This is a genomic window from Azospirillum canadense (assembly GCF_025961225.1).
Classification (GTDB): Bacteria; Pseudomonadota; Alphaproteobacteria; order Azospirillales; family Azospirillaceae; genus Azospirillum; species Azospirillum canadense.
Genome location: NZ_JAOQNG010000001.1, coordinates 1,232,251 through 1,343,659 on the forward strand (window position 1 = coordinate 1,232,251; position 111,409 = coordinate 1,343,659).

At 67.9% G+C, this 111,409-nt stretch carries 106 protein-coding genes and 5 tRNA genes (2 of these 111 running past the window's edge); 78 read left to right on the forward strand and 33 right to left on the reverse strand.

Annotation, left to right across the window (positions count from 1 at the left end; all coding sequences use genetic code 11):
• The 3 genes from M2351_RS05850 to M2351_RS05860 form a co-directional block, all read left to right on the forward strand.
• Positions 1-634 carry the 3' portion of an ABC transporter permease gene (locus M2351_RS05850; RefSeq protein ID WP_264655185.1) on the forward strand. The gene continues 467 nt to the left of window position 1, outside the view, so the window shows 634 of its 1,101 coding nt (coding positions 468-1,101); its start codon lies beyond the left edge, outside the window; the stop codon is at positions 632-634.
• A complete protein-coding gene (locus M2351_RS05855; RefSeq protein WP_264655186.1) occupies positions 631-1,563 on the forward strand; it encodes an ABC transporter permease in 933 nt (310 codons plus the stop codon). The genes M2351_RS05850 and M2351_RS05855 overlap by 4 nt, the downstream gene beginning before the upstream one ends.
• A gap of 77 nt (positions 1,564-1,640) precedes the next feature.
• Complete coding sequence (locus M2351_RS05860) at positions 1,641-2,717, forward strand: BMP family ABC transporter substrate-binding protein (protein ID WP_264656842.1); 1,077 nt, start codon at positions 1,641-1,643, stop codon at positions 2,715-2,717.
• Between the two features lie 70 nt (positions 2,718-2,787).
• On the opposite strand, the gene M2351_RS05865 is transcribed toward M2351_RS05860, so the two are convergent.
• Positions 2,788-3,180, reverse strand: a complete 393-nt coding sequence (locus tag M2351_RS05865; protein ID WP_264655187.1) for a hypothetical protein — start codon at positions 3,178-3,180, stop codon at positions 2,788-2,790.
• A gap of 176 nt (positions 3,181-3,356) precedes the next feature.
• Between M2351_RS05865 and M2351_RS05870 the strand changes: the two genes are divergently transcribed.
• The 3 genes from M2351_RS05870 (at position 3,357) to M2351_RS05880 (ending at position 5,161) form a co-directional block, all read left to right on the forward strand.
• A complete protein-coding gene (locus M2351_RS05870; RefSeq protein ID WP_264655188.1) occupies positions 3,357-3,725 on the forward strand; it encodes a hypothetical protein in 369 nt (122 codons plus the stop codon).
• A gap of 240 nt (positions 3,726-3,965) precedes the next feature.
• Positions 3,966-4,445 carry a hypothetical protein gene (locus tag M2351_RS05875; protein ID WP_264655189.1) on the forward strand — a complete coding sequence of 160 codons (480 nt, stop codon included), beginning with the start codon at positions 3,966-3,968 and terminating at the stop codon, positions 4,443-4,445.
• A gap of 107 nt (positions 4,446-4,552) precedes the next feature.
• Positions 4,553-5,161, forward strand: coding sequence for a hypothetical protein (locus tag M2351_RS05880; RefSeq protein ID WP_264655190.1), 609 nt, complete (start codon positions 4,553-4,555; stop codon positions 5,159-5,161).
• A 20-nt stretch (positions 5,162-5,181) separates the two neighbouring features.
• Here the strand turns inward: M2351_RS05880 and M2351_RS05885 are convergent, their stop codons facing one another.
• Positions 5,182-6,087: a GGDEF domain-containing response regulator gene (locus M2351_RS05885; RefSeq protein WP_264655191.1), complete on the reverse strand. Its 906-nt coding sequence runs from the start codon at positions 6,085-6,087 to the stop codon at positions 5,182-5,184.
• A 221-nt stretch (positions 6,088-6,308) separates the two neighbouring features.
• Here M2351_RS05885 and prs point away from each other — a divergent pair, with 221 nt between their 5' ends.
• The 3 genes from prs (at position 6,309) to M2351_RS05900 (ending at position 10,896) form a co-directional block, all read left to right on the forward strand.
• Positions 6,309-7,223, forward strand: coding sequence for a ribose-phosphate diphosphokinase (gene prs, locus M2351_RS05890; RefSeq protein WP_264655192.1), 915 nt, complete (start codon positions 6,309-6,311; stop codon positions 7,221-7,223).
• 92 nt (positions 7,224-7,315) lie between these two features.
• Positions 7,316-7,828: a hypothetical protein gene (locus tag M2351_RS05895; protein ID WP_264655193.1), complete on the forward strand. Its 513-nt coding sequence runs from the start codon at positions 7,316-7,318 to the stop codon at positions 7,826-7,828.
• 242 nt (positions 7,829-8,070) lie between these two features.
• Complete coding sequence (locus M2351_RS05900; RefSeq protein ID WP_264655194.1) at positions 8,071-10,896, forward strand: bifunctional diguanylate cyclase/phosphodiesterase; 2,826 nt, start codon at positions 8,071-8,073, stop codon at positions 10,894-10,896.
• Between the two features lie 25 nt (positions 10,897-10,921).
• On the opposite strand, the gene M2351_RS05905 is transcribed toward M2351_RS05900, so the two are convergent.
• On the reverse strand, positions 10,922-12,106 hold the full coding sequence (locus M2351_RS05905) for an SDR family oxidoreductase (protein WP_264655195.1): 1,185 nt from the start codon (positions 12,104-12,106) through the stop codon (positions 10,922-10,924).
• Positions 12,107-12,338: 232 nt separating this feature from the next.
• Here M2351_RS05905 and M2351_RS05910 point away from each other — a divergent pair, with 232 nt between their 5' ends.
• The 5 genes from M2351_RS05910 (at position 12,339) to thiD (ending at position 18,933) form a co-directional block, all read left to right on the forward strand.
• Positions 12,339-12,794 (forward strand): hemerythrin domain-containing protein, encoded by a 456-nt coding sequence (locus M2351_RS05910; RefSeq protein WP_209763942.1) that lies wholly within the window; start codon positions 12,339-12,341, stop codon positions 12,792-12,794.
• Positions 12,795-13,166: 372 nt separating this feature from the next.
• Complete coding sequence (locus M2351_RS05915) at positions 13,167-15,098, forward strand: tetratricopeptide repeat protein (RefSeq protein WP_264655196.1); 1,932 nt, start codon at positions 13,167-13,169, stop codon at positions 15,096-15,098.
• A 316-nt stretch (positions 15,099-15,414) separates the two neighbouring features.
• The gene (folP, locus tag M2351_RS05920; protein ID WP_264655197.1) at positions 15,415-16,575 is read left to right on the forward strand and encodes a dihydropteroate synthase; all 1,161 of its coding nucleotides are present in this window, start codon (positions 15,415-15,417) and stop codon (positions 16,573-16,575) included.
• A 160-nt stretch (positions 16,576-16,735) separates the two neighbouring features.
• Positions 16,736-18,106: a phosphoglucosamine mutase gene (glmM, locus tag M2351_RS05925; protein ID WP_264655198.1), complete on the forward strand. Its 1,371-nt coding sequence runs from the start codon at positions 16,736-16,738 to the stop codon at positions 18,104-18,106.
• The gene (thiD, locus tag M2351_RS05930; RefSeq protein WP_264655199.1) at positions 18,103-18,933 is read left to right on the forward strand and encodes a bifunctional hydroxymethylpyrimidine kinase/phosphomethylpyrimidine kinase; all 831 of its coding nucleotides are present in this window, start codon (positions 18,103-18,105) and stop codon (positions 18,931-18,933) included. The genes glmM and thiD overlap by 4 nt, the downstream gene beginning before the upstream one ends.
• A gap of 17 nt (positions 18,934-18,950) precedes the next feature.
• Here thiD and M2351_RS05935 read toward each other — a convergent pair whose 3' ends face one another.
• On the reverse strand, positions 18,951-20,348 hold the full coding sequence (locus M2351_RS05935; protein WP_264655200.1) for an aminotransferase-like domain-containing protein: 1,398 nt from the start codon (positions 20,346-20,348) through the stop codon (positions 18,951-18,953).
• Between the two features lie 207 nt (positions 20,349-20,555).
• Between M2351_RS05935 and M2351_RS05940 the strand changes: the two genes are divergently transcribed.
• Positions 20,556-20,882 (forward strand): YgaP family membrane protein, encoded by a 327-nt coding sequence (locus M2351_RS05940; protein ID WP_264655201.1) that lies wholly within the window; start codon positions 20,556-20,558, stop codon positions 20,880-20,882.
• Positions 20,883-20,913: 31 nt separating this feature from the next.
• On the opposite strand, the gene M2351_RS05945 is transcribed toward M2351_RS05940, so the two are convergent.
• Entirely contained in the window at positions 20,914-21,231 is a 318-nt protein-coding gene (locus M2351_RS05945; RefSeq protein ID WP_264655202.1) for a hypothetical protein, read from the reverse strand.
• Between the two features lie 503 nt (positions 21,232-21,734).
• Between M2351_RS05945 and M2351_RS05950 the strand changes: the two genes are divergently transcribed.
• The 3 genes from M2351_RS05950 (at position 21,735) to M2351_RS05960 (ending at position 24,705) form a co-directional block, all read left to right on the forward strand.
• The gene (locus M2351_RS05950; RefSeq protein ID WP_264655203.1) at positions 21,735-22,475 is read left to right on the forward strand and encodes a Bax inhibitor-1/YccA family protein; all 741 of its coding nucleotides are present in this window, start codon (positions 21,735-21,737) and stop codon (positions 22,473-22,475) included.
• Between the two features lie 169 nt (positions 22,476-22,644).
• Positions 22,645-23,076: a hypothetical protein gene (locus M2351_RS05955; protein WP_264655204.1), complete on the forward strand. Its 432-nt coding sequence runs from the start codon at positions 22,645-22,647 to the stop codon at positions 23,074-23,076.
• A 75-nt stretch (positions 23,077-23,151) separates the two neighbouring features.
• Positions 23,152-24,705: a multicopper oxidase family protein gene (locus tag M2351_RS05960; RefSeq protein ID WP_264655205.1), complete on the forward strand. Its 1,554-nt coding sequence runs from the start codon at positions 23,152-23,154 to the stop codon at positions 24,703-24,705.
• Between the two features lie 16 nt (positions 24,706-24,721).
• Here M2351_RS05960 and M2351_RS05965 read toward each other — a convergent pair whose 3' ends face one another.
• Both M2351_RS05965 and M2351_RS05970 read right to left on the reverse strand, forming a co-directional pair.
• The gene (locus tag M2351_RS05965) at positions 24,722-25,708 is read right to left on the reverse strand and encodes a magnesium transporter CorA family protein (RefSeq protein ID WP_264655206.1); all 987 of its coding nucleotides are present in this window, start codon (positions 25,706-25,708) and stop codon (positions 24,722-24,724) included.
• A gap of 45 nt (positions 25,709-25,753) precedes the next feature.
• A complete protein-coding gene (locus M2351_RS05970) occupies positions 25,754-26,179 on the reverse strand; it encodes a response regulator (protein ID WP_264655207.1) in 426 nt (141 codons plus the stop codon).
• Positions 26,180-26,396: 217 nt separating this feature from the next.
• Here M2351_RS05970 and M2351_RS05975 point away from each other — a divergent pair, with 217 nt between their 5' ends.
• The 7 genes from M2351_RS05975 (at position 26,397) to M2351_RS06005 (ending at position 31,818) form a co-directional block, all read left to right on the forward strand.
• Positions 26,397-26,975, forward strand: a complete 579-nt coding sequence (locus M2351_RS05975) for a hypothetical protein (protein WP_264655208.1) — start codon at positions 26,397-26,399, stop codon at positions 26,973-26,975.
• Between the two features lie 185 nt (positions 26,976-27,160).
• The gene (locus M2351_RS05980; RefSeq protein ID WP_264655209.1) at positions 27,161-27,403 is read left to right on the forward strand and encodes a DUF1127 domain-containing protein; all 243 of its coding nucleotides are present in this window, start codon (positions 27,161-27,163) and stop codon (positions 27,401-27,403) included.
• Between the two features lie 4 nt (positions 27,404-27,407).
• Positions 27,408-27,860 carry a GNAT family N-acetyltransferase gene (locus M2351_RS05985; protein ID WP_264655210.1) on the forward strand — a complete coding sequence of 151 codons (453 nt, stop codon included), beginning with the start codon at positions 27,408-27,410 and terminating at the stop codon, positions 27,858-27,860.
• A 10-nt stretch (positions 27,861-27,870) separates the two neighbouring features.
• The gene (locus M2351_RS05990; protein ID WP_264655211.1) at positions 27,871-28,662 is read left to right on the forward strand and encodes a PhzF family phenazine biosynthesis protein; all 792 of its coding nucleotides are present in this window, start codon (positions 27,871-27,873) and stop codon (positions 28,660-28,662) included.
• 82 nt (positions 28,663-28,744) lie between these two features.
• Complete coding sequence (locus M2351_RS05995; protein WP_264655212.1) at positions 28,745-29,200, forward strand: MaoC family dehydratase; 456 nt, start codon at positions 28,745-28,747, stop codon at positions 29,198-29,200.
• A gap of 93 nt (positions 29,201-29,293) precedes the next feature.
• Complete coding sequence (locus M2351_RS06000; RefSeq protein WP_264655213.1) at positions 29,294-30,586, forward strand: Hsp70 family protein; 1,293 nt, start codon at positions 29,294-29,296, stop codon at positions 30,584-30,586.
• Between the two features lie 128 nt (positions 30,587-30,714).
• Positions 30,715-31,818 (forward strand): fatty acid desaturase, encoded by a 1,104-nt coding sequence (locus M2351_RS06005; RefSeq protein WP_264655214.1) that lies wholly within the window; start codon positions 30,715-30,717, stop codon positions 31,816-31,818.
• A 147-nt stretch (positions 31,819-31,965) separates the two neighbouring features.
• On the opposite strand, the gene M2351_RS06010 is transcribed toward M2351_RS06005, so the two are convergent.
• The 5 genes from M2351_RS06010 to M2351_RS06030 are packed head-to-tail and all read right to left on the reverse strand — an operon-like array spanning position 31,966 to position 35,888.
• Positions 31,966-32,463 carry a DUF934 domain-containing protein gene (locus M2351_RS06010; protein WP_264655215.1) on the reverse strand — a complete coding sequence of 166 codons (498 nt, stop codon included), beginning with the start codon at positions 32,461-32,463 and terminating at the stop codon, positions 31,966-31,968.
• Entirely contained in the window at positions 32,450-34,138 is a 1,689-nt protein-coding gene (locus tag M2351_RS06015) for a nitrite/sulfite reductase (RefSeq protein WP_264655216.1), read from the reverse strand. The genes M2351_RS06010 and M2351_RS06015 overlap by 14 nt, the downstream gene beginning before the upstream one ends.
• Positions 34,139-34,173: 35 nt before the next feature.
• Entirely contained in the window at positions 34,174-34,476 is a 303-nt protein-coding gene (locus M2351_RS06020) for a DUF2849 domain-containing protein (RefSeq protein WP_264655217.1), read from the reverse strand.
• 24 nt (positions 34,477-34,500) lie between these two features.
• Positions 34,501-35,334, reverse strand: coding sequence for a uroporphyrinogen-III C-methyltransferase (gene cobA / locus M2351_RS06025; protein WP_264655218.1), 834 nt, complete (start codon positions 35,332-35,334; stop codon positions 34,501-34,503).
• Positions 35,331-35,888, reverse strand: a complete 558-nt coding sequence (locus M2351_RS06030; protein WP_264655219.1) for a precorrin-2 dehydrogenase/sirohydrochlorin ferrochelatase family protein — start codon at positions 35,886-35,888, stop codon at positions 35,331-35,333. The genes cobA and M2351_RS06030 overlap by 4 nt, the downstream gene beginning before the upstream one ends.
• Positions 35,889-36,096: 208 nt before the next feature.
• On the opposite strand from M2351_RS06030, the gene M2351_RS06035 reads away from it, so the two are divergent.
• The 3 genes from M2351_RS06035 to cysC are packed head-to-tail and all read left to right on the forward strand — an operon-like array spanning position 36,097 to position 39,513.
• Complete coding sequence (locus M2351_RS06035; RefSeq protein WP_264655220.1) at positions 36,097-36,843, forward strand: phosphoadenylyl-sulfate reductase; 747 nt, start codon at positions 36,097-36,099, stop codon at positions 36,841-36,843.
• A complete protein-coding gene (gene cysD, locus M2351_RS06040; RefSeq protein WP_209764037.1) occupies positions 36,840-37,637 on the forward strand; it encodes a sulfate adenylyltransferase subunit CysD in 798 nt (265 codons plus the stop codon). Before M2351_RS06035 ends, cysD begins: the two co-directional genes overlap by 4 nt.
• Before the next feature lies 1 nt (position 37,638).
• Positions 37,639-39,513, forward strand: coding sequence for an adenylyl-sulfate kinase (cysC, locus tag M2351_RS06045; protein ID WP_264655221.1), 1,875 nt, complete (start codon positions 37,639-37,641; stop codon positions 39,511-39,513).
• Positions 39,514-39,679: 166 nt separating this feature from the next.
• On the opposite strand, the gene M2351_RS06050 is transcribed toward cysC, so the two are convergent.
• On the reverse strand, positions 39,680-39,964 hold the full coding sequence (locus M2351_RS06050) for a helix-turn-helix transcriptional regulator (RefSeq protein ID WP_264655222.1): 285 nt from the start codon (positions 39,962-39,964) through the stop codon (positions 39,680-39,682).
• A gap of 106 nt (positions 39,965-40,070) precedes the next feature.
• Between M2351_RS06050 and M2351_RS06055 the strand changes: the two genes are divergently transcribed.
• The 5 genes from M2351_RS06055 (at position 40,071) to M2351_RS06075 (ending at position 45,717) form a co-directional block, all read left to right on the forward strand.
• Positions 40,071-41,855, forward strand: coding sequence for a cation:proton antiporter domain-containing protein (locus M2351_RS06055; protein WP_264655223.1), 1,785 nt, complete (start codon positions 40,071-40,073; stop codon positions 41,853-41,855).
• 128 nt (positions 41,856-41,983) lie between these two features.
• Positions 41,984-43,027 (forward strand): ABC transporter substrate-binding protein, encoded by a 1,044-nt coding sequence (locus tag M2351_RS06060; protein WP_264655224.1) that lies wholly within the window; start codon positions 41,984-41,986, stop codon positions 43,025-43,027.
• Positions 43,028-43,045: 18 nt separating this feature from the next.
• Complete coding sequence (locus tag M2351_RS06065; protein ID WP_264655225.1) at positions 43,046-43,810, forward strand: ABC transporter permease; 765 nt, start codon at positions 43,046-43,048, stop codon at positions 43,808-43,810.
• A 5-nt stretch (positions 43,811-43,815) separates the two neighbouring features.
• The gene (locus M2351_RS06070) at positions 43,816-44,550 is read left to right on the forward strand and encodes an ABC transporter ATP-binding protein (protein WP_264655226.1); all 735 of its coding nucleotides are present in this window, start codon (positions 43,816-43,818) and stop codon (positions 44,548-44,550) included.
• A 222-nt stretch (positions 44,551-44,772) separates the two neighbouring features.
• The gene (locus tag M2351_RS06075) at positions 44,773-45,717 is read left to right on the forward strand and encodes an IS110 family RNA-guided transposase (protein ID WP_264655227.1); all 945 of its coding nucleotides are present in this window, start codon (positions 44,773-44,775) and stop codon (positions 45,715-45,717) included.
• Between the two features lie 276 nt (positions 45,718-45,993).
• Here the strand turns inward: M2351_RS06075 and M2351_RS06080 are convergent, their stop codons facing one another.
• The 3 genes from M2351_RS06080 to M2351_RS06090 form a co-directional block, all read right to left on the reverse strand.
• A complete protein-coding gene (locus tag M2351_RS06080) occupies positions 45,994-46,278 on the reverse strand; it encodes a DUF1488 domain-containing protein (RefSeq protein WP_264655228.1) in 285 nt (94 codons plus the stop codon).
• Positions 46,279-46,296: 18 nt separating this feature from the next.
• The gene (locus tag M2351_RS06085) at positions 46,297-46,929 is read right to left on the reverse strand and encodes a DUF6134 family protein (RefSeq protein WP_264655229.1); all 633 of its coding nucleotides are present in this window, start codon (positions 46,927-46,929) and stop codon (positions 46,297-46,299) included.
• Between the two features lie 61 nt (positions 46,930-46,990).
• On the reverse strand, positions 46,991-47,299 hold the full coding sequence (locus M2351_RS06090; protein WP_264655230.1) for an SCP2 sterol-binding domain-containing protein: 309 nt from the start codon (positions 47,297-47,299) through the stop codon (positions 46,991-46,993).
• Between the two features lie 364 nt (positions 47,300-47,663).
• On the opposite strand from M2351_RS06090, the gene M2351_RS06095 reads away from it, so the two are divergent.
• The 18 genes from M2351_RS06095 to recG all read left to right on the forward strand — a co-directional run bounded on the left by M2351_RS06095 (position 47,664) and on the right by recG (position 67,826).
• Positions 47,664-49,259 carry a long-chain-fatty-acid--CoA ligase gene (locus M2351_RS06095; protein WP_319801887.1) on the forward strand — a complete coding sequence of 532 codons (1,596 nt, stop codon included), beginning with the start codon at positions 47,664-47,666 and terminating at the stop codon, positions 49,257-49,259.
• A 135-nt stretch (positions 49,260-49,394) separates the two neighbouring features.
• Complete coding sequence (locus M2351_RS06100) at positions 49,395-49,787, forward strand: MerR family transcriptional regulator (protein WP_209764633.1); 393 nt, start codon at positions 49,395-49,397, stop codon at positions 49,785-49,787.
• Between the two features lie 56 nt (positions 49,788-49,843).
• Complete coding sequence (locus tag M2351_RS06105; RefSeq protein WP_264655231.1) at positions 49,844-50,356, forward strand: thioesterase family protein; 513 nt, start codon at positions 49,844-49,846, stop codon at positions 50,354-50,356.
• Between the two features lie 210 nt (positions 50,357-50,566).
• The gene (locus tag M2351_RS06110; protein WP_264655232.1) at positions 50,567-51,076 is read left to right on the forward strand and encodes an L-2-amino-thiazoline-4-carboxylic acid hydrolase; all 510 of its coding nucleotides are present in this window, start codon (positions 50,567-50,569) and stop codon (positions 51,074-51,076) included.
• 17 nt (positions 51,077-51,093) lie between these two features.
• Positions 51,094-52,227 carry an ABC transporter substrate-binding protein gene (locus tag M2351_RS06115; RefSeq protein WP_264655233.1) on the forward strand — a complete coding sequence of 378 codons (1,134 nt, stop codon included), beginning with the start codon at positions 51,094-51,096 and terminating at the stop codon, positions 52,225-52,227.
• A gap of 203 nt (positions 52,228-52,430) precedes the next feature.
• On the forward strand, positions 52,431-53,345 hold the full coding sequence (locus M2351_RS06120; RefSeq protein WP_264655234.1) for a branched-chain amino acid ABC transporter permease: 915 nt from the start codon (positions 52,431-52,433) through the stop codon (positions 53,343-53,345).
• Positions 53,338-54,333, forward strand: coding sequence for a branched-chain amino acid ABC transporter permease (locus tag M2351_RS06125; RefSeq protein WP_264655235.1), 996 nt, complete (start codon positions 53,338-53,340; stop codon positions 54,331-54,333). Before M2351_RS06120 ends, M2351_RS06125 begins: the two co-directional genes overlap by 8 nt.
• A gap of 13 nt (positions 54,334-54,346) precedes the next feature.
• A complete protein-coding gene (locus M2351_RS06130; protein WP_264655236.1) occupies positions 54,347-55,126 on the forward strand; it encodes an ABC transporter ATP-binding protein in 780 nt (259 codons plus the stop codon).
• 35 nt (positions 55,127-55,161) lie between these two features.
• A complete protein-coding gene (locus tag M2351_RS06135) occupies positions 55,162-55,842 on the forward strand; it encodes an ABC transporter ATP-binding protein (protein ID WP_264656844.1) in 681 nt (226 codons plus the stop codon).
• Entirely contained in the window at positions 55,839-57,128 is a 1,290-nt protein-coding gene (locus tag M2351_RS06140; protein ID WP_264655237.1) for an NAD(P)/FAD-dependent oxidoreductase, read from the forward strand. The genes M2351_RS06135 and M2351_RS06140 overlap by 4 nt, the downstream gene beginning before the upstream one ends.
• A gap of 27 nt (positions 57,129-57,155) precedes the next feature.
• Entirely contained in the window at positions 57,156-58,028 is an 873-nt protein-coding gene (locus M2351_RS06145) for a VOC family protein (protein ID WP_264655238.1), read from the forward strand.
• Positions 58,029-58,140: 112 nt separating this feature from the next.
• On the forward strand, positions 58,141-59,388 hold the full coding sequence (locus M2351_RS06150) for an MFS transporter (protein ID WP_264655239.1): 1,248 nt from the start codon (positions 58,141-58,143) through the stop codon (positions 59,386-59,388).
• A 111-nt stretch (positions 59,389-59,499) separates the two neighbouring features.
• Positions 59,500-60,051, forward strand: coding sequence for a 1,2-dihydroxy-3-keto-5-methylthiopentene dioxygenase (locus M2351_RS06155; protein ID WP_264655240.1), 552 nt, complete (start codon positions 59,500-59,502; stop codon positions 60,049-60,051).
• A gap of 160 nt (positions 60,052-60,211) precedes the next feature.
• On the forward strand, positions 60,212-61,033 hold the full coding sequence (locus tag M2351_RS06160; protein WP_264655241.1) for a bacteriohemerythrin: 822 nt from the start codon (positions 60,212-60,214) through the stop codon (positions 61,031-61,033).
• A gap of 80 nt (positions 61,034-61,113) precedes the next feature.
• Positions 61,114-62,034, forward strand: coding sequence for a bestrophin family protein (locus tag M2351_RS06165; protein ID WP_264655242.1), 921 nt, complete (start codon positions 61,114-61,116; stop codon positions 62,032-62,034).
• A 449-nt stretch (positions 62,035-62,483) separates the two neighbouring features.
• Positions 62,484-63,749, forward strand: a complete 1,266-nt coding sequence (locus M2351_RS06170; protein WP_264655243.1) for a type III PLP-dependent enzyme — start codon at positions 62,484-62,486, stop codon at positions 63,747-63,749.
• A 153-nt stretch (positions 63,750-63,902) separates the two neighbouring features.
• Complete coding sequence (locus M2351_RS06175) at positions 63,903-65,321, forward strand: homospermidine synthase (RefSeq protein ID WP_264655244.1); 1,419 nt, start codon at positions 63,903-63,905, stop codon at positions 65,319-65,321.
• Positions 65,322-65,744: 423 nt separating this feature from the next.
• On the forward strand, positions 65,745-67,826 hold the full coding sequence (gene recG, locus M2351_RS06180) for an ATP-dependent DNA helicase RecG (RefSeq protein ID WP_264655245.1): 2,082 nt from the start codon (positions 65,745-65,747) through the stop codon (positions 67,824-67,826).
• 4 nt (positions 67,827-67,830) lie between these two features.
• Here recG and M2351_RS06185 read toward each other — a convergent pair whose 3' ends face one another.
• Both M2351_RS06185 and M2351_RS06190 read right to left on the reverse strand, forming a co-directional pair.
• The gene (locus M2351_RS06185; protein ID WP_264655246.1) at positions 67,831-69,555 is read right to left on the reverse strand and encodes an ATP-dependent nuclease; all 1,725 of its coding nucleotides are present in this window, start codon (positions 69,553-69,555) and stop codon (positions 67,831-67,833) included.
• Positions 69,556-69,711: 156 nt separating this feature from the next.
• Entirely contained in the window at positions 69,712-70,458 is a 747-nt protein-coding gene (locus tag M2351_RS06190; protein WP_264655247.1) for a DUF502 domain-containing protein, read from the reverse strand.
• A gap of 133 nt (positions 70,459-70,591) precedes the next feature.
• On the opposite strand from M2351_RS06190, the gene M2351_RS06195 reads away from it, so the two are divergent.
• Positions 70,592-71,701, forward strand: coding sequence for a type III polyketide synthase (locus M2351_RS06195; RefSeq protein ID WP_264655248.1), 1,110 nt, complete (start codon positions 70,592-70,594; stop codon positions 71,699-71,701).
• Between the two features lies 1 nt (position 71,702).
• On the forward strand, positions 71,703-72,245 hold the full coding sequence (locus M2351_RS06200; protein WP_264655249.1) for an isoprenylcysteine carboxyl methyltransferase family protein: 543 nt from the start codon (positions 71,703-71,705) through the stop codon (positions 72,243-72,245).
• Here the strand turns inward: M2351_RS06200 and M2351_RS06205 are convergent.
• Positions 72,217-72,630 carry a hypothetical protein gene (locus M2351_RS06205; RefSeq protein WP_264655250.1) on the reverse strand — a complete coding sequence of 138 codons (414 nt, stop codon included), beginning with the start codon at positions 72,628-72,630 and terminating at the stop codon, positions 72,217-72,219. The two genes, M2351_RS06200 and M2351_RS06205, sit on opposite strands and share 29 nt — an antisense overlap.
• Positions 72,631-72,792: 162 nt before the next feature.
• Between M2351_RS06205 and M2351_RS06210 the strand changes: the two genes are divergently transcribed.
• Positions 72,793-73,500 carry a Crp/Fnr family transcriptional regulator gene (locus M2351_RS06210; RefSeq protein ID WP_264655251.1) on the forward strand — a complete coding sequence of 236 codons (708 nt, stop codon included), beginning with the start codon at positions 72,793-72,795 and terminating at the stop codon, positions 73,498-73,500.
• Positions 73,501-73,520: 20 nt separating this feature from the next.
• On the opposite strand, the gene M2351_RS06215 is transcribed toward M2351_RS06210, so the two are convergent.
• Complete coding sequence (locus M2351_RS06215; protein WP_264655252.1) at positions 73,521-73,976, reverse strand: response regulator; 456 nt, start codon at positions 73,974-73,976, stop codon at positions 73,521-73,523.
• A gap of 228 nt (positions 73,977-74,204) precedes the next feature.
• The gene (locus M2351_RS06220; protein ID WP_319801873.1) at positions 74,205-74,999 is read right to left on the reverse strand and encodes a Crp/Fnr family transcriptional regulator; all 795 of its coding nucleotides are present in this window, start codon (positions 74,997-74,999) and stop codon (positions 74,205-74,207) included.
• A 226-nt stretch (positions 75,000-75,225) separates the two neighbouring features.
• Between M2351_RS06220 and M2351_RS06225 the strand changes: the two genes are divergently transcribed.
• Positions 75,226-75,486: a hypothetical protein gene (locus tag M2351_RS06225; RefSeq protein WP_264655253.1), complete on the forward strand. Its 261-nt coding sequence runs from the start codon at positions 75,226-75,228 to the stop codon at positions 75,484-75,486.
• 160 nt (positions 75,487-75,646) lie between these two features.
• Here M2351_RS06225 and M2351_RS06230 read toward each other — a convergent pair whose 3' ends face one another.
• The 4 genes from M2351_RS06230 to M2351_RS06245 all read right to left on the reverse strand — a co-directional run bounded on the left by M2351_RS06230 (position 75,647) and on the right by M2351_RS06245 (position 81,434).
• The gene (locus M2351_RS06230; protein ID WP_264655254.1) at positions 75,647-76,639 is read right to left on the reverse strand and encodes an ACT domain-containing protein; all 993 of its coding nucleotides are present in this window, start codon (positions 76,637-76,639) and stop codon (positions 75,647-75,649) included.
• Between the two features lies 1 nt (position 76,640).
• Entirely contained in the window at positions 76,641-80,267 is a 3,627-nt protein-coding gene (mfd, locus tag M2351_RS06235; protein ID WP_264655255.1) for a transcription-repair coupling factor, read from the reverse strand.
• Positions 80,268-80,277: 10 nt separating this feature from the next.
• The gene (locus M2351_RS06240) at positions 80,278-80,568 is read right to left on the reverse strand and encodes an FAD assembly factor SdhE (RefSeq protein WP_264655256.1); all 291 of its coding nucleotides are present in this window, start codon (positions 80,566-80,568) and stop codon (positions 80,278-80,280) included.
• A 101-nt stretch (positions 80,569-80,669) separates the two neighbouring features.
• The gene (locus M2351_RS06245; protein WP_264655257.1) at positions 80,670-81,434 is read right to left on the reverse strand and encodes a crotonase/enoyl-CoA hydratase family protein; all 765 of its coding nucleotides are present in this window, start codon (positions 81,432-81,434) and stop codon (positions 80,670-80,672) included.
• 204 nt (positions 81,435-81,638) lie between these two features.
• Between M2351_RS06245 and M2351_RS06250 the strand changes: the two genes are divergently transcribed.
• Positions 81,639-82,955 carry an Nramp family divalent metal transporter gene (locus M2351_RS06250; protein ID WP_264655258.1) on the forward strand — a complete coding sequence of 439 codons (1,317 nt, stop codon included), beginning with the start codon at positions 81,639-81,641 and terminating at the stop codon, positions 82,953-82,955.
• Here the strand turns inward: M2351_RS06250 and M2351_RS06255 are convergent.
• Together M2351_RS06255 and M2351_RS06260 are read right to left on the reverse strand one after the other, a co-directional pair.
• Positions 82,952-84,934 carry a hybrid sensor histidine kinase/response regulator gene (locus M2351_RS06255; protein WP_264655259.1) on the reverse strand — a complete coding sequence of 661 codons (1,983 nt, stop codon included), beginning with the start codon at positions 84,932-84,934 and terminating at the stop codon, positions 82,952-82,954. The two genes, M2351_RS06250 and M2351_RS06255, sit on opposite strands and share 4 nt — an antisense overlap.
• Before the next feature lie 434 nt (positions 84,935-85,368).
• Entirely contained in the window at positions 85,369-87,342 is a 1,974-nt protein-coding gene (locus M2351_RS06260) for an AI-2E family transporter (protein ID WP_264655260.1), read from the reverse strand.
• Between the two features lie 155 nt (positions 87,343-87,497).
• Here M2351_RS06260 and M2351_RS06265 point away from each other — a divergent pair, with 155 nt between their 5' ends.
• Entirely contained in the window at positions 87,498-87,938 is a 441-nt protein-coding gene (locus tag M2351_RS06265; RefSeq protein ID WP_264655261.1) for a PRC-barrel domain-containing protein, read from the forward strand.
• Positions 87,939-87,943: 5 nt separating this feature from the next.
• Here M2351_RS06265 and arfB read toward each other — a convergent pair whose 3' ends face one another.
• The gene (gene arfB, locus M2351_RS06270) at positions 87,944-88,363 is read right to left on the reverse strand and encodes an alternative ribosome rescue aminoacyl-tRNA hydrolase ArfB (RefSeq protein WP_209764168.1); all 420 of its coding nucleotides are present in this window, start codon (positions 88,361-88,363) and stop codon (positions 87,944-87,946) included.
• Positions 88,364-88,376: 13 nt separating this feature from the next.
• Positions 88,377-89,111, reverse strand: a complete 735-nt coding sequence (locus M2351_RS06275) for a DsbA family oxidoreductase (protein WP_264655262.1) — start codon at positions 89,109-89,111, stop codon at positions 88,377-88,379.
• A gap of 100 nt (positions 89,112-89,211) precedes the next feature.
• Here M2351_RS06275 and M2351_RS06280 point away from each other — a divergent pair, with 100 nt between their 5' ends.
• Entirely contained in the window at positions 89,212-89,673 is a 462-nt protein-coding gene (locus M2351_RS06280; RefSeq protein WP_264655263.1) for a hypothetical protein, read from the forward strand.
• 9 nt (positions 89,674-89,682) lie between these two features.
• Here the strand turns inward: M2351_RS06280 and M2351_RS06285 are convergent, their stop codons facing one another.
• From M2351_RS06285 to M2351_RS06300, 4 genes are all read right to left on the reverse strand, one after another.
• Entirely contained in the window at positions 89,683-90,063 is a 381-nt protein-coding gene (locus M2351_RS06285) for a hypothetical protein (RefSeq protein WP_264655264.1), read from the reverse strand.
• A gap of 57 nt (positions 90,064-90,120) precedes the next feature.
• Positions 90,121-90,375, reverse strand: a complete 255-nt coding sequence (locus tag M2351_RS06290; RefSeq protein ID WP_264655265.1) for a hypothetical protein — start codon at positions 90,373-90,375, stop codon at positions 90,121-90,123.
• A 211-nt stretch (positions 90,376-90,586) separates the two neighbouring features.
• Positions 90,587-91,996: a type I glutamate--ammonia ligase gene (gene glnA / locus M2351_RS06295; protein WP_264655266.1), complete on the reverse strand. Its 1,410-nt coding sequence runs from the start codon at positions 91,994-91,996 to the stop codon at positions 90,587-90,589.
• A 251-nt stretch (positions 91,997-92,247) separates the two neighbouring features.
• Positions 92,248-92,586, reverse strand: coding sequence for a P-II family nitrogen regulator (locus tag M2351_RS06300; RefSeq protein WP_119829694.1), 339 nt, complete (start codon positions 92,584-92,586; stop codon positions 92,248-92,250).
• 318 nt (positions 92,587-92,904) lie between these two features.
• On the opposite strand from M2351_RS06300, the gene M2351_RS06305 reads away from it, so the two are divergent.
• The 20 genes from M2351_RS06305 to nuoG form a co-directional block, all read left to right on the forward strand.
• Positions 92,905-92,980: transfer RNA gene (locus M2351_RS06305), tRNA-His, on the forward strand.
• Positions 92,981-93,093: 113 nt separating this feature from the next.
• Positions 93,094-93,169 (forward strand) — tRNA-His (locus tag M2351_RS06310).
• Between the two features lie 111 nt (positions 93,170-93,280).
• Positions 93,281-94,078 carry an HpcH/HpaI aldolase family protein gene (locus M2351_RS06315; protein ID WP_264655267.1) on the forward strand — a complete coding sequence of 266 codons (798 nt, stop codon included), beginning with the start codon at positions 93,281-93,283 and terminating at the stop codon, positions 94,076-94,078.
• Positions 94,078-95,544: an NAD(P)H-hydrate dehydratase gene (locus tag M2351_RS06320; protein WP_264655268.1), complete on the forward strand. Its 1,467-nt coding sequence runs from the start codon at positions 94,078-94,080 to the stop codon at positions 95,542-95,544. The genes M2351_RS06315 and M2351_RS06320 overlap by 1 nt, the downstream gene beginning before the upstream one ends.
• Before the next feature lie 88 nt (positions 95,545-95,632).
• A complete protein-coding gene (locus M2351_RS06325) occupies positions 95,633-97,165 on the forward strand; it encodes a malonyl-CoA decarboxylase (protein WP_264655269.1) in 1,533 nt (510 codons plus the stop codon).
• A gap of 135 nt (positions 97,166-97,300) precedes the next feature.
• Positions 97,301-97,385: transfer RNA gene (locus M2351_RS06330), tRNA-Leu, on the forward strand.
• A 91-nt stretch (positions 97,386-97,476) separates the two neighbouring features.
• Positions 97,477-98,811, forward strand: a complete 1,335-nt coding sequence (tig, locus tag M2351_RS06335; RefSeq protein ID WP_264655270.1) for a trigger factor — start codon at positions 97,477-97,479, stop codon at positions 98,809-98,811.
• Positions 98,812-98,914: 103 nt separating this feature from the next.
• Positions 98,915-99,544, forward strand: coding sequence for an ATP-dependent Clp endopeptidase proteolytic subunit ClpP (gene clpP, locus M2351_RS06340; RefSeq protein WP_264655271.1), 630 nt, complete (start codon positions 98,915-98,917; stop codon positions 99,542-99,544).
• Between the two features lie 320 nt (positions 99,545-99,864).
• On the forward strand, positions 99,865-101,133 hold the full coding sequence (clpX, locus tag M2351_RS06345; protein WP_264655272.1) for an ATP-dependent Clp protease ATP-binding subunit ClpX: 1,269 nt from the start codon (positions 99,865-99,867) through the stop codon (positions 101,131-101,133).
• Between the two features lie 273 nt (positions 101,134-101,406).
• A complete protein-coding gene (gene lon / locus M2351_RS06350) occupies positions 101,407-103,821 on the forward strand; it encodes an endopeptidase La (RefSeq protein WP_264655273.1) in 2,415 nt (804 codons plus the stop codon).
• Positions 103,822-103,984: 163 nt separating this feature from the next.
• Positions 103,985-104,257, forward strand: a complete 273-nt coding sequence (locus M2351_RS06355; RefSeq protein WP_209764202.1) for an HU family DNA-binding protein — start codon at positions 103,985-103,987, stop codon at positions 104,255-104,257.
• 94 nt (positions 104,258-104,351) lie between these two features.
• Positions 104,352-104,426, forward strand: a tRNA-Val gene (locus tag M2351_RS06360).
• A 293-nt stretch (positions 104,427-104,719) separates the two neighbouring features.
• Positions 104,720-104,796: transfer RNA gene (locus M2351_RS06365), tRNA-Asp, on the forward strand.
• 299 nt (positions 104,797-105,095) lie between these two features.
• The gene (locus M2351_RS06370; protein ID WP_264655274.1) at positions 105,096-105,464 is read left to right on the forward strand and encodes an NADH-quinone oxidoreductase subunit A; all 369 of its coding nucleotides are present in this window, start codon (positions 105,096-105,098) and stop codon (positions 105,462-105,464) included.
• Complete coding sequence (locus M2351_RS06375; RefSeq protein WP_209764320.1) at positions 105,455-105,997, forward strand: NuoB/complex I 20 kDa subunit family protein; 543 nt, start codon at positions 105,455-105,457, stop codon at positions 105,995-105,997. The genes M2351_RS06370 and M2351_RS06375 overlap by 10 nt, the downstream gene beginning before the upstream one ends.
• A gap of 25 nt (positions 105,998-106,022) precedes the next feature.
• Positions 106,023-106,652: an NADH-quinone oxidoreductase subunit C gene (locus tag M2351_RS06380; protein WP_209764321.1), complete on the forward strand. Its 630-nt coding sequence runs from the start codon at positions 106,023-106,025 to the stop codon at positions 106,650-106,652.
• A 68-nt stretch (positions 106,653-106,720) separates the two neighbouring features.
• Positions 106,721-107,869 carry an NADH-quinone oxidoreductase subunit D gene (locus tag M2351_RS06385; RefSeq protein ID WP_264656846.1) on the forward strand — a complete coding sequence of 383 codons (1,149 nt, stop codon included), beginning with the start codon at positions 106,721-106,723 and terminating at the stop codon, positions 107,867-107,869.
• Positions 107,866-108,486, forward strand: a complete 621-nt coding sequence (gene nuoE, locus M2351_RS06390) for an NADH-quinone oxidoreductase subunit NuoE (protein ID WP_264655275.1) — start codon at positions 107,866-107,868, stop codon at positions 108,484-108,486. The genes M2351_RS06385 and nuoE overlap by 4 nt, the downstream gene beginning before the upstream one ends.
• Before the next feature lie 10 nt (positions 108,487-108,496).
• On the forward strand, positions 108,497-109,789 hold the full coding sequence (nuoF, locus tag M2351_RS06395) for an NADH-quinone oxidoreductase subunit NuoF (RefSeq protein ID WP_264655276.1): 1,293 nt from the start codon (positions 108,497-108,499) through the stop codon (positions 109,787-109,789).
• Positions 109,790-109,804: 15 nt separating this feature from the next.
• Positions 109,805-111,409 carry the 5' portion of an NADH-quinone oxidoreductase subunit NuoG gene (nuoG, locus tag M2351_RS06400; protein WP_264655277.1) on the forward strand. It continues 468 nt past the right edge of the window, so only the first 1,605 of its 2,073 coding nucleotides appear in the window; the start codon lies at positions 109,805-109,807; its stop codon lies off the right edge, out of view.

Below are 111,409 nucleotides of genomic sequence, written 5' to 3' on the forward strand. Positions count from 1 at the left end.
CGTCGCCATGCATCTGCTGAACTACCTGATGCACGGCCCCTACCGCGACCCGGAGGGCTTCGCCTTCCCGGAATCGCGCCTGTTCGAGGCGGACGCCGTGATGCCGCTGCTGGTCGCCGGAACGCGCGTCCACCTCGGCTCTCTCTTCGCGCTGCTGGCGGTGGCCGGCGGCTGGTTCCTGATGGCGCGCACCTTCATCGGCTTCCAGATCAAGGTGATCGGCCTGACGCCGACCGCCGCGGGCTACGCCGGCTTCAAGCAGACGCGGATCATCTGGCTGACCCTGCTGCTGTCGGGCGCGCTGGCCGGGCTGGCCGGTCTGGGCGAGGTCGCCGGGCCGATCGGGCAGCTGAACCCGACCATCTCCCCCGGCTACGGCTACACCGCCATCATCGTCGCCTTCCTCGGCCGGCTGCACCCCGTGGGCATCCTGCTGGCCGGCTTCCTGATGGCGCTGTCCTTCATCGGCGGCGAGGCGGCGCAGATCGCGCTCGGCCTGCCCAAGGCCATCACCGGCGTGTTCCAGGGCATGCTGCTGTTCTTCCTGCTGGCGACCGACGTGCTGATCCGCTACCGCCTGCGCTTCGGCGCCAAGACCGCCCCGAAAACGATCGCCGGGAGGGCTGCGGCATGAGCGCCGACCTCGCGCTGATCGGCCCCGTCCTGGCGGCCATGCTGACCGCCGCGACGCCGCTGCTGTTCGCGGCCCTGGGCGAACTGGTGGTAGAGAAGTCCGGCGTCCTGAACCTGGGCGTGGAGGGCATGATGCTGGTGGGCGCGGTCTGCGGCTTCGCCGTCACCGCCCAGACCGGCAGCTCCAGCGCCGGCTTCGCGGTCGCGGCGCTGGCCGGCGCCGGTACGGCGGCGCTGTTCGGCGTGCTGACGCTGCTGCTGCTCGCCAACCAGGTTGCCACGGGCCTCGCGCTGACCCTGTTCGGCGTCGGCCTGTCGGCGCTGATCGGGCAGGGCTTCGTCGGCATCCCGATTCCCGACGTGCCGGAGCTGAACATCCCCGGCCTGACCGACCTGCCGGTGATCGGCAAGGCGCTGTTCGGCCAGGACGTGGTGGTCTATCTCGGCCTCGCCATGGTGCCGGCCGTGCACTGGTTCCTCTACGGCACGCGGCGCGGCCTGATCCTGCGCGCGGTGGGCGAGAACCACGCGGCAGCCCACGCGCTCGGCTACAAGGTCATCCGCATCCGCTTCCTGGCTGTGCTGTTCGGCGGCGCCATGAGCGGAATCGCCGGGGCCTACCTGTCGCTGGACTACACGCCCATGTGGGCGGAGGGCATCACGGCGGGCCGCGGCTGGATCGCGCTGGCGCTGGTCGTCTTCGCCACCTGGAAGCCGGGCCGCGTGCTGCTCGGCGCTTGGCTGTTCGGCGGCGTGACCATCGCGCAGCTGCACGTGCAGGGGCTGGGAATCGACATTCCGTCGCAGCTCTTGTCGATGCTGCCGTATCTGGCTACGGTCGTGGTCCTGGTGCTGATCTCGCGGGACATCGCGCGCATCCGCCTCAACGCCCCGGCCAGCCTCGGGAAGGTCTTCCATCCCGACGCTTGACGGTGCCGAGCGCCGTTTCCAACCATGATCTTGCTGAACCATACAAATCAGGGAGCATTCACGTGAACAGAAGGACCATGGGCAAGACCCTGGCGGGTCTGGCCGCCGGCGCGGCGATCATGGCGTTGGGTGTCGGCGCCGCCGACGCGCAGGAGAAGCTGAAGGTCGGCTTCGTCTATGTCGGCCCGGTCAGCGACCACGGTTACAGCTACCAGCACGACCAGGGCCGCTTGGCGGTCGAGAAGGAACTGGGCGACAAGGTCACCACCACCTTCGTCGAAAACGTTCCCGAGGGTGCCGACGCCGAGCGCGTGATCGAGCAGCTGGCCACCTCCGGCCACAAGCTGATCTTCACGACCTCCTTCGGCTTCATGAACCCGACGCTGAAGGTCGCCCAGCGCCATCCCGACGTGAAGTTCGAGCACGCCACCGGCTACAAGCGCGCCGCGAACGTCGCCACCTACTCCGCGCGCTTCTACGAGGGTCGCACGGTCATCGGCCAGATCGCCGGCAAGATGACCAAGTCGAACATCATCGGCTACATCGGCTCCTTCCCGATTCCGGAGGTGATCAGCGGCATCAACGCCTTCACCCTGGCGCTGCGCGAGGTGAACCCGAAGGCCGAGGTCCGCGTCGTCTGGGTGAACAGCTGGTACGACCCCGGCAAGGAGGCCGAGGCGGCCAAGGCCCTGATCGACCAGGGCGCCGACGTCCTGTCGCTGCACACCGACAGCCCGGCCGCCATCCAGGTCGCGCAGGAGCGCGGGCTGTACGTGTTCGGCCAGTCTTCCGACATGACCCGCTTCGGCCCGAAGGCGCACCTGACCGCCATCGTGGACGACTGGCGCAGCTATTACGTCTCCCGCGTCAAGGCGGCGCTGGACGGCAGCTGGAAGTCCCAGGACACCTGGGGCGGCTTCAAGGACCACATGCTGTTCCTCGCCCCCTACAACCCGGCGCTCCCGAAGGAGATCGTCGACGCGGCCGAGAAGACCCGCACGGACATCATGGAAGGCAAGCGCCATCCCTTCCAGGGCCCGGTGAAGGACCAGTCCGGGAAGCTGGTCATCGCCGAAGGAAAGCAGGCCACCGACGAGCAGATCCTGAAGATGGACTGGTACGTCGAAGGCGTGCAGGGCAAGGTTCCGAAGTAAGCCGGTACCAGAGCACAAGAAAAAGGGAGGCGAAAGCCTCCCTTTTTTTATCCGGAAATTTGTAGGTTCCTCACCCCGGCGGCAGCTTTCCGACCGCCGCCCATCCCATCCCCGACAGGCGCATCACCTCCGGGCCGCTGCCGGCGGGGTTGGGCTCCAGCATCACCAGTTCGCGGTTCTCGAACCAAGCCCAGCGCGGCACCTCGGCGATGGTCGGGACCCAACCGTCGGCCATGCGCGCCAGCACCTCCAGGTCGGCGGTGGCGATGGGGAATTTCGGCTTCTTCGGCGCGGCCCTGGCCGCCTCGGCGGCGGGCTTTGCGGCGGGCGGCGCGTCGACCCCGGCGCGGGCGCGGATCCAGTCGGTCTGGTAGGCGCGCAGCGCCTGTTCCAGCTCCTCCCGCGCGGGCTCGGTCGGGCAGCGCAGAAAGCCGTCCAGAAGGGTTCGCAGCGACTCGGACATGATGGCGCTCCCTAGGCAGTTCCACCGCGCGGCAATTCCACGGCGCATTGGTCGGAAAGCGATGGCTTTTGCACATCATGGCGGGAACCGCAAGGGCGCCGCTGGGACGAAGGCCTTTCGCCGTTGTTGGATGGGGCGGGAGCAGCAACGCTCCGGCTTGTGGAAGGGGATCGACGATGAGACGGGTGATGATCGCCGGCGCCGGGGCGCTGGCCATGATGGCGCTGGCCGGCTGTTCGGAGACGAATTCCTGGTTCGGATCGAGCCCCAGCGATACGGCAAGCGGCTCCACGGCTACGGTTCCGCGCGGCACGTCGGGGACCACCATGGGGACTGGGGCGGGCGATGCCACGACCGGCACGGGCACCGACACCTCCGGCACCAGCATGATCCCGCCGACCGACGGCGCGGTGGCGACTCAGCGGCGCGCGCGCGGCGCCGGCATGAGCGATGGTGCCGGCGAGCGCAACCGCGCCTTCTACCCGGGCACGTTGGGCGGCAACGGCCTGTGGACCAACGAAACCGACGCGCCGGGCGCCAACTGACAGGCTCCGGATAGAAAAGGGCCCCGCCATGGTCCCTGGACATGACGTCCAGGGTCGCGGCGGGGCCCATCAGGAGGCACAATCCCCTGTGCTGCCTTCCGAACAACGCAGGAACCGCGTTCCTGTTCCCGGCCCTTGATTTCTGTCGAGGGCGAACACCATCAACGCCGCGGTCCGAAGCGGCGGAGCTTGCGTTGTCCTTCCAGCGCATCCGTCAGTTCGTCGCGGGAGGGGAAAGCCATGAATCGGGGGTTCGCGTTCGCGTCGCGCGCCATGTATCTGCTGGCGACCATCGTGCTGTTCCTCTTCGCCCTGGTGTTCGTCGGGGTGGCGGCCCTGGCGGTGGTGGAGGGCGTCGTGGCGCTGGACGCGTCGGCGGCGACGAGCGCGCTGCTCGACGGGGTCGGCCTGATCGTGCTGGCCATCGCTGTGTTCGAGATCGCCAAATACCTGTACGAGGAGGAGTTCGCGCGCGACCGGGAACTGCACCGCGCCGCCGAGGCGCGGCGGACCCTGACCAAGTTCCTGACCACCATCATCATCGCGTCCAGCCTGGAAGGGCTCGTCCTGGTGTTCGAGGCGCGGACGTCGGACATGAGCGCAATGGTATACCCGGCCCTCCTCCTTCTGGTCATCGTCTGCCTGGTCCTGGGGCTCGCGGCCTTCCAGTGGATCAGCCGCCGCGCCGAATCCATCGACCCCAGCCAGGGCGACGCCTGAGCATCCGAAGGGGGATCCCCCTATGGCGGGGCGGGTTCCCGCGCGAAACGCGTGTCCCAACATTCCTGGAAGGAGCCTGATCACCCCTCCGCAGCGGAGCCGGAACCATGTTCGAACCCAGCGAGATCGGCCGCATCACCCCCGACGAGCAGGCCGACGCCCTGCGCACCCTGATCGCCGTCTTCGCCACCTCGGTGGTGAGGCCGGGCGAGCGGCGGCCCCGCAACGCGGTCAGCGCGGAGATCATCGACATCCTCGACGAGGTTCCGGCGGAACAGGCGGAGGCCGTCGCCCAGCTCTTCACCATGATGGCGCTGCGCCTGCGCCGGAAGGGGCGGCCGCGCCGCACGACCTTCCGCCTGACGCTGGAGACCGCTCTGCTCGCCCGCTCCTACGTGGGGGAGCCGGCGCCGTCCAACGAGACCTCCTACCTGTCCTCCGACCGGCCCGGGCTGCGCGCCATTGACCTCGCCTGCTCCGAACTGCTGGAGCGCATGGCCGGCGTGCCGGACGCGGACCAGCGCGCCTGGCTGACCGCCCAGGTCATCGCCACCGGCTTGATCGACGCCGACCGCCGCCACACGCTGGGCGGCGCGGACCGCGACGTGGGCGACATGGCCGTGGCGGAGTTCCTGCTGCGCTCCGCTGCGCAATACCTCGCCGCCACCGCCGTCCGGTCCCCACCCCCAACCACGCCGGAGGACCGCAAGGACTGACGCCCAGGGTGGGAGAATTCCTAATCGGCGACCACGACCCGGTTCCGTCCGGCTTCCTTGGCGCGGTAGAGCGCGGCGTCGGCTTCCTTCAGCGCCGGCTCGATGCCGCGTCCGCCGGTCGGGCTGGAGACCATCACGGCCGCATCGACGGCGGCGACGCCGAAGCTGGCGGTCATGTGGAACCGCACGCCGTCCTGCACGACCGGCAAGGCGGCGACCAGCGCGCGCAGCCGCTCCGCGACCAGGGGCGCGTCGTCGATGCCGGTTTCCGGAAGCAGGACCACGAACTCCTCCCCGCCGTAGCGGCCGAGGAGATCGCAGGGCCGCAGGTCGTCGCGCAGCGCCTGGGCAAATCGCCGCAGCGCCTCGTCGCCGGCGGCGTGCCCGTAGGTGTCGTTGATCCGCTTGAAATGGTCGATGTCGGCCATCACCACCGACAGCGGATGGCCATAACGGCGCGACCGAGCGATCTCCTCGTCCGCGCGCTCCAGGACGCTGCGGCGGTTGGCGAGGCCGGTCAAGGGGTCGGTCCGCGCCTGGTCCAGCAGCTGCCGGTGCATCGCGGTGATGCGTCCGCCGGCCTTCAGCCGCGCCTTCAGGTGGGCGCTGTTGACCGGCTTGTGGATGAAGTCGTCCGCCCCGGCGTCCAGCGCCTTGAACTCGTAGAAGGCGTCGTCGTGGGCGGTCATCAGGATCAGGTAGGCGTAGGCGGTGCGCGGGTCGGCGCGCAGGTGCCAGCACACCTCCAGCCCGCTCAGCCGGGGCATTTCCCAATCGATGATGGCGATGTCGAACGGCTCACTCCAGGCGCAGTCCAGCGCCTCCTGGCCGTCCCTGGCCAGGATCACCTCGTGCCCATAGGACGCCACCTGCTCCGACAGAATGGCGCGCATCAGGACGGTGTCGTCGGCGATGAGGACGCGCATGCGGGCAGCCTGCACGGATCCTTCGCCTACGGTCAATGTGACGGTTGGGCGCAGGTGAACGCCGATACCCGTGAAGGTGGTGTCTGCCACGGCCATAGGCCCTATACGCCTCGCGGAAACGTTGCGCCTAAGGTCGGGGTCGCCGCATCGCCCACCCTGCGGCATAGTGTGGTCGGTAAGCCCTGCTCCGAATAAGGGCAAACAAATGAAGAGAGGACAGCATGGCCCGCAACACGGGCTCCTTTGGGGGCGTCTACGGGTTCCCGGAATCGGCGGACTGCGCGCGGCGCCTGGCGGAGGCGCTGGACGTCCCTTGCCACATCGCGGAGCTGCACCGCTTTCCAGACGGCGAAAGCCTCGTCCGACTGCCCCAGGCGGCGGAGCGGCCGGTCGGCCGCGCGGTCGTCTACCGCTCGCTCGACCAGCCGAACGACAAGTTGATCGAGCTGACTCTGGCCGCCTCCGTCCTGCGCCGCCACGGCGCGACGGAGCTGTGCCTGGTCGCCCCCTACATGGCCTACATGCGGCAGGACGCCGTCTTCCGTCCCGGCGAGCCGGTGAGCCAAGCGGTGGTCGGCGACTGGCTCGGCCGGCTGTTTGACCGCTTCGTCTGCGTGGAGCCGCACCTGCACCGCACCCACACGCTGGACGAGGTGTTCGTCGGCCGCCCGTCGGTCTGCCTGACCGGCGCCGGCCCCATCGCCGACCGCCTGCGCGCGGACAGGGTGTCCCCGGACACCGTGATCGTCGGCCCGGACGAGGAGGCGGCGCCCTTGGTCGAGGCGGTGGCCGGCCCGCTCGGCCTGACCGCCGTCGTCGGCCGGAAGGAGCGGCGCGGCGACCGCGACGTCACGGTGGCTCTGCCCGCCGACGCGCCGCTGGCCGGCCGGCCGGTGGCGATCGTGGACGACGTCATCAGTTCCGGCGAGACCATCTTCTCCTGCGCCCGCGCCGCCCGCGCGGCCGGTGCCTCCTCCATCCGCGTGTTCGGCGTGCACGCCCTGTTCACCGATTCCGTCGCGGCGCGCTTCGTCGCGGAGGGACTGGGCACGCCGCTGTCCTGCGACGGGGTCCCGCACTCCTCCAACGGCCTGCCGCTCGGCCGGCTCATCGCCGACGCGCTGCTGCGCGACTGAGGGAAGCACCCTCCGGAGCGCGGCATCTGCGACCCTCCCCACCTGCCCGCGCATGGTGTAGGGTTGCTCGTGCCGCACTCTTGGAGGTTGACATGGCGTTGGGGAAGGTGGCGACGATCGTGCTCCAGATGGCACGCAAGCTGGCGGAGGACGTCGTCCGGCTGGGCCGGGTGCGCGACGCCGGCAAGCCGAAGACCTTCCCGCATTTCCGTGAGATCCGCGGCGCCTACCTGGACATCCAGGGCCTGATCTTTTCCATCCAGGAGCGGCTGGATGTCGCGGGCAAGGAGTTGCCCGAGAATTTCCCGCAGTGGGTCATCCGGCAGAAGCTGACCGCCATCGCCCATTTCACCGACATCAGCTACGCCTTCGTCAGCGACCCGCCGCTGGCGCTGACCAGCTCGCTGGGCGCCTTCGACGTCCTGCTGGCGGAGCAGAAGGCCTTCAGCGAGACGCTGAACGCCTTCGACATGCTGCTGATGGAAGCGGGCATCGACGACAAGACCGCCGACGAGCTGGACGCCACCCGCACCAAGATCGAGCACATCCTGGGCATGATCGACGCGCTGCTGAAAAACAGCCCGAAGGTTCTGGAGGAGTTCTGATCGCGGAGCCGCGCCCGGCACACGCGCCCGGCACACGCGCCCGGCACACGCGCCCGACACACGCGCCCGACACACGCGCCCGGCACACGCGATGGGCGATCTGTTCAAAATGAAGACGCTTTCCGCAGGGCGGCAATCTGGGTAAGGTCTATTCTCGCGTGATGCCCGGTCCGGCCATGCCAAGCGGTCGGACCGGGTGCCGCGACACCGCCCCTCCGACGCGCAAGGCCGACCCGCTCATCATGCTGAGGTCCACCAGACCCGACCTGCCCGCGTCCGATCCGGCCGTGCCCGAACTGGGCACGTCCGAGCGGGGCGACGGTGTCGCCGAGCCGTCGCGGCGCTTCGACGGGCGCCTTGCACTGCTCGCCCTGCTGGCCTGCCTGCTGCTGACCGTCCTGGCCTGGCGCGAGACCACCCAGACCGTGCAGGACGATGCCGAAGGCCACTTCACGGTGCGGGTCACGGAACTGCACCAGCGCCTGGAAAACCACATCCAGACCTACGTCCAGGTGGCGCGGTCGGCGGCCGCCCTCTACACCGCCTTTCCCGACGTGCAGCGGGCGGAGTGGAACCGCTTCGTGGACGGCCTCGCCTTGTCCGAGCGCTATCCCGGCATCCAGGGCATCGCCTTCGCCCGCCGGGTCGACCCGTCCAACGCCGCGGCCGTGACCGGGGCCGCCCGGGCCGATGGGATCGGCCATTTCCGGATCTGGCCGGACGCCGGCGGGCCGGAGCGCGTGGTCAACCTCTACGCCGCCCCGGCGACCGAAACGAACCTGCGCGCGCTGGGCTACGACATGCTGTCCGAGCCGATCCGCCGCACCGCCGTCGAGCAGGCACGCGACTCGGGCGAGCCGTCGATCACCCGGGCCATCCAGCTGAAGATCGACGAGGGCAATTCGCCGTCGCCGGCCTTCATCGTATTCCAGGCGGTCTACCGCGACGGCCAGCAGCCCCGCAGCGTGGAGGAGCGCCGCGCGACCTTCGTCGGCGTCGTGCTGACCCCGATCCGCATCGTTCCGCTAGCCAACGCGGTGTTCGGGCCGGGCGTCACCGACGTCGCGGCGACCCTCTACGAAGGGCGGCTGGCCGACGCCGACTTCCCGCTCTACCGCAGCCGCGCCCCGTCGCCCGAAAAGCCGGACCTGGTGGCGGAGCGCGAACTCACCTTCGGGAACCGCGTCTGGACCGTGCGCTACGAAAGCCGGCCCGGCTTCGCCCTGGAAACGGAAAGCTGGAAGCCGCCGCTGGTCCTCGCCGTCGGCCTGACGCTCAGCGCCTTCCTGACGACGCTGCTCTGGGCGCTGACGGCCACGCGGCGCCGGGCGCTGGAAATAGCCGGGCAAATCACCGCCTCCCTGCGCCGGCGCGAGGCGGAGCTGGACCAACTCTTCAACGAGGCGCCGCTCGGCATCGCGCTGATCGGCGAGGACGCCAAGCTGCTCGACTGCAACCCGGCCTTCGCTCGCGCGGTGGGCGCGCCACGCGACGGGCTGATCGGGCTCGACGCGAAACTGCGGGCGCAGGACCCCGCGCTGGCCGCGGCCATCGACGCCGCCATCGGCGGCGAGAGCGTGCGGCTGGAGGTCGACCAGCTGCTGCTGGCCGGCGGGCGGCACAGCCATTTCACCGTGCACCTCCAGCCGGTCGCCACGCCGGACGACCCGCCCTTCGTCATGGCCTTCGTGGAGGACATCGGCGACAAGCGCCGGGCGGAGCAGCACATCCATTACCTCGCCCATTACGACGCGCTGACCGGTCTGCCGAACCGCGTGCTGTTGTTCGATCGCATCGGGCAGGCGGCCAAGCAGGCGCGGCGCGACGGCACGAAGGTGGCGGTGCTGTTCATCGACCTCGACCGCTTCAAGGTGATCAACGACAGCCTCGGCCATTCCTTCGGCGACGAGGTGCTGCGGTCGGTGGCGCGCCGGCTGCACGGGGGCTTGCGCGACTCCGACACGGTCGGACGCCTGGGCGGCGACGAGTTCCTGATCGTGGCGCCCCAGCTCCACCAGGCGGCCGACGCCGCGGCGGTGGCGGAGAAGGTGCTGCTTCAGCTCTCCAGCCCCTTCGCCGTCGGCGGGCAGAGCTTCGTGGTGTCGCCCAGCATCGGCATCAGCCTGTTCCCCGACGACGCGGAGGACGCGGAGGGGCTGATCCGCTGCGCCGACATCGCGATGTACAACGCCAAGGACGGCGGCCGGAACGCCTACCGCTTCGTCACCCGCGAGATGGGCGCTCGCTCCCGCGAGCGGCTGGACCTGGAGGCGGCGCTGCGCCGCGCCCTGCACAACGGCGAATTGTTCATCGTCTACCAGCCGCAGGTCCGCATTTCCGACGACCAGGTGGTCGGGGTGGAGGCGCTGGTGCGCTGGCGCCATCCGGAGGCGGGGCTGATCATGCCCAACCGCTTCCTGCCCATCGCGGAGGAGACGGGCCTCGTCCAGGGCATCGGTGACTGGGTGCTGAACGAGGTGTGCCAGCAGATCCGCCGCTGGAAGGACCACATCGGCCTGTCGATCCCCGTGGCCGTCAACATCTCCGGCCAGCAGTTCCGCGACGGCCAGCTGCCGGCCAAGGTCGCCGCGGCGCTGGACAGCAACGGGCTGGACGGGCGGGAGCTGGAGATCGAGGTGACCGAGGGCACCCTGATCGACGACATCCCCGCCGTCTCCACCCTGCGCGCGCTGAAGGAGCGCGGGTGCCTGATCGCGCTGGACGACTTCGGCACCGGCTACTCCTCGCTCAGCTACCTGCACCGCTTCCCGATCGACAAGCTGAAGATCGACCGTTCCTTCATCCACGACCTGGAGCAGGCGGGTGTGGGCGACTCCATCCCGCGCGCCATCGTCGGCCTCGGCCGCAGCCTCGGCCTGTCGGTCGTGGCGGAGGGCGTGGAGACGGAGGTGCAGCTCCAGCTCCTGCGCAGCCTGAAATGCGAGAGCTTCCAGGGCTACCTGTTCAGCCGGCCGGTCCCGGCGGAGGAACTGGAACCGGTCCTGGCCGTCCGCGCCGCCCGCGGCGGCCACCACCCGGCCCGCGTCCCCCTAAGCACGTCCCCCTAAGCACGTCCCCTTAAGCGCGGCCCGATCAGCGCGGAAAGGTGACCTCGCTTTCCTCCGCCGCCTGCCAAGCCGGCTTGGCGTTGTGGCCCAGCGTCCGGTGGCCGCCGTTTTCCGAATAGTAATCCTCCCGGAAACGGCCGTGCTCGCGGTGCCCCAGGCGCCGCGCCCGGTGCCGATCCTCGCCCCGATGTTCGCCGTACCCGCCGCGCACCCAGCCGCGCGACATCGCCGCCCCCGCCAGCACGCCGACGCCGGCCAGCAGAGCGACGGTCATCCACGGGTGCATCTGCGCTTCGGTGTAGAAGCTCGTTTCGCGGACGAAACGGTGCCGCCCCGCACGCTCGCGGCCGTCATCGCCGTGGGAGTGCAGGGCGTCGTTCCGCGCCCGCAACGGCCCGCCGGAGCGCGTGGCCCGCGTCACCGCCCGTTCCATGACATAGTCGGTGATCCGCGGCGCAAAGGTCTCGGCCAGCGAGAACAGCTTGGCCCCGCCGCCGACATACATGTCGCGCATCGGGGTCTGGGCGCAGTGGCAGATGGCCTTGGCAACGAGGTCCGGCGCGTAGACCGGCGGCGGGTTGCTCGGCTCCACGTCCATCAGGTTCTTTGCGTGCTCCTCGTACAGCGTGTCGATGGCCGCCGGCTTGATCAGCGTGACGGAGATCGGGACGCCGTCGGCCTCCAGCTCCATCCGCAGCGCGTCGGTGAAGCCCTTCACCGCGTGCTTGGTCGCGGAATAGGCGCCCTGCAAGGGCACGGAGCGGTCGGACACGACGCTGCCCAGGTTGATCAGCGCGCCGCCGTGCCGGCGCAGGTGCGGGATGGCGGCCAGCGACCCGTTGACCACGCCCCAATAATTGGTCTCGAACAGGCGCCGGTGATCTTCCATCGGGGTGTCGATGACCTTGCCGTAGATCGACACGCCGGCGTTGTTCACCCACGTGTCGATGCGCCCGTGGGTGCGGACCGCCAGGTCGGCGAGCTGGCGCAGCTCTTCCGGGTTGGCGACGTCGGCCACGCAATGGACGGCGTCGCCGCCCTCACCGCGGATCTCCTCCGCGACGCGGGCGAGCGCCTCGCGGTCGCGGGCGGCCAGAACGACCTTCGCCCCCTGGCGCGCGGCCATGCGGGCGGTGGCGAGCCCGATGCCGCTGGACGCGCCGGTGATGACGATGACTTGCTCTTCGATGGGCTTCAGCTGCAGGCGCATGGTTGGCCCCCTCGGTGGTTGGGCTCCGGTCCCGCGCGGCGGACGCCAGAGCGGTTTGCGGAGTGAACAGCGTCGCGCGCATCCTGTTACGTCCAGAAGTGCTGCCACCGGGGTGCCCCGCCAGAGCCCAAGCCAGGACCCGAACGCGCGGCGGAACACGGCCGCGCCCGCCGGGGTTCTTGCTGTCGAGACCGCCCCGTCGGGCATCACACACAGCAACGGGATACAGGCGATGACGATCTACGACCGGATCAAGCAGGACCACGACACCGTCCGCGACCTGCTCGAAAAGGCCGAAAAGGGCGGCGCGAACGTCCGCAGCGTCTACGAGGACCTTCAGCGCGAACTCTGGGCCCACGGCAAGGTGGAGGAGGCGGTCTTCTACCAGGCCCTCTCCAAGGCCAAGAACGCGAAGGAGGAGACGGTCGAGGGCCTGAACGAGCACCACATGATCAACGGCTTGCTCGACGAGCTGAACGCCATGCCGGCCGAGGGCACCGCCTGGAAGGCGAAGCTCCAGGTCCTGGGCGAGATCGTCCGCCACCACCTGGACGAGGAGGAGGAGGAACTGTTCGAGGAGGCCGAGAAGGCGCTCGACGACAAGCGCGCCAAGGAACTCGGCACCCTCTACGCCGACCGCAAGAAGCACATGATGGCCGCGCTCGCCCCCCTGCCGAAGAGCGCGTGATACAGAGGCTGGGGCGCGACCGGAGCGAGCGCAGAAGCGATTCTGCAACCTTGCGCACCGCCACATCCGGTCGTATTTTAGGAGGGGAGGAAGCCGGGGCCTAGCCCCAGCTCCCCCACCTTCAGATCAGGTAGTCGACGGCGAGGCAGACTGTTCATCCCCTCGCCGTCTTCCTGAACTTCAGGCTAAAGCGCAGCCTTTTCAGCATGGCTTTGCCCTCCTGAACGTCCGACGGGAACATTCCCGCCTGACGCGTGCATGTTTATGACTTTTTCGCGCGACAGGAAATCCGGCGCGGCGCGATGCCGCAGCGTTCTAGCTCGTGCTGCGGTCGAAGGGGAGTCACGCGTAATCGTTGAGCGATGGTAAGGTTTGAGCATCAATCCCTTGCCAAAGTGTTCCCATATGCCTTCAAGACGCGAGCTTCCTCTGGACGAATTCGTCCGAGAGTTTTTCCAGCACGTCATCGATTACCGGACACGCTACGCCTTTTTCCTCGGCGCCGGCTGTTCCTACTCGTCGAACATCCCGCTGGCCGGCGACTTGGTGCGGGATCTCTGGCTGCCCAAGCTTATGCGCAAAAAGACTGGTAAGACCGGCGATTCGAACGCCTGGGCGGCGTCGGTGTTCGAGGGATACACGCGCAAGACCGCCGCCACATTCTATGGGCCGGTGATCGAGCAGTTGTTCCGCTTCCCCGAACACCGCCAGCAGGAAATCGACAGCATCGTCCGCGACAAGCAACCGGGCTTCGGCTATGGCGCGCTCGCCAAGCTGATGACCCACGAGAAGGCTGGCCCTTGCTGCAACGTGGTGCTGACCACCAACTTCGACGACCTCGTCGCCGATTCGCTCTACCTCTACGGCAACGCCCGCCCACTGGTCATCGGTCACGAGGCGCTGATTCACTTCGTTCGCGTTACGAGCAGTAACCCGCTGGTGGTCAAACTGCACGGCGACCACCAACTCGCCCCGAAGAACACGAGCGTCGAAACTAAGGAATTGGCCGGTTCAGTGGAGGCCGCACTGGGGAACCTCCTGTCGGAAAGCGGCCTCGTCTTCGTTGGCTATGCCGGCGGCGACGCGAGCATCACGAAAGCCCTGTCCAACCTCCCGCCCACCAGCCTTCGCGGTGGCGTCTACTGGGTCAACGACACTTGGCCCGACGGTGCCTTCGGGGAATGGCTCGACCGTCGCGAGGCGATCTGGGTCCGGCACCTGGACTTCGACGAACTGATGCTGATGCTGCACGTCGAATTCGATCTGCCAAATCCAGACGACTCCCGTTTCCGCCGGCTGATGGAAGAGCACAACCAGACCTTCGAAAAACTCCACCGCAAGATTTTCGCGACCGATGCCGAAGAAGCGGCGCCCTTGAAGCAGGCGGCTGAGACGGTGGCGAAGAAATTTCCATCGGCGCAGGCTGCTCTGATGGACGCCTATGCGCATGAAAAGACGGCGCCCGAGAAGGCCGTTGCGCTGTATCGGGAAGCGCTTGAGGAGTTTCCGAGCGATGCCAGTTTGCTTGGGCAGTTCTCGGCTTTTCTTCATCGCCAAGGTGCCGGTGACGAAGCTGAAATTCACTACAAGCGGGCGTTGGAAGCCGATCCCAAGAACGCTATCAACCTCGGCAACTTCGCGCGGTTCTTGGCGACTATCCGGGGCGACCATGACGGGGCGGAGCGTCTGTACCAGCAGGCGGTCGAAGCCGATCCCAAGCACGCCAACATCCTCGGCAACTATGCCAATTTCCTGACAAAGATCCGGGGCAACCATGACGGGGCGGAGCGTCTGTACCAACAGACGGCGGAGGCCGATCCGAAGAACGCCAACAATCTCGGTCGCTACGCTCTGTTCCTGAAGAACATCCGGGGCGACCATGACGGCTCGGAGCGTCTGTACCAACAGGCGGTGGAAGCTGATCCCAAGCACGCCAACAACCTCAGCAATTATGCGGGCCTTCTATTCACGCGCGGGATGATAAACGAAGGTGAGGAGCGGCTCGTGCAATGCGAAGGTGTGGCGACGGATCCCGCATTGCTCCTCGAATGCCGGTTTTACCGACTCTGTCATTTGGCGAGGAGCGACGACGAACGGGCGACCGCTCTATCGGTGATCCGGCGCGACATCGACGCCGGTGTTCGGTCTCTGAGCTTCGACCTGTCCGGCAACGTGGCGCGGGCGGTCAACGACGGCCACCCGTGGCCGGCGTTGCTGGATTGTTTGGCCAAGGTAATTGCCAAGCGCGCCGACGCGGCGGAACTGGAGAGCTTCCCGGAATGGCGGGTTGCCGAGCAGCCTTGATATCCTCTCCCACCCCGCGAGTGTTAGGGTGCTCCCGAGGATCAGCGCCATTATGCTTGCGTGACCCTCATCCGGTCCTTTGGGCCACCGTCTCCCGGGGCGGGAGAGGGTTCGATGCCAGCACGCGGTCGCCATCGAACCGCACGGCGTCCATGCAGCTTGCCGCAATCCACCGCATCGTGATAGGCTTTTATTCCCTTAAACCGCAACTGCAAAGCGCCCAGACCCCGAATGAAACATCACGTGTTTCACCGTTTCATAGTGTTTCATTCTGTCCCATAAACCCTCTCCCGCCCCCGCAACGCAAGCCGCCCCCATGCCCCCGACCGCTAAGCCAGCCGCCAAACCCGCCCCGAAATCCGCCGCCGGATCGCTGGCATCCTTCTGCCCCTGGGCCGCGGGGGAGGAGGGTGTGCGCGTCTATCTGCGCCCGGTTGGGCTGCTGCCCATCGCGGCGTGGGAGACGGGGGCGGCCGTGCCGCTCGCCGGGGGGCGGTTCGCCTTCTCCATGGCCGAACTCATCGTCCGCAAGGGGCCCCGCATCGAGCGCGCCTTCGCGCCGCTGTCGGAGATCATGGCCTGGGGGTGGGAGCGCGGGCGCGCGGTGGCGGAGGTGCTGGACCAGCGGCTCGCCGCGCTGACGCGGGCGCGGGCGCCCTTTGGCGGGCTGGACCTCGGGCGGCCGGCCATCATGGGGATCGTCAACGTCACGCCGGACAGCTTCTCCGATGGCGGCGACTTCTTTGACGCCAACGCCGCCATCGCCCATGGCGAGGCGCTGCTGGAGGAGGGGGCCGACCTGCTCGACGTCGGCGGCGAGTCGACCCGCCCCGGCTCGGCCGCCGTGCCGCCGGAGGAAGAGGAGGCTCGCGTCCTGCCCGTCGTCCGCCACTTCGCGGCGAAGGGGGCCTTGGTCTCCGTCGACACGCGGCACGCGCGGGTCATGCGCGCCGCGCTGGACGCCGGCGCCCGCATCATCAACGACGTCGCGGGCTTGCGCGACTCCGGCGCCCTGCCGCTGGTGGCGGAGCGGGGTGCGCCCGTCGTGCTGATGCACATGCGGGGGGAGGACCCCGGCACCATGCAGCAGAACCCGGTCTACGAGGACGCCGCGCTCGACGTGTTCGACTGGCTGGCCGGCCGGGTCGAGGCTTGCCGCGCCGCCGGCCTGCCGCTGGACTCCATCGCGGTCGATCCGGGCATCGGCTTCGGCAAGACGCTGCAGCACAACCTGGACATCCTGCGCCACACCGCGCTGTACCACGGGCTCGGCTGCCCGGTCCTGATCGGGCTGTCGCGCAAGGGCTTCATCAGCAAACTGTCGCGCGGCGAGGCGCCGAAGGACCGGCTGGGCGGCTCGCTCGCCGCCGGGCTGGAGACGCTGAACCAGGGCGCGCAGATCCTGCGGGTCCACGACGTCGCGCAAACGGCGCAGGCCCGCGCCGTCTGGGAGGGGTTGCACCCCGCGAAATCATAAGGAAGATGGGGGAGGGCGGGCGGACCATCGGCCGTCCGTGTAACCCTTTGGCGTGCGCGCGGAAGGGCGCTTGACCGCCGCTCCCCGTCGCGCGAAGAAGGCATATCCACCTCCGCATTTGCGGTACAGTGACCAGGGTTTTTCACCGAGGGCATATTCCATGACGCGACACCTGTTCGGCACCGACGGCATCCGAGGCACCGCCAACATCGAGCCGATGACCGCCGAGACGGCCCTGCGCGTGGCCATGGCGTCGGCCCTGCAATTCCGCCGCGGCGACCACCGCCACCGCGTCGTCATCGGCAAGGACACGCGGCTGTCCGGCTATCTGCTGGAACCGGCGATGACCGCGGGCTTCATCTCCATGGGCATGGACGTGGTCCTGCTCGGCCCGCTGCCGACCCCGGCCGTCGCGATGCTGACGCGGAGCTTGCGCGCCGACCTCGGCGTGATGATCTCGGCCTCGCACAACCCCTTCCAGGACAACGGCATCAAGCTGTTCGGTCCGGACGGCTACAAGCTGTCGGACGCCGTGGAGATGACCATCGAGGCGCGGCTGGAGCAGCCCTTCGCCTCCGACCTGGCCGGCTCCGCCGACCTCGGCCGCGCCGCCCGGCTTGAGGACGCGACCGGCCGCTACATCGAGTATGTGAAGAACACCTTCCCGCGCGGCCTGCGGCTCGATGGGCTGAAAATCGTCGTGGATTGCGCCAACGGCGCCGCCTACCGCGTGGCGCCCAAGGTGCTGTACGAGCTGGGCGCCGACGTGATCCCGGTGGGCGTGAACCCGGACGGCCTGAACATCAACAAGGGCTGCGGCGCCACCGCCACCCAGACCTTGCAGGAGCAGGTGGTGGCGCACGGCGCCCACCTGGGCATCGCGCTGGACGGCGACGCCGACCGCCTGATCATGGTGGACGAGGCCGGCCGCGTCGTGGACGGCGACCAGGTGATGGCGCTGATCGCCTCCTCCTGGGCGCGGGCCCAGTCGCTGAAGGGCGGCGGCGTGGTCGCCACGGTCATGTCCAACCTGGGCATGGAGCGGCAGCTGAAGGGCCTCGGCATCCAACTCGTCCGCACGCCGGTCGGCGACCGCTACGTGGTTGAGCACATGCGGGAGCATGGCTACAACGTCGGTGGGGAGCAGTCGGGCCACGTCGTGCTGTCCGACTACTCGACGACGGGCGACGGGCTGATCGCCGCGCTCCAGGTCCTGGCCGTGCTGATCCAGGCCGGCGGGAAGCCGGCCAGCGCCGTCTGCCGCGTCTTCGACCCCGTCCCGCAGAAGCTGACCAACGTGCGCTTCGCTGCCGGGTCCAAGCCGCTGGAGGTCGCCGTCGTGCAGGAGGCGATCCGCGACGGCGAGTCGCGCCTCAACGGTTCCGGCCGCCTGCTGATCCGCAAGTCGGGCACGGAGCCGGTGATCCGCGTGATGGCGGAGGGCGACGACGAGGGGCTGGTCCACGCGGTGGTCGCCGACATCGCCGCCGCGATCCAGGACGCCGCCCGCCCGGTGGAGGCCACTCCATGACGACAAAGCACGAGCAGCCGCACCCGATCCACGGCCGGGTCCTGATCGTCGCCGGATCGGATTCCGGCGGCGGGGCCGGCATCCAGGCGGACATCAAGACGGTCAGCGCGCTCAACGGCTACGCGATGACCGCCATCGCCGCGCTGACGGCGCAGAACACCACCGGCGTCTTCGGCGTCGTCCCGGTCGATCCGGCCTTCGTCGCGCAGCAGATGACGGTGGTGCTGGAGGACATCGGCGCCGACGCCATCAAGATCGGCATGCTCGCCAACGCCGCGGTGATCGAGGCGGTGGCCGGCGCCTATGAGGAGCGCGCGGTCAACGTCCCCCTGGTCGTCGATCCGGTGATGGTCGCCAAGAGCGGCCATTTCCTGCTGGAGCCCGACGCGGTGCTGACGCTCCGCAAGCGTCTGCTGCCCCTGGCCGATGTGGTGACCCCCAACCTGCCGGAGGCGGAGGCGCTGACCGGCGTTCCCGTGCGGAACCTGGACGACATGCGCCGCGCCGCGGAAATGATCCGCACCTTCGGGCCGAAGGCCGTGTTGCTGAAGGGCGGCCATCTGGAGGACGACCAGCTCTACGACCTGCTGCTGACCGAAGACGGGGAGCAGCTGTTCGAGGGCCGCCGCGTCCACACGCCGCACACCCACGGCACCGGCTGCACCATGTCGTCGGCCATCGCCACCGGCATCGCCCAGGGCCTGTCCGTGCGCGACGCGGTCGCCCGCGCCCGCGCCTATGTGGAGAAGGCCATCCTGACCGCGCCGGGCTTCGGCCATGGGCACGGCCCGCTCAACCACCTGCACACGGTGAAGCCTTTCCCGTAAGGGCTCACGCGGCCTGATCAAACGATCGACAGCATGGCCGATTCCGGGTTCTCCAGCGTCTCGACCAGGGTGCGCAGGCCGCGGGCAAGGTCGTCCCGGTTGCTCGGGCAGCAGAGGCCGACGCGGACGGCGTGCGGCGCGCCCGCCCGGCCGACGGCGAAGACGTCGCCCCCGGTGACTTTGGCGTTGCGGCGCGCCGCCTCGGCGATGAAGTCGTCGCGGCGCCAGGGCTCTGGCAGGACCAGCCACAGGTGCTGCGCCGCCGGGTGGCCGCAGACGACGTCGGCCGGCAGAATGGAGCGGGCCAGTTGCTGGCGCGCCGCCGCCTCGCTGCGCTGGAACTCAGCGAAGCGGTCGGCGCTGCCGTCTGTGATCCAGCGCGCGGCGACCTCCGCCGGCAGCGGCGGGGTGGAGTATTGCAATGCGCGGATCACCGCCTCGACCCGCGGAACCATCGACGGAGGGGCAACCACGAAGCCGACGCGCAGGCCGGCCGACACGCTCTTCGACAGGCTCGACACGTAGATGGTGATGTCCGGGGCGATGGCCTGGATGGGCTTCGGCTCCCGCAGCAGGAAGCCGAACACGTCGTCCTCCACCAGCACCACGCCGTGGCGGCGCGCGATGTCCGCGATCTCCTGGCGGCGGGCGGCCGGCATGACGGCGGCGGTGGGGTTGTGCATGGTCGGCACGAGGTAAAGCGCCTTGGGCGCCAGCCGGCGGCAGGCGCTGTCGAACGCGTCCGGCACCACGCCATGCTCGTCGATGGCGATCCCTTCCAGGTGGTAACCTTCGACCGTTGCGAGCGTCTTCATTCCGTAGTTGGTCAGCCGCTCCGTCAGCACCACGTCGCCCGGACGGGCCACCGCGGCGATGGCCACCGCCATGGCGTTCTGCGCGCCGATGGTCAGCAGGACGTTGTCCGGCCCTGCGCTGACGCGGTGCTGGCGGGCCAGCCATTTGGCCACCGCTGCCCGGTGGGCGGGCAGGCCGGCGTGCGGGCTGTATTCCAGAAGCGTCGCGATGTTGGGCGAAGCGCCGATGGCCGCGAGGGTCGGCCCCAGCGCCTGGGCGGTCAGTTTGTGCTCCGGCGTGATGGCCGTCATGTTGACGATGGACGGCTCCAGCGCCGGCGACCAGGAGAAGGGGTCGGACGGCTGGGTCAGCAGCTTGTGCCCCTGCACGAAGGTGCCGCGCCCGACCTCGCCCCCGATCAGCCCGCGCTTCTCGGCCTCCGCATAGGCGCGCGTGATCGTCCCCACGGTGACGCCCAACGTGTAGGCGAGGTCGCGGTGGGTCGGCAGGCGGGTTCCGGCCGGCAGGCGCCCACCGGCCACGTCGTCGGCGAGGGCATCGGCGATGGCGCGGTAGCGCGGCCCCTGGCGGCCGCTCAGGTCGGGTGTCCAATCTGTCATGGGTACAATAGTGACATTCTACGAAGCGTCCTTCAAGCGGGGCCGCATTGTCCCCATCGAGGCGGAATGGATGTCCCCGCGTTCCCGCCGTCACCCCGCACGGCCCGGCGGCGGGAACCCGCGCCGTGGGTGCGCCGTTGGAGAATGGCCCGCCCGGCGGTCCTTCGGGCCTCCTCAGAGCCGGGCACAGCCGGGAGACAGACGGACATGAACGCGGAAAACGCCATTCAGAGCACATACGACCGCTTCTTCGGCGGCGAACGGAACCTGGGCCCCGTGGAGCGGGCCGTCTCGACGGGCCTCGGCCTGATCATGGCCGCGGGCGGCGTGCGCCGCGCCGATGTGCCGGGGGCCATCATGGGCCTCGCCGGCGCGGCCCTGGTCGCGCGCGGTATGAGCGGCCATTGCCCGATGAAGGCCATGATGCAGGGGGACGGCCACCACGGCCTGTCCGACATGAGCGGCGACGGCCGGGAGCACCTCCGCAACGAATCCTATGGGCACGACGACACGCGCCTGCGCACCTACTCGTAAGCGCATCCGGGCTCTTCCGGATGGAGGTGAGTTAGGAAGACGTGGCGGCGCGGCGTCGGCGCCGCCATTCCTTCCAGCGGCGTTCGCCCCACACCAGCGCCCGGCCGACGGGCGCCTTCAGGAAGGGCACGTCGTAGGCGAGCAGGATGAGCCCCAGCGGCAGCATCCAGATGCCGAGCACCGGCAGGAAGCTGAGCAGCCCGCCGACGATCAGCAGCAACCCCACCGGCACGCGGACCCAGGTCGCCCGCGGATCGCGCAACCAGCGCAATGCGTGGGCCATTCGGTCCGGAAGCTTTTCCTCGATACGGTCGACCCGACGTTCGAGCCGCGCGTGGTGCCGGTCCATCAAATTCCGAAGCTCCTGGTCCTGTCCGTTCCTGCCGTGTCGAGAACGGCCCATATGGGAACAGCCGAGCGCGTTCCAAGCTCCCGTCGGAATCGGGGGAGGGGCCTCTTGAAAGCCGCCACCCCCACCGCCAACTGTTCGAATGTTCCGGATCCGGGCCCCTCTGGCAGCCGAGTCGTCGGCTGCGATGTCGGATCCCTTCACCTGCTCTTGCGCCGACGGGCGTGACCGCATTTGGAGGGTCCCACGATGGAGACCTCGCACAGCATCCGGGCCAGCCTGCCCATCAGGGGCGCTACAATTCCATCGCTCACTGCCCCATCGCTTCGCAACCGCGGTTCCGCCGCCGGAAAGACCGGCCGGCTCACATCCGCGCGCCAGCGGCCGAGCGGGCGGCAAATCCACACGGATCCTTTCCACAGCGATCGCGCCGACCGGCCGCCCGTTCCGCGGGCGGGTGCCGGCACGTGCGCATCCGGGGCGTAAACGAGGGAGCTTTCGTCATGTTCAACCAGTACCCGAACCAAAGTCCGGGCCAGAGCCGCTGGGGCGCCGGCGCCCCGGCCATGGACCGCGCACAGTTCGACGAGGGCCTGCGCACGCACATGCTGCGGGTCTACAACTTCATGATGCTGGGGCTCGGGGTGACCGGGCTGGTGGCGCTGTTCGTGGCGAGCACGCCGGCGCTGTACGTGCCGCTCTTCACGACGCCGCTGAAGTGGGTGGTGATGCTGGCGCCGCTGGCCTTCATCATGGTGCTGTCCTGGCGCTTCGAGCGCATGTCGGCGAGCGGCCTGCAAGGGCTGTTCTGGGCCTTCTGCGCGGTGATGGGCGTCTCCATGGCGTCGATCTTCCTGGTCTTCACCGGGGCCAGCGTGGCGCGGGTGTTCTTCATCACCGCCGCCATGTTCGCCGCGATGAGCCTGTGGGGCTACACCACCAAGGCCGACCTGTCGAAGATGGGCTCGTTCCTGATGATGGGCCTGATCGGCATCGTCATCGCCGGCCTGGTCAACATCTTCGTCGGCTCCAGCGCGCTGCAGTTCGCCATCTCCGTCCTCGGCGTGGTGATCTTCACCGGCCTGACCGCCTACGACACCCAGCGCATCAAGGAAGAGTACGCCGAGGGCTACGGCCACGAGACCAACACCAAGCTCGCCGTCATGGGCGCGCTCTCCCTCTACCTCAACTTCATCAACCTCTTCCAGATGCTCCTCCAGCTCATGGGCCAGCGCGACGAGTAAGGCGCGACGAGTAATCCAGCGTTTTCCAGGTGCGTCCTGCCTTGACGGGCCGGCTTCTTCGGCAGCCGGCCCATTTTCTTTAGCGTCCCGGGCGGCGTTGACCGTGCCGCCGCCGAGCCCTACCTTTGCTTGGTCGAACCGGAACCGGTTCTGAGACGGGGCGAGATCGATGGGGAAGGGTGCAGGCACCCTTGGAAAGGCGGGAGCGGGCGTGGTGACGGCGGGCCTGTTTCTGCTGGCCGCGCTGCTGCTGTTCGCGATGCCATCCCCTGGCCACGCTGCCCCCTGCCACGACGGCATGGCTCGGTCCGCCGGGGTGTCCGCGCCCGTCGTCAATGCGCATGCCCCGCCGGCGATCGTTGCCCTGGCCATGGACCGCCACGGGGGTGGTCAGGGCGCCTGCGACCACCATCCCGGCAAGGGCGATCCGCCCGGCTGCTGCGCCGGCGGTGTCTGCTCCCTCATGCACGGCGGTGTCACCCCGTCCGGCCTGCTGCCGGAACCGCCGCCTGACGGAACCCGGCAACCATTGGCGCCCAGCCCGCTCTTTGCCGGCCTTCGGCCCGGGCCGGCCTACAAGCCACCGCGCGCGTCCGTCTGATCGTCCCTGTTCGCCGCACCGCCGCAGGCCTTCGCCCGCGCGTGCCCTGACCGGATTCCGTTGATGGATCGCCCGATGCCAAGCCTCAAACCGCCCATTCTGCAAACGCGCCGCCAGTTCCTGTCCACCGCAGCGTCCGCCGCCGCGCTCGGCGGCCTCTACACTCTCGTCCCCGCGGCGGCCCGCCGCGCCTTCGCTGCCGAACCCACGCCGACCCGCCTGGTCGTCGAGCGACGCGTGCTGGAGGTGATGGGCAAGTCCGCCACCGTGTTTGGCATCCGCCAGCCGGACGGCTCCTCCGGCATCGTCCTTGACGCGGGCCAGCGCTTTCTCGTCGACCTGGAGAACAAGGCCGGCGAGGACACGGTTATCCACTGGCACGGCATGACGCCCCCCTACGCGCAGGACGGCGTCGCCGACGCCAACCGCCCGGTGGTCGCGGCGGGGACGGTGGAGCGCTACGACTTCGCGCCTCGTCCCGGCACGCACTGGATGCATTCGCACCACGGCTTTCAGGAGCAGCGGCTCATGGCCGCCCCGCTGGTCGTCCGCACCGCCGAGGATCGCCGCGCCGACGTGCAGGAGGTCATCGTCCTGCTGCACGACTTCACCTTCAAGGACCCCGCGGAGTTGCTCGCCGGCCTGACCGGCGGCGGCACCATGACGCACGGCGGCCATGGCGGACACGGCGACCATGGCATGTCGATGCCGGGCATGGACATGACCGCTTCCAAGCCGTCCGCCATGAACCATGACGCGCACCAGGGGCACGCCAGCGCTATGCCCTCAAGCACGATGTCCGGCGGCGCTCCTATGGACCTGAACGACATCGAGTACGACGCCTACCTTGCCAACGACCGCACGCTGGACGATCCGCAGCTGGTCCAGGTCGAGCGCGGCGGCCGAGTGCGCCTGCGGCTGATCAACGGCGCGACCTCAACCGCCTTCCACATCGACCTCGGCGGGCTGGAGGGCACTGTCCTGGCGGCCGACGGCAACCCTGTGAAGCCGGTCACCGGCCGTCGTTTCGGCATGGTGATGGGCCAGCGGCTGGACATCCTGCTCCAGCTTCCGCCGGGCGGCGGAGCCTTCCCCGTGCTGGCGCAGCGGGAGGGTGACCGCCAGCGCACCGGCATCATCCTGGCGACGCCGGGCGCCACGGTGGCGAAGGTAGCCACCCTCGCCGCGGAGGCCGCCGGCCCGGTCGACCTGTCGCTGGAGCAGAGCCTGTCCGCCACCGAGCCGCTGGCCGCGCGTGACCCGGCCGCCCGGTTCCGTGTACGGCTGACCGGCTCCATGATGCCCTATGCCTGGACCATCGACGACCGACCCTTCGGCCGGCATGTGCCGCTGGCCGTGCCCAAAGGGCAGCGGGTGCTGGTGGAGATGGTCAATGCCAGCGGCATGGCCCACCCCATGCACCTGCACGGCCACCATTTCCAGGTCGTCGCCCTGAACGGCGCGCCGGTGAATGGAGCGGTCCGCGACACGGTCCTGGTGCCGCTGAACGGCTCCGTCACCGTCGCCTTCGACGCGGACAATCCCGGCCGCTGGCCGCTGCACTGCCACAACCTGATGCACATGGAAACCGGGATGATGACCGAGGTGGTCTACGACCGCAGCGCCTAATCCTCTGCGGCGGCCCCTATAGCCAGCCCCGCCATTTAAAGAACAGGTAGGGCAGGATGCCGGTGGCCGCCATCAGGCCCAGGGCGTAGGGGTAGCCGAGTGTCCATCCAAGCTCCGGCATGTGCTGGAAGTTCATGCCGTAGATGCTGGCGACCAGTGTCGGCGGCGTCAGCACGACGGAGACGATGGAGATGATCTTGATGATGGCGTTCTGCTGGATGCCGATCAGCCCCACGGTCGCGTCCAGCATGAACTGCACCTTGTTGATCAGGTCGACCGTGTATTCGTGCAGCGACCGCAGATCGCGCTCCAGCGCCTCCAGCCCGATCGCGGCGGCGTCGGAGCGCAGGTTGGCGCGGGCGAAGGCGAAGACGCGGTCCAGGCTCTGCAGGCTCTCGCGGATGCGGAAGACCACGTCCTGGCTGTGGCCGACGTCGCTCAGCACCGCTTCCAGCGGCCGCCGGGGCCGGCGCCGCTTGCCCGGCCGCTGGCCGGGCCGTCCGTTGCTGTAGCGGAAGATCTCGCGGCTCAGCACGTCCAGGTCGGCGCCGATCCGCTCGATGATGTCGGCCAGCCGGTCCACCATGGTGTTCCACATCGCCACCAGCACGTCGGTCGCGCTTTCGACCTGGACCTGCTGGCGGTCGCACTGGGACTTGAAGATCTTGAAGGACTGCGGCGTGTCGTAACGCACGGTGACCAGCCGCTTCGGTGTCAGGACGAAGGTGATCGGCACCGTGGTCGGGTCGTGGCTGTCCGACCGGCAGACCGCCACAACGGTCATGAACAGCGCGTCCTTGGTCTTGGAAACCCGGCTCGTCTCCTCGATCTCCACCATGTCCTCGTGGGTGGGGAGGTTGAGGCCGAGAACCTGCTCCAGCCGTTCCTCCTCCTCCCGGCCGGGATCGCAGAGGTCGATCCAGACCGCTTCCGGCGGCAGGTGTTCGGGGTTGGTGACGGCGGAGTACAGCGTGCCGTCCCGGACGATGTGCGCGTGGATCATGTGGCACCGATCTTGGGGGTACCGATCATGGGGGGGCCCGCCCCGTCAGCGCGCCAGCGGGACCGGTCCGGGCAGCGCACCGTCCAGCCCCGTGCCGGCCGGGCGCAGGGACAGCGACGGCGCGCGCAGCAGCGCCGCCTCCAGCTCGGCCATGCGGAAGGGCTTGCCGAGGAAGGCGACGGCGCCTGCGGCCTGCGCCTCCTCCGCCAAGCTGTGGGCGCTGCACACGATGCTCGGGATGCCGTGCCGGCCGGCCAGGACGCGCACCGCGGTCAGGCCGTTGGACCCGCGGGCGAGCCAGACGTCCACCAGGGCCAGGTCCACGGGATGCTTCGTCGCCGCCGCGATCGCCGCCTCCGCCGTGTCCACCACCGCCACGACCCGGTGGCCGAGGTCGTCGAGGATTCCCGTCAGCATCATTGCGACGCCCGCGTCGTCCTCGGCAACGAGGATGTTCAGTCCGTCCAGCATCGGCAAGGTCCCTGTGCCGTTGACCGCTTCGCCTTCACATAATGCGCGCGGAGCGTCGGCAAGACCCTCCACACGGCTGATTCAAACCCACTGTTGCATTTTAGACAAGGCCGAAGCGCGGATTTTCGGACGGACGGCGCTCGGGTCCGGTCTGGAAGCGCCGTCCGCGCTGTTGATTCTCCCGTCCGATTGTCTCGAGTCGCAGGAGGCCCCGATCATGCCCAAGCGAATGATGCCCGGTTGGAAGGCGGGTTCGATGGCAGCGCTCATCGCCGCAGGCGCGTCGGTGGCGCTGGCCGGCCCGCCGGTGCCGCCCGCCGGTGCCGCCGCCCCGGTCACGGAATGGCGCCTGGAGCGTGGGACCGAGGACGGGGTGGAGTATGTCGCGGTCACGGCCAGCAACACCGGCACCGACGTGGCGCTGCAACTGGTCTGCTCCGTCGAATCGCGCGCCTCCGTCACGCTGTTCGGGGAGGCCGGCGCCTCGGCCGACCTGCCGGACACGGCGCCCGTCACGATCCGCGTGCCCGGCCAGCCGCCGCGCACCCAATCCTGGGAGCAGTCGTTGGAGGAAGGGGACGTCCGCACGCTCGACCTCGACGGCAAGGACGCCTTCGACCTGATCGCCACGCTGTCCCGGTCCTCCGCCGGGGAAGCGCGGTTCGAGGTTTCCCAGGGGCGCGCCGCCGACCGCCAGGCCGTGGACCGCTACGGCTTCGACCTCGGCAAGGGGGCGGAGGAGCGCAGCATGCTAGCCGCGGCCTGCGCGAAGTGGCGCTCCGGGTCCGACCTGTAGCCGTTTGCCGCACGCAGGGCCGAACGGACATTCCGTCTTGCGCCAACCGGCTGTGTCGGGGATGATACATCCGACATCGGAAATGTAATGGTGACAATTAAGACATTGACCGCGCCGATTGCACCTTCATAATCGCCATTGTCCCGATTTTTCGGGGTCGAATGTTTCGACGATGGAGGAAAACAATGCGCAGCACCGAAGCGACCCGCAGCACCGGATCGTCCACGACCGCCACCCCGGTCATCGCGCGCGTCCTCGCCGTCGGCGTTCGTCCCCTGTGGATGGCGATGGAGCACACGTTCGGCGCCTACGAACGCTGGCGGCAGCGTCAGGCGCTCGGGCGGCTCGACGACCATCTCCTGAAGGACATCGGCCTCAGCCGGGCCGATGTCGACGCCGAGACCCGCAAGCCCTTCTGGAAGGAGTGACCTGTTGACCGCCGACACCCCCGCCGACACCCCCAAGGCCGGCCCTGTCGCCGATGATGTCGTCTACGCCGTCGAGCCGGACCTGTCGGCGGACGACTTCATCGACGTGCTGCACCGCTCCGGGCTGGCCGAACGCCGGCCCGTGGCGGACCGCCCGCGCGTGGAGGCGATGATGCGCAACGCCGACCTGACGATCACCGCCCGCGTAGAGGGGCGTCTGGTCGGCGTCGCCCGCTCGGTCACCGACTTCGTCTATTGCTGCTACCTGTCCGACCTCGCGGTGGACCGTGCCCTTCAGGGGCGCGGCATCGGCAAGGAGTTGATGCGCCGCACCCGCGCCGCGGTGGGGGAGGGCACGATGTGCCTCCTGCTGTCCGCGCCGAAGGCCGTCACCTTCTACGAGCAGGCGGGGATGGAGCGGCACGAGCGCGCCTTCCTCTTCACCGACAAGCCCTAAGGGTTGCCCCATGCGCCTGCCCATCTATCAGGTCGATGCCTTCGCCGACGCCGTCTTCACCGGCAACCCCGCCGCGGTGATCCCACTGGAGTCCTGGCTGCCGGACGAGACGCTCCAGGCTATCGCCATGGAGAACAACCTCGCGGAGACGGCCTTTTTCGTCCGATCCGACGACGGCTATGAACTGCGCTGGTTCACCCCGGCGGTCGAGGTTGACCTCTGCGGCCACGCGACGCTGGCCTCGGCCTTCGTGATCGCGACGATTCTGGAGCCTGGGCGGGAGCGGATCGACTTCACCACCCGCCAGGCCGGCGTGCTGACCGTCACCCGCAGCGGCGACCGCTTCACACTGGACTTCCCCTGCCGCCCGCCGCAGCCGCTGGCTGAAGCGCCCGCCGGACTGCTGGAGGCGCTCGGCGGTCCCAAGCCGGCGGCCCTGCTGAAGTCGCGCGATGTCCTGGTCGTCTATGAGGACGCTGCGGCGGTGTCGTCCCTGGCGCCGGACATGGCCACCCTGGCCAAGATCGAGGGCTTCGCGATCAACGTCACCGCCCCGGGCAGCGACGGCGTCGATTTCGTGTCGCGGTTCTTCGCACCCGGCCAGGGCATTCCGGAGGATCCGGTGACCGGCTCCTCCCACTGCACGCTGATTCCTTATTGGGCGGCGCGGCTGGGCAAGGACCGGCTGGAGGCCCGTCAGATCTCCGCGCGCGGAGGTGCTCTGACCTGCGAACTGGTCGGCGACCGGGTGAAGATCGGCGGCCGCGGCGTGCTGTTCATGGAAGGCGTCATTCATATCTGACCCGACGGGGCCGGGCTTCCGGCCGGCGCACAGCAGGGGTACAAACGGGGGAGAGCTGAAAACGACAGGGATGGGGACACGCATGGCCGGGCGCTATTTTGAGGATTTTCGGATTGGCGACGTGATCGAGACCGAAGGGGCGACCGTCACTGAAAGCCAGATCATGGATTTCGCCCAGCGCTTCGATCCCCAGCCCTTCCACATGGACGCGGTCGCCGCGTCGGAAGGTCCGTTCGGCGGGGTGATCGCCAGCGGATTCCACACGCTGTCGCTCAGCTTCCGCCTGTTCCGCGACACGGGCGTCATCACCGGCACCAGCCTCGGCGGGTCCGGCGGTGACGAGTTGCGCTGGTTGCGCCCCGTCCGCCCCGGCGACACGCTGCGCGTCCGGGCCGAGGTGGTGGAGGCGACCCCGTCCCGCCGCGGCGACCGCGGCACCGTCCGGCTGGCCTACACCACGCTGAACCAGCACGGCGAGGCGGTGATGACGATCACCCTGCACCACATCATCGCCACCCGGACCATCCCCGCGGAATAAGGGACCAAGCCCCACTTATCCCCAACGCATGTCTTGATCCGCGGCGCCGGCCCCTGTATAGCGTCGCCCCTTTTACGGCGAGGGGGAACCTCCATGACGGCCTGCGGACTCGACTTCGGCACGTCCAACACCACCCTCGGCGTGGGCCTCGGCGTGGGCCTCGGCGTGGGCGTCGCTGAGCAAGAGGGCGGCGGTTTCCGTCTGCTGCCGCTGGACGGCGGGCGGACGACGCTGCCGAGCGCCGTCTTCTTCGATTTCGAGGCCGACGCGGTGACGGTCGGGCAGGGCGCCATCGACGCCTATGTGTCGGGCGTGGAAGGGCGCCTGATGCGCTCCATCAAGTCGATGCTCGGCACCGACCTGATCGACGCCGACACCGCGCTGCGCAAGGGGCGCATCAGCTTCCGCGCGGTGATCGCCGCCTTTCTGGAGCAGGTTAAGCGCCGCGCGGAGGACGCGCTGGGCGGTGAGCTGACCGACGTGGTGCTGGGCCGGCCCGTGCATTTCGTGGACGGCGACCCGGCCGGCGACGCCGCGGCGGAGGAGACGCTGGGCGAGATTGCTCGGTCCGTCGGCTTCCGCAGCATCTCCTTCCAGTACGAGCCCATCGCCGCCGCGCTGGACTACGAGCAGCAGGTGACGGGGGAGGAACTGGCCCTCATCGCCGACATCGGCGGCGGCACGTCGGACTTCTCCGTCGTCCGCATCGGGCCGGATCGGCGCGGCAAGGCCGACCGCAGCGGCGACATCCTGGCCAACGATGGCATCCGCGTCGGCGGAACGGACTTCGACCGCGACCTGTCGCTGGCGACCGCCATGCCTCTGCTCGGTCACGGCAGCGCCATGAAGCGGGCCGGCCTGCTGGCGCCGAAGCACCTGTTCCTGGATCTCGCGACCTGGTCGAAGATCAATTTCCTCTACACCGCCAAGGCCATGGCCGACCTGGAGCGGCTGCACCGCGACTCCGCCGCCCCCGACCGGATCGACCGGCTGATCGGCGTGGTGGAGCACCGGCTGGGCCACGCGCTGGCTATGGCCGTGGAGCGCACCAAGATCGCGCTGTCCGACGATCCGGAAACCGGCTTGCGGCTCGACTGGGGCGACGGCGACCTGACCCGCCCGGTCAGCGTGGCGGACCTGAACGCAGCCACTGCCGTCCTCGCCGGCCGCATCGGCGGGCGCGTGCGCGCCAGCCTGGCCGAGGCGGGCACCGACGCGTCGGCGATCGACGCGGTGTTCCTGACCGGCGGCTCCACGCTCCTGCCACAGGTCCGGGCGGCGATCCTGGCGGAGGTGCCGGGTGCCCGCGTGGTGGAAGGCAACATCTTCGGATCGGTCGGCACTGGCCTCGCGATCGAGGCTGGCCGCCGATACGGCAAAGCCTAAGGTGCCGGAGAGGGGACCGGAGAAAATTTGCGACACTTGAGAGTTGTCATAGGCTAGATTGTCTGTGCGTAGTACCACCGTTTCGCCACGCAGACCGCTCGCTCGCAGATCACCGGGACCCCTTTCACATGACATCCGCTGCCATGGGGGCGCCACAGGACGGCGCCACGGTTTCGAACACAACGGTTTCGAACACACAAGCGCCACCCTCCACCGACGAAAAGGCCCGCAAGCGCGCCGGGCGCTACTGGGCCGAACGGACCGCCCCCTACAAGGATCCCAGCGTCGCCCGCAGCGTTGGGCAGCTCGCCAGCACGCTGGGGCCGCTGGTCGGCCTTGTGGTTGTCATGGCGCTGACGCTGGAGGTCGGCTACTGGTTCACCCTTCTGCTGGCCGTGCCGGCGGCGCTGTTTCTGGCGCGGCTCTGGATCCTCCAGCACGACTGCGGCCACGGTGCCTTCTTCAAGTCGGGCAAGGCGAACGACTGGGTCGGCCGTTGCCTGGGCGTGATCACCGTGACCCCCTATGAGATGTGGCGGCGCGACCACGCCATCCACCACGCGACGTCGGGCAACCTCGACAAGCGCGGCACCGGCGACATCGACACCCTGACGGTGCGCGAGTATCTGGCGCTCAGCCCGTTCAAGCGCTTCACCTACCGGCTCTACCGCAACCCGCTGGTGCTGTTCGGGCTGGGGCCGACCTTCCTGTTCCTGTGGAAATTCCGCTTCCCGCTCGGCGACCAGGTGCGCGACCGCAAGGCCTGGGTCAGCGTCCTGTCCACCAACGCCATGATCATCGCCGCATTGGCGCTGTTCGCGCTTGTCTTCGGGCTGGCGCCGGTGCTGAAGGTGTGGCTGCCGGTGGTGCTGCTCGCCGCGACCATCGGCATCTGGATGTTCTACGTCCAGCACCAGTTCGAGGCCGTCTACTGGCGGCACGAGCCGGAATGGGACTTCCACGAGGCGGCCATCCACGGCTGCTCCTTCTACGACCTGCCGGGCTGGCTGCACTGGATGACCGCCTACGTCGGCTACCACCACGTGCACCATCTGGCGTCCCGCGTGCCCAACTACCGCCTGCGCGAATGCCACCGCTCCATCCCGGAACTTCAGGCGGTCCAGGCGATCAGCCTGAAGGACAGCCTGAAGACCGTTCGCCTGGCCCTGTTCGATGAGGACAGCCGCCGTTTGATCGGGTTTCGGGAACTGCGGGCGATGGGTGTGGCGTAAGAAGCGTCGCGTCGGGCCCCCACCCCAACCCTCCCCCGCCCAGCGGGGGAGGGTTGGGGTGGGGGCCCAGCGCAACCACTCCCCACCAACAAAAAAGCCCTCTTCCAGCATCGCTGGAAGAGGGCTTTTTGCTTTCGGAACGAACCCCTACGCCCCCAACCGCCGCCGCAGCAGCGACAGCGGCTGCGGGTCGTCCAGCGAGGGCTGGAAGGCGACGGTGATTTCCGTCAGGGCGCGCGCCCAGCTCTCCGGGTTGGCGTTGGCCGGGGCTTCCGCCGAGGTGAAGCCGGTGCGCACGGCGAACTGATACTGGTCGGGGATGAAATGCCCGACCGCGCGGATCTCACCCTCATACCCGTAACGCTCGCGCAGTTCGCGGGCGGTGGAGAAGCCGCGGCCGTCGCGGAACTTCGGGAACTCGATGGCGATCAGCGCGAAGCGCTCCAGGTCCGCGGCGATGGCCGGGGCCAGCGTCCCGCTCTTCACCCGCACGCCGAGCGCCGCGTTGCGGCCCTCGAACGTGGCGCGCTCCGCCTGGAAGCGCTCGAAGCTGATGATCGCCGGGCGGTCGGCGGGCACAGCCTCGCCGTCCGGAACGTGGGTCCAGTCGTCCTCGACGATGCAGCCGTCCTTAATGAGCGGCATAGACTCTCTCCTTGAACGGGCCGTGGCCGACGCGCTTCAGCGTGGCGAGGAAGCTTTCGCCGTCGTGGCGGTTGGCGAGATAGACCTCGACGATGGCTTCGATGGCGTCCACCGCCTCGTGCTCGGTGACCGCCGGGCCGAGGATGTCGCCGATCGCCGTGGTCAGCGTCGGGTCGCCGCCGATGGTGATCTGGTAGAACTCCACGCCCTTCTTGTCCACGCCCAGGATGCCGATGGCGCCGACGTGGTGATGGCCGCAGGCGTTGATGCAGCCGCTGATCTTGATGCCCAGTTCGCCGATCAGCTGCTGCCGCGCCGGGTCGGCGAAGCGTTCGGAGATGGCCTGGGCCAGCGGGATCGAGCGGGCGTTGGCCAGCGCGCAGTAGTCCAGGCCGGGGCAGGCGATGATGTCGCCGATCAGCCCGACGTTGGCGGTGCCGAGGCCGGCCCCCTCCAGCGCGGTCCACAGCGCGAACAGGTCGTCCTGCTTCACGTGCGCCAGCACGAGGTTCTGCGCGTGGCTGACGCGGATTTCGCCGAAGCTGTACTGGTCGGCTAGGGCCGCGACCAACTCCATCTGCTCCGACGTGGCGTCGCCGGGGATGCCGCCGGCCGGCTTCAGGGAGACGGTGGCGACGGCGTAGCCCGGCGCCTTGTGCTCCGTCACGTTCACCGCGACCCAGCGCGCGAAGGCCTCGTTGGCAGCCTTGGCTTGCTCCAGCGCGGCGGAGACGGGCGGCAGGTCCTCGAAGGACGGGCCGCCGAAGCGGCGGCGGATCTCCGCGACGATCTCCGGGGCGAGCCGGTACTTCGGCCCGCGCAGCCGCGCGAACTCCTCCTCCACCTCGGCGGTGAACTTCTCCTGGCCCAGCTCGTGGACGAGGATCTTGATGCGCGCCTTGTAGATGTTGTCGCGCCGGCCGTACTGGTTATAGACGCGCAGGATGGCTTCGAGGTAGGCGACGAAGTCCTCCTCCGGCACCCACTCGCGGATCAGCTTGCCGATGAAAGGCGACCGGCCGAGCCCGCCGCCGGCGTAGAAGGCGAAGCCGATCTCACCCTTGTCGTTGCGCTTGGCGAAAACACCGACGTCATGGATGCGGATGGCCGCGCGGTCCTTCTCGGACCCCATGATGGCGATCTTGAACTTGCGCGGCAGATAGGTGAATTCCGGGTGCAGCGTGGTCCACTGGCGCAGGATCTCGGCGTAGACGCGGCCGTCCACGACCTCGTCCTTCGCCGCGCCCACGAACTGGTCGGTGGTGACGTTGCGCACGCAGTTGCCGCTGGTCTGCAGCGCGTGCATGTCGACCTCGGCCAGCTCGTTCAGGATCTCCGGGGTTTCTTCCAGCTTGATCCAGTTGAACTGCAGGTTCTGGCGCGTGGTGAAGTGCCCATAGCCCTTGTCGTACTTGCGGCCGATCTCCGCCAGCTTGCGCATCTGGCGCGAGGTCAGCACGCCGTAGGGCACGGCGATGCGCAGCATATAGGCGTGCAGCTGGAGGTACAGGCCGTTCATCAGCCGCAGCGGCTTGAACTCCTCCTCCGTCAGCTCGCCGGACAGCCGACGGGCGACCTGGGCGCGGAACTGCTCCACGCGCTCCGACACGAAGCGGCGGTCGATCTCGTCGTAATTGTAAACCCCGGCGTTGCGGCCGGGCGCGATGTGGTTCATGGAACTCGCCCTTGGATGAATCAGCCCCTGAAGAATCAGGCGGCGGCCTGCTTGCCGAGATCGGTGCGGACGGAGGGGCCCAGCGCCCGGATGCGCTCCCGCGCCTTCACGGGGTCGGGCCTGCCGTCCTTGAGGGTCAGGTCGAAGGCGTAGATGTCCACGCCGTACTGGTCGCGCTCCGCCTGCGCCTTGGCGGCGGCGAGCGCGGTATCCGCGACGGCGGCGTCCTCGAACAGGGCGGCCTCGTCCAGCCGTTCGACCCAGACGCCCTCCGCCTTCAGGAACACGACCTCGCCGTCGCGCAGCCGGTTCGCGGTGATGGCCTTCAACAACGCCATGCCTTCAACTCCTCAAGCAATCAGTCACGCCGACACGGCGATGGTGGGAAGGGGTTTGCCGGCATCCACGCCGACGGTCTGCTGCCATGCGGAAATCCAGCCGCGGACCCGCACGACCTCGCCGACGACAATGATCGCCGGGCGTTTGGCCTGAAGCCGGACCACATCCCGCGCGCAGTGGGCGAGGCTGGTCTCGATCACGGTCTGGGCCTCGGTGCTGGCGCTGGAGACAATGGCGACCGGGGTCATGGCCGGCTTGCCGGCGGCCACCAGCCGCTCTGCGATCGTCTCCATGGTGCCGAGCGCCATGTAGAAGACCAGCGCGCCGGGCATCCGCGCCAAAATGTCCCAGTCGAGATCCGCCGGCAGTCCGCCGGCCTTGTCGTGGCCGGTGACGAAGGTGGCGGTGGTGCCGAAGCCGCGGTGGGTCACCGGGATGCCGGCATAGGCCAGCCCGCCGATGCCCGCGGTCACGCCCGGCACCACGCGGAACGGCACCTCCGCCGCCGCCAGGGCCAGGCATTCCTCGCCGCCGCGCCCGAAGACGAAGGGGTCGCCGCCCTTCAGCCGCAGCACGCGCAGCCCCTGACGCGCCAGATCGACCAGCCGCGCGTTGATCTCCTCCTGCTTCGGCGAGGGGCGGCCGGCGCGCTTGCCGACGTCGACCAGCGCCACGCCCGGCTTCGCAAGCTCCAGGACTCCCTCGCCGACCAGCGCGTCATAGACAATGACATCCGCCTCGCCCAGCGCCTTGGCGGCGAGCAGGGTCAGCAGGCCGGGATCGCCGGGGCCGGCACCGGCCAACCAGACACTGCCCGGATCGAAGGCGGGCAGGCGGGCGAACAGCGCAGCACTCATGGCAGCCATCCCTTGCCGGCGATGAAGTCGCGGCTGGCGCGCAGAACGTCGGGTCCCTTGGCGCCTTCCGCCCGCAGCCGGTCGCGCAGGGCCGCGATCTCCGCCAGACGCTCCGCCCAACTGGCCGGGAACAGGGCCTCCAGCCGCTCGCGCACCATCTGCGCCAGCGCCGGGCTCTTGCCTCCGGTCGAGACGGTCATCAGCAGGTCGCCGCGACGAACCACAGACGGCGCGTGGAAATCACACAAGGGAATCACATCCTCCACATTCACCAGAATTCCGCGTTCCCGCGCACGGCGTGCGAGATCCTCGGCCACCGCGTCCTCCACCCCCACGACGAAGAGCAGTTGAACGGCCGTCAACTCCTCGGGAGAGGGGAGGGACCGTACCAGACGATCGCCGGCCAACGTTGCGATTTCCGCATCCGGATCCGGTGAAAAGACCGCGGGCGACGCGCCGCCGTCCAGCAACTGCGCCAAGCGGCGCTTTGCCAACGGGCCCTGGCCGACCAGAGCGATGCGCACACGCGCCGGGTCCAGCGCGATGGGGATCACCGGCGCCCCCGGGAAATTACACGGATTTCGGCGTGAATAGAACTCATGCCGGTATTTAAGCGCGAGGGCCTGTTCCTTTCAACAGATTTCACAAACTCGCATAAACCTATAATACATATAGACAATGTATTTGCGTTGCAACACCGTAGAACCGGTGTTAATGTGCAAATCAGAATAAATACTCTATAGAAAAAGTAGGCAAACGGCGATGCTCGATGGATCGGTTCAGGCCGCAGCCTCCGCGGAAAGCGCGGCGCGCGTGGCGGAGTTGACGGAGCGTTATGGTCGGCTGGATGGGGCGGTGCTGCTGAACGCGCTCGTCCGCGACGAATTTCCCGGCCGCATCGCTGTGGTTTCCTCTTTCGGGACGGAGTCCGCGGTTCTCCTCGCCATGGCGGCGGAGGCCGACCCGTCCTTCCCGGTCTTCTTCATCAACACCGGCAAGCTGTTCGGCGAGACGCTGCGCTACCGCGACACGCTGGCGAAGGCGCTGGGCCTGACCGACATCCGCACCATCGGCCCGACGCCGGAGGAGGTCGCCGCGGACGACGCCGACGGCCTGCTCTTCAACCGCTCGCTGGACGCCTGCTGCCACCTGCGCAAGACGGTCCCGCTCGACCGCGCGCTGGCCGGCGTCGACGCCTGGGTGACCGGGCGCAAGCGCTTCCAGTCCTCCACCCGCGCCGCCCTGGCGCTGTTCGAGGCAGAGGAGGGGACCGGGCGCATCAAGATCAACCCGCTCGCCCATTGGGACCGCGCGCGGATCGAGGACGAGTTCAACCGGCGCAACCTTCCGCGCCACCCGCTTGAGGCCGACGGCTTCCTGTCGATCGGCTGCTTCACCTGCACCGAGCGTGTCGCTCCCGGTGCGGATCCGCGGTCCGGCCGCTGGGCCGGCTCCGCCAAAACCGAATGCGGCATTCACACCTTCTCCAAGACCGGAACCGCACAATGACCGCCGATCTCGACTATCTTGAGAGCCAGAGCATCTACATCCTTCGCGAGGCCTACAACCGCATCGACAAGCTCGCCTTGCTGTGGTCGATCGGCAAGGACAGCAACGCTCTGCTCTGGCTCTGCCGAAAGGCGTTCTTCGGCCGCGTGCCGTTCCCGGTCGTGCAGCTCGACACCGGCATGGAGTTGCCGGAGGTCTACCAGTTCCGCGACCGCGTCGCCAAGGAGTGGGACCTCGACCTCGTGGTCGAGCAGTGCCCGCCCGAGGAGGAGATGGACCAGACCCTGCCGCCGCTGACCCGCGCCGCCGCGCGCAAGACGGAAGGCCTGAAGAACCTGCTGCACAACGGCAAGTACCAGGGCGTCATGGTCGGCATCCGCCGCGACGAGCAGGCGACCCGCGCCAAGGAGCGCGTCTTCTCTCCGCGCTCGCTGGAAGGCGACTGGGACGTGAAGGACCAGCCGGCGGAGTTCTGGGACCACTACAAGACCCGCTTCGAGGAAGGCACCCACGTCCGCATCCACCCGCTGCTGCATTGGACGGAGCTGGACATCTGGCGCTATTCCAAGCGCGAGGAAATCCCCATCGTCCCGCTGTACTTCGCCAAGGACGGCAAGCGCTATCGCTCGCTGGGCGAGAAGAACATCACCTTCCCGGTGGACAGCACCGCCGGCACCATCGACGAGATCATCGCCGAGCTGGTCGTGACCAAGATTCCCGAGCGCGCCGGCCGCGCCATGGACAACGAGTCCGAGGACAGCTTCGAACGTCTGCGCAGCGCGGGGTACATGTAAGATGGAAATCCGGAACGAATTGAACGGCCAGCTGCGCATCGTCATCGTCGGCCATGTCGACCACGGCAAGTCCACCCTGATCGGCCGCCTGCTGAACGACACCGGCAGCCTGCCGGACGGCAAGGTGGAGCAGGTCCACGAGATGAGCCGCAAGCGCGGCATGCCCTTCGAATGGGCCTTCGTGATGGACGCCCTCCAGGCGGAGCGCGACCAGGGCATCACCATCGACACCACGCAGATCCACTTCAAGACGGCGCAGCGCCCCTACGTTATCATCGACGCCCCGGGCCACACCGAGTTCCTGAAGAACATGGTGACCGGCGCCTCCCAGGCCGACGCCGCCCTGCTGGTGATCGACGCCGCCGAGGGTGCGCTGGAGCAGTCGCGCCGCCACGCCTTCCTGCTGCACCTGCTGGGCGTGCGGCAGGTCGCGGTGGTCGTCAACAAGATGGACCGGGTCGAGTTCGACCAGTACCGGTTCGAGGCCGTCTCCCGCGAGATCCGCGAGTATCTGGCGGAGCTGGACGTGTTCCCGAAGGCGGTGATCCCGATCGCGGCGCGCCATGGCGACAACATCGTCACCCGCTCCGACAAGGCGCCCTGGTACGACGGCCCGACGGTGATCGACGCGCTGGACGCCTTCCGCCCGCAGCAGACGCCGACCGACCAGCCGCTGCGCTTCCCGTTGCAGGACGTCTACAAGCCGGACGACCGCCGCATCCTGGCCGGCCGCATCGAAAGCGGTCGCCTGCGTGTCGGCGACACGCTGCGCTTCTCTCCCACCGGCGCCACCGCCACGGTGGTCAGCATTGAGGGCTGGAACCACAGCCAGCCGATCATCGCCGCCCAGGCCGGGCAGAGCATCGGCGTCACGCTCGACAAGCGCATCTTCGCGGAGCGCGGCCACATCGCGCACCTTGAGCAGGGCGCGCCGCACGTCACCCACCGTCTCGGCGTCCGGCTGTTCTGGCTGACGTCGGAGCCGCTGACCGTCGGCAAGACCTACACGCTGAAGATCACCACCGCCGAGCACCGCGTGACGGTGGAGAGCATCAGCGCGGTGATCGACATCGAGGATCTGTCGAGCACCCCGGCCAAGGCCGTCCACCGCAACGAGGTGGCTGAGGTCGTCCTGCGCTCCCGCTCCCCCATCGCCGTCGACCTGGCGTCGGAGCTTCCGCGCACCGGCCGCGGCGTGATCATCGACGGCCACGACGTGGTCGGCGGCTGCATCGCGGTGGAGGTCGACGAAGGGCCCGCCGCCTCGACCAACACCACCGAGGTCTCGCACGCCGTAACGACGGAGGAGCGCTTCTCGGCCAACGGCCACAAGGGCGGCGTCCTCTGGCTGACCGGCCTGTCGGGGGCCGGCAAGTCCACGCTGGCCATGGCGCTGGAACGCGCGCTGTTCGACCGCGGCTGGCAGGTCTTCGTGCTGGACGGCGACAACGTCCGCAACGGCCTGAACGCCGGCCTCGGCTTCTCAGCCAGCGATCGGGCGGAGAACATCCGCCGCGTGGCGGAGACCGCGAAGCTGTTTGCCGACGCCGGCGTGCTGGTCATCGCCTCGCTGATCTCGCCCTTGCAGGCCGACCGCGCCCGCGCCCGCGCCATCGGCGGCGAGCGTTTCCACGAGGTCTACGTCTCCGCCGACCTCGCGACCTGCGAGACCCGCGACCCCAAGGGCCTCTACAAAAAGGCCCGCGCTGGCGAGATCGCCGAGTTCACCGGCATCTCCGCCCCCTACGAGGCCCCGGAGTCGCCCGAACTGACCATCGACACTGGCACGCTGGCCCCGACCGAAGCCCTGGGCGAACTGCTGGACTACGTCGACACCACGTTCGGCAAGACCAGCCTGAAGCAAGGGCGGTTGTAAGGACTTGGTCCCCTCTCCCCCCTGGGGAGAGGGTTAGGGTGAGGGGGCGCCCGAAGGGCGGAAACGCAGCCTCATTGCAGTGCGTTGTCCGGCCTTCGACCACCCCTTCATCCTAACCTTCTCCCGCTCTCGGCGGCCAAAGGCCGCCTGTCGCCGGCAGCGCCCGCTAGCGGGCGCGAGAGGCCGGAGGGGAGAAGGAGTTTTGTTCTCCGCGCAAGCACACCCCCGGCCCGTTCTCCTCGCAGGCCGGGATCAGCTTCAGCCCCGCCTCTTCGAACGTGCGCACGATCTGCTGGGCCGAACCGGGCTGCAGGTCGTGCCGCCCCTTTTCGAAATCGCGCACGGTGCTGCGCGACAGGCCGGCGCGCTCGGCCAGATCGTCCTGCGTCCAATCCAGGAATCCGCGCGCCGCCCGGCATTGGCCGGGGGTCAGGAGCTTCGTGTGCGGCATGGGTGCACGAACAAAATCTCAACCATAATGGTTGAAATGCGAGGGTTGCGGGCCAAAGTCAAGGGCTGCCGCCCATCCCGCCGCCCTCGCACCTTGCAGGAGACCCATGCACGCCGGTCCCTTGATCGCCATTCTTTGCGCTGGATTCGTCCTCGCCTTCGCCATGGGCGCGCTCGCCCACCGCCTGCGGGTGTCCCCGCTGATCGGCTATCTGTTGGCCGGCGTGGTGATCGGCCCCTTCACGCCGGGCTTCGTCGCCGACCAGGGGCTTGCCAACGAATTGGCGGAGATCGGCGTCATCCTGCTGATGTTCGGCGTCGGGCTGCATTTTTCGCTGAAGGATCTGCTGTCGGTGAAGACGGTCGCGGTGCCCGGCGCCGTGGTGCAGATCGGCATTGCGACGGCGTTGGGCGTCGGGTTGGGCATGGCGCTGGGCTGGACGCTGATGGCCGGCATCATCTTCGGCCTCGCCCTGTCGGTCGCCAGCACGGTGGTGTTGCTGCGCGCCCTGCAGGAGCGGCGGCTGGTGCAGACGGAGCGGGGGCGGATCGCCGTCGGCTGGCTGATCGTCGAGGATCTGGCGATGGTCCTGGCGCTGGTCATCATCCCCGGCCTCGCCGGCGCCATGAACGGCGAGAGCGCGGGAACGGGGCCGTTCGGCCTGGGCCTCGGCGGAGTTCTGCTGGTCACGCTGGGCAAGGTCGCGGCCTTCGTCGCGGTGATGCTGATCGTCGGGCGGCGGGTGATTCCCTGGATCCTGCACTGGGTCGCTCACACCGGCTCGCGCGAGCTGTTCCGCCTGTCGGTGCTGGCCATCGCGCTGGGCGTCGCCTTCGGGGCGGCCGCGCTGTTCGGCGTGTCCTTCGCGCTGGGCGCCTTCTTCGCCGGCATGATCCTGAACGAGTCGCCGCTGAGCCAGCGCGCGGCGGAGGAGACGTTGCCGCTGCGTGACGCCTTCGCGGTGCTGTTCTTCGTCTCCGTCGGCATGCTGTTCAACCCGTCCATCATCGTCAACGCCCCGTGGGAGCTGGCCGCGACCCTGGCGATCATCCTGGTCGGCAAGTCCGCCGCCGCCTTTGGTCTGGTGCGCGCCTTCGGCCGGTCGAACGCGACCGCGCTGACCATCTCCGCCAGCCTCGCGCAGATCGGCGAGTTCTCCTTCATCCTGGCCGGCCTCGGCGTCGGCATGGGCCTCCTTCCGGAGGTCGCGCGCGACCTGATCCTGGCCGGCGCCATCATCTCCATCTTCGTGAACCCGCTGCTGTTCGCCCTGATCGCCCGCTTCGCCCCGCTGGAGGAGCCCAAACCCCGGCCGGCCGCATCCCCGGCCCCGGCGGAAGAGCCCGCCGCGCCCGCGGTGGAGCCCGACAGCGCGCTGGTCGCCAAGCCCGCGCCGGAACCGGTTCCGGAGCCGGCCCTGCCCGAGTACGATTTGCCGCAGGTCACCCTGTCCGGCCACACGATCCTGATCGGCTACGGCCGAGTGGGCGCCTATGTCGGCGCCGGGCTGAAGGAGGCCGGTCTGCCCTTCGTGGTGGTCGAGGACCGGCCGGAGCCGGCGGAGGCCGCCCGCGCCGATGGGGCGGAGGTGGTGTTCGGCAACGCCGCCGACCCGGCGGTGCTGACCGCGACCAACGTCGCGGAGGCCCGGCGCCTTGTCGTCGCCATCCCGGAGGCCTTCGAGGCCGGGACGGTTGTGGAGCAGGCGCGCGCCGCGAACGCCGGCCTGGACATCCTGGCCCGCGCCCATTCCGACACCGAGGTCGAGCATCTGGAGAAGTGCGGCGCCACCCACAGCATCATGGGCGAGCGGGAGATCGCCCGCTGCATGCTGACCCTCGTGCTGGACAAGACCGATCCCGGGTCGGAATCGCGCGCCTCGGCGGCTTAATAACGCATTGGAAATGTGAAACTCGCTATTACCGCTACACCAAATGCGCAATTCACTCTTCCTCTGGGTGAAAAGCGTGCTAAATAGGGCGGCTATTGCCTAGAGCCTATCGCCCAAAGGATGCCGCCATGACCGCCCTGACCCGTCGCTCCGCCCTGATGGCGCTGGCCGCCACGACCCTGGCCGCCACGTCCCTCGTTGCGCTGGCGCCCGGCTCCGCCCGCGCCGCCGATACGGTGAAGCTGGAGGTCGGCTACATCCCCATCCTCGCCGCCGCCCCGCTGTTCATCCTGGACGGGGAGGGCTGGGCGCGCGAGGCGGGCATCGACCTGAAGCTGACCAAGTTCGAATCGGGCCCGCACGCCATCCAGGCCATGGCCGCCGGCAAGATCGACGCCATGTACGCCGGCGTGGCCCCGGTCCTGGTCGCCCGCGCCAAGGGCGCCGACATCTCCGTCATCGCCAACTCGGCGGTGGAGGAGATGGTGGTGGCCGGCCGCGGCCAGTTCGCCAAGGCGCTGGGCGGCAAGGCGACGCCGGAGTCCTTCGCCAAGTTCGTCGCCGACAACGGCCGCAAGGTGAAGATCGGCACGCAGCCGCCGGGCTCGGTGCCCGACACGGTGCTGCGCCACTGGCTGTTCAAGGTCGTGAAGGTCGACCCGGCCACCGTGGACATCATCTCCATGGGCATCGACAAGACGCAGCAGGCGCTGCTGGCCGGCGCGCTCGATGCCGCGACCATCCGTGAGCCGACGGTCACCGTCACCAAGCAGATGGACCCGAACGTCTCCCTGCTGGCGACCGGCGCTGAGATGTTCCCGAACCAGCCCGGCACGGTCATCGCCGTCCGCGGCGAGGTGATCAAGCAGCATGGCGACGCGCTGACCAAGCTCCTGAAGGCGCATGTCCGTGCCGTGGACCTGATCGCCAAGGATCCGGCCCGCGCCGCCAAGGTTGCCAACGAGTATCTCGGCAAGGGCCTGATGGAGCCTGCGACGCTGGAGGCCGCCTTCCGCTCGCCCGGTTCCAAGTTCGTGGCCGACCCGCACGGCGTCGTCCCGGCGGTCGAGAACATGATGGCCTACACCAAGGAGATCGGCTCGGCCGAGGGCATCGTCCCGGTGGCGGAGGCCTTCGACTTCCGCTTCTACGACGCCGCCGTGGCGAAGTAAGGCGCGCGGCCACCTCCGATGCGCCAGCCGCTGAAGCTCCACACCTCCGTCGCCCTGTCGGCGCTCGGCGTCGCCGTCTTTCTGCTCGCCTGGGAAGCGTTGGCGCGCAGCGGCGTCGTGCCGTCCGGCCTTCTGCCGTCGCCCAGCGCCGTGCCCGCCGCCTTCGTGGCGGAGGTGCGCGCCGGCACTTGGCAGGCCATGGTGCTCGCCAGCCTGTCCCATTACCTAAGCGGGCTGTTCCTCGGCACCGTCCTCGGCATCGCATTCGGCACGGCGGCGGCGATGTGGGGCGTGTGGGACGCCGCCCAGGCTTGGGTGGTGCGCATGCTGCGCCCCATCCCGTCCATCGCCTGGATCCCTTTCGCCATCATCTGGTTCGGGGTCAGCGAGTCGGCGGCGACCTTCCTGATCGCCCTGACGGTCTTCTGGATCAACTACTACGCCAGCTACGCCGCCGTGCGCGGCGTCGACAAGGACCTGATCGAGCTGGGCTACGCCTTCGGCCAGGGCGGGCTGATCCCGCGCCTGTTCAAGATCGTGCTGCCCGGCGCGCTGCCCGGCATCCTGTCCGGCGTGCGCGCCGGGCTGGGGCAGGGCTGGATGACGGTGGTCGCGGCGGAGTTGTTCGGCATCGCCGGCCTCGGCTCCCGCATGTCCGACGCCTCCGGCCTGCTCGCCACCAACATCGTGGTGCTCTACATGGTGACCATCGCGGCGCTCTACGGCGTGTGCGATTTCCTGTTCATGCAGGTCCAGCAGCGGGTGCTCGCATGGCAGAAATGAATGCAATGAGCGTGATCGACCTGAAAGGCGTCGCCATCGGCTACGGGCCGGACGCCCCGCCGGTGCTGGTGGAGGTGGACCTCTCCGTGGAGCGCGGCAGCTTCGTCGCCATCGTCGGCCCGTCGGGCGTGGGCAAGTCCACGCTTCTGCGCGTGGTCGCCGGCCTGCACAAGGCGCGCGGCGGCACCGTCACCATCCACGAGACGAACAAGCCCGGCCACCGCCCGGTCAGCCTCGTCTTCCAGGACGCGCGGCTGCTGCCCTGGCGCCGCGTCGCCAAGAACGTCCGCTTCGGGCTGGAAGGCCTGCCGATCGGCGCCGCGGAGCGCGACGAGCGCGTGGCCGCCGCGCTGCGGCTCGTGCGGCTCGACGACTACGGCCGGCGCTGGCCCTACGAACTGTCGGGCGGCCAGCGCCAACGCGTCGGCATCGCCCGCGCGCTCGCCGTCGACCCGGACATCCTGCTGATGGACGAGCCCTTCGGCGCGCTCGACGCCATCACCCGCCACAGCCTCCAGGACGAGCTGCGGCGCATCCACCGCGAGACCGGCAAGACCATCCTCTTCGTCACCCACGACCTGGAGGAGGCCGTTCACCTCGCCGACCGCATCATCGTCCTGGGCGGCAGCCCCGCGCGCATCGTGCGGGATGTCCGCAACGACCCAGGACGGGAAGGCGGCGTCTTCCGCGAGCAGGTCGAGCAGCTGCGCACAGGAATTGCGGACAATTACAGCATTTGAGGGTGGGGGAGGTGGTCGCGTTGGGCCCCCCTCCCAACCTTGTATGTTGGAACAGCATTAGAGTGAAACCCGGCTGGCGCGCGGCCGCGCGCCAGCCGGGTTGACCGACCCCGTTACCAACCCGTCTTCAAAGCCGTGGGGGAGCTTGGGGCGGTCAACCTTCCTTGGAGACCGAACGGTTGCTTGGGGCGTGACCCCGCAGCACAAGGAAGGAGCGCAAGGATGACACACCTGATCCCGTCTGTCGGCCTCGATTGTGGCCGGGATTGGCTCGATGCCGCCCTGTTCCCCGGCCCGGCCCGCCTGCGCGTCGCCAACACCTCGGAGGGGCGGAGCGCGCTGGCGTCCTGGATCCGCGAGCGCGGTCTCGCCCGCGTCGGGGTCGAGGCCAGCGGCGGCTACGAGCGCCCGGTCCGCGACGACCTGGGCGCGGCCGGCTTGGCCGTTCACGTCCTCGATGCGGCCCGCGTGCGCCACTTTGCCAAGGCCAAGGGCCGGCGTGCCAAGTCGGACGCCATCGATGCTCCGCTGATCGCCGAGTTCACCGCTACCCTGATCGACGGCCCGCCCACGGCGCCCGACCACGGACGGGAGGCGTTGGCCGGCTTGCTGCGTCTGCGCCGGCGGTTGGTCGATCAGAGTGCCGATCTGCGCAAAGCGGCGGTCGGCCTGCCGAGGGAGGCCGAGGCCACCGTCGGCGGCGCGCTCGCGGCGTTGGACCAGGCGGTGGCCGCCGTGGAAGCGCTCATCACCCGGCGGGTGGCGGCCGACAGGGCGCTCGGAGAGCGCGTCGCCGCGCTTCAGAGCGCCCCGGGCATTGGGCCGGTGACGGCGACGACCCTGGCGGTTCGGCTGCCCGAATTGGGGGCACTGAGCGGCGCCAAAATCGCCGCGCTGGTGGGGGTGGCGCCCTATGCCGCCGACAGCGGCGAGCACCATGGCGAGCGCCACATCGCCGGCGGGCGCACCGATGTGCGCCGGGCGCTGTATATGGCGACGCTGACCAGCGCCGTCCGTGGCCGCGGCGTCCTGGCGCGGTTCTATGCTCGACTGATCGCCTGCGGCAAGAAGCCCAAGGTGGCGTTGGTCGCCTGCATGCGCAAACTGCTCGTCCGCCTCAACGCCATGCTCGCCCACCACCAAACTTGGCACGAGCAGACCGCCTAGAGGCCGACGGTCGGCGCTCGCCGCCGACCACATGCCCAGCCCAGCGAACCGGGGGCGCGGACCGGTCAAGGCCGCAGCCGCCCGCAGGGCGGGCGCGCGCCAGCGCGAGCCTTGACAGGGAGCACCCCCGGTTCACTCACCACCTCCCAGAAAACACGGTTGCTCCCCCCACTTCGCGGGGGGAGGGGTTAAGCGCGGGAGCGGCGGAGTTCCCTCCCTCGCCGAAGGTGGGGGAGGGTTAGGGAGGGGGCCCAGTGCGACCACTCCCACACAGCCCTATGCCCCAACCCGCCTCACATCCCGCGGCGTCAAATGAACGTTCGCGTCCGGATCCAGCTTCCGGTCCATGATGCGCGCTTCCACGGCCTTGTCGAAGACCGGGCGGTTCATGCAGACGAGCTGCACGGCCTCCTCCGGCTTCGGCGTGTGGCCGGCGAGGCTTTGCAGGGCGCGGCGGGGGATGAAGACGGTGCCGTGATATTCCCCGACCTCCACGGCGTACTGGACGGCGTCCGCCTCCTCGTTCCAGATCGGGTCGTCGGGGAACACGAAGATCGGCATCACATCCTCACGAAACACTCAGCTCAGGATGTAGGTAACATCGTAGCCGCTGCGCTTGAAGCGGGTCTTCAGCAGCGTGCCGTCCGCGTCGAACCACAGGTCACGCTCCACGTCGCCGGAGATGCGGTGGTGCGTCGCCTTGATCGCCCGGCCGCCGATGTCCAGCACTTCCGCCCCTAGGCTCTCCACCCGCACGCTGTAGGGCTTGCCATCGATGACCGACAGCAGGGTGGGGCGCTTCAGCACTTCCGGCGTCCACAGGGTCAGCGGCAGGGCGTTGGCCGGGACCTCGCCGGCCTTGCCGTCAACAGTCAGCGCGTAGCCGGCGCCGCGCCGGGCCATCTCCATGCTGTGCGGGGTGCCGTCGTCGTCGGTCTTTGCACGCATCTGGTCGAGCGTGCCGCCCTTCCAAACCTCCTCCCGCTGGTGGTCGTAGCGGAAGTTGATGAACAGCACCTTCACCCGCGTGGTGGCGGTGACCGCGACCTTGGTCACGTCGCCCTGCGGGTCGAGCTTCACCGTCTCCGTGCCGATGGGATCGTCGCCCATCAGGATGCGGTAGGTAAGCGTGCGCGGCCCAGCCGCGTCAGCAGCAGTGCCGGCGGCGAGCAGGAACGCGGCGGCGAGCGCCGCGCGGAGCGCGTGCGTCATGGCATGGATCCTCCCCAGAGAATCGGCGGCGGATTGGTCTCCGCCGTCCGGAATTCTTTGTTTACTCGTCCAGCAGCTGCGCCAGCTTCATGGCGACGCCCATGGAGCCGTCGACCTTCAGCTTGCCCATGGTGAAGGCCAGCATTGGGTTCAGCCGGCCGTCCATCAGCTTCTTCAGGTTCTCGCCCGAGATGCGGATGGTGCAGTCGGCGTCCTCGGCCGCGCCGTCCTCGCGGCGGATGGCGACGGGCGTCTCGCGGGCGTCCACGCGAACCACCGCGTCGTCCTCCATCGCGAAGCGCACGTTGGCCTTCAGCCCGCGGAAGCTGGTGGAACGGGCCTGAAGCTCCCGCAGAATCTCATCTACCATCGGTCGGTCCCTCTCTCCCGTGCGTCCAGATCGACAGGTCTTGACAGTAGGTCGAGCTTACGTTTACGTCAACGTCATAACCAAAAGGTTCCCAGCGTCTGAGCGATCCGAGGAACCGCGATCAAAGGGGAGTGAAACCATGCCGAAGGCCGCCACGCCCGAAAACCGTCCATCCCGTTTCCCGAACCGCCCCCCCGGTCGTTGACCGCCCAAGCCGTCGGGAGGATCGGACATGACCGAGAATCTTGCGCGCAACCACAGCACGGGCGATGGGGCACAAGAGGGGGCGGACCAGCCCTGGCTGACGCACTACCCCGCCGGCATCGCCTAGGACCAGGACATCCCCGTATCCCCGCTCTCCGACCTGTTCGAGGAAGCCGCCGCCCGCTTCGCTGAGCGCCCCTGCCTGGACTTCCTCGGCCGCCGCTACACCTACGCGGAGGTGATGGGGCTGGTGAACCGGGCGGCCAAGGGCTTCGCCGCGCTGGGGGTGAAGCCGGGCGTGCGGGTCGGGCTCTGCCTGCCGAACACGCCGACCTACGTGATCGCCTATTTCGGCGTGCTGAAGGCCGGCGGCACGGTGGTGAACTACAACCCCCTCTACGTCGAGCGGGAGCTGGAGCACCAGATCACGGACTCCGGTACCGAGATCATGGTCACGCTCGACCTGAATCCGATCTGCCCGCGCATCGAGGCGATGCTGCAGCGGACCGGGTTGAAGACCATCGTGGTCTGCCGCATGGCCTCCACCCTGACCCCGGTGAAGGGCGTGCTGTTCCGCGTGCTGAAGCGCAGCGAGTTGGCGGCGATCCCCACCGATGGCCGCCATGTGGACTTCGACGCGCTGCTGGCCAACGACGGCAAGGTGCGCCCGGTCCCCATCGACCCGCGGCGCGACGTGGCGGTGCTGCAATACACCGGCGGCACCACCGGCGTGCCGAAGGGGGCGATGCTGACCCACGCCAACCTCGTCGCCAACGCACGGCAGGTGGCCGCCTGGTTCCCCGGCATGGCGCCGGGGCGGGAGCGGATGCTGGCGGTGCTGCCCTTCTTCCACGTCTTCGCCATGACCGTGGTGCTGAACATGGGGCTGGCGGCGGGGGCGGAGCTGATCCTGCTGCCGCGCTTCGAGGCGGCGCAGGTGTTGAAGACCATTGCGCGGCGCAAGCCGACTCTCGTGCCCGGCGTGCCCACCATGTACAAGGCGCTGCTCGGCCACCCGGACGTGGCGCGCCGCCCCATGACCTCCATCCGCTACTGCATCTCCGGCGGGGCGCCGCTGCCGATGGAGCTGAAGCGCCAGTTCGAGCAGGCGACCGGCTGCGTGCTGGTCGAAGGCTACGGCCTGTCGGAGGCATCCCCGGTCTGCGCCTGCAATCCATTGAATGGCGTGAACAAGGAGGGCTCCATCGGCCTGCCGCTGCCGGGCGTTACCTTCCAGATCCGCGCGCTGGACGACCCGCAGCGCGTGCTGCCGCCGGGGGAGAAGGGGCAGCTGGTGCTGTCCGGCCCCAACGTCATGGCCGGCTACTGGAACCAAGCGGAGGAGACGGCCCGCGCCATCGCCGGCGGCTGGCTGTTCACCGGCGATGTCGGGGTGATGGACGGGGACGGCAATGTCTTCCTGCTCGACCGGCTGAAGGACCTGATCATCTGCGGCGGCTACAACGTCTACCCGCGGGTGATCGAGGAGGCGATCTACCAGCACCCCGACGTCGTGGCCGCCTGCGTCATCGGCATCCCCGACGACTACCGCGGCCAGAGCCCGAAGGCCTTCGTCCAGCTGAAGCCCGGCGCCGCACTGATGGCGGAGGCGCTGAAGGACTTCCTGCGCGACAAGATCTCGCGAATCGAAATGCCGAAGCAGATCGAGTTCCGCGCGGAACTGCCGAAAACGGCGGTCGGCAAGCTCTCCAAAAAGGAACTGATCGCTGAAAGCTTGAACAAGTCGGAGGTTTGAACGGGGGAGGGGCGGGCGCGCCTTTGTCACGTCGCCATTGCTGTGGTAGGAACGTAAATGCCGGGCGGCGGGATTGTTTCGAGAGTAAACAAATACCACGCGCGGCACGACGTGACGGAAGGCGTGCCCCCCACCATGGAACAGCTCTACACGGTCAATCAGTTGGCGGAGGAACTGGGCATCACGCCGCGCGCCCTCCGCTTCTACGAGGTCAAGGGGCTGCTGTCGCCCAACCGCGTCGGCAACAACCGCGTCTACACCAAGCGCGACCGCGCCAGGCTGAAGCTGATCCTGCGCGGCAAGCGGCTGGGCTTCTCGCTGGCGGAGATCCGGGAGTATCTGGACCTCTACAACGTCGACGGCGGCGTGGAGCAGCTGAAGGTCCTGCTGAAGCGCATCGACGCCCGCCTGCGGGACTTGGCGCAGCAGCGCGAGGATCTGGAGGCGACCGTCGAGGAGCTGAAGGACATCGAATCGCAGGTGGTCGCGGCACTCGACGACCGGGGCGTGAAGGCCAAGAGCGCCTGACCGGGATGGTCCCGTCCACCTCCCGGTCATCAAGACGAAGCGACGGGGGAGGTGACATGAACCTGCTGTTCCGTTTGATTGGCGTCGTGGTGGCCGCGCTGCTCGGCCGCCCGGTTGGATTCCTGGACGGCGCGCGCCTGCGCTTCCGGGTCTGGCCGACCGATCTCGACCTCAACATGCACATGACCAACGCCCGCTATTTCAGCGTCATGGACCTGGGGCGGGCCGACCTGATGCTGCGCGCCGGACTGGGGCGGGCTGTCCTGCGCAACCGCTGGCAACCGGTGCTCGGCGCCGCCACGGTGCGCTTCCGCCGGCCGCTGGCGCCCTTCCAGCGATTCGAGCTGGTCAGCCGGGTGCTGTGCTGGGACGAAAAATACTTCTTCATCGAACACCGCGTGGAGACGGCGGGCAGCACCGCCGCCATGGCCGTGGTGCAGGGCGCCTTCCTCACCCGCGGCGCGGTGGTCCCGCCCGCTGATGTCCTGGCGGCGCTCGGCCAGGACCGCGATTCGCCGCCGATCCCCGACTTCATCACCGCTTGGCGCGCCCAGCCCCTGACGGCGTAAACAGTTGGCGTGAAAAACACCCCAGGTCTTTCCCGTCAAACAACATGTTCGTAGCGTGGATCGTCGCCCATTCCCTATAGAATAATGCATGCTTCGCTGTGAAAGGATTGACGCTGTAGGCATGTGCAAAATAGGGTAATTCGCACACACTGGGTCGCGCGCCTATGATGGTATGCGATCGGTGTGCATTACTGGGGGCGAAGCACGGCCATGACCGAGGAAGAGGACCTGCGCGAGCAGCTGCGCGGCTCGCTGAAGAACCGGGCGCTGTTCTATCTTGCCATGTACCGCGAACTGGCGCGGGAGCATGGGGCGGACTCCGCGGCCAAGACGCTGGCCAAGGCCATCCGCGACCGCGGGGAGGAGGTGGGCGCCCGATTCGCCGCCTACGCCCCCGCCGACTTCGACGGTCTGAAGACCGCCTTTCTCGATTTCGTGCCCGACCACGGACGCATGTTCGAGCCGGTAGTGACGCGCTGCGACTCCGGCGGCCTGGACATCGCCTTCAAGCGCTGCCCGCTGAAGGAGGCGTGGGAGGAGCACGGCCTGCCGCCGGACGAACTGGCGACCATGTGCGCCATCGCGGGGCAGGTGGACAACGGCACCTTCGAGGCCGCCGGCTTCACCTTCGAGGGCGAGACCTGGAAACCCGGCCGGGAGGGCTGCTGCATCCTGCGCGTCCGCCCCGGCCAATCGACCAAGAATTCCGGCACCGCGTGAGAGGAGACAGCAGGACCATGACGCTTTCCAAGACGATTCGCGGCGCCCTTGCCGGTGTTGCCGTCGGTGCCGCCCTGTCCATGGCGGCGGTGCCCGCGCTGGCGCAGAAGACCATCGCGCTCGGCTACCAAGCGCCGCTGACCGGCGAGATGTCGCAGTACGGCGAGGTGTTCCGCAACTCCGCCACCATGGCGGTGGAGCAGTTCAACAAGTCCGGCAAGCTGCCCGGCGCCACCGTCGTGCTGAAGTTCGAGGACAGCAAGAACGACGCGAAGGAAGGGGTGAACATCGCCAAGAAGTTCGTGGACGATCCGGAGATCGTCGGCGTGCTGGGCGACTTCTCCTCCACCGTGTCGATGGCCGCCGCGCAGGTCTACGCCCAGGCCGGCCTGCCGCAGCTGTCGCAGACGGCCTCGCACCCGGACTACGTCAAGATCAGCGAATGGCAGTTCCGCAACATCACGACCCAGGCCTATGAGGGGCCGTTCGTGGCGAAGTGGGCGCTGGGCGAGGGCAAGAAGAAGATCGCCGTCATCGCCATCCAGAACGACTGGGGCCAGTCGGTCGTCTCCAACTTCAAGGACGCGGTGGAGAAGGGCGGCGGTCAGGTCACCTCGGTCGAGTTCTACAACCCCGGCAACCGCGACTTCCGCACCATCCTGACCAAGGTGGCGCGCGAGAAGCCGGACGCCATCTACCTCGGCATGTTCGACGAGGACGGCGCCTCGCTGCTCCAACAGCGCCGCCAGCTGAACGTGCAGATCCCGACCTACGCGACCTCCTCCCTCTACTCGCCGAAGCTGATCACGCTGGCCGGCCCGTCGTCGGACGGCCTGAAGCTGTCCACCACCTTCGCCTCCGACAGCCCGGAGCCGGTCGTGAAGGCCTACGTGGACGAGTACCAGGCCCGCTACAAGGCGGTCCCGACCATGTTCGCCGCCCAGGCCTATGACGCGACCAACATCATGCTGGCCGCCATCGCCAAGGTCGGCCCCACCGTCGACCGCAAGTCGCTGCGCGACGCGCTCGCCCAGACCGCCGGCTTCCCCGGCGTGACCGGCGAAACCACCTTCGATCCCCAGACCCGCGAGCCGACCAAGACGCTCGCCCGCATGGAGATCAAGGGCGGCCAGTTCGCGCTGGTGAAGTAAACACGTCGCTTGGGAACCCCCACCCCGACCCTCCCCCGCTCTCGGCGGACCAAAGGTCCGCCTGCCGCGTCAGCGCAAGCTTCGCTTGCGCGTGAGCTGGGCGGGGGAGGGAGCCAGGACCTTCGCAAAAGTCCAGCGGCAGTCCCCTCTCCCGCCCAGCGGGGGAGGGTTAGGGTGGGGGCCCGCGCCTGGGGCTTAATGGAATGTTCGACGCCTTCTTCGTCCAACAGCTCGTGAACGGCTTCTCCGTGGGGCTGGTCTATGCGCTGATCGCCATCGGCTTCACGCTGATCTTCGGCGTGCTGAACGTGGTGAACTTCGCGCATGGCGAGGTCTACATGGTCGGGGCCTACGCGGGCGTGGTGCTGATCACAGCCTGGGCGCCGCCGCTGATCGCGGTGGTGCTGTTCGTCATGGCCGTCGGCGCCGTCGCCGGATTCGGGCTGGAGCGGCTGGCCTTCAAGCCCTTCCGCCGCTTCCAGGACGAAGCATCGCTGAAGTCCAAGGCGATGCGCGAGGCGACGCTGCTCTCCTCGCTCGCCGTGTCGATCATCGTGCGCGAGGTGGTGGAGAAGGTGTTCGGCGGCGCCATGCGCCCCGTCCCCTTCGAGTCGCAGCTGACCGACCCCGTGCAGATCGGGGAGCTGTCCTTCTCCACCGGCCAGTTCGTCATCTTCGGGGCGGCGGTCGCCATGTTCGCCGGGTTGCAGTTCCTGCTGTACCGGACGCGCATCGGCCTGTCGATCCGGGCGGTCGCCAACAACCCGCTGGGCGCCAAGTACGTCGGCATCGACACGGATCGCACGATCATCGCCACCTTCGTGGTCGGTTCGGTGATGGGCGCGGTCGCCGGCATCCTGGTCGCGCTCTACTACGGCTCCGTCTTCCCGACCATGGGGTTCGCGCCGGGCGTGAAGGCCTTCGTCGCCATGGTCATGGGCGGCCTCAGCAGCATTCCCGGCGCGGTCATCTGCGCGATCTTCCTCGGCCTTGCCGAGGCGGTGGCGACCGAATTCCTGGCCCAGGGCTGGAGCGAGATGATCGCCTACGGCTTCCTGCTGCTGACGCTGATCTTCTTCCCCACCGGCCTCTTCGGCGGAGCGCGCGACCGTGTCTAAACGCATCCTTCCGCTCGTCGTGGCGTTGACGGTTCTGGTGCTGGTGCCGGCGCTGTTGCAGGCGTCGGGCTCCGGCTACTTGTTCCGCGTGTCGATCACCGCGATGATCTTCGCGATCCTGGCGGCCAGCCTGAACTTCATCACCGGCGTCGCCGGCCTGCTGTCGCTCGGTCACGCCGCCTTCTACGGCATCGGCGCCTACGCCGCGGCGCTGCTGGCGACGCAGCACGGCGTGCCCTTCCTGCTGACCATCCCGCTGGCCGGTGTCGCCGCGGCGATCGGCGGCGTGCTGGTGGCGCTGCCGACCATGCGGCTGGTCAGCATCTATTTCGCCGTCGCCACGCTCGGCACGGGGGAGATCATCCACGGCACGCTGCTGAACTGGGTGGACTTCACCCGCGGCCCCATGGGCATCCCGGCCATCCCATCCTTCAAGGTCTTCGGGCTGGACCTGTCCGGCAACCTCGGCAGCTATCTTGTGGTCGCGGTCGTGATGCTGGCCTCGCTGTGGGTGCTGCACCGGCTGACCCACTCCTACTACGGCAACGCGCTGCGGGCGCTGCGCGAAGACGACCAGTGCGCCGACAGCATGGGCATCGACGTGGTGCGGCTGAAGGGCGAGGTCTTCGCCATCGCCTGCTTCTTCGCCGGCGTCGCCGGCGCGCTGTGGGCGCACACCACCGGCTACATCAGCCCGAACGACTTCCGCTTCGGCGAATCGATCCTGGTGCTGGCGATGATCGTTGTCGGCGGCCTCGGCAGCCTGCCCGGTGCGGTGATCGGCGCCGTCCTGCTGATCGTCCTGCCGGAGGCGCTGCGCCCGGTCGGCGACGTGCGCATGATCGTGGTCGGCTGCGTGATGTTCTTCTCCATCCTGCTGCTGCCCAAGGGTCTGTTCGGCGAGGTGTCGGCGCTGAACCTCGTGCGCTCCTCCTTCGGGGGCGGCTGGAAGGCGGGGTCGGCCCGCCAGAGCATTGGATGGCGATGATGGGCGAGTGGCGATGATGGCGGCCCTTCTTGAGATCGAAAACCTGACGCGCCGCTTCGGCGGCCTCCTCGCTGTGGACCGCGTGTCCGGCCATGTGGGGCAGGGCGAGCTGGTCGGGCTGATCGGCCCGAACGGCGCCGGCAAGACGACCCTGTTCAACCTGATCAGCGGCTTCACCCCGCCCAGCGAGGGCACCGTGCGCTTCGGCGGGGAGACCATCTCCGGCCTGAAGCCCTGGCGCGTCGCCCGGCGCGGGCTGGGCCGCACCTTCCAGAACCTGCGCATTTTCCCGAACATGACGGTGTTCGACAACGTGTCGGTCGGTGCCATCGGCGCCGTCGGGCATTCCCCCTGGCGCTCCCTGTTCCGTGGATCGCGCGGCGAGGCCGACGCCAAGGCGGTCAGCGAGCGGACCTGGGCGGCGCTGGAGCGCGTCGGCTTGGCCGGGCAGGGGCACGAGTTGGCGGCGAACCTCAGCTACGGCAAGCGCAAGTATCTGGAGATTGCCCGCGCCCTGGCGCTCGGCCCGCGCCTGCTGATCCTTGACGAGCCCGCCGCCGGCCTGAACGACAGCGAGACGGCCGACCTCGCCGCCTTCATCCGCGGCCTGCACGCGGAGGGCATGACGGTGCTTCTGGTGGAGCACGACATGACGCTGGTCATGGGCATCTGCCAGCGCGTGATGGTGCTGGCCTCCGGCCGCAAGATCGCCGACGGCACCCCGGAACACATCCGCCGCGACCCCGCCGTCCTGGAAGCCTATCTTGGCGGCGACGAGGAGGACGCGGCGTGACCCATCTCCTGGAAATCCGCGACCTGCGCGTCACCATGGGGCCGCAGCCGATCTTGCAAGGCGTCTCGCTCGACGTGCCGGCCGGCGGGATCGTCACGGTGCTGGGCTCCAACGGAGTCGGCAAGACGACGCTGATGCGGGCCATCTCCGGCGTGTACAAGGTCGGCGGCGGCGAAATCCGGCTCGATGGCACGCCCATCACCAACCGAACGACCCACGACATCGTCCGCCTCGGCGTCTGCCAAGCGCCGGAGGGGCGGCAGATCTTTTCCAGCATGACCGTGCTGGAAAACCTGCGCCTCGGCGCCGGCCCGCGCGGCGGGCGCGAGTACGAGCAGGACCTGGAGCGCATGCTCGGCCTCTTCCCGCGCCTGCGCGAACGCCTGTCGCAGAAGGCCGGCTCGCTGTCCGGTGGCGAGCAGCAGATGCTCTGCGTCGGCCGCGCCCTGATGGGCCGTCCGCGCCTGCTGCTGATGGATGAGCCGTCGCTGGGGCTGGCGCCCAAGCTGGTGCGGCAGATTTTCGACCTCGTCGCCACGATTCGCGAGACGGGGACGGCGATCCTGCTGGTCGAGCAGAACGCCAAGGCGGCATTGCGCGTCGCCGACCAGGCCTACGTCATGGAATCCGGGCGCATCGTGCTGCAGGGACCGGCCACGGAACTGGCCGAGGACCCGCGCATCCGGGCCGCCTATCTCGGGGGACACGTGCATTGAACGCCACCACCACTGACCTTCCGCCGTCCCTGTGGGCGAAGACGGCGCCCCCGGCCCCCGATCTGCCGACCCTGTCCGGCGAGGTGGAGGCCGATGTCGTCATCGTCGGCGGCGGTTTCACCGGCCTGTCGACCGCCCTGCATCTCGCGGAGGCCGGCGCCTCGGCCGTCGTGCTGGAGGCGGCTGAGCCCGGCTGGGGCGCATCGGGGCGCAACAACGGGCAGGTCATCCCGACGTTGACCCGTGCCGACCCGGACGACCTCGTCGCTCTGTGGGGGCAGCAGAAGGGCGAGCAGTTCGTGCGCGTGCTGCGCGATTCCGCCGATCTGCTGTTCGGCCTTGTTGCCAAGCACGGCATCGACTGCGAGGCGGTGCAGAACGGCTGGGTCCAGCCCGCGCACCGCAAGAGCCGCCTTGCCATGTCCGCCAAGCGCGCGGAGCAATGGGGCCGCCGCGGCGCGCCCGTGGAACTGCTCGACCGCGACCGCTGCGAGGCGATCACCGGCTCCCCCCATTGGTACGGCGGCTGGCAGAACCGCTCCGGCGGGCGGATCAACCCGCTGGCGCTCGCCCGCGGCATGGCCCGCGCGGCGGTGACGGCCGGCGCCACGGTCTACAAGGGCACGCCGGCCACCGGTCTGACCCGGGCCGGCGACCGCTGGCGCGTGACCACTCCGCGCGGCAGCGTGGTGGCGACGCGCGTCGTGCTGGCGACCAACGCCTACAGCGACGGGCTGTGGCCAAAGCTGGCGCAGACCATCGTGCCGATCCGCTCCTACCAGATGGCGACGCAGCCCCTGTCGGAGAACCTGCGGCGGTCGATCCTGCCGGACGGGCACGCACTGTCCGACACCCAGGGCGACCTGTATTTCTTCCGCCAGGACGCGCAGGGGCGTCTGGTGACCGGCGGCGCGCTGGTCTTCGACGTGGATTCGGAACGGCGCCTGAAGGCCCGCATCTCGGAGCGCCTGCAACGCGTCTTCCCGCAGATCGGGCCGGTGACCTTCGACCATGTCTGGTGGGGATACATCGGCATGACGCCGGAACGCCTGCCGCGCCTGCACGAGCTGGCGCCGGGCGTCGTCACCTGGATCGGCTGCCAGGGCCGCGCCGTGGCGCTCGGCACCGCCATGGGCAAGGAGCTGGCGCAGTACGGCCTGGGCCGCCCGGCCGACGAGCTTCCCATTCCGCTATCGCCGCTGCGCCCGCTGCCGTTCCACGCCGCCGTCCGGACCCTTGCCCGCGGCATGCTGCTGCTCTATCGCTGGCGGGACATCAACGACTGAGTGCCGGAACGGGAAGGGACACGAACCATGGGCGCACACGGCATCAACGGCATCGACCATCTCGTTGTCGCGGTCCGCGACCTGGACAAGGCGCGCGACGCCTACCAGCGCATGGGCTTCACCGTCACGCCGCGCGGCCGGCACACGGAACTGAAGTCGATCAACCACACCATCATGTTCGGCGCCGATGACTACGTCGAACTGCTGGCGGTGGAGGAGCCGCACCCCGTCACCGCCTATTACAGCGAAGTCCTGAAGACGCGCGAGGGCGTCGCCGCCCTGGCGCTGAAGACCGACGACGCGCGCGCCGCCCAGCGCCTGCTGGCCGAAGCCGGCTACCCGGCGTCGGAGGCCGTGGACTTCGGCCGTCCGGTCGAACTGCCAGAAGGGACGCGCGACGCTCGCTTCACCATCACGCAGATCGACATCGCCAAGCAGACCGGAGGCCGGGTCTTCCTGTGCCAGCACCACACCCGCGATGTGGTGTGGCGGCCGGAATACGTGCAGCACGACAACACGGCCACCGGCCTCGCCGCGCTGGTCGTGGCGGCCGACGATCCGGACGCCGTGGCGGCCGGCTACGCCCGCCTGTTCGGCACGGCGGTGGAGGAGCAGGGGCCGGTCCGCCTCGTCCCCACCGGCGACACGCCCATCGTCGTGGCGACGCCCGCGGCGCTGCATTGGGGCTGGACCAGCGATCCCGCGCTGGCCGCGCCGACGCCGTTCCTGGCCGGCTTCGTGGTCCGCGTCGCCGACCTCGACCGTGCGCAGCAGGCCTTGCAGAAGAGCAAGTTCCCGACGGTCGTCGGCAACGGCGTGCTGCGCGTGTCCTCCGCCAGCGCCGGCGGCGCCCTGCTGGCCTTCGCCAAGGATTTCGACCTCCGCGCCCTGATTCCCTGATGCCCGCGACTTATACGGAGATCCTATCACTGACCCGCGTCTGATCTATTGGACAGGGGGCTTCGACACGCGCACTCTTGCGCTGCGGTGCAGCGCTGGTGAGAGAACGATCGTGGCGGACGGCGGATTCGGCGGGCAGGGCATCACTGCGGGACCGGTGGCGGCAATGCCGGACGGTCTCGTTGCGGGAAGCCCGGCCTACCGGCGGGTGAGCGCGGTTCTGTTCGTGGCCGGCCTGTCCACCTTTGCGTCGCTCTACTGCGTGCAGCCGCTGATGCCGGACTTCACGCGCGTCTTCGGTGTCACGCCGGCGGAGTCCAGCCTCGCGCTTTCGCTGTCCACCGGCGTTCTGGCCGTGGCGATGCTGGTCGCCGGCATGATCTCCGACCGGTTCGGGCGCAAGCCGATCATGGCGGTGTCGCTGCTTGTGTCCGGCACGCTGGGCATCCTCGGCGCGCTGGCGCCGGACTGGGGCTGGCTGCTGGCCCTGCGCGCGCTGGAAGGGTTGGCGCTGAGCGGCCTTCCCGCCGTCGCCATGGCCTACGTGTCGGAGGAGGTGGAGCCCCGCTCCGCCGGGCTCGCCATGGGCCTCTACATCGGAGGCACGGCGGTCGGCGGCATGTCGGGCCGCGCTGTGACCGCGCTGGTCGCCGACCTCGTGAACTGGCGCGCGGCACTCGGGGTGGTCGGGGCGATCGGAATCCTGGGGGCGTTGGCGGTCTGGCTGTGGCTCCCGGCCTCCCAGCGCTTCGTGCGCAGTTCCATGAGCGTGCGCGACATGGCCGCGGCGTGGCGCCGCCACCTCGGCGGTGACGGAAGCAAGGGTGGCTTGCGGGCGCTGTTCGCCATGGGCTTCGTCGCCATGGGTTCCTTCGTCACGGTGTTCAACTACGTCGGCTTCCGGCTGGTCGCCCCGCCGTTCGACCTGCGCCCGGCGCTGGTCGGCGCGGTCTTCCTGGTCTACCTGCTGGGCGCGGTCAGTTCGCCGGTCTTCGGCACCCTTTCCGGGCGGCTGGGGCATGGCCGGGTGCTCGCCGCGGCCACGGCGCTGATGGCGGCCGGCCTCGCCCTGATGAGCCCGGACAGCCTGTGGGCGGTGACGCCGGGCATCGCGCTGTTCACCATCGCCTTCTTCGGCATGCATTCCACCACTTCGGCCTGGATCGGGCAGCGCGCGACGACCAACCGGGGCCAGGCTTCGGCCATCTACCTGTTCTGCTACTACATGGGCTCCACCATCGCCGGCACGCTGGGCGGCGTTTTCTGGCACGGCTTCGGCTGGCCGGGGGTGGCCGGCTTCGTCGGCGCCATCGTGGCGGCCGGGCTGGCGCTGTCCCTCGCCCTGGCGCGCCGGGGCTGACACGGCACCGGTGCCTGCGTCGCTTGACCGCAGCGACCGCGCAGGCGGTTGTGCCCCGGCCGCAACGGTTCCATTCTAACCATCCAAGGGAGAGGAGCGACGGAGGGGACCATGGCCTGGCTGACCGTCTACCCCGACAACGACCCGACCGTGGTGGAACTGTCGAGCACCGACAGGATGGTGGTGTCCGGGCACCTCGCGATGGCCGGTTTGCTGTTCGAACGGTGGAACGCGGAGAAGGACATCGCCGACACCGCGGACCACGCGGCGGTGCTGGCCGCCTACGCCGGCCCGGTGGGCGCCCTGCAGCGGGCCCGCGGCTTCCGGTCGGCGGATGTCGTCCGCGTGCCGCGGGGCATGTCCGAGGCCGGCGCGTTGCGCGCCCGATTCCTGTCCGAACACACCCACGACGAGGACGAGGCGCGCTTCTTCGTGGAGGGAACCGGCGCCTTCTACCTGCACGTCGGCGACCGTGTCCTTCGCGTCGTCTGCGAGCGGGGCGATCTGCTGAGCGTCCCCGCCGGGACCAAGCACTGGTTCGACATGGGGCCGGACCCATACTTCACCGCGATTCGCTTCTTCACGCGCCCGGACGGCTGGGTCGCCACCCCCACCGGCGACGTCATCGCCGACCGCTTTCCCCGCTACGACGGACCCCGGTAAGGGGATTCGGGGTCTATGACGTTCGGATGGGTCCGATCGTCGCAGCCCGTTGCGGCCTCTGCCCTTCGGCTGATACAAATCAATCCGACAGCAACTTGCGGTGGGCGATCCGCCAACGGGAACGCCACCAAGGGGAAAGCCACTGGCACGCGGGGGCTCCATGACCACGGACGGCCACACCGTTCCGCGCACGGGCAACGGCTTCATCGACGTGACCCACGCCGCCCTGATGGACCGCGTGGGGACGATCCGCCGCGCCTGCGCCAAGGGGGTTCCGCGCCACGTTGTCGTTCCCCACTTCGACGCCTTCGTGGACGAGATGCACGCCCATTTCGACCATGAGGAGGTCATCATCCGCGCCGCCGGCTTCCACCGGTGGGAGGAGCACGCGAACCAGCACGCCATGCTGGAACAGCAGCTCGTCCGGCTGGTCGACTATGTGCGGGAATGCGACGTCACCGGCGATTTCCTGTGCACGGTCGCCGGCACGCTGGACGCCGCACTCTGCCGGCACGAGATCCGCCACGATGGCGAATACGCGGCACTGGTGCGCTCCGCCTCCGCGGCACCGGATGGGCCGGATCTGATCCGCTGGGACTCCCGCTATGAACTCGGCATCGCGCCGCTCGACGCCCAACACCGCCAGCTGGCCGACTGCCTGAACGAGCTTCACCGCGCCAGCCTGGGCCACGCGCCGGAGGCCGACGTCGCCGCGCTGCTGGAGCAGATGCACGACCACGCCCAGGCCCATTTCGCGATGGAGGAGGGGGTGCTGCGCTCCGTCGCGCCCAGCCGCTTCGTGGCTCACCGGGCGCACCACCAAGCCCTGAACGCCCAGTTTGCCCGCGTCCGGCAGGCGGTCGAATCGGGGGGCCTGGACGCCGGCGTGGCCGCCCGCGACTTCTTGCGCTTCTGGCTGACGGACCACCTGCTGGGCTCCGACCGCGTGGCTTTCGCCGGCGGGACCGTCACCCGGCAATAATTTGCCGGTTTCCGGCCGGGCTGGGCGCGCTACCTTTCGGTTCCACCGCCCCGTGGAACCGCCCTCCCCATGGAACCGCCATGATCATTCGCCAGCGGCCGTCGGCCTTCGCGCTGTTCTTCGTGGTGCGGGGCTCCATCGTGCCGCGCATCAAGTGGCAGGTGGCATCGACCATCGCCGTCGCGATCCTGGTGACGCTCGCCCACGGGACTCTGTTCGACCGCAAGATCACGCTGACGCCGATCCCCTTCAGCCTGATCGGCCTGGCGCTGGCCATCTTCCTGGGCTTCCGCAACACCGCCAGCTACGACCGCTGGTGGGAAGGGCGCAAGCTGTGGGGCGACCTGGTCATCCGCGCCCGCACCGTCGCCCGGCTGGTCACCCAGCACGCCCGTCCGGAGCCCGACGATGAAGACCGGACCCGAATCATGGTGCGCCGGCTGATCGCCTTCGCCTACGCGCTGAAGCACCACCTGCGCGGCACCGCCGACGACCAGAGCCGCGCCTACCTGACCGACCCCGATGCGCAGGTCCTGGCCGGGTCGGCCAACGCGCCCGACCAGCTGCTGCGCCTGATGAGCGCCGACCTCGCGGTGCTCGCGTCCCGGGGCCGGCTGGACCCCATGCTGGTCGCGCAGGTGGAGGACAACCTGACGGCGCTGGCCGGCGTCCAGGCGGGGAGTGAGCGAATCCGGCACACGCCGCTGCCCTTCTCCTACGCGCTGCTTCTGCACCGCACGGCCTATCTCTACTGCTTCGCCTTGCCCTTCGGGCTGGTCGACACAACCGGCTTCATGACGCCCTTTGTGGTCGGGCTGGTGTCCTACACCTTCTTCGGTCTGGACGCGATCGGCGACGAGATCGAGGAGCCGTTCGGCCTCCTGCCCAACGACCTGCCGCTGGACGCCATCTGCCGCCGGATCGAGATCGACCTGTTGCAGGCGCTGGGCGAGACGACCTTGCCCAAGCCGTTGCAGCCCGTGGATTATTGCCTGATGTAAACGAAAACCGGCGGGGCAGGGCGCCATGCGGAACGCTCGCCTCCGGGTTGCCCCTGGTTGTGGTGGCCGCCATAAAAAAATCACTTGAATTGCGGGTCGAAAAGCGTAATTCATCGCTCACGACGCACTCGCACGTGCCAATGGCCCACTGTGGTTATGCAACGACGTACCGCGTCCTTTTTGGCAGAACCGGTCATCAGTGGGCCGGTCCCGAGAGGGAGGTAGGCATGTTGGCTCTCCACGGCAGGGCTTTGAGACGGTAGCCCTTAGCCGGACATCGACGCTTTAACACGCGGAGCGATTCGCCCGCGTGAGCGCTCATTCCGGCTCTTCCCGTCACCTTTCCCCGAAAACCCGAAATCAGGACGACGGCGTCGACAACGCCGCGCCGGTTTCCCGTCTGTTCGCTGGGCCGCTTTGCAAAGCCGGCCCAGGGTAAGGAGTGCGCCATGGGCTTCATCCGTTCCCGCTCCGCCGTTGCCCCGCTCCGCCGCGGCGTTCCGGTCTCCTTTGCCTCCGCCGCCGTGGCCCCGCGCCGCACCTCCGTCGTGCAGGCCGTTGCCCTGCACCGGCCGGAGGAGCCGATGCACTGCATCCGTCCGGGCGTCCTGAAGGACACCGCGGCCAGCTTCGTCGCGGCCTTCGAGCAGGCGGTGAGCGGCGACGTGCTGTACGCCGTGAAGTGCAACCCGGAACCGACGGTGCTGCGCGCGCTGTGGGACGGCGGCGTGCGTCACTTCGATGTCGCCTCGCCCGGCGAAATCCGCCTGATCCGCCAGATGTTCCCGGACGCCGAGCTGCACTACATGCACCCGGTGAAGGGCCGCGAGGCGATCCGCACCGCCTACCAGCAGTACGGCGTGCGCGACTTCGTGCTCGACAGCATGGAGGAACTGCAGAAGATCCTGGAGGAGACCGGCGACGCGCAGGATCTCGGCCTCGTCGTGCGCCTCGCGCTGCCGAAGGGCAACGCCGTCTACGACCTGTCCGGCAAGTTCGGCGCCCCGGCGGCCGACGCGGTGGAACTGCTGCGCGCCGTGCGCATGGTCGCGAAGAAGGTCGGCGTCTCCTTCCACGTCGGGTCGCAGATGCTGGATCCGGCCGCCTACGAGCGGGCGCTGGAACTGGCCGGCCGCGTCATCGCGGACAGCGGCGTGGTGATCGACGTGCTGGACGTGGGCGGCGGCTTCCCGGTGTCCTACCCGGGCGTCACCCCGCCGCCGCTCGGCGACTTCATGGAAGCCATCGCCCGCGGCGTGGGCCGCCTCAACCTGCCGGCGCACTGCCGCGTCTGGTGCGAGCCGGGCCGCGCGCTGGTGGCGCCGGGCGTGTCGCTGGTCGTGCAGGTGATCAAGCGCCGCGGCAACGAGCTGTTCATCAACGACGGCGTCTACGGCGCCCTGTCGGACGCCGGCGTCCCCGGCTTCCGCTTCCCGGCCCGGATGATCCGCCCCTTCGCCCAGATGACCGACGCGCCGCTGGACGCCTTCGCCTTCTACGGCCCGACCTGCGACAGCGCCGACAAGATGAACGGCCCGTTCCATCTGCCGGCCGACATCCAGGCCGGCGACTGGATAGAGTTGGGCCAGCTGGGTGCCTACGGCTCCTGCCTGCGCACGGCGTTCAACGGGTTCGACCAGGCGCGCGTGGTGGAGGTCTCAGACCTTCCGCTCCTGGCGACTCCGGGGTACGACCTGAAATCCTGCGTCGCTTAAGACCAGCCCCCGCGTTTGCGGCGCGGGAAAGCTGTGGATATCCTAAAAAAATAACCGTAAACAATCGTTGGCTTGACGACCCACGCTGCCCTTGAAGAGGAGCGGGGTCGTCAAGCCGTGGTTTTGACTCGCCAGCCTCGGGGGATCGTCGTCATGACCCTGGACACCAAGCACCTCACTTTCACCGGCCGCATGGTCATTGTCGGCTTCGGATCGATTGGCCAGGGAGTGTTGCCCCTGATCCTGCGCCACATCGGCATCGCGAAGGACCAGATCACCATCGTCACGGCGGAAGAGCGCGGCCATGCCGAGGCCGATGCGCTTGGTGTGAAGTTCATCAACCTTCCGTTGACGAAGGAGAACTTCGTCCAGGTGCTGGAGCCCATGCTGGGCAAGGGCGATTTCCTGGTGAACCTGTCGGTGGACGTGTCGTCCATCGCGCTGGTGGAGTTCTGCCACAAGGTCGGCGCCAACTATCTCGACACCTGCATCGAGCCCTGGGCCGGCGGCTACACCGACACCTCGCTGACGCCGTCCTTGCGCTCCAACTACGCGCTGCGCGAATCGGCGCTGGCGCACCGCGCGACCTACGAGGGCGGCCCGACCGCCGTGCTGACCCACGGCGCCAACCCCGGCCTCGTCTCGCACTTCGTGAAGCAGGCGCTGCTCAACATCGCCGGCGACACCGGCGTCGCGGTGGACACGCCGACGGACCGCGCCGGCTGGGGCGCTCTGGCCGCAAAGCTCGGCGTCAAGGTGATCCACGTCGCGGAGCGCGACACCCAGGTGTCCAGCGTGCCGAAGAAGGTGGGCGAATTCGTCAACACCTGGTCGATCGACGGCTTCGTGGGCGAGGGCTGCCAGCCGGCCGAACTGGGCTGGGGCAGCCATGAGAAGCAGCTTCCGCCCGACGGTTACCGCCACGAGTTCGGCAGCGACGCGGCGATCTACCTGATGCGTCCCGGCGCCTCCACCCGCGTGCGCACCTGGACGCCGCTGGAAGGGCCGTTCCACGGCTTCCTGATCACCCACAGCGAAGCGATCTCCATCGCCGACTACTACACGGTGCGCGACGGCAACCACGTCACCTACCGCCCGACCGTGCACTACGCCTATCACCCCTGCGACGACGCGGTGAAGTCGGTGCACGAGCTGGCCGGCAAGAACTGGTTCATGCAGCCGGAGCAGCGCCTGATGATGGACGAGATCGTCAGCGGCACCGACGAGTTGGGCGTCCTGCTTATGGGCCACAAGAAGGGCGTCTACTGGTACGGCTCCCGCCTGACGGTGGAGGAGGCGCGCGCGCTGGTTCCCTACAACAACGCGACCTCGCTGCAGGTGACCGTGTCGGTGCTGGCCGGCATCGTCTGGGCGCTGGAGAACCCGAACCGCGGCATCGTGGAGCCGGACGAGATGGACTTCGCCCGCGTGCTGGAAATCTGCGCCCCCTACCTCGGCCAGGTCGTCGGCGCATACGGCGACTGGAACCCGCTCCAGGACCGCGGCCGCCTCTTCCCGGAGGACCTGGACCACGACGATCCCTGGCAATTCAAGAACTTCCGCGTGGTGTGACGAAAGGGGCTCTTCGGAGCCCCTTTGCTTTTTGGGTCGAATTTCGGCGGACCATGAACGGGATTTCATGATCGTGCAACGGTGGGGTCAACGGCCAGCCGGTATAACTCCCTTCATTGCATGACCTCTGACTTTGGTGAGTTATCCACCGGCGGTTCCCGCCGCCGGCCCACCGATCCGGTCTCTCCCGCATACCCGCCGGATCGGAACCTGCGGCGGGGCGTGAGGAATAAGGCTTCGGGTTTTGCGTCCCCCGCACCCCTGGCTTCCCCGCTCCCTCACGCCCCGCCATCTTTTCCGCCACACATTGTTCAGGGCACACTTTTCCACGGCTGCCAAGCTGCCGCCGGACTTGACGCAGACCCCGCCCAGCGGGATTGAATGGGTTCCGGCCCCGTATCCCGCCTGCGAGACCAACCCTCCGTGCGTCCTGTCGTTCTCTTCCCTTTGTTCAAGCCGGTGACGGCTCTGCCCGGCCTCGGCCCGCGCCTCGGCAAGCTGGTCGAGAAGCTGGCCGGCGAGCATGTCGTCGACCTGCTCTGGCACTTGCCGTGCGGCGTCATCGACCGCCGCTTCGCGCCGAAGATCGCCCAGGCGCCGAACGGGCGCATCGCCACCCTGACCGTGCGCGTCGATTCGCACGCGGCCCCGCTCAACCCGCGCCATCCCTACAAGGTCCGCTGCACCGACGAGACTGGGGTGCTGGAGCTGATCTACTTCCACGTGAAGGGCGACTGGCTGGAACGGCAGATGCCCGTGGGCAAGACGGTGGTGGTGTCCGGCAAGGTGGAATGGTTCCACGACACGCCGCAGATCACCCACCCCGACACCGTCGTCCCCGTCGAATCGAAGGACGAGATCGAGGCGGTCGAGCCCGTCTATCCCATGACCGCCGGGCTCCCGGCCAAGACGCTGCGCAAGGCCGTGCGCGCCATGCTGGCCGACGTGCCGGAGCTGCCGGAATGGCAGGACGCGGCGTGGCGCGCGAAGAACGGCTGGCCCGCCTGGCACGACGCCATCCGCCGCGCCCACACGCCGGAGGACGAGGGCGACCTCGCCCCCACGTCCCCCATCCGGACCCGGCTGGCCTACGACGAGCTTCTGTCCAACCAGTTGGCCCTGACGCTGGTCCGCATGCAGCAGCGCCGCCTGTCCGGCCGGGTGATCCAGGGCGACGGCCGTCTGCGCCGCAAGGTGGCGGAGGCGCTGCCCTTCGCGCTCACCAACTCCCAGGCCGGCGCGCTGGAGGAAATCCACGCCGACATGGCGGCGGAGCGGCGCATGCTGCGCCTGCTCCAGGGCGACGTCGGCAGCGGCAAGACGGTCGTGGCCCTGATGGCCATGCTGAACGCCGTGGAGGCCGGCCACCAGGCCGCGCTGATGGCCCCCACCGAAATCCTGGCGCGCCAGCACGCGGAAAGCCTCGCCCCGCTGTGCAAGGCGGCCGGGGTGGACCTCGCGCTGCTCACCGGGCGCGACAAGGGGAAGGCGCGGCAGGCGGTGCTCGACCGGCTGGCCTCGGGCGAGCTGCCGCTTCTGGTCGGCACCCACGCCATCTTCCAGGAGGACGTGGCCTTCAAGGACCTCGCGCTCGCCGTGATCGACGAGCAGCACCGCTTCGGCGTCCACCAGCGGCTTCAGCTCTCGGCGAAGGGGCGGGCGGTGGACGTGCTGGTCATGACCGCGACTCCGATCCCGCGCACTCTGACCCTGACCGCCTACGGCGACATGGATGTGTCCCGCCTGACCGAGAAGCCGGCCGGGCGCAAACCGATTCAGACCGTCACCATCGCGCTCGACCGGCTGGAGGACGTCGTCAACGGCATCCACCGCAAGGTGCAGGAGGGCGCGCGCGCCTACTGGGTCTGCCCGCTGGTCGAGGAGTCGGAACAGATCGACCTCGCCGCGGTGACGGAGCGGCACGCCTTCCTGCGCGCCACCTTCGGCGACCGGGTCGGGCTGGTGCACGGCAAGATGCGCGGCCCCGACAAGGATGCGGTGATGGCCGCCTTCGCCGCCGGCGACCTCGACGTGCTGGTCGCCACTACGGTCATCGAGGTCGGCGTGAACGTGCCCGAGGCCACCGTGATGGTGATCGAGCACGCGGAGCGCTTCGGCCTCGCCCAGCTCCACCAGCTGCGCGGCCGGGTTGGGCGCGGCGACAAGCCCTCCACCTGCCTGCTGATGTTCGACCCGCAGCTGACCGAAACCGCGCGCGCCCGCCTGAAGACCATGCGCGACACCGAGGACGGCTTTGTCATCGCCGAGGAAGACCTCCGCCTGCGCGGCGCCGGCGAGGTGCTGGGCACCCGCCAGTCCGGCCTGCCGGAATTCCGCATGGCCGACCTGACCGTCCACGGGGACCTCCTCGCCGCCGCCCGCGACGACGCCAAACTGATCGTCGACCGCGACCCCGACCTCGCCAGCGCCCGCGGCCAGGCGTTGCGCACGTTGCTGTACCTGTTCGCGCGGGACGCCGCGGCGAAGACGTTGCGGTCGGGATGAGGATTCAAGCTGTACCGGAAGTTACGGCATTTGCATTTTGTGGAATATCATCCACGCAAATTAGTGAATGAATAAGGTCGCAGAATGCAGCAATGTTTTGCGGCTTGATAGAGGCGTCCTTCAGCTTCAGCATTAGATGCTGTGGCTTTCTTCGGGGATCTTTGGGTTTGTCAATTTCCAGAAACCCCTCCAAATCTGTAGGTAACGTTTCCATACCAATGGTGTATGCGTTAGTTGAGCTTTCAATTATTTCTTTTATCTTATCATGTGGGGGTTTGTTGTTGTCGCCATCCATGAGTATGGAGTGATGTATATTCATCGGACCCAGAAGGTTCATAAACCGGTGGATATTAAACTTCCCCATGCAGTCGAGGATAAACAATCCGCCTTTAGGTGTGGTTATCAGCCCATTTCGAATAAGGTAATTTACCAAGATTTTTTCGGTAGGACCTTCGACCATTAAAACGCGGCGCGCAAAGAACATTCCGCATCTTTCTGGGTCAAGCCACATAAAATATTTTATCGCCTCCATTTCGTATTTTAAATCATCCGTGTCTGCGGCCAATTTTGTTCCGGCCAAGGCGTGGTTTATCTGTTGATTATCAGAAAATATTGATGTCAAACTTTCTTTAAGGATTTGACCAACGATTGTCTTTCCATTGAAACGTGACAGTCGAACGATCGATGTAAGATCATCGCTGTTGTGATTGACGAAGTTTGTAGAGTGAGTGGAGGCTAAAACTTGTTGCTGTGGCTTTTTGCCAATCTGTTGTAAGCTTCTGCAAAGCGATTCTTGTTGTACAGGGTGAAGGTACGCTTCTGGTTCTTCGAAAAGGAGCAACGAAAGCGCTGGAGAGAAATCTTTCTTTGCTGACTTTTGAGAGGTTGTTTGGTATTTCGACGCGACTTTTATCAGAGTGTAGATTAGGTGTCTTTGAAATCCCTGTCCGAACGATGTCGCGTCGAGTTTTCCTCCAAAATCGAGGTCATGTATGTGAAAGCCAACAAGATTTTTGACTATGTCTGCTTCGGTGACAGGATTAAAGGTGAGTTCAAACTTTGCACCCCACTCACCTATTTCCGCATTGATATCCTGTTCCAACCCGGTAAACGATCGTAGATCGTTGGTTTGCTCAGTCTTAAATTCCGAGACAAAGCTATTAAACTGATCGGAGAAGGTAGAATAAGCCGCACTTGCGCCAATGAGCTTTTTAGTGATGTCGTTTATCAGGTCTCGCAAGGGTGATGGCCCAGACATTTTTGTGTGATCGTCGAGCTTGCTTGTTGCTGGGATGTAAACGACATCTCCTAGCTTTCCCTGTTGAACATTTTTCATGCCGTAAAAATGTTCTGTTGAAAGCCCATCATTTGTATACGCATAAATGCCAGAACGAGGCTTTCCGTCTGAGCCTAATGTATCGGATTTCAAGTATTTACGCACACGTAGAATATTGTCAGGAAGCCTATAGTCTTCCTTTAGGTTTTTATATTCGTCATTTTCCAGAAGATATTCTACTTCGATCCAACTTTCTGCATCATTGGTAGGAAATTTGGGGAAGTCACGACCATCATCCCACTTAATCTGCTTTTCATAAAAGACGCGCAATGCATCAATTATATTAGTCTTCCCCGAATTATTGGAGCCAATAATCAGGTTATACCCGTCAAGAGAGAACTTACAATCAGCAATCGATCGGAAGTTGTGAACCAATACGTTCTTGATTTTCATGATACCCCTCAACCGTAGAAAGCCGCAGAGTACCTCGAAGGGCTAATATGCGGCAAGTCGGGGTTGTCAAGGTCGCCGATATTTTCTCTAATTCATATGAGTGACGGGGATTCCAGTGCTTGTCAGATTAGGGATCACGCTGGGATATGGCGTGCCTCACGCCCGCAGCCGCTCCTCGGTTCGCGGGCTTGCCACCTCCCGCGGCTTGCGCTCCGGCGGGCTGACGATGCCGCCGCTCATCACCATCTTCAGCCCGTCCTCGACCGTCATGTCCAGCACGGTGACCTCGCGGCGCGGCACCATCAGCAGGTAGCCGGCGGTCGGTGGGGCGCAGGGGATGAAGACGTGGACCATCGCCTCCGCGCTGACCTTCTGCACCTCCGGGTGGGCGGCGCCGGTGATGAAGCCCAGCGACCAGACGCCCAGCCGCGGGTATTCCACCAGCACCACCTCGCGGAAGGCGTTGGACTTCTTGGCGACGACCGTCTCGACGATCTGCTTCACGGCCCCGTAGACGGAGCGCACGACGGGCATCCGCTCCACCGCCCCTTCGCCCATGCGCACGACGAGGCGCCCGACATAGCCGGCGGCGAAGGCCCCGATCAGCGTCAGCGCGACGATCAGCGTCACCACGCCGATGCCAGGGATGGAGAAGGGCAGGTAGTTTTCCGGGTTGTAGGCGGAGGGGATCAGCGGGCGGATGTTGCCGTCGATGAAGGACAGGAACCACCAGCCGATGTAGATCGTCACCGCGATCGGCGCCGTGACCAGCACGCCGGCCAGGAAATAGGCGCGCAGCCGCCCCATCAGGCCGATGCCCTCGCGCCGTGGCGGCCGGGGTGCAGCGCCGTTCGGCGTCGCGCTGTTGTCCGCCGGTTGGCTTGCCTGCTCCGTCCCGTCCACGCTCCGCTCCCGAAAAACGCCGTTCCATCATGGCGATGCACACCATAGTGAACCAGGCCATAGTGAACCAGTACCGGCGTTTTGCTCAATTCGTTTCGGTCGTTTGCCCTCCGGCGGGAGCGTGGCGCATCGGATGGAACTCCGTCCGGGGGAGTGGGCCGGGGCCGGCCGCGGCCATACATCCATGGCGATGACCCAAAGCCCCCGCATCCTGTCGGTCGCCACGGCGCTGCCGCCGCACCAACTCGACCAGAACGACACGCTGGCCGCCGCGCGCGCCGTGTTCGGCCCCCGCATGCGCGACTTCGATCGGCTGGCCCCGGTCTTCGCCAACACCGGCATCGAGACGCGCCACGCCGTGATGCCGATGGAGTGGTACATCCAGCCGCGCGGCTGGCCGGAGCGCACCGCCGCCTTCCGCGAGGGCGCGCTCGTCCTGCTGGAGGAGGCCGCGGGCGCGGCGCTCTCCCGCGCCGGGCTGCGGCCGGCCGACGTGGACGCCATCGTCTGCGCCTCCACCACCGGCATCGCCACGCCCAGCCTGGAGGCCCTGCTGCTGGAGCGCATGGGCTTCCGCCCCGACACGGTGCGTGTGCCGCTGTTCGGCCTGGGCTGCGCCGGGGGCGTGCTGGGGCTGGCGCGCGCCGGGCAGATCGCGCAGGCCATGGCCGGCCGCACCGTCCTGTTCCTGGTGGTGGAGTTGTGCACGCTCGCCTGCCGCACGGGGGAGGCGACGCCGACCAACGTGGTCGCCAGCGCGCTGTTCGCCGACGGCGCCGCCGCCGCGGTCCTGCGCGCCGACGGCGACGAGACCGGCGCCCCGCTCCTGCGGGCGAGCGCGGAGCACACCTGGCCCGGCACCCGCGACGTGATGGGCTGGCGGGTGGAGGACGACGGCTTCGGCGTGATCTTCAGCCAGGACATCCCCACCGTGATCAGCGCCCGCCTCGGGCCGGTGGTGGAGCGTTTCCTGGACGGGCAGGGCATGGCGCGCACCGACCTCGCCGGGCTGGTCTGCCACCCCGGCGGCGCCAAGGTGCTGCACGCGCTGGAGGCGGTCTTCGACCCGGTGACGGAGGGGCTGGCCGACGCCTGGGCGGTGCTGCGCGCTTGCGGCAACATGTCGGCGGCGAGCGTGATGTTCGTGCTGGAGCGGCGCTTGGCGGCGGGGGCGAGCGGCCCGCACCTGATGAGCGCGCTTGGGCCGGGCTTCACCGCCGCGCTTGCACTGGTGGATTTGTAACGTGCCCGTCTGGGAGATGGCCGGCTGGCCCCAGCTGATCCTCCTGCTGGTCGCCGCGCAGCGGCTGGCCGAGCTGGTCCTGGCCCGGCGGAACACCGCCCGCCTGCTGGCCGACGGCGCTCGGGAGGTGGGGGCGGCCCATTACCCGCTGTTCGTCGCCCTGCACGCCGGCTGGCTGGCCCTGCTGTTCGTGGCGACTCCGGCGGACGCGCCGGTGAACGGCTGGCTGCTGGCTCTGTTCGTCGCCTTGCAGGCCGGGCGGGTCTGGGTGATCGCCACGTTGGGGCGCTTCTGGACGACGCGGATCATCACGCTGCCGGGGGCGCCGCTGGTGCAGCGCGGGCCGTTCCGCTGGGTGCGCCACCCGAACTATCTGGTGGTGGCGGGGGAACTGGCCGTGCTGCCGCTCGTCTTCGGGGAGTGGTGGATCGCGGTGCTGGCGACGGTCCTGAATGTCCCGCTGACTCTACACCGCATCCGCGTGGAGGAGGCCGCACTGACCGGGCGCCGGGCGATCACGCCAGCAGGAAGCAGAGCAGCGTGACGCAGCCGGCGATGGCGGCGCCGTCCAGATGGTTGGGGAAGGCGTGCCAGAAGGTTTCCTTGGTCAGCGGCTCCGGCTGGTCGATCTCGTCCAGCCACAGGCCCGCGGGCAGGCCGCCGGTGGTGCGCTCCGCGATGGCGCCCGACAGGTGGGCCATGGAGACGGCGAGGTAGCAGAACTTCACGAACCCCAGGACGAAGGCCATGGTGCCGCCGGCCTCGGCGATCGGGTCGGTCACGCCGCCGATGCCCGCAACGGCCGTGGCCATGGCGATGGCGGCCGCGAAGGGGATGGCAACGACCGACAGCAGGCGCTGGCCGTCGACCCGGCGGGCGTTGGGGATCAGGCCATTGGTGATCGGGCCGTTGGGGTTCAGGAAGGTCATGGTCGGTCTCGGTTCCGGTGGCGCGTGGGTTCCGTTCTCCGCTTTCAGGGTTAACGGGACGTTAGCGATACCCGTTCGGATCGGGCCATTACCCCTTTGCGCAGCCGCGGTGATGTGCGCTATCCGTTTGGACCGGTGACCGGAAGGGGAGGATCGAAGGCCGTGGCATCCGACGCTGGCGCCGCCTCGCTGGACGGGATCGACCTGCTGCGCCCCCTGCCGGCGGAGGAGCGCACCGCCCTGGTCCGCCAGTGCCGCTGGCGCCGCTTCCAGGCCAACGAGCAGATCATCGACCATCTGGGCGAGACGCGGGACGTGGTCTTCATCGTCGCCGGCCGCGTGCGGGTGCTCAGCCACTCCGCCGCGGGGCGGGAGATCAGCTTCGACGACGTGGACGCCGGCGGCTTCCTGGGGGAGATGGCGGCCATCGACGGGCTGCCGCGCTCCGCCTCCGTCGCGGCCGTGGAGGACGGGACGCTGATCGCCTTCCTGGCGCCCAAGCCCTTCCGCGACCTCGTCACCGGCCATCCGGAACTGGCGATCGCGGTGATGAAGCGGCTGTGCCGGGTCGTCCGCCTGACCACCGACCGGGTGATGGAGCTGTCGACGCTCGGCGCCAACAACCGGGTGCACGCGGAACTTCTGCGGCTGGCCAAGCGCAGCCGGGTGGAGGGCAGGGCGGCGGTCATCGCGCCCATCCCCGTCCACGCCGACATCGCCAGCCGGGTCAGCACCACGCGGGAAACGGTGGCGCGGGTGCTCAGCGACCTGTCCCGCGAAGGGCTGGTGGAACGGCGCGCCGACGCCCTGGTCGTGCGCGACGTCGCCCGGCTGGAACAGCTGGTGGAGGAGGTGCGCGGCGGCGCCTGAGGAGCGCTGTCGGCAGAGCGCTATCGGCGGAGTCGCAGCGTGTCCAGGATCAGCGCCTGAAGCGTGTCCGGGTCATAGGGCTTGCCGAGATAATGCCAGCCGCCCTGCCGGATCTCGGCCTTGGTCGCGGGCGACTCGTCGCCGGTCGTCACGATCACCGGAATCCGGCGGCCGATCGCGGCCAACACCTTCGGAACGGACACCGGGACGATGCCACGCCCCCCGACGTGATGGTCGGTGACCAGGATGTCCGGCGCGAGGTTGCGCGCGCGCAGGGCGTCCAGCAAGGCCGCCGGCGTGCTCGCCCCCACGACGCGGAGCCCGCTGTCCTCGAACACCGTTTCGACGCACAGGCGCAGGACCATGTCGTCTTCCAGGAAGGCGACCGTCACACCCCCGCGGGTGTCCCCCGGGTCGCCTCTGGCGTCGCCGGGTTCGGCGCCCGGCTCTCGGTCGTTGGAACGGTCATTCGACATGGTGGCGGCGCATCCGATCGATGGCGGGTCCCGCACGCCGCGGAACCCGGAGCCCGAACGACCGAAGCAGGGCGTGAAACCACACTGCCGGGGCGGTCCACACCCCTGCCGGCCATGAAAGCCGAACAACCATAACTTGGACCACCCCTTATCCGCATTGTCCTATGTTAATGAGCTGGATTTCGCGACAAATGCGTCCATGTCACCGCCCGCATCACCACCCGCCGATCACGGAATGGCGCGGTTCCGGTCGGGCGCCTGCTCCAGCGCGTGCTCCAGCCGCTTTGGCGCGCGGATCAGATGCAGATACAACTCGTCGAACTGCCCGACCGAAGACAGCTGCTTGTCGTCGTTGACGGTGATCTGCTGCCCGGCGACCTCGATCAGCCCTATGTCGCGCAGCCGCCGCAGGGTGCGGTTGATGTGGACAATGCTGAGCCCCAGCGCGTCGGCCAGGATTTCCTGCGTGACCGGCAGGATGAAGCGTCCCCCGTCGGCCAGACCGACCAGGCTCAGCCGCTTCAGCAGTTCCACGATCAGGTGCGCCGTCCGCTCCAGCGCCGTCCGCCGCCCGACGCTGAGCAGGCGTTCGGCGATGATCGCCTCCTCCTTGGCGCCCGACCAAGCCAGCGCCGCGGCGAGCCGGGGGAAGCGCTTGAACAGCTCGATGATGCGGTCCGGGGAAAAGCTGGCGACCTCCACCGGCGTCAGCGTCGTGACCCCATGGTCTGCCGTCTCAAAAAGGTTGCAATAGAACCCGATGATGTCGCCGGGAAGGACGAAGTTCACAACTTGACGGCGTCCATCGGGCAGGGCCTTATGACGAATGGCCCAACCGTCGCGCATGACGCGGACGGTCCCATAGCGCTCACCCTGTTGTAAAAGATCGGCTCGAGCGGGCAATCTCGTAACATTGCGCTCAAGTTCAGACAGAAAATTGCGCTCTTCGTCCGTTAGGACCATGTAGCTGCAAAGTTTGCGCCCCAAGGGAGTTGAAGGCGTGTAGGCCAAGGGGCGATTCATTTCTTATCCAGCCTTTGATCGTCCGACATTTTCGCGTCAAAGCGCGGGAATGGGCCAGTCCCATTCCGTAGAGCCACGAACGATCAAGCCAATTGGCGAAACCATCTATAACATAGGTTAAAGGGAGAGAGATTTTTCCTCGGCCATCGGGATGGTTCTTACTCGAACCTGTTGGTAGGGCGCCGGTGGCCGATGGGACGGCCGCCGACATGGGGCGGGGGAAAGGATGGCGGTGCAACAGCATGCTGCGGGCTCGGCGGCACTCTCGATCTGCGAAGCGTTGTTGATTGCCTTGGTCGAGAAAGGGGTGCTGTCGCTGGAGGAGGCCCAGGCCGCCCTGGAGGACGCGGCGGCCGCCCACCAGGGTGCGGAGGGGGTGGCGCATGATGCGCAGTTCCACCACCTTGTGGTGCAGATCGTGGAACGGCTGATCGTGCAACTGAACGCGGCGGATTCAGCGGATTCGCGTCCGCTGCGGGGGCCGTAGGGGCGTGGTTTTGGGGGGGAGTGGTTGCACCGGGCCCCCACCCCGACCCTCCCCCGCTGGGCGGGGGAGGGAGAAAAGCTTGCGGGGTAAGCGGCGGAGTTCCCTCCCCCGCCCAGCGGGGGAGGGTTAGGGTGGGGGCCCAACGCGACCGCTTAGTCGACTACTTCCCCTCAACCACCGTGCACACGCGCTTCAGCGCGTCGACCGCGCGCCCAAGATCCTCATCCCGCACCAGCACATAGTCGGTGTCGTAGGTGGAGATCGCGAAGATTGACACCCGTTCCTGCGCCAGCGGAACGGCGATGCGCGCCAGAATGCCGAACAGGGAAAAGTCCAGCGGCCCTTCCACCTTGAAGGCCCGCCAGCCGCGTTCGGCCCTCACGGCCTCCGGCACGCGGTCCTCGCGGCAGAGGATGGACAACTCCTCGCCCGTCCGGGTGGCGCTGACCAGCGGGTCGCTCCAGTCGAGCCAAGCCGGCATTCCGGCACCCGGCGACAGGCGCGCGACCGCCAGCCGGTCCGGCAGCACCGACAGGGTCAGCGGCTTCGTCTCCGGCAGCAGCGCCGCGTCCAGGGTCGCGCGGTCGACCTCGAACGGTTTCAGGATGCGCTTGGCCCGCCCCATCAGCGACGGCACGCCGGAGCGCATGGCCCGGCCCAGCATGTCGGCCGCGACCGGGCGCAGCGCCGGATCGTCCGCCGCGAGATCGACCATCGCCTGCAAGGCCGAGGTCTGCACGATGCGGCTGGCGCCGTGCTCGAACCAGCCGCCCAGCAGTTCCACCGCCCGTTCGCGCTGCTCCTCCGTCAGGGACAGGCGCGGCAGGATCTGGGCGACGTGCCAGCGCACCTCCGCCTGTTCAATGGCGGCGGCGTCGGTCAGCAGGCGCTCGGCGAAGGGGTCGAGCAGGCGCGCATCGCCGCGCGACACGCGTTCCAGCGCGTCGGCCGCGCGCATGCGCACGCCGGCGTCCGCGTCGAACAGGCAGCCAACCAGCTCCGGCAGCCGCGCGGGATCGGCGGCCACGGCCTCGGCCACCGTCGGCGCGTCGCCGAAGCTGCGCCGATCACCAAGGGCAAGCGCCTTGGCGAGCCTGCCCCCGGACTTCCTCTCCGACTGGCCCTCCGACTGGCCCTCCGGCTTCTCCGTCACCTCAGCGCCGCCCGAACGGACGCGCGGGGATGTTCCGCCCGAACTTCGACCCGGCCTTCAGGGCGGATGGACGCGGCGGGGGAGGGGGCGGCGGAGGAGGGGGCGCCTCGCCCTTCGGCACGGCCCCGCCGGTCGCCATCTGCGCTAGGTCGGACACCAGCCGGTTGACGCCGCGCACCCGCTGCGCCTCGTCGGTCCATTCGCGGGTGTAGACCAGCTTGTGGTCGGGCCGCAGCTTCATCAGGCTGATCTGCTGGCTGATGTAGGTCAGCAGCTTGGCCGGCTCCGCGTAGCTGTTGTTGCGGAAGGTCAGCACCGCGCCCTTCGGCCCCGCGTCCACCCGCTCCACCCCGGCCTGCCGGCACAGCTGCTTGATGGTCACCACGTCCAGCAGGTTCTCCACCTCGCCGGGCAGCTTGCCGAACCGATCGATCAGCTCGGCCGCGAAGCCGTCGATCTCCGCCCGGTCCACCAGCTCCGCGATGCGGCGGTAGAGCGACAGACGCACGGTCAGGTCGGGGACATACTCCTCCGGGATCAGCACGGGCGTGCCCAGGTTGATCTGCGGGGTCCAGGCCTGCTCCTCCGCGCCCGCGGGCACCTGCCCGTCCATGCCGGCCCGCGCGTTGGCGACCGCCTCCTCCAGCATGTGCTGGTACAGCTCGACGCCGACTTCCTTGACGTGGCCCGACTGCTCCTCGCCCAGCAGGTTGCCGGCGCCGCGGATGTCCATGTCGTGGCTGGCCAGCTGGAAGCCGGCGCCCAGGCTGTCCAGCGTCTCGATCACGTGCAGCCGCTGCTGCGCCGTGCCGGTCAGCGGCTTGTTCGGCGCGTAGGTCAGGTAGGCGTAGCCGCGCACCTTCGACCGGCCGACACGCCCGCGGATCTGGTACAGCTGCGCCAGGCCGAACATGTCCGCCCGGTGCACGATCAGCGTGTTGGCGTTGGGGATGTCGATGCCGCTCTCGATGATGTTGGTCGCCAGCAGCACCTCGAACTTGCCTTCGTCGAAGGCGGTCATCACGTCTTCCAGCTCGCTGGCCGGCATCTGGCCGTGGGCGGTGACGATCTTCACCTCCGGCACCAGCTCCCGCACCCGTTCGGCGACCTTCGGCAGGTCCTCCACCCGCGGGCAGACGTAGAAGGTTTGGCCGCCGCGGTAATGCTCGCGCAGGATCGCCTCGCGCACCACCACGGGGTCGTAGGGCAGCACGAAGGTGCGCACCGCCAAACGGTCCACCGGCGGCGTGGCGATCAGCGACAGCTCCCGCACGCCGCTTAGGGCCATCTGCAAGGTGCGCGGGATCGGCGTGGCGGTCAGCGTCAGGACGTGCACATCGGCGCGCAGCTCCTTCAGCCGCTCCTTCTGCTTCACGCCGAAATGCTGCTCCTCGTCGACGATGACCATGCCCAACTGCTTGAACTGCACGCCCTTGCCCAGCAGGGCGTGGGTGCCGATCACGATGTCGGCGGTGCCCTCCGTCAGCTCCTGCTTGACCTTGGCCTGCTCCTTGGCCGTGACCATGCGCGACAGCTGCACGACGCGCAGCGGCAGGCCGGCGAAGCGGGTCGTGAAGGTCTTGAAGTGCTGGCGGGCGAGCAGGGTGGTCGGTACCACCACGGCGACCTGCTGGCCGCTCATGGCGACGAGGAAGGCGGCGCGCAGTGCCACCTCCGTCTTGCCGAAGCCGACGTCGCCGCAGACGAGACGGTCCATGGGACGGCCGGATCCCAGGTCGGTGAAGACCTCCTCAATGGCCTTCAGCTGGTCGTCGGTCTCCGGGTAAGGGAAGCGGGCGGAGAATTCCTGGTAGACGCCCTCCGGCGTGTAGACCGGGTCGGCCTTCTTCAGCATGCGCTCCGCGGCGATCTTCAGCAGCGCTTCGGCCATGTCCTTCAGGCGCTTCTTGACGCGGGCCTTGCGGCCCTGCCATCCGGCGCCGCCCAGCTTGTCCAGCTGTGCCGCCGCGTCCTCCGACCCGTAGCGGGTCAGCACCTCGATGTTTTCAACGGGGACGTAGAGCTTGTCGCCGCCCTCGTAGATCAGCCGCAGGCAGTCGTGCGGCGCGCCGGACACGTCCAGCGTCTCCAGCCCGTCGTAGCGACCGATGCCGTGGTCCATGTGCACCACGAGGTCGCCGGACGTCAGCGCTGTGTACTCCGCGATGAAGTTCGCGGCCTTGCGCTTCTTCTTCGCCACCGGGCGGACGAGGCGGTCGCCCAGGATGTCCTGCTCGGTGATCACCGCCATGTCGGCAGCGGCGAAGCCGTGCTCCATCCCCAGCACGATCATGCCGATGATGTTGCGGTCGAAGCGGCGCACCTCCTCGATGCTTTCCGCCGGCTCCAGCCCCGGAATGCCGTGGTCGCCCAGCACCGCCATCAGCCGGTCGCGCGATCCCGCGGAATAGCCGGCGACCAGAACCCGCCGCCCATCCGCCCGCAGCGCCCGGATGTGGTCCTTCACCGCATCGAAGACGTTGACGTCCGGCCGCGCCCGCTCCTCCGCGAAGTCGTGGCCGCGGCGCCCGCCGGCGTCCACCGTGCCCTTGATGCCCGGCGGCGTGCCGAAGGGCTGCAACTGCACCACGGCCTGCGCCGCGAAGAGGTCGTCCCAGGCCTGGGCGTCGAGGAACATCGCGGCCACCGGCACCGGCTTGTAGACCGGCGACCCCGTCCGCTTCTCAATCACCATCATGCCGTCACGGCTGGCGTGGAAGTCGACGATCTGCGCGATGCGCGAATCGCGGGACTCCGTCGCCTGGTGGTCCAGCGACAGGATGGCCCGGGGCATGTAGGCGGGCAGGGCGTCCATGCTCTCGTGGAACAGGGGCAGCCAATGCTCCATGCCGCCGTACTTGCGGCCGGCGCTGATCGCCTCGTACAGCGGGTCGTCGTCGGTGACCGCGCCGAACAGCTCCCGGTAGCCGGAGCGGAAGCGGGCGATGCTCGCCTCGTCCAGGAACACCTCCGACATCGGCTTCAGGTCGATGCCGTCGCGCTTGTCGGTCGTGCGCTGCGACATGGGGTCGAAGCTGCGCACCGCCTCCAGCTCGTCGCCGAACAGGTCGAGGCGCAACGGCTCCTCCGTGCCCGGAGGAAACAGGTCGACGATGCCGCCGCGCACCGCGAACTCGCCCGGCTCCCGCACGGTTTGGGCGCGGGTGTAGCCGTTGTCGGCCAGATACCGTTGCAGCTTCTCCAGGTCGATGCGGTCGCGAAGCTTGGCGGAGAAGACCGCGTTGCGGAAGGCGGCGCGGGGCGGCACCTTCTGCACCATGGCGTTGACGGTGGTCAGCACGACCAGTGGCGGGCTGGAGGCCGTGCGCGCCATCAGCCGGGTCAACGTGTCGATGCGCTTGGCCACGATGCCGCCGTTGGGCGACACGCGGTCGTAGGGCAGGCAGTCCCAGGCCGGGAAGACCAGCACCTCCAGCGACGGCGCGAAGAAGGCCAGCGCCTCCGCCAGCAAGGCTGAGCGCGCGTCGTCGAGCGCCACATGCAGCACGCCCGCCGATCCCGCCCGCTTGGCGAGGTCGGCGAGCACGCGGGCGTCGTGGCCTTCGGGCGCGCCGCCGACGAGCAGGCGGCCGGCGCGACCGGGTTGCAGCTGTTCGAAACTGACCAAGGATGGAGCCTCAGGATCCCATGCGCGGCGTGTATCGGAACTGGATCAACAGCCGCATCACGTCGTTGTCGTGCTCAGCCGGCAGCGGTTCGCGTCCGGCATACCAGTTATAGAGATCGGGGTCGCTGAGTTCCAGGAGCGCCTCGTACCGGTCGAGCTGCTCGTGGTCGAAGCCGGGCACATGGGCGTCGGCGAAGCTGCCGATCAGCAGGTCCATTTCCCGCATGCCGCGGTGCCAGGAACGGAAGATCAGGCGCTTGCGCCGGTTCTCCAGGGATTCGGTACGGGTGCCGTTCGTCATGCCATCCACGCCAAAAGCCCCAACTCCCCGCGAGAGGGGGAGGGGGTGAGCCACATCCACGGCGCATCCTGCACGCCCAACCCCCTCCGCGCAAACCGATTTCAGCGCGCCAGCCACGCCTCCAGCCCGCCGATCAGCGCGGCCCCTGGTGCCAGCTTGGCGAACTGCTCCGTCTCCAGCGCCAGCCCCTCGCCGATGGTCAGGTTCAGCCCGCGCGTCGCGGCCGTCAGGATGCCCGCCACCGCGTCGGGCGAATGCCGCGTGATCCGCTCCGCCAGTTCCAGCGCCGCAGGCATCAGCGTGTCGTGCGCCACCACCCGGTTGACCAGCCCCATGGCCAGCGCGGTGGCGGGCGGGAAGCTGTCGCCCGTCAGCAGCCATTCCAGCGCCCGCTTCCGACCGGCGGTGCGCGGCAGCCGCTGCGTGCCCCCGAAGGTCGGCATCATGCCCAGCTTGATCTCCGCCTTGGAGAACAGCGCCCGCTCGCTGGCGACGCCCAGGTGGGAGGCCTCCAGGATCTCACAGCCACCGCCGAAGCAGATCCCGTTGACGGCCGCGATAATCGGCTTCGGAAAGGCCTCGATCCGCGCGCACAGCGACTGGCCGGGGCGGAAGGCCCGCACGGCCGCACCCGGTCCCTGGCGGACGGCCTTCGTGAACTCCGCGATGTCCGCCCCGGCGGAGAAGGCGCGCTCCCCGGCCCCGGTGACGACGATGGCGCGGACCGCCTCGTCGGCTTCCAGCGCGTCGAGCGCCGCGTTCATGGCGTTGGCCAGCGCGGTACTGATGGCGTTCAGCTTCTCCGGCCGGTTCAGGGTCAGGGTGGCGATCCCCCCGGAGGTGGTGCGCAGGACGAGGTCGGACATGGGACACTCCGTTGCAGAGGTTTGGAATGGCCCCACTGTCGAGCCCACGGCCGCCCCGCGGCAAACGACTACGCCGCGTGTTCGGGTGAGCGGAATTCATCTGGCAACCGGAGGCAATACCGGACGCGCGTCAAAGACGCGTGCATTCGTTCTGTATACCGTCTATCGCTGATCCATCCCCCGCCAGCCGTGACCCGCCGCCCGATGTACAGCCTGCCGAAAACCGCGACCGCGCCCTTCTGCCCGTCGGAGGTGCGCGGCTCCGTCGCCATGCCGACCGGCGCCCCGCTGTGGCGCAAGCTGCTGCGCTTCTCCGGCCCCGGCCTGCTCGTCTCGGTGGGCTACATGGACCCCGGCAACTGGGCGACGGACATCGAGGCCGGGTCGCGCTACGGCTACAACCTGCTGTTCGTCGTTCTGCTGTCGAGCCTCGCCGCCATCGTCCTGCAAACGCTCAGCGCCCGCCTCGGCATCGTCACGGGCCGCGACCTCGCCCAGCTGTCGAAGGACCGCTACGGCAAGCGCACCCGCCTGTCTCTGTGGGCCTTCGCGGAGCTGTCGATCATTGCCTGCGACCTTGCGGAGGTGCTGGGCAGCGCGCTGGCCTTCCATCTTCTGCTGGGCGTGCCGATCCTGGCCGGCGTGGCGTTGACGGCGCTGGACACGGTGATCGTGCTGGCCCTGCAAGGGCAGAAGTTCCGCAGCCTGGAGGCCATCGTCCTGGGCCTGATCGCGACCATCGGCGTCTGCTTCCTGGTTGAGCTGATCCTGGTCCAGCCCAGCGTTTCGGCCATCGTCCAGGGCCTCGTCCCCTCCTTCGCGGCGGTCGGCAACGCCGACGCGCTGGGGCTGGCGGTCGGCATCGTCGGCGCCACGGTGATGCCGCACAACCTCTACCTCCACTCCAACATCGTGCAGACCCGCGTGGTGGCGGAGGACGCGGACAGCAAGCGCGAGGCCATCACCTTGTCCACGCTGGACACGATCATCTCGCTGGCGCTGGCCCTGCTGATCAATGCCGCGATCCTGATCCTGGCGGCGGCCGCATTCCACAGCCGCGGGCAGGAGGTGGCGGAGATCCAGGACGCCTACCACCTGCTGGATCCCATCGTCGGCACAGGCATCGCCAGCGTCCTGTTCGGCTTCGCCCTGCTGGCGTCGGGCCAAAGCTCCACCTTCACCGGCACGGTCGCGGGCCAAGTGATGATGGAAGGCTTCCTGAACCTGAAGATCCCCTGCTGGCAGCGCCGGCTGATCACCCGCAGCCTCGCCATCATCCCGGCCTTCATCGGCCTGTGGTGGCTGGGGGAGCGCGGGGTCGGCACACTGCTGGTGCTCAGCCAGATCGTGCTGAGCCTGCAACTGCCCTTCGCCGTCTACCCGCTGATCCGCTTCAACGGCGATCCGACCCTGATGGGCGCCGCCGTCCCCGCGCGGGCAATGCGGCTGGCCGCCTGGGGCATCTTCGCGGCGATCACCGCGGCGAACCTGTGGCTGGTGGCGCAGGTGGTGGCGGGCTAACCGCAAGCTCCCAGCATCGCCTGCACCTTGGCGAGGAACGCGTCGATGCGGATCGGCTTGCCGAGCAGCTCCGTGTTCGGTCCGAACACGCTCTGGTCCACGGCCGCCCCGTCGACGGAAGCGTTGTAGGCGTACCCGGTCAGGAACAACACCTTCAGGTCCGGCCGCCGCGCGCGGGCCATTTCCGCCAGCTGCCGGCCGTTGATGCCCGGCAGCCCGACGTCGGTCGCCAGCAGGTCGATCGCCTGCGCCGACGCGAGGATCGCCGCGGCCGCGTTCCCGTCCTCCGCCTCCAGCACGGAGAAGCCCTGTTCGGTCAGCGCCTCGACCAGCAGCATGCGGACAATGGCCTCATCCTCCACCACCAGCACGGTCCCCCGCGCCGTGGTGGGGAGCGGCGCCGTGGCGCAGGGATCCGGCCGTGCCGCGGGCGTGCCGTCCCTGCGCGGCAGCCAGATGGTGACCGTGGTCCCGCGCCCGGTTTCGCTGTCGATCCGGATGTGCCCGTCGGACTGGTGGACGAAGCCGTAGAGCTGGCTCAGCCCCAGGCCGGTGCCCTGGCCGATCGGCTTGGTCGTGAAGAAGGGCTCGAACGCGCGGGACAGCACGTCCGGCGGCATCCCCACGCCCGTGTCGGTGACCGCCAGCATCACGTGGTCGCCGGGCTTCAGCCCCGCGTTCCCGTCACCGGGAGGCTGTTCCACATGCACATTCCCCGTCGCGATAGTCAGCCGTCCGCCCTCGGGCATGGCGTCGCGCGCGTTGATCGCCAAGTTGAGCAGCGCGTTTTCCAGCTGGTTTGCGTCGGCCCGCGTGGTCCACAACCCGTCGCCCAACTCCAGCGCCACCTCGACCGCCTCCCCAACGGAGCGGTCGATCAGGTCGCGCATGCCGGTGACCAGCGCGTTCAAATCAACCGGTTCCGGCCGCAGCGGCTGTCGGCGTGAGAAGGCAAGCAGCCGCTGCGTCAGCGCGGCGGCCCGGTCGACGGAGGCGCGGGTGGCCGCCACATACTTGCCCACGTCCGTCCGCCCGGAGGCGAGCCGCCGTTCCAGCAGTTCCAAACTTCCGCCGATAGCCTGGAGCAGGTTGTTGAAGTCGTGCGCGATGCCGCCGGTCAGCTGGCCGACCGCCTCCATCTTCTGCGCCTGGAACAGCGCCTGGCGCGCCTCGTCCAGGGCGATCTGCGCCTCCCGCCGCTCCGTGATGTCGCGCGTGACCTTGCCGAAGCCGATCAGCGTGCCGCGCTCGTCGCGGATGGCGTCGATGACCACGCTCGCCCAGAAGCGGCTGCCGTCCTTGCGCAGGCGCCACCCCTCCATCTCGATACGCCCCTCGCGCTCCGCCGTCCGCAGCGCCCGGGCCGGCACCTCCGCGGCGCGGTCCTCCTCGGTGTAGAAGCGGGAAAAGTGCTGCCCGACGATGTCCGCCGCGCTGTAGCCCTTCATCCGCTGCGCGCCGGAGTTCCAGTTCGTGATGTGCCCGGCGGGGTCGAGCATGAAGATCGCGTAGTCGGTGACTCCCTGCACCAGCAGGCGGAACCGCTCCTCGCTCTGCCGCAGCGCGTCCTGGGCGGCCTTGCGGTCGGTGATGTCGCGGGTGACCTTGCCGAACCCCAGCAACCGCCCGCGCTCGTCGCGGATCGCGTCGATGACCACGCTGGCCCAGAACCGCCCGCCATCCTTGCGAACCCGCCACCCCTCCGTCTCGAACCGCCCCTCGGCGGCGGCGATGGCAAGGTTCTGCAGCGGCAGCCCGGCCGCCCGGTCCTCGTCGGTGTAGAAGCGGGAGTAGTGCTGCCCGATGATCTCCGCGGCGTCATAGCCCTTGAACCGCTGCGCGCCCGCGTTCCAGCTGCTCACGATCCCCTTGGGATCGAGCATGTAGATGGCGTAGTCGCGCACGCTGTCGACCAGCAGCCGGAACCGCAGCTCTTCCGGCAAGGGCTCCGAGTCGGAATCGGTCGAGACGGCACTCAATGTATCGGACTCTCGCTTGTTCCCTGAAAGGTTGCAATACCCCCGCGGGGACATGCTGGTCAATTGACCGATCGGTTTGGTCGGATTTTAGACTCCGTTCGTCGCGACGGCAAACAGGAACTCCGGCATGACCGTCCTGCGCCGGGCCAGACAACGTCCGCGTTATGTCTAAGGGTGAATGGCGGGGCGAGCGCTGAACGCGTCTGTGAACATCACGGAAAGCGCGGCGGAGCATCCCGATGGCGTTTCATCCGCGCCGGTTAAAGCGGATTGCAATCCGCCTTGGACCGCGACCGCGGTCCCGGCCGCACGTGCGGCCGAAGCCCGGCCTCTCGCGGGAACTTCGTTCCCGCTGGCGGCAGGCGGATGCCACAGGCATCCGCTGAGAGCCGGCAAATGATGCCATGTGGATCTAAAGCGAATGCAAATTCGCTTTAGGCGGTCTTGCGCTCCGCGTCCACATCTTCCCCCGCCTCCGCATCTCCCGGCTCCAGCACGTCCAACTCTCCCAGGTGGGCGACGGCCCCGGTCAGGTTGGTGGCGACGCGGTCGGCGGCGGTCTCGGCGGTGGCGCGGTCCGGGGCGTCGGCTTCGGGGTGGGCGCTCCACAGGCAGAGCAGGATCGGCACGCGCGGGCCGAAGTGCAGGCGCAGCCGGCGCACCAGCCGGCGGGCGTGGGGCAGGGCGGACGGGTTCAGGTACGACAGGGCCACCGCCGCAACCCCGGACGCGCCGAGGCTTGCGATGGCGCGGACGGCCACCTTCTCGCACGGGATCACGTCGGCGCGGACGCCGTGGGTCTGCAACAGATGGGCGAGCAGGTCCGCGGCAGCTTGGTCCAGGTCGTTGCGGGCGCCGATGCACAGCACCAGCGGTGGCGGCGCGGCGGGCTCGGCTGGTGCGGCGCTTTCCGGGGTTTGGGCCGGTGCCTTGTCCGTGGTCTTGCCCGCCGCCGGAACGGACTCGGTCAGCTCGTCCAGCAGGGCGGCCATGCCCTCGGCCACCGCCGTCCGGCCGTCGGCGGTGAGGGAGCCGCGCTGGCGGTCCTGCTCGGCCAGCGACAGGGCGGGGAGAAGCAGCGTGTCGCCGACCTCCGGCAGGCTGGAGTCGGCCATCCGCTCCTCGGCGATCTCCGCGGCCTCGATGGGGTCGCGGGCGAGCAGGCGCTGGTACAGCTTTGCCTCGTCGGGCAGCACCTGGCGGTCGCCCAGCATCACCTCCAGGAAGTGCAGCTGCGGCACGTGGCGGCCCAGCACCACCAGGCACACGGTCAGCGGCGTCGCCAGCAGCAGCCCGACCGGCCCCCACAGGGTGGTCCAGAACACCGCGGCGACGATGATCGCCAGCGACGACAGGCCGGTGGCGGAGCCGTACAGCCAGGGCTCCACCACGTTGTTGGAGAACAGCTCCACCGCCACGAACAGGCCGATGCACAGCAGCGGCAGGGTCCATCCCGTGTCCACGGCGAAGGACAGCAGGATGGGGAAGGCGGCGGAGATCACCGGCCCCAGGAAGGGGATGAAGCGCAGCACCGTCGCCAGCAGCCCCCACAGCAGCGGGTTCGGCACGCCGATCAGCCACAGCCCGACGCCGATGGGGAAGCCGTACGTCACGTTTACGATGCACTGCATCAGCAGGTACCGGCTGACCCGCTCGCCGGCGTCGTTCATCGCCTCGGTCGTGCGGCTGAGGTCGCCGGAGCCAGCCAGCCGGATCAGACGGTCGCGCAGGTCCTCCCGCTGCAGCAGCATGAAGATGGTGAGGACCAGCACCATGCCTGCGGTGGCGAAGGGGGCCAGCGCCGGCCCCAGCACGTCGCGGGCAATCTCGAAGGGGCTGGAATTGGGCTGCTCCACGCGCACGGGGACCGGCTCCCGCTCAGCCGTCGGCGTCGACGGAGCGGTGGGGGAAGCGCCCGCGGTTGTGGGCGGGTTCTGCGAGGGGTCCTGCTGACCGGTGACCTTCTCGAACTCCTGCCGCAGGTCGTGGAAGGCGTCCGTCGCCTGCTTCATGGCGCCGCCGCTGCCGGCGGAGGCCGCGGTCAGGCGCAGTGACTCCAGCTTCGTGTGGATGTTGCGCTGGTACGTGGGCAGGTTGCTGGCGAGGTCGCCGATCTGGCTGCCCACCACCATGCCGAAGCCGGCGAGCCCCGCGAAGACCAGGATCACCACCAGCAGCACCGATGGGATGCGGCCGAGCCTCAGCCGCTCCAGCCGGCTGACCGCCGGGGTCAGGACGAAGCTCAGCAGCACCGCCAGCGCGATGGGCACCAGGATGTCGGCGCCCAGATACAGGGTCGCCACTACCAGGGCGATGATCAGCAGGGTGGTCTGGGCCGAGGCGGGCGGAACGGCCTTCGCCACGGGGATCGGGCGGGCCTGCAACTGGCGTGCGGTGTCCTCGGCCATAATCGGGGGTGGGCTCCGGTGTGGTGAACCCCTCAAGAACACCGCCGTCAGGGGCGCGTTCCGGGCGTGGCGCGCGCTTTTTCCGGCCTTCCGTGACGAAACGCCGACCCGGGCTGTTTACCTCTGCGTGGTTATCGCTTTTTACGGAGGGCGCTATGCGTAGGGTCGCACTTCCCGTGCTGTCGGCGGTCATCCTGCTGTCCCTGGGTGGCTGCGCGGAGACGGACAGCTGGTTCGGCGGGTCCAACGAGCAGGCGGCCCGGCCGATTCCGCAGCAGTCCCTGCAGACCGCGTCGCGGATCGAGCCCCAGGCGATGCTCGGAAAGACCGTGGTCTCCTACGACGGGCAGAAGGTCGGCACCGTCGACGACGTCCTGATGAACCGCAACAACCGGCCGACCGAGTTGCTGGTGTCCAGCGGCGGCCTCCTGGGGGTCGGCGCACACAACGTGGCGGTGGACATCAACAGCGTGCGCTATTCCCGCGAGCGCGACGAGCTGGTGGCGACCCAGCTGACCAAGGAGCAGTTCGCCAACTTGCCGGCCTACAAGGACGACGGCCGCATGGTGTCGCTGAACCGGCAGCAAGGCCGGTAAGTGGCCTAGTCGTCCGGCTTGCCGGACCGCAGCCGCTTGATGGCGGACCGCTGGCCCTTGGCCTCCAGGCGGCGGCGCTTGGAGCCGAGGGTCGGCTTGGTCGGCCGGCGCGGGGTGGGCGGAACCGCCGCCTCCCGGATCAGGTCGATCAGCCGTTCCAGCGCGTCCTGCCGGTTGCGAACCTGCGTCCGGTGCCGGTCGGCCACCAGCACCAGCACGCCGTCCTGGGTCAGCCGGCTTCCCGCCAGCCGCTCCAGCCGGTGCCGCACGTCGTCCGGAAGGTTCGGCGAGCGCCGCACGTCGAATCGGAGTTGGACCGCACTCTCCGTCTTGTTGACGTGCTGGCCGCCCGGGCCGGAAGCGCGGATGAAGCTTTCCTCGATCTCGTTGTCGTCGAGGCTGATGCGGTGGGTGACTCGGATCATGGGGTGATAACGCTCAATCCGCCGCGACGGTCACGCCTTCCTGCTCATCGACCGCAAGGTCCAGGAGCGGAAGGAAGCTGGCCGGTTCCTGCGCCCCCGACAGGGCGTAGCGGCGATTGAAGATGTAGCAGGGCACCGCTTGCAGCCCGAGCTGCCGCGCCATCGAATCGGCGCTCGCTACGGCGGCCGACTCCGCGTCAGTGGCCAGCAGCCCCTTGATCGATTGAAAGTCGAAGCCCAGCGACGCGGCCGTGCCGGCCAGCGTGTCCCGGTCACCGATGTCCAGCCCATCCACAAAATAGGCGTGGAACAAGGCGTCCGCCATGGCGTCGCCGAGCCCCCGCCGCGCCGCCATGCGAACCAGGCGGTGGGCGTCGAAGCTGTTGGGTGTCCGCCGGACACGGTCCAGGCGCAGGGGCAGCCCGTCGCGCTCGGCCGTTTCCTCGACCACAAGGTGGATTTGCCGCGCCCGCTCCGTCCCGCCGAACTTGGCCGCCAAGTAGGCGCTCCGCTCCATGCCGCCCGGAGCCATGTCGGGGTTCAGCTGGAACGGCTGCCACCGCAGTTCCACATGCAGCCGCGGCCGGTCCGCCAAAGCGCGCGCGAGGCGGCGCTTGCCGATGTAACACCAAGGGCAAATCAGGTCGGCGAAGGTTTCGATGAGCATGGTGGAGGTACTATCCTCCATCATCAGCCGGTCGCGCAACCGTGCAGCCTCTCCGAAGTGCCGCGTTCGGAGCGTTGTCATTCCTCCGGTGCCCGGTTGTGCAACCCTTTGTTAACCCATCCGGTTCGACAGTCGCCTTGTGACTCGGAGCGGGTCCGGGGCAAGACGGGGTGCGCGGGCGATGGGCAATTCCTATGTGGACGGCAAGGTGCGCGACGCGCTGATGGCGGCCAAGGGGAGCCGGGTGACCGCGCAGAAGCTGCTGATGGCCTGGGCGGTCGAAGACCCGCAACTGATGCTGGGCATCGCGCAGCCCTTCCTGAAGGCAATTTCGGCGGCGGCGATCGAGCGGGGAGCCCGCAACCCCAGCGGCGCTCGTCCCGCGACAGCCGGGACCCGTGGACGGCCGGCGCCCGACTCGGCCCTCAGCAAGGAAGCGCTTGCCAACGTCCTGAGCCGTCTCGGCCGCGATCCGGATGAGGATGAAGCGCCGCAGCCGCGCAAGGGGTCTGCGGCCGGACCGTCGCCCATGCGGTCGGCGACCATGGCGGTGACGGCGTCGGGCGGCGGCAACCCGGGCGTCACCCACGAGAAAGCGATGATGACCATTGCCAAGGCCTTCGTCGCGAAGAAGATCCGCTGAGGGTCGCTATCAGTCGTCGAACCAGCCCTTGTTCTTGGGTACGACCTTGATCTCGGGCGGCGGGCTGGCCAGGGACGTGTAGCCGTTCTTGTAAGGGTCCGGGATGTGGTGGCAATCCACATCGGCCAGAGTCCGGTAACAATAGACCTTGGAACGGTCGACCATCACCTTGTCCGGACAATACTCGCCGACCTCCGTGAATTTGAGCGAGGAGCAATCGCGCCCGGTGGCCGCCGACGCGACATGGTCGAACACCGTCTTCTTGGTGCTGGTCAGGGACAGCATGTCGGCCCCCATGCTCGCGACGGTGAAGGGCGTGGACGTGAACAAGCATCCACCGAGCGGCAGAGCCGATACAAGCAGGGTCGCCAACGCGCCGATGTGCCTCATGACCGCCCTTTCCTCAAGCCCGCCGATTCCAGACGAATGCCCTTAAAAAGATGTGAATCAGCGCAGCAGAGTGCAAATGCGGGATCGGCACTGCACGAGCACGAAGGCGTCCTTGTCCTCCGTGCAGTTCACCTTGAAGACAGTCTGCCCCTCGCGCCCAACGGCGTAGCGCATCACCTCCAGCTTGGCGGGCGTGCAGTTGCCCGATGACCGGGCGGCTTCCTTCGCCTCCGCCTGCCCGGCGGAGACGTTCGCGGCCTGTGCCGCGGGAGCCAGCAGCAAGCCTGCGGCGAGAAGGAGGGGGAGGCGCATGAGCGGATCACGGACAAGTGCGGAGCATCGGCCGCACTATGGCATGGAGAACCGCAAAAGGCCTGTGAGAATGCAGCTGGAAGACGCAGGTGGTGGCCCTTAGACGAGAAAAAGCCCGCCGACGCGTGTCGGCGGGCTTTTTCCGCGATGACGAACCCTCGGACATCCGACCCGTCGCGTGGGCGGGCCGGAATGCCGAAGTGATCCGAAATCAGACCGAGTAGTACATCTTGTACTCGATCGGGTGCGGCATGGTTTCGAAGGCCAGCAGCTCCTCGGTGCGCAGCTCGATGTAGGACTCGATCATGTCCTTCGTGAACACGTCGCCCTTCTGCAGGAAGGCGCTGTCGGCCTTCAGGCTGTCCAGGGCTTCGCGCAGCGAGCCGCAAACCGTCGGGACCTTGGCCAGCTCTTCGGCCGGCAGGTCGTACAGGTTCTTGTCCATCGCGTCGCCCGGATGGATCTTGTTCTGGATGCCATCGAGGCCGGCCATCAGCATGGCGGCGAAGGCCAGGTACGGGTTGGCCGACGGGTCCGGGAAGCGGACCTCGACGCGCTTGCCCTTCGGCGAGGCGACGTACGGGATGCGGCAGGAAGCCGAGCGGTTGCGGGCCGAGTAGGCCAGCAGCACCGGAGCCTCATAGCCCGGGACCAGACGCTTGTAGGAGTTGGTCGACGGGTTGGTGAAGGCGTTCAGCGCCTTGGCGTGCTTGATGATGCCGCCGATGTAGTAGAGGGCCATCTCCGACAGGTCGGCATACTGGTTGCCGGCGAACAGCGGCTGGCCTTCCTTCCAGATCGACTGGTGGCAGTGCATGCCCGAGCCGTTGTCGCCGAAGACCGGCTTCGGCATGAAGGTCGCGGTCTTGCCGTAGGCGTGGGCGACGTTGTGCACGACGTACTTGTAGTACTGCATGTTGTCGCCGGTGCGGACCAGCGTGTCGAACTTGATGCCCAGCTCGTGCTGCGAGGCGGCCACCTCGTGGTGGTGCTTCTCGACCGGCACGCCCATCTCGGCGAGCACGCTCAGCATCTCGGCGCGCAGGTCGTTGGCGCTGTCGACCGGGGCGACCGGGAAGTAGCCGCCCTTGACGCCCGGACGGTGCGCCAGGTTGCCGTCCTCATAGTCCTTGTCCGAGGTGTACGGGCCTTCCTCCGAGTCGAACTCGTAGGACACCTTGTTCATCTCGACCTTGAACTTGACGTCGTCGAAGACGAAGAACTCGGCTTCCGGGCCGAAGTAGGCGGTGTCGCCGATGCCGACCGACGCCATGTACTTCTCGGCGGCCTTCGAGATGCCGCGCGGGCAGCGGGCGTAGGGCTGGCCGGTCGACGGCTCGTAGACGTCGCAGAGGATGTTCAGCGTCGGCTGGGCCGCGAACGGGTCCATGACGGCGGTGGTCGGGTCGAGCTGGAGGACCATGTCCGACTCGTTGATCGCCTTCCAGCCGGCGATCGAGGAGCCGTCGAACATGATGCCGTCCTCGAACACGTCCTCGTCGATCGTGGAGACGTGCTGGGCCGTGTGGTGCAGCTTGCCGCGCGGGTCGGTGAAGCGGAGGTCCACGTACTTGACGTCGTGTTCCTTGATCAGGTCGAAGACCTTGCTGATGTCGGACATTTCTCTTTTTCCACGCTTAAGAGGTTTGGGTCCCGCAGCGTCAAACCGACCGAAGGGGGCGGGTGACGGCGCTCGCGGCGGACGTTATGTCATGCCTTTTCCGCGCACACAACGTAGCAGCACAAAAAGTCGCGCCCCGAGGGGATTCCGCGCACGAATATCTCCGTACGTGGGGCGCGGGGCCGTTTTGCCGGGGGCAGGGGGAAAGGCGCATGTTGGCGGGTGAGGTCGGGAATGCGTGTCCGGCGCGATCAGATCGCGTCGGCACCCTTCTCGCCGGTCCGGATACGGACCACTTCTTCCACGGGAGTGACGAAGATCTTGCCGTCGCCGATGCGTCCGGTGTGGGCGGCCTGCTGGATCGCCTCGATCGCGCGCTCCACCAGGGTATCTTCCATCACCACCTCGATCTTCACCTTCGGCAGGAAGTCGACCACATACTCCGCGCCACGGTACAGCTCGGTGTGCCCCTTCTGGCGGCCGAAGCCCTTGGCCTCGGTGACGGTGATGCCCTTGATGCCGACCTCGTGAAGGGCTTCCTTCACCTCGTCGAGTTTGAACGGCTTAATGATGGCTTCGATCTTCTTCATGGGTCTCTCGTGTACGAGGTGCCAACGCCGGCAGGCACCGTCCACGGCACTGCCGACGCCCCTTCGTAAGCACGGGGCGTGCCAAGCGCGGGGGAAGCGGATCGCCAGCGCGGGATGCTGGCCGTCTCGGAGCCGGTGCCACCGGCGGCAGCATGAGGCTGCCACTGGATAGGGCGAAGTGAACAATATTTGTGCAGATCGCGCAAGAGATCCGCACGGCTACCGACACCGGACGGAGTAGCCGCAAATTTTTCGCGAGCATGGAAAACAAGGCTTGACCGGCCGGGTTCCATGGGGCAAATAGGCGGCCCCGCTGCGGCGATGGTAGCTCAGTTGGTAGAGCCCTCGGTTGTGGTCCGAGTGGTCGTGGGTTCGAGTCCCATCCATCGCCCCAGTCCCCCTCACTATGTCCCGCCCGCCCGGATTGTGCAATGCAATAAGGGTGGCTTCGGCCGGCACGCCGTTGCAGGGTTTGATGAGGTTGGCCGGAACGGCGGGTCCACGGTGGCGGTGGTAGCTCAGTTGGTAGAGCCCTCGGTTGTGGTCCGAGTGGTCGTGGGTTCGAGTCCCATCCATCGCCCCAATCCTTCCCTTCTAAATTCCTCCCTCTAAAATTCAGCGCTCCCCATGTGGTTGGCTTCTCGCCGGGCCTGCGCGCGCCTATGCTGCCGCAAACGCCGTGCGGGGAGGACCGATGTTCCGCGAAAACACGCTGAAGCGAACGCTTGCCGCCGGAAAGCCGGCGCTCGGCTGCTGGCTCGACATGCGCAGCCCGGTGGCGGCGGAGATCGTCGGCCTTGCCGGGTACGATTGCGCGGTCATCGACCATGAGCATGGTCCCGGCTCGCTCGGCGATGGGCTGGCGCTTTTGCAGGCACTCTCCGGCACCGGCTGCACGGGATTGATGCGCGTTCCGGCGAACGACCCGGTTTATCTCAAGCGTGCGCTCGACCTCGGCGTCGAGGGCGTGATGATCCCCTCCGTGAACTCGGCGGAGGAGGCGAGGGCGGCGGTGGCCGCCTGCCGCTATCCGCCCAACGGGCTGCGGGGGGCCGCCTATGGGTTGGCGCGCGGCGCCGACTACGGCATCTGCAGCGAGCGATACCGTGACCGTTGCGCCGACGAGCTTTTCATCATTTGCCAGATTGAGACGATGCAGGCGGTGGAGGCCATCCCGGAGATCGCCGCCGTCGACGGCGTCGACATGCTGTTCGTCGGCCCCTACGACCTGTCCGGCAGCTTCGGCCGCCTCGGCCAGTTCGACGACCCCGAAGTTCTGGCGCTTCTCGACCGGACGGAGCGGGCGATCCTGGCGTCCGGCACGCTCTACGGCACCATTCCGGTGAAGAACCGGCCGATGGAGCAGCTGATCGAGCGGGGATGCCACCTCGTCGTGGCGGGCGGCGACATCGGCTTCATGCGGGCGGGAGCCCTGGCCCAGGTCGACGCGTTCCGCAGGGCGTCAGGAGGTCAACCCGGGGGAGGTGCCTGATGGAGGAACTGCTGTCCGTTGCGGAGATGTACCGGGCGGATGCGTTGACCATGGCCGGCGGCGTTCCCGGACCGGTGCTGATGGAGGCGGCCGGGGCTGCCGTCGTCCGCGCGGTCTGCGAGCGCTGGGCGCCGCACCCGACGGTCGTCCTCTGCGGTCCGGGCAACAACGGCGGCGACGGCTTCGTCATCGCGCGCCTGCTTCTGGAAGCGGGATGGCCGGTCCGCCTTGCCCTTCTGGGCTCCCGCTCCGCCCTGCGCGGGGACGCCGCGGTGGCGGCGGAGCGCTGGGGCGGTCCGGTCGAAGCGGCGGACCCGTTCCTGCTCCAGGGCAACCCGCTGGTCATCGACGCGCTGTTCGGTGCCGGGCTCACCCGTCCGCTCGACGGGATAGCCAAGGCGGTGGTCGACGCTATGGCTGGCCGGACCGTCGTGGCGGTCGACGTGCCGAGCGGCGTGCACGGCGACTCCGGTGAGGTGCTCGGCGCTGCTCCCCAGGCCGCGCTGACCGTCACCTTCTTCCGGCGCAAGCCCGGACACCTTCTAATGCCGGCCCGCGCCCTGTGCGGCGAGGTCGTCGTCGCCGATATCGGCATTCCCGACTCGGTGCTGGACAGCATCGAGCCGACGGCGTTCGAGAACGGCCCGTCCCTGTGGCGCCGACGCTACCCGTGGCCGCGGCTGGACGCCCACAAATACGCGCGCGGGCACGCCGTCGTGCTGGGCGGCGCGCGCATGACCGGGGCCGCCCGCCTCTCGGCGCGCGCGGCGCTGCGGGCCGGGGCCGGGCTGGTGACCATCGCCAGCCCGCCGGAGGCCTTTCCCATCTACGCCGCGGGTTCGCCGAGCCTGATCGTCGCGGAGACGGCTGACGGGCAGGCGTTCGAGGCGCTGCTGTCGGACTCGCGGAAGAACGCCGTCCTCCTTGGCCCCGGCGCCGGTGTCGGGCCGGACACCCGCGCGCGGGTGCTGTCCGCTCTGGCGGCGGGCAAGGACTGCGTGTTGGACGCGGACGCCCTGACCAGCGTCGCCGAATCGCCGACCGACCTGTTCGATTGCCTGACCGGCCGGTGCGTCCTGACCCCGCACGAGGGGGAGTTCGCCCGTGTTTTCCCGGATCTCGCGAAGGCCGGTGGCGGCAAGATGTCGCGGGCCCGCGCCGCGGCAGAGCGGTGCGGCGCGGTCGTGCTGATCAAGGGGGCGGACACGGTCGTCGCCGCACCCGATGGCCGGGCGGTCGTCAACGCCAACGCCCCGGCGGACCTCGCCACGGCTGGGTCCGGCGATGTGCTGGCGGGCATGGTCCTGGGATTGCTCGCGCAGGGGATGGACGCCTTCGACGCCACCTGCGCCGCGGTGTGGCTGCACGGCGCGACGGCCAACGCGGTGGGGCCCGGTCTGATCGCCGAGGATCTGCCGGAGGCACTGCCGGGCGTGCTGCGGCGTCTCAAAACCGGTGACCTCTAGTTCCCATTCGATCGGATGGGGACTATCCATCCGGTCAGGCTCACGCTAACCGCTTGCCGAGGGCGGCTTGGCGGGCCAGACTCCCGGCATGAGCGATATGCCGGAGATGATCAGCAACGAGCCCGCGCCGGCCGCGCCACCGCAGCCGGGCCTGCTCGACCGAACCCTGGACTCCCTGCGCGCCCGCTGGCGCGAGATCGCCGCGTCGGCGCGCGGCGTGGTGGGCGCCCCGCCGCGCGCCTCGCTGCCCAAAGAGGACGCGGAGCGCCTGAAGGAGCAGATCGAGGCTTGCCTGGAGGGCCGTGGCGGCGAGGTGTCGGCCCGCGCCCGCGCCGCGCAGCTCGGCCGCACCTACCTGGCGCTCGACCCGCGAGGGCGGCGCAACTTCCTGATGATGCTCGCGCGCGACTTTGACGTGGACCGTGCCGCGGTGGACGAGGCCATGGCAACCTTCCTGGCGGCCACCGACCCGGTCGGCCGCGGCCATGCCGAGCGCGCGCTGCGCCGGGCGCTGGAGCCACCGCGCCTGCGCCTGCTGACCCAGTTCAACGCGCTGCCCGAAGGGGTGAAGTTCCTCGTCGACCTGCGCGCCGAGCTGATGGAGATGGCGCGCGGTGAGCCGCTGCTCCAGGCGCTTGAGGACGACCTGAAGAACCTGCTGCGGCACTGGTTCGATGTCGGCTTCCTGGAAATGCACCGCATCACCTGGGACAGCCCGGCCTCCCTCCTGGAGAAGCTGATCAAATACGAGGCGGTGCACGAGATCAGCGGCTGGCAGGACCTGAAGGACCGGCTCGACTCCGACCGGCGCTGCTTCGCCTTCTTCCACCCGCGCATGCCCAACGAGCCGCTGATCTTCGTCGAGGTCGCGCTGGTGCAGGGCATGTCCGACAACGTCCAGGCGCTGCTCGACCCGTCCGCGCCGGTGTGCGACCCTAAGAGCGCCGACAGCGCCATCTTCTACTCCATCTCCAACGCGCAGGTCGGGCTGGCCGGTATCAGCTTCGGCAACTTCCTGATCAAGCGTGTGGTGGATGGGCTGACCAACGAGTTTCCCAACATCAAGGGATTCGCAACCCTGTCGCCGATTCCCGGCTTCCGCCGCTGGCTCGACCGGGAGATGACGGAGCTTGGAGACGCGCTGCTGACCCCGCCGGAGGCCGAGCGACTCGCCGAGGCGCTCGCCGAACGCGGATCGGAGGGCGCCGATTCCGACGGCGACGGCGCCGAGGAGCCGCCGGTGCTGTCCGCCGCGCTGGCCCTTCCCGGCTGGCACGAGGACGAGGAGTTGCAGAAGCGGATGCGCGGCCCCCTGACCCGGCTGTGCGTCCAGTACCTGACCACCGCGCGCGCGTCCGATCGCCGCAGCGAACGCCCCGGCACCGCCCCGGCGCGGGCGCTCGACCCGGTCGCGCATTTCCACCTCAGCAACGGTGCGCGCATGGAGCGGCTGAACTGGCTGGGCGACACATCGCCCAAGGGGCTGCGGCAGTCCTGCGGGATGATGATCAACTACCGGTACAAGTTGGCCGAAATCGACGCCAACCACGAGGCCTACCGGGGAGAGGGGAAGATAAACGCCTCCTCCTCGATCCGCTCGCTCGGCAAGGCGGGCGCGTGAGGGGACGGCTCGCGCCAAAACGCACCCATCTGGCTCCCAAAGAGGCTGTTTGCGACGCGAACCCTGTGCTATAGAGCGGGCTTCGCCGGCAGTCCGGCGGGTGTTCCGCACCCGTTGCGGGCTGTCTTTGCCATTGCGGGCGTGGCGGAATTGGTAGACGCGCTGGATTTAGGTTCCAGTGACTTCGGTCGTATGGGTTCAAGTCCCTTCGCCCGCACCATGGCAAACCCTTGGACCGCATGGGAACACACGGTTTCGGGCCGCCCGGACGGGCGCCGCCGGGCCGGACAACGAGATAGGCTTTCGTTCCGATGAACATCACCGAGACCAGCGCCGACGGCCTGAAGCGCGAGTACAAGGTCGTCATTTCCGCCCAGGATATCGAACAGAAGGTGCAGGGCCGGCTCGACGAGCTGCGCCAGACGGTGCAGCTGCCCGGCTTCCGCCCGGGCAAGGTGCCGGTCGCCGTGATCAAGCAGCGCTACGGCGGCAGCGTCCTGGCCGAGGCCCTGGAAGACGCCATCGCCGACAGCTCGCGCCAGGCGCTGAGCGAGCGCGGCCTGCGCATCGCCATGCAGCCGAAGATCGAGGTCGAGAAGTACGAGCAGGGCGGCGACCTGTCCTACACCATGGGCGTCGAGCTGCTGCCGGACATCGAGCCGGGCGACTTCGCCGCGCTGGAGCTGGAGAAGCCGGTCGCCGAGGTCGAGGACAAGGCCGTGGACGAGGCGGTCGCCCGCCTGGCGTCCGCCCACTCCGTCCAGGCCCCGGTCACCGAGGACCGTCCGGCCGAGAAGGGCGACATCGCCGTGATCGACTTCGCCGGCACCGTCGGCGGCGAGGCCCTGCCGGGCATGGACGGCAAGGACTATCCGCTGGAGCTGGGCGCCAACCAGTTCGTTCCGGGCTTCGAGGACCAGCTGGTCGGCGCCAAGGCCGGCGAGCACCGCACGGTCACCGTGACCTTCCCGGCCGACTACCCGCACGAGCAGCTGAAGGGCGCCGAGACGGTGTTCGAGGTCGACGTGAAGGAGCTCCGCAAGAACGTCCCGGCCGAGGTTAACGACGACCTCGCCAAGGAGTTCGGCATGGAGAGCCTGGAGAAGCTGCGCGAGGCCGTCAGCGACCGCATCAAGAGCGAGTACGCCAACGTGTCGCGCCTGCGCGTGAAGCGCCAGCTGCTCGACAAGCTGGCCGAGGGCCACTCCTTCGAGGTCCCGCCGGGCATGGTGGACATCGAGTTCAACGGCATCTGGGAGCGCCTTCAGGAGGAGCTGAAGAACGGCACCGCCGGCGAGGACGCCGGCAAGCCGGAGGAGGAGCTGAAGGCCGAGTACCGCGGCATCGCCGAGCGCCGCGTGCGCCTGGGCCTGCTGCTGTCCGAGGTCGGCCGCCGCAACAACATCCAGGTGAGCCAGGATGAGCTGAACCGCGCCCTGATCGCCGAGGCGCGCCGCTTCCCCGGCCAGGAGCGCCAGGTGTTCGACTTCTTCAAGCAGAACCAGCAGGCGCTTGAGAACCTCCGCGCCCCGATCTTCGAGGACAAGGTCGTCGACTTCATCCTGGATCAGGCCAAGGTGAACGAGAAGCCCGTGTCGGTCGACGAGCTGATGAAGGATCCCGACGAGGAGGCCGCCGCGGCCTAATCGGCGAGAAAGGATGAGGGGCGGCCTACCGGCCGCCCCGATCCATACCTATATGAATGTCTGCTCAGACCTCAAACGAGCTGCGGGAGCAGGGAAGAACAACATGTACGACTTCGAACCGAAGATGAATGCTCTGGTCCCGATGGTCATCGAGCAGACCAACCGGGGCGAACGGGCGTACGACATTTATTCGCGACTGCTGAAGGAGCGGATCATCTTCCTGATCGGCGGTGTCAACGACGCCGTGGCCAGCCTGATCTGTTCGCAGCTGCTGTTCCTTGAGTCGGAGAACCCGAGCAAGGACATCGCGCTCTACATCAATTCTCCGGGCGGCTACGTCTCAGCCGGCCTCGCCATCTACGACACCATGCAGTACATCCGTCCGCAGGTGTCCACGGTGTGCATGGGCCAGGCGGCCTCCATGGGCTCGCTCCTGCTGGCCGCGGGCGCGCCGGGCAAGCGCTTCTCGCTGCCGAACAGCCGGATCATGATCCACCAGCCGTCGGGCGGCGCCCAGGGCCAGGCCTCGGACATCGAGATCCAGGCCCAGGAGATCCTGAAGCTGCGGTCGCGCCTCAACGACATCTACGTCAAGCACACCGGCCAGACGCTCGACACGATTGAGGCCGCGATGGAGCGCGACAAGTTCATGTCTCCGGAGGAGGCCAAGGCCTTCGGCCTGATCGACGAGGTGGTCGAGAAGCGTCCGGGCGGCGACTCCAGCGCGTCGTAACCGGCGCCGCCGCATCCCCCGGTCCGCGCCGGGGGAAGGGCGGTGGTGGTCGTCCAATGCGGCAGTGCACAATCGCTTCCCGCTCGGTGGGGCGACCAACAAATGATTGATTGCGCCGTTTCCCTGTTGTTGAATGGCAGCGAGACGGCCCGACGGGTCGGGTTCGGGCGCCGTAAGGACGCTTTGGACCATGTATGAGCGGATGCGTTAACCTTGTCGAAGGCATTGCCGGAGACAACCTTTGAAAGGACCGGCGTCGGGGGACGCCGCAGGCGGTTGACTGGTAACGGATGAGTCCCCCGCGAGATGACGGAGTACCGATGAGCAAGTCCAGCAGCGGCGATTCGAAGAACACGCTCTACTGCTCCTTTTGCGGCAAGAGCCAGCACGAGGTCCGCAAGCTGATTGCCGGTCCGACGGTGTTCATCTGTGATGAATGCGTCGAGCTGTGCATGGACATCATTCGCGAGGAGAACAAGACGACCCTCGTGAAGTCCCGCGACGGCGTGCCGACCCCGCGCGACATCCATGCGGTGCTGGACGATTACGTGATCGGCCAGGACCACGCGAAACGTGTCCTTTCGGTCGCGGTGCACAACCACTACAAGCGGTTGGCGCACGGCACCAAGCACAACGACGTCGAACTGGCGAAGTCCAACATCCTGCTGATCGGCCCGACGGGCTGCGGCAAGACGCTGCTCGCCCAGACGCTCGCCCGAATCATCGACGTGCCCTTCACGATGGCCGACGCGACGACGCTGACCGAAGCCGGTTATGTCGGCGAGGACGTCGAGAACATCATCCTGAAGCTCCTGCAGGCCGCCGACTACAACGTCGAACGTGCGCAGCGCGGCATCGTCTACATCGACGAGGTCGACAAGATCAGCCGCAAGTCCGACAACCCGTCGATCACGCGCGACGTGTCGGGCGAGGGCGTGCAGCAGGCCCTGCTGAAGATCATGGAAGGCACCGTCGCCTCCGTGCCGCCGCAGGGCGGCCGCAAGCATCCGCAGCAGGAGTTCCTCCAGGTCGACACGACCAACATCCTGTTCATCTGCGGCGGCGCCTTCGCCGGCCTCGACAAGATCATCGCCCAGCGCGGCAAGGGCACGTCGATCGGCTTCGGCGCCGACGTTCGCGGCCCGGACGAGCGGACCACCGGCGACATCCTGCGCGAGGTCGAGCCCGAGGATCTGCTGAAGTTCGGCCTGATCCCGGAATTCGTCGGCCGTCTCCCGGTCGTCGCCACGCTGGCGGACTTGGACGAGGGCGCCCTGGTCGAAATCCTCACCCGCCCGAAGAACGCTCTGGTCAAGCAGTACCAGCGCCTGTTCGAGATGGAGGACGTCCGGCTGGAGTTCTCCGAGGACGCGCTGAAGAACATCGCACACAAGGCGATCCAGCGGAAGACCGGCGCGCGCGGCCTGCGGTCCATCATGGAATCGATCCTGCTCGATCCCATGTTCGACCTTCCGGGTTTGGCGGGTGTCGAAAGCATCCTGGTAAACAAGGAAGTGGTCGAAGGGCGTGCCAAGCCGCTCTATGTCCACGCCGAACGCCGTGGGGAACAACAGGCTCCCGGTGCTTAAAGAATAGCGAAGGCGTGTGCCTAGGGATTGGGCACCCGCCATTCGCTTTCCACAGTGCGGCAATGATTGAACGGGCGCGTGAACACGCGCCCGTTTTTGCTGTGATTTTGTCCGATTAGGGGGCGGAATACCGCCTTACAGCCCCTTGAAGGGGCACGGGGGCTGTGCCACGTTAGAAAGCGTGCCGGTTTTCGTGCCCCGCGCTCATCCCGAGGCAGGGCCCCTCTCAGGCCCATCCCGGGCTGACGGCGTCCCAATCAAGAGGCCCAATCAATGTTCGAAATCCCCCGTGGTGCCCTCTATCCGGTCCTGCCGCTGCGCGACATCGTGGTCTTCCCCCACATGATCGTGCCGCTCTTCGTCGGCCGCGAGAAATCCGTGCGCGCCCTGGAAGACGTCATGAAGGATGATAAGCAGATCCTTCTCGTCACCCAGAAGAACGCCGCGCAGGACGATCCGACGCCGGCGGACATCTACAGCGTCGGCACCGTCGGCACCGTGCTGCAGCTCCTGAAGCTGCCCGACGGGACGGTGAAGGTGCTCGTGGAAGGCGGCCAGCGGGCGTCCATCACGAAGTTCGCCGAGAACGAGGATTTCTTCCAGGCCTACGCCGACCTCGTCGAGGAGAAGGTGGGCGAGAGCCAGGAGCTGGAAGCGCTGGGACGCGCCGTCGTGTCGCAGTTCGAGCAGTACATCAAGCTGAACAAGAAGATCCCGCCGGAGGTGCTGGTCTCGATCAACCAGATCGAGGAGCCGGGCAAGCTGGCCGACACCGTGGCCTCGCACCTCGCCCTCAAGATTCCGGAAAAGCAGCAGCTCCTGGAATGCGCGACCGTATCGGAGCGCCTGGAGCGGGTCTATGCCTTCATGGAAGGCGAGATCGGCGTGCTGCAGGTGGAAAAGCGCATCCGCAACCGCGTCAAGCGGCAAATGGAGAAGACCCAGCGCGAGTACTACCTGAACGAACAGCTGAAGGCGATCCAGAAGGAACTCGGCGAGACCGAGGACGGCCGCGATGAGTCGGCCGAGCTGGAAGAGAAGATCAACAAGACGCGCTTCTCCAAGGAGGCCCGCGACAAGGCGCTCGCCGAGCTGAAGAAGCTGCGGTCGATGAGCCCGATGTCCGCCGAGGCCACCGTCGTGCGCAACTACCTGGACTGGATGCTGTCCATTCCGTGGAAGAAGCGCACCAAGGTGAAGAAGGACCTGAAGCTCGCGCAGAAGATCCTCGACGCCGACCATTACGGTCTGGAGAAGGTCAAGGAGCGCATCCTTGAGTATCTCGCGGTCCAGAACCGCATGAACAAGGTCAAGGGCCCGATCCTGTGCCTGGTCGGCCCGCCCGGCGTCGGCAAGACCTCGCTCGGCAAGTCCATCGCCAAGTCGACGGGACGCAACTTCGTCCGCATGTCGCTGGGCGGCGTCCGCGACGAGGCGGAGGTCCGCGGTCACCGGCGTACCTACATCGGTTCGATGCCCGGCAAGGTGATCCAGGGCATGAAGAAGGCGAAGTCGTCGAACCCGTTGTTCCTGCTGGACGAGATCGACAAGCTCGGCGCCGACTGGCGCGGCGACCCGTCCTCCGCCCTGCTGGAGGTCCTCGATCCGGAGCAGAACGGCACCTTCAACGACCATTACCTGGAGGTCGACTACGACCTGTCCGACGTGATGTTCGTCTGCACGGCCAACACGATGCGCATGCCGCAGCCGCTGCTGGACCGCATGGAGATCATCCGCGTCGCCGGCTACACCGAGGACGAAAAGGTCGAGATCTCCAAGCGCCACTTGATTGAGAAGCAGATCGAGGCGAATGGTCTGAAGAAGGGCGAGTTCGCCATTTCCGACGACGCGCTGCGCGACCTGATCCGCTACTACACCCGCGAGGCCGGCGTCCGCAGCTTGGAGCGTGAGATCGCCAACCTGTGCCGCAAGGCCGTGAAGGAGATCCTGATGAAGGGCTCCGGCGGCGGCAAGGTGACGATCACACGCCGGAACCTGGACAAGTACGCTGGCGTCCGCCGCTTCCACTTCGGCGAAGCCGAACTGGAGGATCTGGTCGGTGTGACCACGGGCCTGGCCTGGACCGAGGTCGGTGGCGAGCTTCTGTCGATCGAGGCGGTGTCGCTGCCGGGCAAGGGGCGTGTCACCACGACCGGCAAGCTGGGCGACGTGATGAAGGAATCGGTCCAGGCGGCCGAGAGCTACGTCAAGTCGCGCGCCACGGCCTTTGGCATCAAGCCGACCCTGTTCGAGAAGAGGGACATCCACGTCCACGTTCCGGAAGGCGCCACCCCGAAGGACGGCCCGTCGGCCGGCGTGGCGATGATCACCTCCATCGTGTCCGTCCTCACCACCATTCCGGTGCGCAAGGACGTGGCGATGACCGGTGAGATCACGCTGCGCGGTCGCGTGCTTCCGATCGGCGGTCTGAAGGAAAAGCTGCTGGCTGCGCTGCGTGGTGGCCTCAAGCACGTGCTGATCCCAAAAGACAACGAAAAGGATCTGGCCGACATTCCGGACAACGTGAAGCGCGGGCTGGAAATCATTCCGGTCAGCACGGTCGACGACGTCTTGAAGAACGCGCTGGTTCGTCCGCTGGAGCCGATCGAGTGGACCGAGCCGGAGGCTGTCGAACCCGCTGTTGCGAAGCAGCAGACCGATGCGACCGGTGAAGTCATTCGTCACTGACCCAGTTTTCAGGGTTATGGCCGCGTAAAAATGCGGCTTCTGTCCAGAACGCCCGCCCGTCGCCAATTGACGGGCGGGCGTTGCTGTGTTTATCCTTTTGCGTGCAAAGTCGTGGGGCGGCTTTGTTCAAAGGAATGTTTGCAGAGTTGGGAAGGGGGAATAAGTGAACAAGAACGATCTCGTGGCGCACGTCGCCGATGCTGCGGGTTTGTCTAAAACTGACGCGACCAAGGCGGTCGATGCAGTGTTTGAAGGAATCGCCGACTCGCTCAAAAAGGGTGATGAGGTGCGTCTTGTCGGATTTGGCACCTTTGCTGTTGCCGAGCGTGCGGCCAGCGAGGGGCGCAACCCGCGCACCGGTGAGAAGATCGCCATTCCGGCTTCGAAGCAGCCGAAATTCAAGCCCGGAAAGACATTGAAGGACGGCTTGAACTGATCCCCATTTTCGGGGCATAGTGCCGACCGGCCGGGCAACCCCGGCCGGTTTTCGTTTGCGGCACCGGCATGGATGTTTGCGCGGCGCCAGCGACGGGCGATTAGCTCAGCGGTAGAGCATCTCGTTTACACCGAGAGGGTCGGGGGTTCGAAACCCTCATCGCCCACCAACGCGTCATGGCGAAGCCGGCGCGCCTCCTCCCAATTTAAAAGATCCTGGCACGGGCAAAAGACCCCGCCGCCACGGCCGGTGTGCGCAGTGCCCGTTGGCGCGCGCCAAGCGCAAGCCGTGAAATCCTCGGATTCGTCCCCTCGGCAAATTTTTCAATTTGGTGATTGACAGCGTGCCGCCCGGACCGCTAGAAACCCGCCACCAACGGCGGGGAGCGAGCGCTTCCCAAACAGGCCCGAAGACGCCAACGACGGCGTCCAGCCAACTCGGGTCAGGTTGCTGTTGTATTGCGCGGGTGTAGCTCAGTTGGTTAGAGCGCCGGCCTGTCACGCCGGAGGCCGCGGGTTCAAGTCCCGTCACTCGCGCCATCCTCCCTACAAAGCAATTCCATTCAGCTTTTCTGACGCGCGGTCGGTGCTTGTATACGACGTGTCGGGGCTGCTTGCGGCACCTTTAAAAAGCGTGGTATTACCAAGGACATCCGCTCGTTTCCGCAGAGTGGATTCATTGGCGGAAAGCGATTCAAAGCGCTTTCCTTGCCCACGGTCTCGTCATATATTCCGGCCCGTCTGATGGGCTAATCCAAGGCATTCCAGCCACGGCACCGCGCGTCGGCCGATTTCGGGCCGCACCGGCGTTCGTGGCGTGGGCTTATGGGAGGACCGCGGTGACCAATCCGCTGATCATTGAGTACCTTCCGATCCTGGTGTTCCTGCTGATCGGTGTCGTGCTGGCCGTTATCATGGTCGGCGCGTCCTACGTCATCAGCCCGAAAAACCCGGACGCCGAAAAGGTCTCCCCCTACGAATGCGGCTTCGAGCCGTTCGAGGATGCCCGCGCGAAATTCGACGTGCGGTTTTACCTGGTCTCCATCCTGTTCATCATTTTCGACCTGGAAGTCGCCTTCCTGTTCCCGTGGGCCGTGGCCCTCGGCGACATCGGCATGTTCGGCTTCTGGTCGATGATCGTGTTCCTCGGGATCCTGACCATCGGCTTCATTTATGAGTGGAAGAAAGGAGCTCTGGAATGGGAGTAGAGGCTGCCAAGCTGGCGCCGATTCCGCCCGGACCGGAACAGGACGCCTACCTCCGCGCGGTCACCGAGGAGATCCAGGAGAAGGGCTTCATCACGGCCAAGTATGAAGACCTGCTCGCCTGGGCCCGCACCGGGTCGCTCTGGCCGATGACTTTCGGCCTGGCCTGCTGCGCGGTGGAGATGATCCACGCCTACATGAGCCGGTACGATCTCGACCGTTTCGGCGTCATTCCGCGCCCCAGCCCGCGTCAGTCCGACTGCATGATCGTCGCCGGCACGCTGACCAACAAGATGGCCCCGGCGCTCCGCAAGGTCTACGACCAGATGCCGGAGCCGCGTTGGGTCATCTCCATGGGCTCCTGCGCGAACGGCGGCGGCTACTATCACTATTCGTACTCGGTGGTGCGCGGCTGCGACCGGATCGTTCCGGTCGATATCTACGTGCCCGGCTGCCCGCCGACGGCGGAAGCGCTCGTGTACGGCATTCTGCAGCTCCAGAAGAAGATCCGGCGCGGCAACCGCATCGCCCGCTGAGATAAGAAAAAGGCAGGTCCTGCCCATGTCCGAACAGGCGTTGAAGGAAGTTGGTGACCACATCGCCGCGACACTCGGCGATGATGTGCTGAAGGTCGAGCTGAAGCTCGGCGAGCTGATGGTCACCGTGCGTCGCCCCGCGATCCTCAAGGCGCTGACCTTCCTGCGCGACGATCCGGCCTGCTCGTTCGAGCAGCTGCTGGACGTCACCGCGGTGGATTGGCCGGAGCGCGCGGAACGCTTCGAGGTGGTTTACAACCTCATCAGCTACAAGCACAACCGGCGCATTCGCGTGAAGCTGACCACCGACGAGGACACGCCGGTGGCCTCGGCCGTCCCGGTCTTCAGCGCGGCGAATTGGTTCGAGCGAGAAACCTGGGACCTCTACGGGGTCTTTTTCGCCGACCATCCCGATCTGCGCCGCATCCTGACGGACTATGGGTTCGAAGGGCACCCGCTGCGCAAGGACTTCCCGATGACCGGCTACGTCGAGTGCCGCTACGACGAAGACCAGAAGCGCGTCGTCTACGAGCCGGTCCGCCTGACCCAGGACTTCCGCACCTTCGACTTCCTGTCGCCATGGGAAGGCATGACCAACGTCATGCTTCCGGGAGACGAGAAGGCACAGGCCCCCAATGACGGGAGCAAGCCGTGACCATCGCCACGTCCGCACACCCCACCGCCGAGCAGTCCGGCGGAAAGACCCAGATCAAGCCCTACACCATGAACTTCGGGCCGCAGCACCCTGCGGCCCACGGCGTGCTGCGCTTGGTGATGGAACTCAACGGCGAGGTGGTCGAGCGCTGCGACCCGCACATCGGCCTGCTGCACCGCGGCACCGAAAAGCTGATCGAGTACAAGACCTACCTGCAGGCCGTGCCGTACTTCGACCGCCTGGATTACGTCAGCCCGATGTGCATGGAGCACGCCTACGTGCTCGGCATAGAGAAGCTGCTGCGCATCCAGGCGCCGTTGCGCGCCCAGTACATCCGCGTTCTGTTCTCCGAAATCACGCGCATCCTGAACCACATCCTGTCGATCACGACCGGCGCACTGGACGTCGGCGCGATCACGCCGGCGCTGTGGGGCTTCGAGGAGCGCGAGATCCTCATGGAGTTCTACGAGCGCGTCTCCGGCGCTCGGCTGCACGCCAACTACTTCCGTCCGGGCGGGGTCGCCTGGGACCTGCCGGCGGGTCTGACCGACGACATCTGGGAGTTCACGGAACGCTTCCCGAAGTTCGTCGAGGACATCGACAACCTGCTGACCGACAACCGCATCTTCAAGCAGCGCACGGTCGACATCGGCGTCGTCACCAAGGAAGAGGCCTTCGACTGGGGCTTCACCGGTCCGATGCTCCGCGGCTCGGGCGTGGCCTGGGACCTGCGCAAGTCGCAGCCCTACGAAGTCTATGACCGCATGGACTTCGACGTTCCGGTCGGCCTGACCGGCGACTGCTGGGCGCGCTATCTGGTCCGCATGGAAGAAATGCGTCAGTCCAACCGCATCATCCGCCAGTGCCTGAAGGAACTGCCCGACGGCCCGGTGCGCGTCGAGGACCGCAAGGTCGCTCCGCCGCCGCGCGGCGAGATGAAGCGCTCGATGGAAGCGCTGATCCACCACTTCAAGCTCTTTACCGAGGGCTTCCACGTTCCCGAAGGCGAGACCTACACCGCCATCGAGGCGCCCAAGGGCGAGTTTGCCGTCTATCTGGTGTCCGACGGGACGAACAAGCCGTACCGGTGCAAGATCCGGGCCCCCGGCTTCGCCCACCTGCAAGGCCTCGACTTCATGTCGAAGGGCCACATGCTGGCCGACGCGGTGGCCAACATCGCGTCCATGGACATCGTGTTCGGAGAAATTGACCGATGAGCGCCTCGGCTCACGATCCGGCCAACGAGCCGGCAACCTTCGCCTTCACTCCGGAGAACCTGGAGCGGGCGAAGAAGATCATCGCCAAGTACCCGGAAGGCCGGCAGGCCAGCGCCTGCATGCCGCTGCTCGATCTGGCCCAGCGCCAGAACGCCGGCTGGGTGTCGCGCGCCACCATGGACGCCGTCGCCGACCTGCTGGGGATGCCGCGCATTCGCGTGTACGAGGTTGCGACCTTCTACACGATGTACAACAAGTCTCCGGTCGGCAAGCACGTGATCCAGGTCTGCACGACCACGCCCTGCTGGCTGCGTGGATCCGACGACGTGGTGCACGCCTGTGAGCGCAAGCTGGGCATCGGGGTGGGCGAGACCACCGATGACGGCGAGTTCACGCTGCGCGAGGTCGAGTGCTCGGGCGCCTGCGTCAACGCGCCTGTCGTCCAGATCGGCGACGACTACTATGAAGACGTCAGCCCGGAGCTGATGGAAAAGATCATCGACGCGCTGAAGCGCGGCGAGATCCCGAAGCCCGGCTCTCAGATCGGCCGGCAGTCCTCCGAACCGGTGGGCGGCCCGACGACCCTGAAGGCTTTCACCACGACCCAGGCCGATTGAGGGGGATGCGATGCTTCGCGACGAGGACCGCATTTTCACCAACCTCTACGGTTTCCAGAGCTTCGGCCTGGACGCCGCCAAGAAGCGCGGTGACTGGGACAACACCAAAGCCCTGATCGAAAAGGGCAAAGAGTGGATCATCGAGCAGGTTAAGGAATCCGGCCTGCGCGGGCGCGGTGGCGCCGGCTTCTCCACCGGCATGAAGTGGTCCTTCATGCCGAAGAACGTGACGGACAAGCCGGTCTACCTGGTCATCAACGCCGACGAAGGCGAGCCGGGCACCTGCAAGGACCGCGACATCCTGCGCCACGATCCGCACAAGCTGATCGAAGGCTGCCTGATCGCGGGCTTCGCCATCGGGGCCAGCGCCTGCTACATCTACATCCGCGGTGAGTTCTACAACGAAGGCTCCAACGTCCAGCGCGCCATCGACGAGGCATACGCGGCGGGGCTGATCGGCAAGAACGCCTGTGGGACCGGCTACGACTACGACATCTACATCCACCGGGGTGCGGGTGCGTACATCTGCGGCGAAGAAACCGCGCTCATCGAGTCCATCGAGGGCAAGAAGGGCCAGCCGCGGAACAAGCCGCCGTTCCCGGCCCAGGCCGGCCTCTACTCCTGCCCGACCACGGTGAACAACGTCGAATCGATCGCGGTGGTTCCCACCATCCTGCGTCGCGGCGCCGCCTGGTTCGCCGGCCTCGGCCGTCCCAAGAACACCGGCACCAAGCTCTTCTGCATCTCCGGCCACGTGAACAAGCCGTGCAACGTGGAAGAGGAGATGGGCATTCCGCTGAAGGAACTGATCGAGAAGCACGCCGGCGGCGTGCGTGGCGGCTGGGACAACCTGCTGGCGATCATTCCCGGCGGGTCATCGGTCCCGCTGCTGCCGAAGTCGATCTGCGACACGGTGCTGATGGATTTCGACAGCCTGCGCGAGGTCCGCTCGGGCCTGGGCACCGCCGCGGTGATTGTGATGGACAAGTCCACCGACGTCGTGAAGGCCATCGCCCGCCTGTCGCAGTTCTACGCCCATGAAAGCTGCGGTCAGTGCACGCCGTGCCGCGAAGGCACCGGCTGGATGAACCGCATCATGCAGCGCATGGTCACCGGCAACGCGCGCGTCGAAGAAATCGACATGCTGCTGGACGTCACCAAGCAGATCGAGGGTCACACCATCTGCGCGCTCGGCGACGCTGCCGCTTGGCCGGTCCAGGGCCTGTTCCGGCATTTCCGGCCGGAGGTGGAGCGCCGCATCCACGAGTACCGCAACGCCGCCAAGTCCTTGGCGGCCGAGTAAGGAGCCCGGTTTCCCATGCCGAAACTCACCATCGACGGGATCGAGATCGAAGTCGAGCCGGGCACCTCGATCCTGCAAGCCTGCGAGCAGCTGGGCATCGAGATTCCGCGCTTCTGCTACCATGAGCGTCTGAGCGTGCCGGCGAACTGCCGCATGTGCCTCGTGGAGATGGAGCGGGCTCCGAAGCCGGTGGCCGCCTGCGCCATGCCCTGCGGCGACGGGATGGTCGTGAAGACCAACACCGACCTCGTGCACAAGGCCCGCAAGGGCGTCATGGAATTCCTGCTGATCAACCACCCGCTGGATTGCCCGATCTGCGACCAGGGCGGCGAGTGCGACCTGCAGGACCAGGCCATGGCCTATGGCTTCGACCGCGGCCGCTTCGGCGAGAACAAGCGCGCGGTCAAAGACAAGTACATGGGTCCGCTGATCCGCACGGAGATGACGCGCTGCATCCACTGCACGCGCTGCATCCGCTTCATCAACGAGATCGCCGGCGTGCCGGACCTCGGCGCGGTGAACCGCGGCGAGCACATGGAGATCACCACCTTCGTCGAGAAGGCGATCGGGTCGGAGATGTCCGGCAACCTCGCCGATGTCTGCCCGGTCGGCGCGCTGCTGTCGAAGCCCTACGCCTTCACGGCCCGCCCGTGGGAACTGCGCAAGACCGAGACGATCGACGTCCTCGACGCGATCGGCTCGAACATCCGCGTCGACACCCGTGGTCCCGAGGTGATGCGCGTTCTCCCGCGCGTCAACGAGGACATCAACGAGGAGTGGATCTCCGACAAGACCCGCTTCGCCTACGACGGCCTGAAGCGCCAGCGTCTCGACCGGCCCTACGTCCGCAAGGACGGCAAGCTGCAGCCGGCGACCTGGGCGGAGGCCTTCCAGGCCATCGCCGCCAAGGTCAAGGGCGTCGCCGGCAACCGCATCGCCGCCATCGCCGGTGACCTCGTCGACGTCGAGTCGATGCTGGCGCTGAAGGACCTGATGGCTGGCCTGGGCTCGGCCAACATCGATTGCCGCCAGGACGGCGCGCGGTTCGACACCTCCTCGCGCGTCGGCTACCTGTTCAACAGCGGCATCGCCGGCATCGAGCGCGCCGACGTGATCCTGCTGGTCGGTACCAACCCGCGCTGGGAAGGCACGCTGGTCAATGCCCGCATCCGCAAGCGCTACCTGATGGGTGGCCTGAAGGTCGCGGTCGTCGGCGAGGCCCGGGACCTGACCTACCCGTGCACCCATCTGGGCACCGGGCCGGACGCCCTCCAGGGGCTCGCGGACGGATCGCACGCCTTCGCCGAAGCGCTGAAGGGCGCCAAGAACCCGATGATCATCCTTGGCGCCGGTGCTTTCCGGCGCAAGGATGGTGCTGCGGTGCAGGCGGCTGTGCGCGCGCTCGCCGAGAGCGTCAACGTCGTCCGCGAGGACTGGAACGGCTTCAACGTGCTGCACAGCGCGGCGAGCCGTGTCGGCGGTCTCGACATCGGCTTCCTGCCGGGGCAGGGCGGTCTCGACACCGCCGGTATCCTGGCCGGCGCGGCCGACGGCTCGGTCGACGTCGTCTACCTGCTTGGGGCTGACGAGATCGACCCGGTCCAGCTGGGCAAGGCCTTC

What these genes read in the sequence shown, in the direction of transcription:
- M2351_RS06385 (WP_264656846.1), top strand. Translation starts at nt 106,721, where the DNA reads ATGAACTTCGGGCCGCAGCACCCTGCGGCCCACGGCGTGCTGCGCTTG.
- M2351_RS06285 (WP_264655264.1), bottom strand. Translation starts at nt 90,063, where the DNA reads ATGAGGCACATCGGCGCGTTGGCGACCCTGCTTGTATCGGCTCTGCCG.
- M2351_RS05950 (WP_264655203.1), top strand. Translation starts at nt 21,735, where the DNA reads ATGTTCAACCAGTACCCGAACCAAAGTCCGGGCCAGAGCCGCTGGGGC.
- thiD (WP_264655199.1), top strand. Translation starts at nt 18,103, where the DNA reads ATGACGACAAAGCACGAGCAGCCGCACCCGATCCACGGCCGGGTCCTG.
- M2351_RS06015 (WP_264655216.1), bottom strand. Translation starts at nt 34,138, where the DNA reads ATGAACCACATCGCGCCCGGCCGCAACGCCGGGGTTTACAATTACGAC.
- M2351_RS05855 (WP_264655186.1), top strand. Translation starts at nt 631, where the DNA reads ATGAGCGCCGACCTCGCGCTGATCGGCCCCGTCCTGGCGGCCATGCTG.
- M2351_RS06130 (WP_264655236.1), top strand. Translation starts at nt 54,347, where the DNA reads ATGATGGCGGCCCTTCTTGAGATCGAAAACCTGACGCGCCGCTTCGGC.
- M2351_RS06110 (WP_264655232.1), top strand. Translation starts at nt 50,567, where the DNA reads ATGACCGAGGAAGAGGACCTGCGCGAGCAGCTGCGCGGCTCGCTGAAG.
- prs (WP_264655192.1), top strand. Translation starts at nt 6,309, where the DNA reads ATGGCCCGCAACACGGGCTCCTTTGGGGGCGTCTACGGGTTCCCGGAA.
- M2351_RS06105 (WP_264655231.1), top strand. Translation starts at nt 49,844, where the DNA reads ATGAACCTGCTGTTCCGTTTGATTGGCGTCGTGGTGGCCGCGCTGCTC.
- M2351_RS06195 (WP_264655248.1), top strand. Translation starts at nt 70,592, where the DNA reads ATGGAACTCCGTCCGGGGGAGTGGGCCGGGGCCGGCCGCGGCCATACA.
- M2351_RS06055 (WP_264655223.1), top strand. Translation starts at nt 40,071, where the DNA reads ATGCACGCCGGTCCCTTGATCGCCATTCTTTGCGCTGGATTCGTCCTC.
- glmM (WP_264655198.1), top strand. Translation starts at nt 16,736, where the DNA reads ATGACGCGACACCTGTTCGGCACCGACGGCATCCGAGGCACCGCCAAC.
- M2351_RS05865 (WP_264655187.1), bottom strand. Translation starts at nt 3,180, where the DNA reads ATGTCCGAGTCGCTGCGAACCCTTCTGGACGGCTTTCTGCGCTGCCCG.
- M2351_RS06260 (WP_264655260.1), bottom strand. Translation starts at nt 87,342, where the DNA reads ATGGCCGAGGACACCGCACGCCAGTTGCAGGCCCGCCCGATCCCCGTG.
- M2351_RS05895 (WP_264655193.1), top strand. Translation starts at nt 7,316, where the DNA reads ATGGCGTTGGGGAAGGTGGCGACGATCGTGCTCCAGATGGCACGCAAG.
- M2351_RS05880 (WP_264655190.1), top strand. Translation starts at nt 4,553, where the DNA reads ATGTTCGAACCCAGCGAGATCGGCCGCATCACCCCCGACGAGCAGGCC.
- M2351_RS06000 (WP_264655213.1), top strand. Translation starts at nt 29,294, where the DNA reads ATGACGGCCTGCGGACTCGACTTCGGCACGTCCAACACCACCCTCGGC.
- M2351_RS06070 (WP_264655226.1), top strand. Translation starts at nt 43,816, where the DNA reads ATGAGCGTGATCGACCTGAAAGGCGTCGCCATCGGCTACGGGCCGGAC.
- M2351_RS06225 (WP_264655253.1), top strand. Translation starts at nt 75,226, where the DNA reads ATGGCGGTGCAACAGCATGCTGCGGGCTCGGCGGCACTCTCGATCTGC.
- M2351_RS06120 (WP_264655234.1), top strand. Translation starts at nt 52,431, where the DNA reads ATGTTCGACGCCTTCTTCGTCCAACAGCTCGTGAACGGCTTCTCCGTG.
- M2351_RS06245 (WP_264655257.1), bottom strand. Translation starts at nt 81,434, where the DNA reads ATGTCCGACCTCGTCCTGCGCACCACCTCCGGGGGGATCGCCACCCTG.
- M2351_RS05900 (WP_264655194.1), top strand. Translation starts at nt 8,071, where the DNA reads ATGCTGAGGTCCACCAGACCCGACCTGCCCGCGTCCGATCCGGCCGTG.
- M2351_RS06085 (WP_264655229.1), bottom strand. Translation starts at nt 46,929, where the DNA reads ATGACGCACGCGCTCCGCGCGGCGCTCGCCGCCGCGTTCCTGCTCGCC.
- M2351_RS06320 (WP_264655268.1), top strand. Translation starts at nt 94,078, where the DNA reads ATGGAGGAACTGCTGTCCGTTGCGGAGATGTACCGGGCGGATGCGTTG.
- M2351_RS05905 (WP_264655195.1), bottom strand. Translation starts at nt 12,106, where the DNA reads ATGCGCCTGCAGCTGAAGCCCATCGAAGAGCAAGTCATCGTCATCACC.
- clpP (WP_264655271.1), top strand. Translation starts at nt 98,915, where the DNA reads ATGTACGACTTCGAACCGAAGATGAATGCTCTGGTCCCGATGGTCATC.
- M2351_RS06050 (WP_264655222.1), bottom strand. Translation starts at nt 39,964, where the DNA reads ATGCCGCACACGAAGCTCCTGACCCCCGGCCAATGCCGGGCGGCGCGC.
- M2351_RS06155 (WP_264655240.1), top strand. Translation starts at nt 59,500, where the DNA reads ATGGCCTGGCTGACCGTCTACCCCGACAACGACCCGACCGTGGTGGAA.
- M2351_RS05875 (WP_264655189.1), top strand. Translation starts at nt 3,966, where the DNA reads ATGAATCGGGGGTTCGCGTTCGCGTCGCGCGCCATGTATCTGCTGGCG.
- M2351_RS06115 (WP_264655233.1), top strand. Translation starts at nt 51,094, where the DNA reads ATGACGCTTTCCAAGACGATTCGCGGCGCCCTTGCCGGTGTTGCCGTC.
- M2351_RS06065 (WP_264655225.1), top strand. Translation starts at nt 43,046, where the DNA reads ATGCGCCAGCCGCTGAAGCTCCACACCTCCGTCGCCCTGTCGGCGCTC.
- M2351_RS05940 (WP_264655201.1), top strand. Translation starts at nt 20,556, where the DNA reads ATGAACGCGGAAAACGCCATTCAGAGCACATACGACCGCTTCTTCGGC.
- glnA (WP_264655266.1), bottom strand. Translation starts at nt 91,996, where the DNA reads ATGTCCGACATCAGCAAGGTCTTCGACCTGATCAAGGAACACGACGTC.
- M2351_RS05965 (WP_264655206.1), bottom strand. Translation starts at nt 25,708, where the DNA reads ATGATCCACGCGCACATCGTCCGGGACGGCACGCTGTACTCCGCCGTC.
- M2351_RS05995 (WP_264655212.1), top strand. Translation starts at nt 28,745, where the DNA reads ATGGCCGGGCGCTATTTTGAGGATTTTCGGATTGGCGACGTGATCGAG.
- M2351_RS06275 (WP_264655262.1), bottom strand. Translation starts at nt 89,111, where the DNA reads ATGACAACGCTCCGAACGCGGCACTTCGGAGAGGCTGCACGGTTGCGC.
- clpX (WP_264655272.1), top strand. Translation starts at nt 99,865, where the DNA reads ATGAGCAAGTCCAGCAGCGGCGATTCGAAGAACACGCTCTACTGCTCC.
- M2351_RS06205 (WP_264655250.1), bottom strand. Translation starts at nt 72,630, where the DNA reads ATGACCTTCCTGAACCCCAACGGCCCGATCACCAATGGCCTGATCCCC.
- M2351_RS06080 (WP_264655228.1), bottom strand. Translation starts at nt 46,278, where the DNA reads ATGCCGATCTTCGTGTTCCCCGACGACCCGATCTGGAACGAGGAGGCG.
- M2351_RS06280 (WP_264655263.1), top strand. Translation starts at nt 89,212, where the DNA reads ATGGGCAATTCCTATGTGGACGGCAAGGTGCGCGACGCGCTGATGGCG.
- M2351_RS06100 (WP_209764633.1), top strand. Translation starts at nt 49,395, where the DNA reads ATGGAACAGCTCTACACGGTCAATCAGTTGGCGGAGGAACTGGGCATC.
- M2351_RS05910 (WP_209763942.1), top strand. Translation starts at nt 12,339, where the DNA reads ATGACGATCTACGACCGGATCAAGCAGGACCACGACACCGTCCGCGAC.
- M2351_RS05885 (WP_264655191.1), bottom strand. Translation starts at nt 6,087, where the DNA reads ATGCGCGTCCTCATCGCCGACGACACCGTCCTGATGCGCGCCATTCTG.
- M2351_RS05955 (WP_264655204.1), top strand. Translation starts at nt 22,645, where the DNA reads ATGGGGAAGGGTGCAGGCACCCTTGGAAAGGCGGGAGCGGGCGTGGTG.
- M2351_RS05960 (WP_264655205.1), top strand. Translation starts at nt 23,152, where the DNA reads ATGCCAAGCCTCAAACCGCCCATTCTGCAAACGCGCCGCCAGTTCCTG.
- M2351_RS06380 (WP_209764321.1), top strand. Translation starts at nt 106,023, where the DNA reads ATGTCCGAACAGGCGTTGAAGGAAGTTGGTGACCACATCGCCGCGACA.
- M2351_RS06240 (WP_264655256.1), bottom strand. Translation starts at nt 80,568, where the DNA reads ATGACGAACGGCACCCGTACCGAATCCCTGGAGAACCGGCGCAAGCGC.
- lon (WP_264655273.1), top strand. Translation starts at nt 101,407, where the DNA reads ATGTTCGAAATCCCCCGTGGTGCCCTCTATCCGGTCCTGCCGCTGCGC.
- M2351_RS06090 (WP_264655230.1), bottom strand. Translation starts at nt 47,299, where the DNA reads ATGGTAGATGAGATTCTGCGGGAGCTTCAGGCCCGTTCCACCAGCTTC.
- M2351_RS06075 (WP_264655227.1), top strand. Translation starts at nt 44,773, where the DNA reads ATGACACACCTGATCCCGTCTGTCGGCCTCGATTGTGGCCGGGATTGG.
- M2351_RS06185 (WP_264655246.1), bottom strand. Translation starts at nt 69,555, where the DNA reads ATGAAAATCAAGAACGTATTGGTTCACAACTTCCGATCGATTGCTGAT.
- M2351_RS06145 (WP_264655238.1), top strand. Translation starts at nt 57,156, where the DNA reads ATGGGCGCACACGGCATCAACGGCATCGACCATCTCGTTGTCGCGGTC.
- nuoF (WP_264655276.1), top strand. Translation starts at nt 108,497, where the DNA reads ATGCTTCGCGACGAGGACCGCATTTTCACCAACCTCTACGGTTTCCAG.
- M2351_RS06325 (WP_264655269.1), top strand. Translation starts at nt 95,633, where the DNA reads ATGAGCGATATGCCGGAGATGATCAGCAACGAGCCCGCGCCGGCCGCG.
- M2351_RS05975 (WP_264655208.1), top strand. Translation starts at nt 26,397, where the DNA reads ATGCCCAAGCGAATGATGCCCGGTTGGAAGGCGGGTTCGATGGCAGCG.
- M2351_RS06035 (WP_264655220.1), top strand. Translation starts at nt 36,097, where the DNA reads ATGCTCGATGGATCGGTTCAGGCCGCAGCCTCCGCGGAAAGCGCGGCG.
- M2351_RS06010 (WP_264655215.1), bottom strand. Translation starts at nt 32,463, where the DNA reads ATGCCGCTCATTAAGGACGGCTGCATCGTCGAGGACGACTGGACCCAC.
- M2351_RS05935 (WP_264655200.1), bottom strand. Translation starts at nt 20,348, where the DNA reads ATGACAGATTGGACACCCGACCTGAGCGGCCGCCAGGGGCCGCGCTAC.
- M2351_RS06060 (WP_264655224.1), top strand. Translation starts at nt 41,984, where the DNA reads ATGACCGCCCTGACCCGTCGCTCCGCCCTGATGGCGCTGGCCGCCACG.
- M2351_RS06220 (WP_319801873.1), bottom strand. Translation starts at nt 74,999, where the DNA reads ATGAATCGCCCCTTGGCCTACACGCCTTCAACTCCCTTGGGGCGCAAA.
- M2351_RS05870 (WP_264655188.1), top strand. Translation starts at nt 3,357, where the DNA reads ATGAGACGGGTGATGATCGCCGGCGCCGGGGCGCTGGCCATGATGGCG.
- M2351_RS06315 (WP_264655267.1), top strand. Translation starts at nt 93,281, where the DNA reads ATGTTCCGCGAAAACACGCTGAAGCGAACGCTTGCCGCCGGAAAGCCG.
- M2351_RS06005 (WP_264655214.1), top strand. Translation starts at nt 30,715, where the DNA reads ATGACATCCGCTGCCATGGGGGCGCCACAGGACGGCGCCACGGTTTCG.
- M2351_RS06135 (WP_264656844.1), top strand. Translation starts at nt 55,162, where the DNA reads ATGGGGCCGCAGCCGATCTTGCAAGGCGTCTCGCTCGACGTGCCGGCC.
- M2351_RS06250 (WP_264655258.1), top strand. Translation starts at nt 81,639, where the DNA reads ATGTACAGCCTGCCGAAAACCGCGACCGCGCCCTTCTGCCCGTCGGAG.
- M2351_RS05860 (WP_264656842.1), top strand. Translation starts at nt 1,641, where the DNA reads ATGGGCAAGACCCTGGCGGGTCTGGCCGCCGGCGCGGCGATCATGGCG.
- M2351_RS06165 (WP_264655242.1), top strand. Translation starts at nt 61,114, where the DNA reads ATGATCATTCGCCAGCGGCCGTCGGCCTTCGCGCTGTTCTTCGTGGTG.
- cysC (WP_264655221.1), top strand. Translation starts at nt 37,639, where the DNA reads ATGGAAATCCGGAACGAATTGAACGGCCAGCTGCGCATCGTCATCGTC.
- M2351_RS06375 (WP_209764320.1), top strand. Translation starts at nt 105,455, where the DNA reads ATGGGAGTAGAGGCTGCCAAGCTGGCGCCGATTCCGCCCGGACCGGAA.
- arfB (WP_209764168.1), bottom strand. Translation starts at nt 88,363, where the DNA reads ATGATCCGAGTCACCCACCGCATCAGCCTCGACGACAACGAGATCGAG.
- tig (WP_264655270.1), top strand. Translation starts at nt 97,477, where the DNA reads ATGAACATCACCGAGACCAGCGCCGACGGCCTGAAGCGCGAGTACAAG.
- nuoE (WP_264655275.1), top strand. Translation starts at nt 107,866, where the DNA reads ATGAGCGCCTCGGCTCACGATCCGGCCAACGAGCCGGCAACCTTCGCC.
- M2351_RS05990 (WP_264655211.1), top strand. Translation starts at nt 27,871, where the DNA reads ATGCGCCTGCCCATCTATCAGGTCGATGCCTTCGCCGACGCCGTCTTC.
- M2351_RS06160 (WP_264655241.1), top strand. Translation starts at nt 60,212, where the DNA reads ATGACCACGGACGGCCACACCGTTCCGCGCACGGGCAACGGCTTCATC.
- M2351_RS05970 (WP_264655207.1), bottom strand. Translation starts at nt 26,179, where the DNA reads ATGCTGGACGGACTGAACATCCTCGTTGCCGAGGACGACGCGGGCGTC.
- M2351_RS06020 (WP_264655217.1), bottom strand. Translation starts at nt 34,476, where the DNA reads ATGGCGTTGTTGAAGGCCATCACCGCGAACCGGCTGCGCGACGGCGAG.
- M2351_RS06300 (WP_119829694.1), bottom strand. Translation starts at nt 92,586, where the DNA reads ATGAAGAAGATCGAAGCCATCATTAAGCCGTTCAAACTCGACGAGGTG.
- M2351_RS06290 (WP_264655265.1), bottom strand. Translation starts at nt 90,375, where the DNA reads ATGCGCCTCCCCCTCCTTCTCGCCGCAGGCTTGCTGCTGGCTCCCGCG.
- M2351_RS05980 (WP_264655209.1), top strand. Translation starts at nt 27,161, where the DNA reads ATGCGCAGCACCGAAGCGACCCGCAGCACCGGATCGTCCACGACCGCC.
- M2351_RS06265 (WP_264655261.1), top strand. Translation starts at nt 87,498, where the DNA reads ATGCGTAGGGTCGCACTTCCCGTGCTGTCGGCGGTCATCCTGCTGTCC.
- M2351_RS05945 (WP_264655202.1), bottom strand. Translation starts at nt 21,231, where the DNA reads ATGGACCGGCACCACGCGCGGCTCGAACGTCGGGTCGACCGTATCGAG.
- M2351_RS06215 (WP_264655252.1), bottom strand. Translation starts at nt 73,976, where the DNA reads ATGTCGAATGACCGTTCCAACGACCGAGAGCCGGGCGCCGAACCCGGC.
- M2351_RS06175 (WP_264655244.1), top strand. Translation starts at nt 63,903, where the DNA reads ATGACCCTGGACACCAAGCACCTCACTTTCACCGGCCGCATGGTCATT.
- M2351_RS06170 (WP_264655243.1), top strand. Translation starts at nt 62,484, where the DNA reads ATGGGCTTCATCCGTTCCCGCTCCGCCGTTGCCCCGCTCCGCCGCGGC.
- cysD (WP_209764037.1), top strand. Translation starts at nt 36,840, where the DNA reads ATGACCGCCGATCTCGACTATCTTGAGAGCCAGAGCATCTACATCCTT.
- folP (WP_264655197.1), top strand. Translation starts at nt 15,415, where the DNA reads ATGCCCCCGACCGCTAAGCCAGCCGCCAAACCCGCCCCGAAATCCGCC.
- cobA (WP_264655218.1), bottom strand. Translation starts at nt 35,334, where the DNA reads ATGAGTGCTGCGCTGTTCGCCCGCCTGCCCGCCTTCGATCCGGGCAGT.